General features: G+C 56.9%; 110 protein-coding genes, 3 tRNA genes and 1 riboswitch (2 of these 114 cut by a window edge). Of the genes, 68 read left to right on the top strand and 45 right to left on the bottom strand.

The window, feature by feature from the left end; genetic code table 11:
• Together V6N04_RS12300 and V6N04_RS12295 are read left to right on the top strand one after the other, a co-directional pair.
• Nucleotides 1-664: the 3' portion of a flagellar hook capping FlgD N-terminal domain-containing protein gene (locus V6N04_RS12300; RefSeq protein WP_371170468.1), read on the top strand. 8 nt of this gene lie to the left of the window's left edge; 664 of the gene's 672 nt are visible here — the last part of the coding sequence; its start codon lies off the left edge, out of view; the stop codon is at nt 662-664.
• Between the two features lie 65 nt (nt 665-729).
• The gene (locus V6N04_RS12295) at nt 730-1,602 is read left to right on the top strand and encodes a phosphotransferase (RefSeq protein ID WP_371170467.1); all 873 of its coding nucleotides are present in this window, start codon (nt 730-732) and stop codon (nt 1,600-1,602) included.
• Here the strand turns inward: V6N04_RS12295 and ubiB are convergent.
• Complete coding sequence (gene ubiB, locus V6N04_RS12290; protein WP_371170466.1) at nt 1,588-3,117, bottom strand: 2-polyprenylphenol 6-hydroxylase; 1,530 nt, start codon at nt 3,115-3,117, stop codon at nt 1,588-1,590. The genes V6N04_RS12295 and ubiB overlap by 15 nt on opposite strands.
• A gap of 1 nt (nt 3,118) precedes the next feature.
• Entirely contained in the window at nt 3,119-3,871 is a 753-nt protein-coding gene (gene ubiE / locus V6N04_RS12285; protein ID WP_371170465.1) for a bifunctional demethylmenaquinone methyltransferase/2-methoxy-6-polyprenyl-1,4-benzoquinol methylase UbiE, read from the bottom strand.
• 74 nt (nt 3,872-3,945) lie between these two features.
• Between ubiE and mutM the strand changes: the two genes are divergently transcribed.
• From mutM to V6N04_RS12235, 10 genes are all read left to right on the top strand, one after another.
• The gene (gene mutM, locus V6N04_RS12280; RefSeq protein ID WP_371170464.1) at nt 3,946-4,797 is read left to right on the top strand and encodes a bifunctional DNA-formamidopyrimidine glycosylase/DNA-(apurinic or apyrimidinic site) lyase; all 852 of its coding nucleotides are present in this window, start codon (nt 3,946-3,948) and stop codon (nt 4,795-4,797) included.
• 67 nt (nt 4,798-4,864) lie between these two features.
• Nucleotides 4,865-5,641 carry an enoyl-CoA hydratase gene (locus tag V6N04_RS12275; RefSeq protein ID WP_371170463.1) on the top strand — a complete coding sequence of 259 codons (777 nt, stop codon included), beginning with the start codon at nt 4,865-4,867 and terminating at the stop codon, nt 5,639-5,641.
• 161 nt (nt 5,642-5,802) lie between these two features.
• Complete coding sequence (rpsT, locus tag V6N04_RS12270; protein ID WP_371170462.1) at nt 5,803-6,066, top strand: 30S ribosomal protein S20; 264 nt, start codon at nt 5,803-5,805, stop codon at nt 6,064-6,066.
• Nucleotides 6,067-6,655: 589 nt separating this feature from the next.
• Nucleotides 6,656-8,017 (top strand): chromosomal replication initiator protein DnaA, encoded by a 1,362-nt coding sequence (dnaA, locus tag V6N04_RS12265; protein WP_371170461.1) that lies wholly within the window; start codon nt 6,656-6,658, stop codon nt 8,015-8,017.
• Between the two features lie 136 nt (nt 8,018-8,153).
• Nucleotides 8,154-9,272 carry a DNA polymerase III subunit beta gene (gene dnaN, locus V6N04_RS12260; RefSeq protein WP_371170460.1) on the top strand — a complete coding sequence of 373 codons (1,119 nt, stop codon included), beginning with the start codon at nt 8,154-8,156 and terminating at the stop codon, nt 9,270-9,272.
• A gap of 70 nt (nt 9,273-9,342) precedes the next feature.
• Nucleotides 9,343-10,449, top strand: coding sequence for a DNA replication/repair protein RecF (recF, locus tag V6N04_RS12255; RefSeq protein ID WP_371170507.1), 1,107 nt, complete (start codon nt 9,343-9,345; stop codon nt 10,447-10,449).
• Entirely contained in the window at nt 10,446-10,865 is a 420-nt protein-coding gene (locus V6N04_RS12250; protein WP_371170459.1) for a VOC family protein, read from the top strand. The genes recF and V6N04_RS12250 overlap by 4 nt, the downstream gene beginning before the upstream one ends.
• Nucleotides 10,862-11,482, top strand: a complete 621-nt coding sequence (locus V6N04_RS12245; protein ID WP_371170458.1) for a LysE family translocator — start codon at nt 10,862-10,864, stop codon at nt 11,480-11,482. The genes V6N04_RS12250 and V6N04_RS12245 overlap by 4 nt, the downstream gene beginning before the upstream one ends.
• A 100-nt stretch (nt 11,483-11,582) precedes the next feature.
• Entirely contained in the window at nt 11,583-14,000 is a 2,418-nt protein-coding gene (gene gyrB, locus V6N04_RS12240) for a DNA topoisomerase (ATP-hydrolyzing) subunit B (RefSeq protein ID WP_371170457.1), read from the top strand.
• 411 nt (nt 14,001-14,411) lie between these two features.
• Nucleotides 14,412-14,485: transfer RNA gene (locus V6N04_RS12235), tRNA-Gly, on the top strand.
• 141 nt (nt 14,486-14,626) lie between these two features.
• On the opposite strand, the gene V6N04_RS12230 is transcribed toward V6N04_RS12235, so the two are convergent.
• The 4 genes from V6N04_RS12230 to V6N04_RS12215 all read right to left on the bottom strand — a co-directional run bounded on the left by V6N04_RS12230 (nt 14,627) and on the right by V6N04_RS12215 (nt 18,761).
• Complete coding sequence (locus tag V6N04_RS12230) at nt 14,627-16,042, bottom strand: RtcB family protein (protein WP_371170456.1); 1,416 nt, start codon at nt 16,040-16,042, stop codon at nt 14,627-14,629.
• A 606-nt stretch (nt 16,043-16,648) separates the two neighbouring features.
• A tRNA-Asn gene (locus tag V6N04_RS12225) sits at nt 16,649-16,724 on the bottom strand.
• Nucleotides 16,725-16,951: 227 nt separating this feature from the next.
• Nucleotides 16,952-17,027: transfer RNA gene (locus tag V6N04_RS12220), tRNA-Gln, on the bottom strand.
• A gap of 177 nt (nt 17,028-17,204) precedes the next feature.
• Nucleotides 17,205-18,761 carry an RNA-binding protein gene (locus V6N04_RS12215; protein ID WP_371170455.1) on the bottom strand — a complete coding sequence of 519 codons (1,557 nt, stop codon included), beginning with the start codon at nt 18,759-18,761 and terminating at the stop codon, nt 17,205-17,207.
• Between the two features lie 176 nt (nt 18,762-18,937).
• On the opposite strand from V6N04_RS12215, the gene rtcR reads away from it, so the two are divergent.
• Complete coding sequence (rtcR, locus tag V6N04_RS12210; RefSeq protein ID WP_371170454.1) at nt 18,938-20,500, top strand: RNA repair transcriptional activator RtcR; 1,563 nt, start codon at nt 18,938-18,940, stop codon at nt 20,498-20,500.
• A gap of 24 nt (nt 20,501-20,524) precedes the next feature.
• On the opposite strand, the gene soxR is transcribed toward rtcR, so the two are convergent.
• Complete coding sequence (gene soxR, locus V6N04_RS12205) at nt 20,525-20,989, bottom strand: redox-sensitive transcriptional activator SoxR (protein WP_371170453.1); 465 nt, start codon at nt 20,987-20,989, stop codon at nt 20,525-20,527.
• Between the two features lie 94 nt (nt 20,990-21,083).
• On the opposite strand from soxR, the gene V6N04_RS12200 reads away from it, so the two are divergent.
• From V6N04_RS12200 to V6N04_RS12180, 5 genes are all read left to right on the top strand, one after another.
• On the top strand, nt 21,084-21,461 hold the full coding sequence (locus tag V6N04_RS12200; RefSeq protein WP_371170452.1) for a VOC family protein: 378 nt from the start codon (nt 21,084-21,086) through the stop codon (nt 21,459-21,461).
• Nucleotides 21,462-21,548: 87 nt separating this feature from the next.
• Nucleotides 21,549-22,337: an exodeoxyribonuclease III gene (locus V6N04_RS12195; protein ID WP_371170451.1), complete on the top strand. Its 789-nt coding sequence runs from the start codon at nt 21,549-21,551 to the stop codon at nt 22,335-22,337.
• Nucleotides 22,338-22,479: 142 nt separating this feature from the next.
• Complete coding sequence (gene trxA, locus V6N04_RS12190; protein ID WP_371170450.1) at nt 22,480-23,388, top strand: thioredoxin; 909 nt, start codon at nt 22,480-22,482, stop codon at nt 23,386-23,388.
• A 26-nt stretch (nt 23,389-23,414) separates the two neighbouring features.
• Nucleotides 23,415-24,062, top strand: coding sequence for an LON peptidase substrate-binding domain-containing protein (locus V6N04_RS12185; RefSeq protein ID WP_371170449.1), 648 nt, complete (start codon nt 23,415-23,417; stop codon nt 24,060-24,062).
• Nucleotides 24,059-24,250: a Trm112 family protein gene (locus V6N04_RS12180; RefSeq protein ID WP_371170448.1), complete on the top strand. Its 192-nt coding sequence runs from the start codon at nt 24,059-24,061 to the stop codon at nt 24,248-24,250. The genes V6N04_RS12185 and V6N04_RS12180 overlap by 4 nt, the downstream gene beginning before the upstream one ends.
• A 4-nt stretch (nt 24,251-24,254) precedes the next feature.
• Here V6N04_RS12180 and V6N04_RS12175 read toward each other — a convergent pair whose 3' ends face one another.
• On the bottom strand, nt 24,255-25,481 hold the full coding sequence (locus V6N04_RS12175) for an FAD-dependent monooxygenase (protein ID WP_371170447.1): 1,227 nt from the start codon (nt 25,479-25,481) through the stop codon (nt 24,255-24,257).
• A gap of 83 nt (nt 25,482-25,564) precedes the next feature.
• Here V6N04_RS12175 and V6N04_RS12170 point away from each other — a divergent pair, with 83 nt between their 5' ends.
• The 5 genes from V6N04_RS12170 to V6N04_RS12150 all read left to right on the top strand — a co-directional run bounded on the left by V6N04_RS12170 (nt 25,565) and on the right by V6N04_RS12150 (nt 32,270).
• Nucleotides 25,565-26,893, top strand: a complete 1,329-nt coding sequence (locus V6N04_RS12170) for an amidase (protein WP_371170446.1) — start codon at nt 25,565-25,567, stop codon at nt 26,891-26,893.
• 129 nt (nt 26,894-27,022) lie between these two features.
• The gene (locus V6N04_RS12165) at nt 27,023-28,207 is read left to right on the top strand and encodes an aminotransferase class I/II-fold pyridoxal phosphate-dependent enzyme (protein WP_371170445.1); all 1,185 of its coding nucleotides are present in this window, start codon (nt 27,023-27,025) and stop codon (nt 28,205-28,207) included.
• A gap of 12 nt (nt 28,208-28,219) precedes the next feature.
• Entirely contained in the window at nt 28,220-31,135 is a 2,916-nt protein-coding gene (locus tag V6N04_RS12160) for a DNA translocase FtsK (protein WP_371170444.1), read from the top strand.
• 80 nt (nt 31,136-31,215) lie between these two features.
• On the top strand, nt 31,216-31,563 hold the full coding sequence (locus tag V6N04_RS12155) for a RidA family protein (protein ID WP_371170443.1): 348 nt from the start codon (nt 31,216-31,218) through the stop codon (nt 31,561-31,563).
• A 104-nt stretch (nt 31,564-31,667) separates the two neighbouring features.
• Entirely contained in the window at nt 31,668-32,270 is a 603-nt protein-coding gene (locus V6N04_RS12150; protein ID WP_371170442.1) for a LolA family protein, read from the top strand.
• 25 nt (nt 32,271-32,295) lie between these two features.
• On the opposite strand, the gene V6N04_RS12145 is transcribed toward V6N04_RS12150, so the two are convergent.
• Nucleotides 32,296-32,874 carry a transglycosylase SLT domain-containing protein gene (locus V6N04_RS12145; RefSeq protein WP_371170441.1) on the bottom strand — a complete coding sequence of 193 codons (579 nt, stop codon included), beginning with the start codon at nt 32,872-32,874 and terminating at the stop codon, nt 32,296-32,298.
• Between the two features lie 220 nt (nt 32,875-33,094).
• Between V6N04_RS12145 and hspQ the strand changes: the two genes are divergently transcribed.
• The gene (hspQ, locus tag V6N04_RS12140) at nt 33,095-33,421 is read left to right on the top strand and encodes a heat shock protein HspQ (RefSeq protein ID WP_371170440.1); all 327 of its coding nucleotides are present in this window, start codon (nt 33,095-33,097) and stop codon (nt 33,419-33,421) included.
• A gap of 4 nt (nt 33,422-33,425) precedes the next feature.
• Here the strand turns inward: hspQ and V6N04_RS12135 are convergent, their stop codons facing one another.
• On the bottom strand, nt 33,426-34,664 hold the full coding sequence (locus tag V6N04_RS12135) for a Tm-1-like ATP-binding domain-containing protein (RefSeq protein ID WP_371170439.1): 1,239 nt from the start codon (nt 34,662-34,664) through the stop codon (nt 33,426-33,428).
• 19 nt (nt 34,665-34,683) lie between these two features.
• Nucleotides 34,684-36,174, bottom strand: a complete 1,491-nt coding sequence (locus V6N04_RS12130; RefSeq protein ID WP_371170438.1) for an aldehyde dehydrogenase — start codon at nt 36,172-36,174, stop codon at nt 34,684-34,686.
• A 210-nt stretch (nt 36,175-36,384) separates the two neighbouring features.
• Here V6N04_RS12130 and V6N04_RS12125 point away from each other — a divergent pair, with 210 nt between their 5' ends.
• On the top strand, nt 36,385-37,737 hold the full coding sequence (locus tag V6N04_RS12125) for an aspartate aminotransferase family protein (protein WP_371170437.1): 1,353 nt from the start codon (nt 36,385-36,387) through the stop codon (nt 37,735-37,737).
• A 6-nt stretch (nt 37,738-37,743) separates the two neighbouring features.
• On the opposite strand, the gene hpaR is transcribed toward V6N04_RS12125, so the two are convergent.
• Nucleotides 37,744-38,241, bottom strand: a complete 498-nt coding sequence (gene hpaR / locus V6N04_RS12120; protein ID WP_371170436.1) for a homoprotocatechuate degradation operon regulator HpaR — start codon at nt 38,239-38,241, stop codon at nt 37,744-37,746.
• Nucleotides 38,242-38,414: 173 nt separating this feature from the next.
• Between hpaR and rfbB the strand changes: the two genes are divergently transcribed.
• The 4 genes from rfbB to V6N04_RS12100 all read left to right on the top strand — a co-directional run bounded on the left by rfbB (nt 38,415) and on the right by V6N04_RS12100 (nt 42,680).
• A complete protein-coding gene (gene rfbB, locus V6N04_RS12115; protein ID WP_371170435.1) occupies nt 38,415-39,461 on the top strand; it encodes a dTDP-glucose 4,6-dehydratase in 1,047 nt (348 codons plus the stop codon).
• A 24-nt stretch (nt 39,462-39,485) separates the two neighbouring features.
• The gene (rfbD, locus tag V6N04_RS12110; RefSeq protein WP_371170434.1) at nt 39,486-40,340 is read left to right on the top strand and encodes a dTDP-4-dehydrorhamnose reductase; all 855 of its coding nucleotides are present in this window, start codon (nt 39,486-39,488) and stop codon (nt 40,338-40,340) included.
• A 23-nt stretch (nt 40,341-40,363) separates the two neighbouring features.
• Complete coding sequence (gene rfbA / locus V6N04_RS12105) at nt 40,364-41,245, top strand: glucose-1-phosphate thymidylyltransferase RfbA (protein ID WP_371170433.1); 882 nt, start codon at nt 40,364-40,366, stop codon at nt 41,243-41,245.
• 319 nt (nt 41,246-41,564) lie between these two features.
• Nucleotides 41,565-42,680: a polysaccharide biosynthesis/export family protein gene (locus V6N04_RS12100; RefSeq protein WP_371170432.1), complete on the top strand. Its 1,116-nt coding sequence runs from the start codon at nt 41,565-41,567 to the stop codon at nt 42,678-42,680.
• Between the two features lie 33 nt (nt 42,681-42,713).
• Here V6N04_RS12100 and trhO read toward each other — a convergent pair whose 3' ends face one another.
• Nucleotides 42,714-43,622, bottom strand: coding sequence for an oxygen-dependent tRNA uridine(34) hydroxylase TrhO (trhO, locus tag V6N04_RS12095; RefSeq protein ID WP_371170506.1), 909 nt, complete (start codon nt 43,620-43,622; stop codon nt 42,714-42,716).
• Between the two features lie 100 nt (nt 43,623-43,722).
• On the opposite strand from trhO, the gene pncA reads away from it, so the two are divergent.
• From pncA to V6N04_RS12080, 3 genes are read left to right on the top strand one after another with little or no spacing between them, the layout of a single operon-like run.
• Nucleotides 43,723-44,331 carry a bifunctional nicotinamidase/pyrazinamidase gene (gene pncA / locus V6N04_RS12090; RefSeq protein WP_371170431.1) on the top strand — a complete coding sequence of 203 codons (609 nt, stop codon included), beginning with the start codon at nt 43,723-43,725 and terminating at the stop codon, nt 44,329-44,331.
• Complete coding sequence (pncB, locus tag V6N04_RS12085) at nt 44,332-45,624, top strand: nicotinate phosphoribosyltransferase (protein WP_371170430.1); 1,293 nt, start codon at nt 44,332-44,334, stop codon at nt 45,622-45,624.
• A gap of 28 nt (nt 45,625-45,652) precedes the next feature.
• A complete protein-coding gene (locus V6N04_RS12080) occupies nt 45,653-47,416 on the top strand; it encodes an ATP-dependent nuclease (protein WP_371170429.1) in 1,764 nt (587 codons plus the stop codon).
• Between the two features lie 136 nt (nt 47,417-47,552).
• On the opposite strand, the gene V6N04_RS12075 is transcribed toward V6N04_RS12080, so the two are convergent.
• The 8 genes from V6N04_RS12075 to V6N04_RS12040 form a co-directional block, all read right to left on the bottom strand.
• On the bottom strand, nt 47,553-48,497 hold the full coding sequence (locus tag V6N04_RS12075; protein ID WP_371170428.1) for a phosphotransferase enzyme family protein: 945 nt from the start codon (nt 48,495-48,497) through the stop codon (nt 47,553-47,555).
• Nucleotides 48,494-49,771: an aspartate aminotransferase family protein gene (locus V6N04_RS12070; RefSeq protein WP_371170427.1), complete on the bottom strand. Its 1,278-nt coding sequence runs from the start codon at nt 49,769-49,771 to the stop codon at nt 48,494-48,496. The genes V6N04_RS12075 and V6N04_RS12070 overlap by 4 nt, the downstream gene beginning before the upstream one ends.
• Nucleotides 49,772-49,881: 110 nt before the next feature.
• Nucleotides 49,882-50,301: an alternative ribosome rescue aminoacyl-tRNA hydrolase ArfB gene (gene arfB, locus V6N04_RS12065; protein ID WP_371170426.1), complete on the bottom strand. Its 420-nt coding sequence runs from the start codon at nt 50,299-50,301 to the stop codon at nt 49,882-49,884.
• A gap of 292 nt (nt 50,302-50,593) precedes the next feature.
• Nucleotides 50,594-51,232 carry a queuosine precursor transporter gene (locus tag V6N04_RS12060; RefSeq protein ID WP_371170425.1) on the bottom strand — a complete coding sequence of 213 codons (639 nt, stop codon included), beginning with the start codon at nt 51,230-51,232 and terminating at the stop codon, nt 50,594-50,596.
• Between the two features lie 94 nt (nt 51,233-51,326).
• Nucleotides 51,327-52,262 carry an esterase-like activity of phytase family protein gene (locus V6N04_RS12055; RefSeq protein WP_371170424.1) on the bottom strand — a complete coding sequence of 312 codons (936 nt, stop codon included), beginning with the start codon at nt 52,260-52,262 and terminating at the stop codon, nt 51,327-51,329.
• Nucleotides 52,235-53,113, bottom strand: a complete 879-nt coding sequence (mepA, locus tag V6N04_RS12050; protein WP_371170423.1) for a penicillin-insensitive murein endopeptidase — start codon at nt 53,111-53,113, stop codon at nt 52,235-52,237. Before mepA ends, V6N04_RS12055 begins: the two co-directional genes overlap by 28 nt.
• A gap of 11 nt (nt 53,114-53,124) precedes the next feature.
• Nucleotides 53,125-54,492, bottom strand: coding sequence for an MFS transporter (locus V6N04_RS12045; RefSeq protein WP_371170422.1), 1,368 nt, complete (start codon nt 54,490-54,492; stop codon nt 53,125-53,127).
• A gap of 56 nt (nt 54,493-54,548) precedes the next feature.
• The gene (locus tag V6N04_RS12040; protein WP_371170421.1) at nt 54,549-55,079 is read right to left on the bottom strand and encodes an acyl-CoA thioesterase; all 531 of its coding nucleotides are present in this window, start codon (nt 55,077-55,079) and stop codon (nt 54,549-54,551) included.
• 127 nt (nt 55,080-55,206) lie between these two features.
• Here V6N04_RS12040 and V6N04_RS12035 point away from each other — a divergent pair, with 127 nt between their 5' ends.
• From V6N04_RS12035 to yaaA, 3 genes are read left to right on the top strand one after another with little or no spacing between them, the layout of a single operon-like run.
• Nucleotides 55,207-55,491: a YggT family protein gene (locus tag V6N04_RS12035; RefSeq protein ID WP_371170419.1), complete on the top strand. Its 285-nt coding sequence runs from the start codon at nt 55,207-55,209 to the stop codon at nt 55,489-55,491.
• 59 nt (nt 55,492-55,550) lie between these two features.
• Nucleotides 55,551-57,596, top strand: coding sequence for a DNA helicase RecQ (gene recQ, locus V6N04_RS12030; protein WP_371170418.1), 2,046 nt, complete (start codon nt 55,551-55,553; stop codon nt 57,594-57,596).
• Between the two features lies 1 nt (nt 57,597).
• Nucleotides 57,598-58,359: a peroxide stress protein YaaA gene (gene yaaA / locus V6N04_RS12025; RefSeq protein ID WP_371170417.1), complete on the top strand. Its 762-nt coding sequence runs from the start codon at nt 57,598-57,600 to the stop codon at nt 58,357-58,359.
• Here yaaA and V6N04_RS12020 read toward each other — a convergent pair.
• Nucleotides 58,356-60,536, bottom strand: a complete 2,181-nt coding sequence (locus V6N04_RS12020) for an ATP-binding protein (RefSeq protein ID WP_371170416.1) — start codon at nt 60,534-60,536, stop codon at nt 58,356-58,358. The genes yaaA and V6N04_RS12020 overlap by 4 nt on opposite strands.
• A 187-nt stretch (nt 60,537-60,723) precedes the next feature.
• Nucleotides 60,724-61,464 carry a DUF1013 domain-containing protein gene (locus V6N04_RS12015; RefSeq protein WP_371170415.1) on the bottom strand — a complete coding sequence of 247 codons (741 nt, stop codon included), beginning with the start codon at nt 61,462-61,464 and terminating at the stop codon, nt 60,724-60,726.
• Between the two features lie 148 nt (nt 61,465-61,612).
• On the opposite strand from V6N04_RS12015, the gene V6N04_RS12010 reads away from it, so the two are divergent.
• Together V6N04_RS12010 and V6N04_RS12005 are read left to right on the top strand one after the other, a co-directional pair.
• Nucleotides 61,613-62,254: a ribonuclease T2 family protein gene (locus tag V6N04_RS12010; RefSeq protein WP_371170414.1), complete on the top strand. Its 642-nt coding sequence runs from the start codon at nt 61,613-61,615 to the stop codon at nt 62,252-62,254.
• Nucleotides 62,255-62,328: 74 nt separating this feature from the next.
• On the top strand, nt 62,329-62,754 hold the full coding sequence (locus tag V6N04_RS12005) for a hypothetical protein (protein WP_371170413.1): 426 nt from the start codon (nt 62,329-62,331) through the stop codon (nt 62,752-62,754).
• Between the two features lie 26 nt (nt 62,755-62,780).
• Here V6N04_RS12005 and V6N04_RS12000 read toward each other — a convergent pair whose 3' ends face one another.
• Both V6N04_RS12000 and V6N04_RS11995 read right to left on the bottom strand, forming a co-directional pair.
• Complete coding sequence (locus V6N04_RS12000) at nt 62,781-63,761, bottom strand: NAD(P)H-quinone oxidoreductase (RefSeq protein ID WP_371170412.1); 981 nt, start codon at nt 63,759-63,761, stop codon at nt 62,781-62,783.
• Complete coding sequence (locus V6N04_RS11995) at nt 63,758-64,447, bottom strand: COQ9 family protein (protein WP_371170411.1); 690 nt, start codon at nt 64,445-64,447, stop codon at nt 63,758-63,760. Before V6N04_RS11995 ends, V6N04_RS12000 begins: the two co-directional genes overlap by 4 nt.
• Nucleotides 64,448-64,556: 109 nt before the next feature.
• On the opposite strand from V6N04_RS11995, the gene rpsU reads away from it, so the two are divergent.
• Both rpsU and V6N04_RS11985 read left to right on the top strand, forming a co-directional pair.
• Complete coding sequence (gene rpsU / locus V6N04_RS11990) at nt 64,557-64,763, top strand: 30S ribosomal protein S21 (RefSeq protein ID WP_091427324.1); 207 nt, start codon at nt 64,557-64,559, stop codon at nt 64,761-64,763.
• A gap of 125 nt (nt 64,764-64,888) precedes the next feature.
• Nucleotides 64,889-65,341 (top strand): hypothetical protein, encoded by a 453-nt coding sequence (locus tag V6N04_RS11985; protein WP_371170410.1) that lies wholly within the window; start codon nt 64,889-64,891, stop codon nt 65,339-65,341.
• 3 nt (nt 65,342-65,344) lie between these two features.
• Here V6N04_RS11985 and V6N04_RS11980 read toward each other — a convergent pair whose 3' ends face one another.
• Together V6N04_RS11980 and V6N04_RS11975 are read right to left on the bottom strand one after the other, a co-directional pair.
• Nucleotides 65,345-66,259: an ornithine cyclodeaminase family protein gene (locus V6N04_RS11980; protein WP_371170409.1), complete on the bottom strand. Its 915-nt coding sequence runs from the start codon at nt 66,257-66,259 to the stop codon at nt 65,345-65,347.
• Nucleotides 66,256-66,897 (bottom strand): HAD family hydrolase, encoded by a 642-nt coding sequence (locus tag V6N04_RS11975; protein WP_371170408.1) that lies wholly within the window; start codon nt 66,895-66,897, stop codon nt 66,256-66,258. The genes V6N04_RS11980 and V6N04_RS11975 overlap by 4 nt, the downstream gene beginning before the upstream one ends.
• Before the next feature lie 165 nt (nt 66,898-67,062).
• On the opposite strand from V6N04_RS11975, the gene V6N04_RS11970 reads away from it, so the two are divergent.
• Genes V6N04_RS11970 through V6N04_RS11955 form a run of 4 tightly spaced genes read left to right on the top strand, consistent with a single transcriptional unit; the run spans nt 67,063 to nt 70,523 of the window.
• Nucleotides 67,063-67,434: a DUF1636 family protein gene (locus tag V6N04_RS11970; protein WP_371170407.1), complete on the top strand. Its 372-nt coding sequence runs from the start codon at nt 67,063-67,065 to the stop codon at nt 67,432-67,434.
• A complete protein-coding gene (locus V6N04_RS11965) occupies nt 67,431-68,378 on the top strand; it encodes a threonine-phosphate decarboxylase (protein WP_371170406.1) in 948 nt (315 codons plus the stop codon). The genes V6N04_RS11970 and V6N04_RS11965 overlap by 4 nt, the downstream gene beginning before the upstream one ends.
• Nucleotides 68,375-69,292: an adenosylcobinamide-phosphate synthase CbiB gene (gene cbiB / locus V6N04_RS11960; protein ID WP_371170405.1), complete on the top strand. Its 918-nt coding sequence runs from the start codon at nt 68,375-68,377 to the stop codon at nt 69,290-69,292. The genes V6N04_RS11965 and cbiB overlap by 4 nt, the downstream gene beginning before the upstream one ends.
• A gap of 46 nt (nt 69,293-69,338) precedes the next feature.
• Nucleotides 69,339-70,523, top strand: coding sequence for a lytic murein transglycosylase (locus V6N04_RS11955; protein ID WP_371170404.1), 1,185 nt, complete (start codon nt 69,339-69,341; stop codon nt 70,521-70,523).
• Nucleotides 70,524-70,578: 55 nt separating this feature from the next.
• Here V6N04_RS11955 and V6N04_RS11950 read toward each other — a convergent pair whose 3' ends face one another.
• Nucleotides 70,579-71,046 (bottom strand): YbjN domain-containing protein, encoded by a 468-nt coding sequence (locus V6N04_RS11950; protein ID WP_371170403.1) that lies wholly within the window; start codon nt 71,044-71,046, stop codon nt 70,579-70,581.
• Between the two features lie 62 nt (nt 71,047-71,108).
• Nucleotides 71,109-74,564 (bottom strand): chromosome segregation protein SMC, encoded by a 3,456-nt coding sequence (smc, locus tag V6N04_RS11945; RefSeq protein WP_371170402.1) that lies wholly within the window; start codon nt 74,562-74,564, stop codon nt 71,109-71,111.
• A 202-nt stretch (nt 74,565-74,766) separates the two neighbouring features.
• Nucleotides 74,767-74,965: riboswitch (cobalamin riboswitch) on the top strand.
• A 32-nt stretch (nt 74,966-74,997) separates the two neighbouring features.
• Here smc and cobW point away from each other — a divergent pair.
• The gene (gene cobW / locus V6N04_RS11940) at nt 74,998-76,101 is read left to right on the top strand and encodes a cobalamin biosynthesis protein CobW (RefSeq protein ID WP_371170401.1); all 1,104 of its coding nucleotides are present in this window, start codon (nt 74,998-75,000) and stop codon (nt 76,099-76,101) included.
• Nucleotides 76,098-76,550, top strand: a complete 453-nt coding sequence (locus V6N04_RS11935; protein WP_371170400.1) for a GNAT family N-acetyltransferase — start codon at nt 76,098-76,100, stop codon at nt 76,548-76,550. Before cobW ends, V6N04_RS11935 begins: the two co-directional genes overlap by 4 nt.
• A 7-nt stretch (nt 76,551-76,557) precedes the next feature.
• On the opposite strand, the gene V6N04_RS11930 is transcribed toward V6N04_RS11935, so the two are convergent.
• Nucleotides 76,558-76,719, bottom strand: a complete 162-nt coding sequence (locus V6N04_RS11930) for a hypothetical protein (RefSeq protein ID WP_371170399.1) — start codon at nt 76,717-76,719, stop codon at nt 76,558-76,560.
• 62 nt (nt 76,720-76,781) lie between these two features.
• On the opposite strand from V6N04_RS11930, the gene cobN reads away from it, so the two are divergent.
• From cobN to V6N04_RS11915, 3 genes are read left to right on the top strand one after another with little or no spacing between them, the layout of a single operon-like run.
• Nucleotides 76,782-80,465 carry a cobaltochelatase subunit CobN gene (gene cobN, locus V6N04_RS11925; RefSeq protein ID WP_371170398.1) on the top strand — a complete coding sequence of 1,228 codons (3,684 nt, stop codon included), beginning with the start codon at nt 76,782-76,784 and terminating at the stop codon, nt 80,463-80,465.
• Nucleotides 80,462-80,932: a GNAT family N-acetyltransferase gene (locus tag V6N04_RS11920; RefSeq protein ID WP_371170397.1), complete on the top strand. Its 471-nt coding sequence runs from the start codon at nt 80,462-80,464 to the stop codon at nt 80,930-80,932. The genes cobN and V6N04_RS11920 overlap by 4 nt, the downstream gene beginning before the upstream one ends.
• Complete coding sequence (locus V6N04_RS11915) at nt 80,929-81,528, top strand: nucleotidyltransferase family protein (RefSeq protein ID WP_371170396.1); 600 nt, start codon at nt 80,929-80,931, stop codon at nt 81,526-81,528. Before V6N04_RS11920 ends, V6N04_RS11915 begins: the two co-directional genes overlap by 4 nt.
• Here V6N04_RS11915 and V6N04_RS11910 read toward each other — a convergent pair.
• Nucleotides 81,525-81,851, bottom strand: coding sequence for a hypothetical protein (locus V6N04_RS11910; protein ID WP_371170395.1), 327 nt, complete (start codon nt 81,849-81,851; stop codon nt 81,525-81,527). The two genes, V6N04_RS11915 and V6N04_RS11910, sit on opposite strands and share 4 nt — an antisense overlap.
• 163 nt (nt 81,852-82,014) lie before the next feature.
• Here V6N04_RS11910 and V6N04_RS11905 point away from each other — a divergent pair, with 163 nt between their 5' ends.
• The gene (locus tag V6N04_RS11905) at nt 82,015-83,220 is read left to right on the top strand and encodes a TsoY family (seleno)protein (protein ID WP_371170394.1); all 1,206 of its coding nucleotides are present in this window, start codon (nt 82,015-82,017) and stop codon (nt 83,218-83,220) included.
• A 107-nt stretch (nt 83,221-83,327) separates the two neighbouring features.
• Nucleotides 83,328-83,936, top strand: a complete 609-nt coding sequence (cobO, locus tag V6N04_RS11900) for a cob(I)yrinic acid a,c-diamide adenosyltransferase (protein ID WP_371170393.1) — start codon at nt 83,328-83,330, stop codon at nt 83,934-83,936.
• On the opposite strand, the gene V6N04_RS11895 is transcribed toward cobO, so the two are convergent.
• Nucleotides 83,933-85,600, bottom strand: a complete 1,668-nt coding sequence (locus V6N04_RS11895; protein ID WP_371170392.1) for a thiamine pyrophosphate-binding protein — start codon at nt 85,598-85,600, stop codon at nt 83,933-83,935. The genes cobO and V6N04_RS11895 overlap by 4 nt on opposite strands.
• Nucleotides 85,601-85,683: 83 nt before the next feature.
• Between V6N04_RS11895 and V6N04_RS11890 the strand changes: the two genes are divergently transcribed.
• Nucleotides 85,684-86,226: an NADPH-dependent FMN reductase gene (locus tag V6N04_RS11890; RefSeq protein ID WP_371170391.1), complete on the top strand. Its 543-nt coding sequence runs from the start codon at nt 85,684-85,686 to the stop codon at nt 86,224-86,226.
• On the opposite strand, the gene V6N04_RS11885 is transcribed toward V6N04_RS11890, so the two are convergent.
• From V6N04_RS11885 to V6N04_RS11875, 3 genes are all read right to left on the bottom strand, one after another.
• Complete coding sequence (locus V6N04_RS11885; RefSeq protein WP_371170390.1) at nt 86,227-86,628, bottom strand: VOC family protein; 402 nt, start codon at nt 86,626-86,628, stop codon at nt 86,227-86,229.
• Nucleotides 86,629-86,692: 64 nt separating this feature from the next.
• Nucleotides 86,693-87,190 carry a hypothetical protein gene (locus tag V6N04_RS11880; protein WP_371170389.1) on the bottom strand — a complete coding sequence of 166 codons (498 nt, stop codon included), beginning with the start codon at nt 87,188-87,190 and terminating at the stop codon, nt 86,693-86,695.
• A gap of 45 nt (nt 87,191-87,235) precedes the next feature.
• Complete coding sequence (locus V6N04_RS11875; RefSeq protein WP_371170388.1) at nt 87,236-88,276, bottom strand: NAD(P)/FAD-dependent oxidoreductase; 1,041 nt, start codon at nt 88,274-88,276, stop codon at nt 87,236-87,238.
• A 54-nt stretch (nt 88,277-88,330) separates the two neighbouring features.
• Between V6N04_RS11875 and mnmC2 the strand changes: the two genes are divergently transcribed.
• Nucleotides 88,331-89,008, top strand: a complete 678-nt coding sequence (gene mnmC2 / locus V6N04_RS11870) for a tRNA (5-methylaminomethyl-2-thiouridine)(34)-methyltransferase MnmC2 (RefSeq protein ID WP_371170387.1) — start codon at nt 88,331-88,333, stop codon at nt 89,006-89,008.
• A gap of 11 nt (nt 89,009-89,019) precedes the next feature.
• A complete protein-coding gene (locus tag V6N04_RS11865) occupies nt 89,020-89,892 on the top strand; it encodes a DMT family transporter (RefSeq protein ID WP_371170386.1) in 873 nt (290 codons plus the stop codon).
• On the opposite strand, the gene V6N04_RS11860 is transcribed toward V6N04_RS11865, so the two are convergent.
• Nucleotides 89,882-91,831 carry a lytic transglycosylase domain-containing protein gene (locus tag V6N04_RS11860; RefSeq protein ID WP_371170385.1) on the bottom strand — a complete coding sequence of 650 codons (1,950 nt, stop codon included), beginning with the start codon at nt 91,829-91,831 and terminating at the stop codon, nt 89,882-89,884. The two genes, V6N04_RS11865 and V6N04_RS11860, sit on opposite strands and share 11 nt — an antisense overlap.
• 154 nt (nt 91,832-91,985) lie before the next feature.
• On the opposite strand from V6N04_RS11860, the gene dapA reads away from it, so the two are divergent.
• Both dapA and smpB read left to right on the top strand, forming a co-directional pair.
• Entirely contained in the window at nt 91,986-92,858 is an 873-nt protein-coding gene (gene dapA / locus V6N04_RS11855; protein ID WP_371170384.1) for a 4-hydroxy-tetrahydrodipicolinate synthase, read from the top strand.
• A gap of 78 nt (nt 92,859-92,936) precedes the next feature.
• On the top strand, nt 92,937-93,413 hold the full coding sequence (smpB, locus tag V6N04_RS11850; RefSeq protein ID WP_371170383.1) for an SsrA-binding protein SmpB: 477 nt from the start codon (nt 92,937-92,939) through the stop codon (nt 93,411-93,413).
• Nucleotides 93,414-93,480: 67 nt separating this feature from the next.
• Here the strand turns inward: smpB and V6N04_RS11845 are convergent, their stop codons facing one another.
• From V6N04_RS11845 to V6N04_RS11835, 3 genes are read right to left on the bottom strand one after another with little or no spacing between them, the layout of a single operon-like run.
• Nucleotides 93,481-95,241: a bifunctional molybdopterin-guanine dinucleotide biosynthesis adaptor protein MobB/molybdopterin molybdotransferase MoeA gene (locus V6N04_RS11845; RefSeq protein ID WP_371170382.1), complete on the bottom strand. Its 1,761-nt coding sequence runs from the start codon at nt 95,239-95,241 to the stop codon at nt 93,481-93,483.
• Nucleotides 95,238-95,858 (bottom strand): molybdenum cofactor guanylyltransferase MobA, encoded by a 621-nt coding sequence (gene mobA / locus V6N04_RS11840; RefSeq protein ID WP_371170381.1) that lies wholly within the window; start codon nt 95,856-95,858, stop codon nt 95,238-95,240. Before mobA ends, V6N04_RS11845 begins: the two co-directional genes overlap by 4 nt.
• Nucleotides 95,855-96,745: a formate dehydrogenase accessory sulfurtransferase FdhD gene (locus V6N04_RS11835; protein ID WP_371170505.1), complete on the bottom strand. Its 891-nt coding sequence runs from the start codon at nt 96,743-96,745 to the stop codon at nt 95,855-95,857. The genes mobA and V6N04_RS11835 overlap by 4 nt, the downstream gene beginning before the upstream one ends.
• A 47-nt stretch (nt 96,746-96,792) precedes the next feature.
• Here V6N04_RS11835 and V6N04_RS11830 point away from each other — a divergent pair, with 47 nt between their 5' ends.
• Nucleotides 96,793-97,503: an AzlC family ABC transporter permease gene (locus V6N04_RS11830; RefSeq protein ID WP_371170380.1), complete on the top strand. Its 711-nt coding sequence runs from the start codon at nt 96,793-96,795 to the stop codon at nt 97,501-97,503.
• Nucleotides 97,503-97,832 (top strand): AzlD domain-containing protein, encoded by a 330-nt coding sequence (locus V6N04_RS11825; protein ID WP_371170379.1) that lies wholly within the window; start codon nt 97,503-97,505, stop codon nt 97,830-97,832. The genes V6N04_RS11830 and V6N04_RS11825 overlap by 1 nt, the downstream gene beginning before the upstream one ends.
• Nucleotides 97,833-97,838: 6 nt before the next feature.
• Here V6N04_RS11825 and V6N04_RS11820 read toward each other — a convergent pair whose 3' ends face one another.
• The 3 genes from V6N04_RS11820 to V6N04_RS11810 all read right to left on the bottom strand — a co-directional run bounded on the left by V6N04_RS11820 (nt 97,839) and on the right by V6N04_RS11810 (nt 99,145).
• On the bottom strand, nt 97,839-98,435 hold the full coding sequence (locus tag V6N04_RS11820; protein WP_371170378.1) for a hypothetical protein: 597 nt from the start codon (nt 98,433-98,435) through the stop codon (nt 97,839-97,841).
• A 34-nt stretch (nt 98,436-98,469) separates the two neighbouring features.
• Nucleotides 98,470-98,604 (bottom strand): aa3-type cytochrome c oxidase subunit IV, encoded by a 135-nt coding sequence (locus tag V6N04_RS11815; RefSeq protein ID WP_371170377.1) that lies wholly within the window; start codon nt 98,602-98,604, stop codon nt 98,470-98,472.
• A 61-nt stretch (nt 98,605-98,665) separates the two neighbouring features.
• Nucleotides 98,666-99,145 (bottom strand): DUF6173 family protein, encoded by a 480-nt coding sequence (locus V6N04_RS11810; RefSeq protein WP_371170376.1) that lies wholly within the window; start codon nt 99,143-99,145, stop codon nt 98,666-98,668.
• Between the two features lie 171 nt (nt 99,146-99,316).
• Here V6N04_RS11810 and V6N04_RS11805 point away from each other — a divergent pair, with 171 nt between their 5' ends.
• Nucleotides 99,317-100,267 carry an NAD(P)-dependent oxidoreductase gene (locus V6N04_RS11805; protein ID WP_371170375.1) on the top strand — a complete coding sequence of 317 codons (951 nt, stop codon included), beginning with the start codon at nt 99,317-99,319 and terminating at the stop codon, nt 100,265-100,267.
• Here the strand turns inward: V6N04_RS11805 and V6N04_RS11800 are convergent.
• Together V6N04_RS11800 and V6N04_RS11795 are read right to left on the bottom strand one after the other, a co-directional pair.
• Nucleotides 100,264-101,307: an MBL fold metallo-hydrolase gene (locus tag V6N04_RS11800; protein ID WP_371170374.1), complete on the bottom strand. Its 1,044-nt coding sequence runs from the start codon at nt 101,305-101,307 to the stop codon at nt 100,264-100,266. The genes V6N04_RS11805 and V6N04_RS11800 overlap by 4 nt on opposite strands.
• A complete protein-coding gene (locus V6N04_RS11795; protein ID WP_371170373.1) occupies nt 101,304-103,025 on the bottom strand; it encodes an acyl-CoA dehydrogenase family protein in 1,722 nt (573 codons plus the stop codon). The genes V6N04_RS11800 and V6N04_RS11795 overlap by 4 nt, the downstream gene beginning before the upstream one ends.
• A 131-nt stretch (nt 103,026-103,156) precedes the next feature.
• On the opposite strand from V6N04_RS11795, the gene V6N04_RS11790 reads away from it, so the two are divergent.
• Nucleotides 103,157-104,113: an L-threonylcarbamoyladenylate synthase gene (locus V6N04_RS11790; RefSeq protein ID WP_371170372.1), complete on the top strand. Its 957-nt coding sequence runs from the start codon at nt 103,157-103,159 to the stop codon at nt 104,111-104,113.
• Between the two features lie 5 nt (nt 104,114-104,118).
• On the opposite strand, the gene V6N04_RS11785 is transcribed toward V6N04_RS11790, so the two are convergent.
• Entirely contained in the window at nt 104,119-104,697 is a 579-nt protein-coding gene (locus V6N04_RS11785; protein ID WP_371170371.1) for a YqgE/AlgH family protein, read from the bottom strand.
• A 104-nt stretch (nt 104,698-104,801) separates the two neighbouring features.
• Between V6N04_RS11785 and V6N04_RS11780 the strand changes: the two genes are divergently transcribed.
• The 9 genes from V6N04_RS11780 to V6N04_RS11740 all read left to right on the top strand — a co-directional run.
• Nucleotides 104,802-105,641: a protein-disulfide reductase DsbD domain-containing protein gene (locus V6N04_RS11780; RefSeq protein WP_371170370.1), complete on the top strand. Its 840-nt coding sequence runs from the start codon at nt 104,802-104,804 to the stop codon at nt 105,639-105,641.
• A 225-nt stretch (nt 105,642-105,866) separates the two neighbouring features.
• Nucleotides 105,867-106,091, top strand: a complete 225-nt coding sequence (locus tag V6N04_RS11775; protein WP_371170369.1) for a DUF6732 family protein — start codon at nt 105,867-105,869, stop codon at nt 106,089-106,091.
• Between the two features lie 3 nt (nt 106,092-106,094).
• Entirely contained in the window at nt 106,095-107,312 is a 1,218-nt protein-coding gene (locus V6N04_RS11770) for a sirohydrochlorin chelatase (protein ID WP_371170368.1), read from the top strand.
• Entirely contained in the window at nt 107,309-108,001 is a 693-nt protein-coding gene (locus V6N04_RS11765) for a precorrin-8X methylmutase (RefSeq protein ID WP_371170367.1), read from the top strand. Before V6N04_RS11770 ends, V6N04_RS11765 begins: the two co-directional genes overlap by 4 nt.
• On the top strand, nt 107,998-109,197 hold the full coding sequence (cbiE, locus tag V6N04_RS11760) for a precorrin-6y C5,15-methyltransferase (decarboxylating) subunit CbiE (RefSeq protein WP_371170366.1): 1,200 nt from the start codon (nt 107,998-108,000) through the stop codon (nt 109,195-109,197). Before V6N04_RS11765 ends, cbiE begins: the two co-directional genes overlap by 4 nt.
• Nucleotides 109,194-109,895: a precorrin-2 C(20)-methyltransferase gene (cobI, locus tag V6N04_RS11755; protein ID WP_371170365.1), complete on the top strand. Its 702-nt coding sequence runs from the start codon at nt 109,194-109,196 to the stop codon at nt 109,893-109,895. Before cbiE ends, cobI begins: the two co-directional genes overlap by 4 nt.
• The gene (cobJ, locus tag V6N04_RS11750; protein ID WP_371170364.1) at nt 109,886-111,685 is read left to right on the top strand and encodes a precorrin-3B C(17)-methyltransferase; all 1,800 of its coding nucleotides are present in this window, start codon (nt 109,886-109,888) and stop codon (nt 111,683-111,685) included. The genes cobI and cobJ overlap by 10 nt, the downstream gene beginning before the upstream one ends.
• Nucleotides 111,682-112,473, top strand: coding sequence for a precorrin-4 C(11)-methyltransferase (gene cobM, locus V6N04_RS11745; protein ID WP_371170363.1), 792 nt, complete (start codon nt 111,682-111,684; stop codon nt 112,471-112,473). The genes cobJ and cobM overlap by 4 nt, the downstream gene beginning before the upstream one ends.
• Nucleotides 112,474-112,533: 60 nt before the next feature.
• On the top strand, nt 112,534-113,603 hold the 5' portion of the coding sequence (locus V6N04_RS11740) for a cryptochrome/photolyase family protein (protein WP_371170362.1). The gene runs 382 nt beyond the window's last position; only the first 1,070 of its 1,452 coding nucleotides appear in the window; it begins with the start codon at nt 112,534-112,536; its stop codon lies off the right edge, out of view.

Here is a 113,603-nt window from a genome sequence, read left to right as displayed (position 1 = left end):
TACCCAAAATATGCCGGCCGCCTTGACGGCTGCACCCGCGCAGTACACGCAGCCTGATCAGAAAGAGGGGGCGGCGATATCGTCGGATTTTGAGACATTTCTGAAAATGCTGACCGCACAAATGGAAAATCAAGATCCGCTTAACCCCGTCGAAGGTTCCGACTACGCGGTTCAATTGGCGACCTTCTCAGGCGTTGAACAACAGGTTATGACCAATGACCTTCTGGAGGGACTGGGTGCCAAACTTGGCCTGATGGGGCTGTCGGATATCGCTGGCTGGGTTGGGATGGAGGCCCGCGTTGCCGCCCCTGTGTTGTTTGACCAGACACCAATTACATTGGTTCCTCAGCCTGCATCTGGCGCAGATCAGACGCGATTGGTGGTGAAAAACGAGGCAGGCACAATTGTAGAGAACCGCGTGATTCCGCTGTCCTCCGAACCTATCCAATGGGCCGGTGTGGACGAGGGGGGAACGCCTTACCCACAGGGTGTATATTCGTTCGAGTTGATCAGCATGGGTGCAGGACGGCATCTGTCATCCGATCCCGTCGAAGCCTTCAGCCGCATCACCGAAACTCAAAGTGCGGACGGCAATCTTTGGTTAGTTCTAGAGAGTGGTCAGAAAGTCGCAGCCGATCAAGTTGCAGCAATTCGCGAGCCATAAAGTTACCCTTGTCGTGCCCTTGGCTCGGCCATAGTTTGGCCCGACCTAGTAGCGGGATGCAGTGTATGCGAAGGCAATTGGCCAGCACCACATTTGATGCTCTTAAACGTATCTGGTCGGATGCTGGCGTGATCCCGATGAATGCGCACTGGCATGGACTGGATGGCGGACGAACAAACCCCATTTGGCGCGTCGATATGCATGATGGAACACGGCTGGTGTGCAAGCTCTTCATGCCAAACACGGCTACACCCCTTTTTGCCAATGACGGAACGCGCGAAGCCTTGGCTTTGCAAGCGCTCGAAAGGTCAGGGATCGCCCCTGAAATTGTCGCTTTTCAGGATACCAGTTTTGGTGAGTCTCTGATCTATCGCCATGTTGAGGGGCCGACCTGGAATGGGGATGTGCAGAGCGTCGCGAGGCTGATGGCCCGTCTGCATCAGCAACCGCTACCAGCAGGACTGCCCGAGGTCACCCTTACCTCCCAAACGATGATAGCAGACGGGTTGGCCATGCTCGCGCAGTCGGGCCATGATCTGGGACCGCCTCCCGATGTGGCGGTGGGACCGACAAGTCGCCAAGCGTTCCTTCATGGTGATATCGTGCCGGGCAATATCCTAGCCAGCCCCGGGCGGCTCGTGTTGATTGACTGGCAATGCCCGGTGATCGGCGACCCTTGTGCCGATTTGGCAATGTTTCTGTCGCCTGCGATGCAGGTCGTATATGGCCGCCGCCAACTGACCGCGACTGAAATCGAGAGTTTTCTGGTCACATATCAATCGCACAATCAGGATATGCAGACGGTCGCCCGGTATCGCGTCTTAGAGCCGCTGTTCCACTGGCGAATGGCTGCCTATTGTCGTTGGAAAACAGCACTAGGCGATTTGGCTTATGAAGGAATGGCCGATCTGGAACTTGCTGAACTACAGCAAAGTTGACACCCAAACAGCGGCCAATGCGAGTCCACCGCCCAAGGCGACGTAGCTCATTGCCCGGAGCGGGCGGGCACGGTCAATATCTGGGGCGGGCGCGGATTGCTTTATCAATGCGGCCTCTGCCAATTCGGGCAATCGCGGCCCAAACCGCGCCAGTACTCGTGCGGTTTTGATCAGATCCCTCACCAAAGCCTTCGGTCCGATCGAGTTTGTGATGTAGCTTTCGACAACTGGTTTCGCCACCTGCCAGATGTTGATGTTGGGGCTCAGCGATCGCGACACCCCTTCGACAACAACCATGGTGCGTTGTAGCAATATAAGCTCGGTGCGGGTTTCCATACCAAACTTCTCGGTCACTTCGAACAGATATGACAGAAGGCGACCCATAGAAATCTGGGTGGCGTCCATTCCGAAAATCGGCTCGCCCACAGCGCGCAGGGCGCGGGCGAACTCTTCGACATTCTGGTCTGCTGGGACGTATCCGGCCTCGAAATGCACCTCGGCAACACGGCGATAATCGCGTGTGATAAAACCATAGAGGATTTCAGCATAGACGCGGCGTGTGTATTCATCGATCCGCCCCATGATCCCGAAATCAATCGCAATGACATCACCGTTCGCGGCAAACTTCAGGTTCCCTTGGTGCATGTCCCCGTGAAACAGACCGTCGCGCAAGGCGTGGGATAAAAACAGCTGTAGAACGCGTTCGCCCAGCGCATCCATATCAAGGCCGGAGGCGCGGATCGCGGGCAGATCGTTGGCTGGAATGCCTTCGCCCCAGCCCAAGGTCATGACCGACCGGCCCGACAGACCCCAATTCACCTTCGGAACGAAGAAGCCGGGGTCATTCACGGTATTCTCTGCAAATTCGCTGGCCGATGCGCTTTCCAGTCGCAAGTCCAGCTCGCCCATTACGACCCCTTCGAAGTGTTCGACCACATCGGTGGGACGCAGGCGACGCGTAGATGGCAGCAGCCATTCGATGACGCCGGCGGAAAAGTGGAAGGCGTCAATGTCCGTGCGAAACGCACGTTCGATGTTTGGGCGCAGGACCTTGACTGCGACTTCTTCGCCGGTAGATGCCAATCGTGCTTTGTGAACCTGCGCGATGGAAGCCGCCGCAACCGGTTCTGAAAACTCCGAGAACACCTGATCAATTTTGATGTTCAGTTCCTTCTCGACCATCTGTCTGGCAACGGAAGAGGGGAAGGGCGGCAGCTTGTCTTGCAGGTATTGCAACTGGTCGGACATCTCGGCCCCGACCACATCGGGACGGGTCGACAGGATTTGTCCGAACTTGATATAGGCAGGGCCCAGCGCTGTGATCGCGCGCGTAACAGGCGGAAGGGATGTATCCCCTTTCTTGCCAAGCCATGAAAACGGAAATCCAACGACCCGCGCGGCCAGCCGCAGCATGGGCGGCGCGTTCATCGCATCCAGAACGACGCCCATCGCGCCGGTTCGCTGGAAGGTCGCACCAGTTCGGATCAACCGCCAAATATTGTGAGGGCCGCGCATCCTAGATCTTCCACCCTGAATGAAGGGCGGCAATGCCCAAAGACAGGTTGCGATACTTTACGTTGTCAAAACCCGCATCTTTGATCATCTGCGCGAACGTGTCCTGATCGGGAAACTTGCGGATCGATTCGACCAAATACTGATAGCTGTCAGCATCGTCCGCGATCAGCTTGCCCATGCGCGGAATGACGTTGAAGGAATAGAGGTCATAGAGCTTCTGCATCCCATCATTGGGAAGTTGACTGAATTCCAGAACCATCAGGCGCCCGCCCGGTCTCAGCACGCGGTAGGCTTCGGACAGAGCATCCGCAATCCGTGTCACGTTGCGAATGCCGAAGCTGATCGTGTAGCGATCAAAGCTGTTATCCTCGAACGGCAGCGCCATTGCGTCACCGACGACCCAGTCCAAACGATCTGCTAGATTGCCGGCTTCGGCGCGCTTGCTACCCTCAACCAGCATCGACTCGGTCATGTCCAAAACGACGGCCGATGCATCGGGCGCGCGGCCAACGAAACGAAACGAGATATCGCCCGTACCACCTGCAACATCCAAAAGCCGCTGGCCAGCGCGCGGTGCCAGCCAATCCATCATCGCGTCTTTCCAAACACGGTGAATGCCGACCGACATCACATCGTTCATGATGTCGTATTTCGAGGCGACGTTGGTGAAGACGCCGTGGACCATACCGGCCTTGTCGTCCTCATCTACCGTGCGGAACCCGAAATGGGTGGTTTTTTTCTTCGAGGTGTTCATTGGGCTTGCCCATTCCTTACGATTGATCCCTCATATCGTGACGAATGGTGGCACACAATGGAGAGGCGGACGAGATGCCCGAATTACCCGAAGTCGAGACGGTTCGTCGCGGCCTGTCCCCAGTTATGGAAGGTGCCCGGGTCGCACAGGCACAAATTCGACGTGAAGGGCTGCGTTGGCCTTTTCCCGATCGCATGGCTGAGAGGTTGACAGGCGCGAAGGTTTTGCGGCTTGGGCGGCGGTCGAAATACTTGTTGGCTGATCTTGATACGGGCGAGACGTTGATCACCCATCTGGGAATGTCCGGGCGAATGCTGATTTCAGGCCATCAGATGGGAAAGTTCCATCATGAACACCCGGCACCCGAAAAACATGATCATGTGGTCATAGATATGGACAACGGTGCCCGTGTCACCTTCAACGACCCACGGCGCTTTGGAGCGATGGATCTTTGTGACACAGATGCACTACAAGATCACAAGTTGATCCGGGTGTTGGGGCCTGAACCTTTGGGTAATAACTTCGATGAGACCTATCTGACAGGTGCTCTACGCACCCGCAACTCGCCCATTAAAACTGCACTTCTGGATCAGGGAATCATCGCGGGCCTGGGCAATATATATGTGTGTGAGGTGCTGTTCCGCACGGGGATTCATCCAGCACGGAAAGCAGCGCGGCTGTCAGTTGGTCGCACGGCCTCGCTTGTTCCAATCATCCGTGACGTGCTTTCTGAGGCGATCGAAAGCGGCGGGTCATCCTTGAAAGATTACCGCCAGGCCGACGGTGATTTAGGCTATTTTCAGCATAATTTCCGGGTATATGGCCGCGAAGGCGAACCCTGTGTGACGCAGGGTTGCACTGGAAAAATCAAGCGAATCACGCAATCGGGTCGTTCAACTTTCTATTGTGCGCAATGCCAAAGATAGCTTGATCACCCAAGCTTGCATGCTTACGACTTAGGACCGACCACCACGGACAAAGGCAAGGGGAACCATGGCCTATAAGAATATTATCGTTGAGATCGAAGATCACATCTGTCTGATCAAGCTCAACCGACCCGACGCGCTAAACGCTCTGAACCTCGAACTCTTGGGCGAACTTGGCGACGCACTGGCAGATGGCCAGAAGAACGACAAAGTACGCTGCATTGTTGTGACTGGATCGGAAAAGGCGTTCGCCGCCGGGGCCGACATCAAAATGATGGCCGAGAAAAGCTTCGTCGATGTTTTCGCGGGAGATCTGTTTACGCCAGAAGAAGATGCGATCATGCGCATTCGCAAGCCGATCATTGCTGCTGTTTCCGGCTATGCGCTGGGCGGCGGATGTGAACTGGCGATGATGTGCGATTTCATCATTGCTTCGGACACCGCTAAATTTGGCCAGCCCGAGGTAAACCTGGGCGTGATGGCCGGCATGGGGGGCTCGCAACGCCTGACCAAGCTGATTGGTCGCGCCAAGTCGATGGACATGAACCTGACCGGGCGCTTTATGGACGCCGAAGAAGCAGAACGCAGCGGACTTGTCAGCCGTGTTGTTCCGGGCAAAAAGCTGATGGACGAAGCAATGTCTGCTGCCGCCAAGATTGCCGAGAAGTCCATGATCACGGTCATGGCCATCAAAGAAGCCGTGAACCGGGCAGAGCAATTGCCGCTGACCGAAGGTATCTTGTTTGAACGCCGGCTATTCCATTCGCTCTTCGCCACCGAAGATCAGAAAGAAGGCATGGCCGCCTTTACTGAAAAGCGCGAACCCCAGTTCCGCGACAAGTAAGTTCACTTTTTTGGGTTCCCTTTGCGGCAGAATTGCCGTAAAGGGCAGCCCATACATGCGCGTGAGGCCCGCTTTGGCCAGAATCACCGGTTCTGAACCCGGTCGGGTGCTGATGCGCAGCTTTTGAAACGATATACACACCCGAAAGAGGGATCAGACACATGGCAAATTCGCCCCAAGCAAAAAAACGCGCCCGCCAGAACGAGCGTCGCTTCGCAGTAAACAAAGCCCGCCGTTCGCGCATTCGCACCTATCTGCGTAACGTCGAAGAAGCGATTGCATCCGGCGACAAAGACGCAGCCGCTTCAGCCCTGAAAGCGGCCCAGCCCGAACTGATGCGCGGCGTGACCAAAGGCGTTTACCACAAAAACACAGCGGCCCGTAAAATGTCGCGTCTGACATCGCGCCTGAAAGCGATGGCTTAAGACTTCGACTGGTCGAAAGACTGGTTTTGAAAATCTAGCGGAGCGTGTCCCCCGGGGCACGCTCCGCTCGCATTTCAGGCCCCAAAAATTGCATTTGTGCAAGCCGCTTGGGATTCGCATTCGGAAAGAATGAGTCAAGCGCGAAGTTCTATTGCGTGCTCCGCAGACAGCTTGCTAGCTTGCATTCAGCGATTCACATCGTTGACTTGGGACTATGATATAATCAAGGGGTAAACCCTTGAACAATAAGGTTAATACCTTGACTTAATGAATGAATCAGAAGTTCTCTGATTCATTCTGCGCAGAGACGCAAAGCCAACTTGGGGGTTGGCGTTTCGTCTGCGCGTGCAGCGGACGTCGGATCACTATTGGTTCGACAGGCTGAGTTGTTGTCATGTCTCTACGCCCGGACGGGCGACCGATGCGGCAAGCATAGACTTGCCCCTAGGTTGCTTTGTGTTTGGCGCACCCGGTTGAGGCGGGTGTTCGGTTTGTGTTGTGGCTGCGGGCGCCGAGGCGCCCTGAATGTCGATATGTTTGATAATAGGCTGCCGCTGGTCAGCTATAATGAAATCCGGGTCGAGGTGACATGACGAACGAAGAATGGGGACTTGTTCGAAGCAAGCTGCAAAAAACTGTTGGGCAGAACAACTATACAAACTGGATTGAACCGCTCGAATTTGCGGAGCTGAACAAGGGGGTTGCGACCTTCCTTGTCCCCACGAATTTCATGGGAAATTGGGTCGACCGTAATTTTGGCGACAAGATCTTGCGCCAGATGCACAGTGAAGGCTTGAAAGTCACTCGACTTGAGTTTTCAGTTCCTACGCGACCGGCAAATACTGAGCCCGCGGCAGCGCAGCCTGCACAAGTCACGTCAGTTTCTGCAAAGCCCGCTCGGAAAGATGAACTGCCAGGGGCCCCTCTGGTGAAGAGCTTTACCTTCGATAATTTTGTCGTTGGGAAGCCAAACGAGTTGGCCCACGCCGCCGCGCGTCGCGTCGCCGAGGGTGGGCCTGTCACCTTTAACCCGCTGTTTCTTTATGGCGGCGTTGGGCTTGGCAAGACCCACCTGATGCACGCCATTGCGCACGAGATGACAACGCGCCAGCCAGAATTGCGCGTGGTCTACCTGTCTGCCGAACAGTTCATGTATCGTTTCATTCAGGCGATCCGAGAAAAGCAGATGATGGATTTCAAGCAGCTTTTCCGGTCCGTTGATGTTCTGATGGTTGATGACGTTCAGTTCATCGCCGGTAAAGACAGCACGCAAGAAGAATTCTTCCACACGTTCAATGCGCTAGTGGATCAAAACAAGCAGATCATTATCTCGGCTGATCGTGCGCCCGGTGAGATCAAAGATCTTGAGGATCGGATCAAGAGCCGCCTTCAGTGTGGGCTTGTGGTGGACCTGCACCCGACCGATTATGAACTTCGGTTGGGCGTTCTGCAAACCAAACTCAACACGTTCCGCAAGGATTACGAGGGGTTGGTGATTGCCGATGGCGTTCTTGAGTATTTGGCGCACCGAATTTCGTCCAACGTGCGGGTTCTGGAAGGGGCTTTGATGCGCCTCTTTGCCTTCGCCTCTTTGATCGGCCGCGAGATTACGTTGGAGATGGCTCAGGATTGTCTGGGCGACATTCTTCGCGCATCAGATCGCAAAGTTACGGTGGAAGAAATTCAGCGCAAGGTCAGCGAGCATTACAACATCCGCCTGTCCGACCTGATTGGTCCGAAACGCGTGCGGACAATCGCACGTCCGCGTCAGGTCGCGATGTATTTGGCAAAGCAAATGACCTCACGTTCGTTGCCAGAGATTGGGCGACGTTTTGGGGGCCGGGACCACACCACGGTCATGCATGGCGTCAAGCGCATTGATGAGCTGAAAGGCAAGGATGAGCAGATTGCAGAAGATCTGGAGCTTCTGCGCCGCGCTTTGGAGGCCTGAGAGGGCCTGAATTGGTGGGAAATCGGCCGCTAAAGCCTTGACCCGCCCGCGAAAGAATCGGACATTCCGAATAACGAATTGAGCCGGGCGGTGAGCGTGTTATGTTCCCCGTCCCGGTATCTGTCAGGAGTGGGACATGAAGATCAGTATCGAACGCGGCGCGCTTCTTAAGGCCGTGGCACAGGCGCAATCAGTTGTAGAACGCCGAAACACCATTCCAATTCTGGCAAATGTGTTGATCGAAGCCGAAGGCAACGCGGTATCTTTCCGCGCAACTGATCTGGACATCGAAGTTGTAGACAAGACCGATGCCATGGTCGAACGCGCCGGCGCAACGACCGTTTCAGCTGTGACTTTGCACGAGATCGTGCGCAAGCTACCTGATGGTGCGCTGGTGCAATTGACTGATGATGGCGCGACTGGGCGTCTGTCGGTCGAGGCTGGTCGCTCGAACTTCTCTTTGGCGACGTTGCCCAAAGAGGATTTCCCGGTCATGGCGTCCTCTGAATACTCAGCGAATTTCTCTGCACCCGCGCCAGTTCTGCGCCGTTTATTCGACAAGTCAAAATTTGCGATCTCCACAGAAGAGACGCGGTATTACTTGAACGGTGTTTATATGCACGTCTCAGATGCGGATGGCGGTAAAGTGCTGCGTTGCGTGGCGACCGATGGCCACCGTCTTGCGCGCATTGATGCTGACTTGCCGTCCGGTGCCGAGGATATGCCCGGTGTGATCGTTCCGCGGAAAACAGTGGGCGAGATGCGTAAGCTTTTGGATGATGACGATGCAACCATCGCCGTTTCAGTGTCCGAGACCAAGATCCGCTTTGCGACACCCGCGATTACGCTGACATCTAAGGTTATTGATGGGACGTTCCCGGACTACACACGCGTCATTCCCACCGGCAATACGCGCAAGTTGGAAGTGGACGCGACCGAGTTTGCGCAAGCGGTTGATCGTGTCGCCACGGTGTCAAGTGAACGGTCGCGGGCCGTTAAGTTGCAGTTGGACGAGGATCGCTTAGTGCTTTCTGTGAATGCACCAGATGCGGGTGCGGCGGAGGAAGAGCTTGCCGTTGCCTATGGCGATGAGCGATTGGAGATTGGGTTTAACGCCAAATACTTGCTGGAGATCGCAAGTCAGGTCGACCGCGAGAATGCCGTGTTCATGTTCAACTCGTCCGGCGATCCTACCCTGATGCGTGAAGGCAACGACACCAGCGCCGTTTACGTCGTCATGCCGATGCGTGTGTGACCAAAGCTGCGCATAGATTTTATGCCTCCGGCGGGGATATTTTCAGAAAGAAAATGAGGCGCGCCGGGTGATGCTGGCCTTGCGGGCGCTGACACTCAGCCATTTTCGCAGCCATCGGGTGGCGCGCTTGTCGTTGGATGGGCGACCCGTTGCCATTTATGGACGCAATGGGGCGGGTAAAACCAACATCCTTGAAGCGATTTCAATGTTGTCGCCGGGGCGTGGGTTGCGGCGATCAACAGTGGACGAGATGATCCGGCGGCCGGAGGCTTTGGGTTGGAAAATCGCTGCCGAGTTGCAAAGCCTGCATCAGGTACATGAGGTTGAGACCTGGGTTGAAGCAGGCGCAGCACGTCAAGTGCGGATTGATGACAAGCCTGCACCACAGGTCGCCTTGGGACGGATTGCTCGAATTCTGTGGCTGGTACCGGTGATGGATCGCCTTTGGGTCGAAGGGGCTGACGGACGGCGGCGGTTTCTAGACCGGATCACCATGAGTTTTGAGCCGACCCATGCCGAGGCGGTTTTGACCTATGAAAAGGCAATGCGCGAGCGAAACCGGCTTTTGAAGGACGGACAGAAGGACGAGCATTGGTACGCAGCGCTTGAGGCGCAAATGGCAGCTTCTGGAGTCGCAATATCATCCAACCGGGTCGCTGCTTTGACGCAGCTGGGAGCGGCTCAGAACGAGGCGGAAACAGCATTTCCGACGGCTGAGCTTTCGCTGGCGCAAGCCGACGAAGCAGAGTTACCTGAGGATAGCGAAGGTCTGGCCGATGCTTTTGCTGCCAGCCGCCCGCGCGACCTGATGGCAGGGCGCACGCTTGTAGGTCCCCATCGGACGGATCTGGCTGCAATCTATGCTGCCAAGGGCATCGCCGCGCGTGATTGTTCAACAGGCGAGCAAAAGGCGCTTTTGGTGTCCCTGATCCTTGCCAACGCACGCGCCTTGGCGCAAAGCTTTGGGGCGCCGCCCATCCTGCTGTTGGACGAAGTTGCCGCACATCTGGATGCGGGCAGACGCGCGGCCCTCTATGACGAAATTTGTGCGTTGGGGGCGCAAGCATTTATGACAGGGACTGGTCCCGAGCTGTTCGCAGAACTTGGGGACCGGGCGAGCCATTTTGAAGTCAGTGAGGTCGAAGGCACCTCGCTTGTGGAGGAAGTGTTAGGATGAAAACCAACCGTGTGACGCTGATCACCTTGGGCGTGAAAGAAATCGCGAGAGCAAGGGCGTTTTACGAGGCTATCGGATGGGTTCCGTCCAGCACCGAGGATGAAATGGTCGTTTTTTACGACATGAACGGTATGAAGTTCGGCTTCTATACGCTGGACGGTTTGGCTAAAGACACCCGCCGAGACATCGCAGACCTAAAAACTGGGGCCATGACACTGGCGCAGAACTTTGCCACGGAGGCCGAAGTTGATGACGCGTTCGAGAAGGCTCTGGCAGCTGGCGCGACCGAGGTGGCGCGCCCTGAAAAGGTATTCTGGGGTGGTTATTCTGGCTATATCGCCGACCCCGATGGGCACCTTTGGGAATACGCCATGAATCCGTTTTGGTCGCTTGATGACGACGGGCAGTTGAAGTGACAATCACTTCCGCCGAACTTGGCTTTTACGTCTTTGGGCTATTCGTCCTGTTCCTGACACCCGGCCCTGTCTGGGTTGCCCTTGTTGCGCGTGTTTTGTCCGGTGGGTTCAAGCAGGCGTGGCCGTTGGCAATGGGTGTCGCGATTGGTGATATCTTTTGGTCTGTGCTCGCCGCCCTCGGAATGGGGTGGGTGGCGGCAAGCGTCGGCGGAGCGATGTTGGTGCTCCGGCTGGTTGCAGCGGCGTTTTTTATCTGGCTTGGGATAACCATCATTCGCTCGGCAGATGCCAGTATCTCGGGGGATCGCAAGCTGACACGGCCCGGCATCTGGGCGGGCTTTATTGCCGGGTTGATTGTGATCATCGCCAATCCGAAGGCGATCCTGTTTTACATGGGCGTGCTGCCTGGGTTCTTTGATCTGTCGCGTCTATCCGCCCCGGACATTGTCGCGATCGGATTTGCTTCGTTCGTCGTGCCACTTGTCGGCAATTTGATCTTGGCATTTTTCATAGATCGGGCACGTCGGTTGCTGTCATCCCCGAACGCGCTGCGAAGGATGAATTTGGCGGCTGGAACAATGCTGATTTTGGTTGGATTGATTATTCCATTTACCTAATCCAGCGCCCCTTGTATTTGACACCAAATCTTGTGTCGGATAGGTGACATTACCCCCGAAAACCCCTATATTTTCCGGGACGAACAACAGGAAGGCCCTCATGGCTGATGACGTGCAAAGCGGTGCCGATTATGGTGCCGAATCTATTAAAGTTCTCAAAGGGTTAGAAGCCGTTCGAAAGCGCCCCGGTATGTATATCGGTGACACTGATGACGGGTCTGGCCTGCACCATATGGTGTATGAGGTCGTGGACAACGGAATTGACGAGGCTTTGGCTGGTCATGCGGATGCGGTGACGGTGACAATCCACGCCGATAGCTCAGTGTCGGTTTATGATAACGGACGCGGGATTCCCGTAGATATCCACCCGGAAGAAGGCGTGTCAGCGGCCGAAGTGATCATGACACAGTTGCATGCGGGCGGTAAGTTTGACTCGAATTCCTATAAGGTGTCGGGCGGCCTGCACGGTGTAGGTGTTTCTGTTGTGAACGCTCTGTCCGATTGGCTGGAAGTTCGCATCTGGCGCAACGGAAAAGAACATTATGCCAAGTTCGCGCACGGTGACACGGTCGAGCATCTGACCGTCGTTGGCGAATGTGGCGATCGAACTGGAACCGAAATTCGTTTTCTTGCGTCGACCAATACGTTCTCGAACCTTGAGTATCAGTTTAAGACGCTAGAGAACCGTCTGCGCGAACTATCGTTCTTGAATTCCGGTGTCCGCATCATCATTACCGACGAACGCCCAGTGGAGAAGTTGGTCTCTGAGCTGCACTACGAAGGTGGCGTGAAAGAGTTTGTGAAATACCTCGACCGCTCCAAGACTCCGTTGATGGAAGAGCCCATTTTTGTTGTCGGCGAGAAGGACGATATCGGTGTCGAGGTGGCGATGTGGTGGAACGATGGTTACCACGAAAATGTGCTGCCCTTTACCAACAACATCCCGCAGCGCGATGGCGGTGCACACCTTGCTGGCTTCCGCGGGGCGCTGACGCGTACGCTTAACCTTTATGCGAACTCATCTGGGCTTGCAAAGAAAGAGAAGGTGAACTTCACCGGAGATGACGCGCGCGAAGGTCTGACCTGTGTGCTGTCGGTCAAGGTCCCCGACCCCAAGTTCTCGTCTCAGACGAAGGACAAGCTGGTAAGCTCCGAGGTTCGTCCAGCTGTTGAAAGCCTGATGAACGAGAAGCTGCAAGAATGGTTTGATGAGAACCCCAACATCGCCAAGATGATTGTGGGTAAGATCATCGAAGCAGCGTTGGCCCGCGAGGCCGCCCGCAAGGCGCGCGAGATGACGCGTAAGAAATCATCGCTTGATGTGGCCTCTTTGCCCGGAAAGCTTGCGGATTGTCAGGAACGTGACCCGGCCAAACGCGAATTGTTCCTGGTCGAGGGTGACTCGGCTGGAGGGTCTGCCAAGCAGGGTCGGTCTCGTTATGATCAGGCTGTTCTTCCCTTGCGCGGTAAAATCCTGAACGTCGAACGCGCGCGGTTTGATCGGATGCTGTCCAGTCAGGAAATTGGCACGCTGATCACTGCATTGGGCACCGGCATTGGAAGGGATGAATTCGACATCGCAAAGCTGCGTTACCACAAAGTCGTCATCATGACCGATGCCGATGTTGACGGCGCACATATTCGGACACTTCTGCTGACCTTCTTCTTCCGGCAGATGCCGGAGTTGATCGAAGGTGGATACCTCTACATCGCGCAGCCGCCGCTTTACAAAGTCAGCCGCGGCAAGTCTGAGGTCTATGTTAAAGACCAAACAGCGCTCGAGGATTACCTGATTGAGCAAGGGATCGACGGCACAGTGCTGCGTCTTGCCACCGGGGAAGAGATCGCCGGCGCGGACCTTGCACGCATCGTTGAAGGCGCGCGCAATTTCAAGCGCATTCTGGATGCGTTCCCAACGCATTACCCACGCAACATTCTGGAGCAGGCTGCGCTTGCCGGTGCTTTTGATCCGGGCCGTGCAGATGCTGATCTACAGGCGGTTGCCGAAGGTGTGGCCGCGCGTCTGGATAAAGTTGCGGTTGAATATGAGCGCGGCTGGCAGGGCCGGATCACTCAGGATCATGGCATTCGACTGGCGCGTGTCCTGCGCGGGGTCGAGGAAATTCGCACATTGGATGGCGCAGTCTTACGCTCCGGAGAGGCGCGCCGTCTGTCCGAAGTGTCCAAGGACACACGTGACATTTATCGCGACACGGCGAGGCTGTCCCGCAAGGAGCGCGAGCTTCTTGTACAGGGGCCTATCGACCTTCTGAAAGCAATCTTGGCTGAGGGTGAAAAGGGCCTGACGCTGCAACGTTATAAAGGTCTTGGCGAAATGAATCCCGACCAGCTTTGGGAAACCACTCTGGACCCAGAGGCGCGCACGTTCTTGCAGGTGAAAGTTGATGATCTGGCTGAAGCTGACGACCTGTTCACCAAACTGATGGGCGACGTCGTCGAACCCCGCCGGGAGTTCATCCAGCAAAACGCGTTGTCGGTTGAGAATTTGGATTTTTGAGCGCGGTTTCTGCGATGCGCGGAGGAGCATATACGCGATCTATGCCTTGGACATCAAACCTGCTTGGCGGTGTTCCTTGAGGAATTCGGTGTACGTATAGGTGGCAGTCAAGAACACAATTGTCGCCAAGGGAGTTCGTCTGTTCTCGACCTATGCCGGTGGTATGTCGATCGTGGACCTGCAGCGAGGTCTCGGCTCGTGCGTCATAGGCCAGGCCTGATTTGATTGTCTCGTTACGATCAAATTGGCTGAAGAATCGGGCGCGGGCGGGACGGGGCAAGTTGGGGCGCTAGATCACATGATCGGGCAGCCGGAGAAGACTCGGCGGACGAACCACGACTATCGGACGATTTCGTCTCACGCACGCTCTTGACGCCCTGATACCCATGAAATATGTCCTAGCTTCACTGGGCGGGCGTTGTGTAGTGGTAAGACCTTAGCCTTCCAAGCTAATGACGCGGGTTCGATTCCCGCCGCCCGCTCCAGTAAATTCTCTTCGACCTATGTACAGCTCCTCTGGTGGCTTAGGTGCACCCATCTTTTGCATTAAATGACGGCTCAGTAGTGCGCTTTTCGTGGAGTGCTGGCCTATTGGTGGGCAAGCGCGGAAAAAAGCACCTGTCCGTTCACCGGCGCCCTTTTTTTCTGCCCTTCCAGACCGGTGGTACATCCCCCGCCATGATGCAGCCGTAAGGGTCGATGTAATCTTCGATCTCGGCCAGATCATAGGATTTGATCTGGGCAACCACATTGTCGGCTTTTTTGTAACTTGACGGCAGCTCCGACGCGTCCACGCCACCGGCATGGAACCGAATATCCAAGCCCTCGGTTTCTGCCTTCAGCATTTGTTCAGGCGTGACCGACCCCATCCGGCGCTTGTGCTCGGAACGCGAGAAGTTGCGCCCCGCGCCGTGAGGGCTGAAGCCAAGACCGTGATCCGCATCATTGCCGCGCACAATCAGCACTGGTTCGGACATGTTCAGTGGAATGAGTGTCAGCCCCGTCGCGTCCAATGCATACCCGTCCCAAGCAGGCGTCGCCCCTTTGCCGTGATAGAAAAGATCACCTCGTTTGAAGACGAAGTTGTGCTCGTTCCAGAACCGCTCGCCAACATCGCCCACGCGCGCGGTTTCGACCGTCGCTTGATGGATCGCATTGTGGTTGGCTTTGGTCCATTTACGGATCAGTTGCAGCGCATCCCAGTAGTCGCGACCTTCCTCAGTATCTGCCGGGATCCAAGCGTTCTGCTTCGCGGTCTGCGGCGATAGTTCCTTGCGGAACTTTTCGGCCACATGCATCCCATGCTTGTACAGCACAGCCCCCGGCCCGCGCGAGCCATGATGCGTCACCATCGCCGTGCGCCCAGTCTTGCGCGACCGTCCGACAAACAGGAAGTGGTTTCCGTCGCCCTGTGTCCCCATATGTTCTTGCGCCATGCGCAGGATCTTGGGGCTGTTCAGGAACGGGTTCTCGCGAAAAGCATCCAGAAGCTTTAGGGAGGTGGTGAAACGCTTGCCCTGAGGACGCCCGCCGGGCCCGAAGTGGGTGATCGACTGGGCTGCATCCAGAACTGTCTTGGGATCTGCATTGCCCAGATCGGTGATCATGACCGAACAGCAAATATCAGCTGAATGCATCCCCGGATGGATTGCATTGTGTGTGGCGACAACACCACCTACCGGGATGGTACCCACAGGACCAGCCGGGCAGGCGTCGGGCATGATGACTCCCGCTTCGATTGTTGGGGTACGCATCAGCGCAGTCATGGTCTCGCGGACTTTGGAGACATTGTCCTCCTCGTCCGGATGGTCCGCATTTATGTTTTCGTGAAACGGCACTTCACCGGCCGCGCGCAGATCCATAGTCACCGGAGCGGGAGGAATCTCGCCGTTCAGTTCCTGCCGGATACGCACCAGCCCGAACCCTTCGGCGCGCATTTCGTTGGCTTTCGCCAACAGCGCAGGAAACTGCTTGCCGGGGCGGTGCCCCCAGTGTTTCAAGTGGTCCCCGGTCACGGGGTAGTTTTTGTCTTGTTCAGTCATCGCTCTCGCTCCTTCGCCGCAGTTTCCAACTGCGACATGAACTTTGTAATTTCGCTCGGCCAAGAAGTGCCCTGTGCGAAGTGGATTTCAGCGGCGGGCTGGGTTCTTGTCCGTGCGCCATGGGAATCCATGATGGTCTGGTGGTTTAGCTCGGGGTTGCAGAAAAAAACCAGGACGACAGATGATGATCCGTTTGGTCGGGCCAATAGCCACCATGCCGGATCTCGATGATCCTCGCCTTCAAATCGATCCCAGACTGTCCAGTGTGCCCGGTTCAGCGCGTTCTCTAAATCCGACAAGTGTCTTGGCTTCATCTTTTCGATTCCGTTCGTAGATTCTGGTCCCGACGACAAAAGTGAAGAAACAACCGAGACCCGCCCCGCATCTGAATGGGCAGATGCGTTTGCCGTCTGGGCGCCTGCTAGGAGGGGAGTTGAACCCGCTCGGCTACCTCGGAATGGTGCAGCAATGTAGTTCCTTCGGCATTCGCCGGGGTATTTCTTTCAGTTCATTTTGTTCGAGTCCGGAGGACAAGTTGTTCGTGAGAGGCCTTTCGGCGGTCGTTTGAAGCGATGTACTCCCACGGGCATTCCTCCGGGTATGTTCTGGCTCGGTTGGCAGGGCTCGAACCTGCGACATCCTGATTAACAGTCAGGCGCTCTACCAACTGAGCTACAACCGATCATCTGAACCCGGCGACAAGGGTCTGGCGAAACATCCTGCTCTACCATCTGAGCTACATCGCACACGCGATGGCGGGATTCGAACCCGCGACCTAGAGAGTAACAATCTGTAGTTCCACCGGCATTCGCCGAGATGCGTCCTTTCATTTTGGGTCAGGCGGACAAGCTTGGTTGTGAGACATATACATAACAGGTGTAGTCCCACAGGCATTCCGCCTGAATATGTTGGCTGGAAGGGCAGGTCTCGAACCTGCAACCTACGGCACCAAAAGCCGTTGCTCTACCGATTGAGCTACCTTCCAAAATGATCCGGGCGACAAGTCTGTGACGAAACATGTTCCTGAGCTACGACGCTAGCGCGCGGCGGGATACGAGCCCGCGACCTCTGTTCTTTGACCAGTGCTCTACCTGTAATTCCGTCTGCATTCGCCGGTTCTTAGTCCTTTCTGTATTCCCCGGGCGGTCATCCGCCCGAGGGGTTACACTTCGATCTTCTCGATCTCGCCAACCCAGTACTCCGTGCCGGTCTGATCGTGGGCAAATGCCGCGATCTGGTCGAAGACCGCATCCGAGAACCCGCCGATATTCAGCACGTCGTCGCGCGTCTGCGCCTGCGTGGTCCCGTACGGGGCGATGTCGATGCAGACCAATTTGGCCTTCGGGTTCCGACGCTTGATCGCTTCCCACTCCATCATCATTGCCGTGCCTTGCCCGCCAGCGCGGGCATCGACCCACGATTGGTTGTCTGACACGAACACCACCAAATCCGGGCTACGCCCACGATCATTCAGCCATTTTAGCGGCGCAGAACAGTTTGTCCCACCACCTGCCAGTGTGGCTAGGCGCTCGGCATTGGTCAGGATCGTGTCGCGCGGACGTAGACGTATATTACGTACATCAAAGTCAAACGGTAGCACCTGGCACCCTCGGTTTGCGCGGCTCATCGCTGCGGCCACGAGAGCCGCCACATCGACGTGTCGCACAGCCGAGGTGGCCCCGGGACGATACCCTGTCACCGGCCAGATCATGGATCCAGACACGTCCGGGCACACCACCACTTGGCCATGGATCTTCGGCACATTGCTCACCGCGATTTCCATCGCGTCGTGCAACGCATCGACGATCTCGTGCGGAATATCCGCAGCGACGTTCTGCGCGGCGACTATCAACTGGTACGGGAAGACCCGTGCCTTGGCGATCAACTCGGCATTGCGAAGAAGCGCAGCCACATGGTCTACGTTCTTACGCACGCCGAACACACCGTGACGTTGGAATGTGTTCAGGTTCTGGCGAACCATCTGCCACGAACCCTTGCGTGCCAGCCGCGCCCACTGATGGGACGTGAGCTCAAGCTGAGTGAGCATCTGGAACGGAACATCCGGTACCGGGCCTTTCCCGGTTTCTTTGAATACCATCCAGTCCTGTACTGCCTGTGGCAGCCGTGCCGTATCGCACGGCCGCCCGACGATCCAGGCAAACAACGCCTCCCGCTCCATGGTTTCCGGTTTCGGGTGCACCATCTTGATCACATCAGCCAACGACGGGTCATTGCCGATATTGGCATAAAGCAGCGCGCGGTCCGACGCGGTGTTCAACCAGTTTTGCACCATCGCTTTCGGGGCGGAGCCCAGCGATTTACGCCCTGTCTGGCCGGAACGGACAACCTGCACAAAGGTACGCAGCATCTTGCCGTTATCAACCACGCGTCCGAAGGCTGCGCGGAACAACACTGGGTCGCGACGTGCCAAGATGGCCAGCAATACAGCTGGCATATCCTTCATATGGCCGCTGTTGCGAGCATAGATTGCAGCCTGCGCCAGATACTCAGGTGTAACGGCTTCAGCAACGTCGACGACGTATTCCAGTTCGTCCTGTGCGTCTTGGTAAAACATACCGCCGAAAGTGCCGGTCACGGCAACTTGCGCCAAGGCATGCGCATCGGAATAAGAGTAGGCCGGAGCGCCCTCGGCGTTCTTTGCAGTCGCCTTTGGAAGCAACCGGCCCTTCATCGATGCAAACACGGATTTGTTTGCCATTTGTCTTGTCCTTTCGTTTTGACAAGAGTGTTTTGGCATGGTGAGCTTGGCGGGCCGAGAGGAAATTGAAAATGAGCTAACCCACTGAATGTAATTGTTATAATTGGCCATTGCGAAATTCTATCGGCGCGTGCACTATCAAGTAGTATAGTAATTTATCGATATGGATAAGTGATATGAAGAATGTCGTCATCGGCTTTCTAGGTACGAAGCTTGATATGGGAAAAAAGCGCCGGTGGCGCCCAACGCTTAGCCTTGTCGGTCACGATCATTTTGAGGTGGACCGGCTCGAAATTCTTCATGACATGAGGTTTCATCGCCTCGCCAAACAAGTTCAACGCGAGATTGAGGAGGCATCCCCCAAAACAGAGGTATTACTTCAACAACTGGATTTGACTGACCCGTGGGACTTTCAGGAGGTCTATGGGAAGTTGTTTGATTTCGCGCGATCATATGGATTTGATGATGAGCGTGAGCAATATCATGTTCATCTGACGACGGGCACACATGTCGCCCAGATCTGCTGGTTCCTACTGACGGAAAGCCGCCACGTGCCCGCGCGACTGATCCAAACCGGACCGCCCGGAGAGGACGAGGACGCGCCAAAGCTCGACGTCATTGATCTGGACCTGAGCCGATACAATGCTTTGCAGCAACGGTTTGACCAATTGTCGCGAGAACATAGTGACCAGCTCAAGGGCGGGATCGAGACGCGGAATGTGGAATATAATCAGTTGATCGACAAGGTCGAGCTTGTTGCCAGCAACTCGGACGAACCTATTTTGTTGTTGGGAGAAACAGGGACGGGTAAAACCGAGCTGGCGGAGCGCATCCACAGCCTCAAACTGGATCGACGACGGGTCAAAGGACGTTTGGTTCACGTGAACTGCGCGACATTGAATGGGCCAGATGCGATGGGTACCTTATTCGGCCAGCGACGTTCGTATCTTGGAACCGCTGGGACCGAGCGAAGCGGTCTGCTGCGCGAGGCTGATGGCGGAGTGTTGTTTCTGGACGATGTGGATGAGCTGAACCCAAATATGCAGTCGGTTCTGCTGCACGCCATCGAAACGGGCCGTTTCTATCCCCTTGGGTCCGACCACGAAATCTTAAGCCGGTTTCACTTAATTGCTGGCGCGAACCGGGATTTGCGAAGCCTGGCAGCGGACGGGAAGTTTCGCCATGATCTACTGGCGCGCCTAAACACGTGGACCTTCAACGTGCCAGCTCTGCGAACTCGCACCGAGGATATCGAGGTGAATCTGCTGTTCGAGCTGGCCCGTTGTGAAAAGGACCTAGGCAGCTATGTTGGATTCAATACGGATGCGCGCGAGAGGTATTTGGCGTTTGCCAAAGACCCAGCAACCCTTTGGCCGGGAAACTTCCGTGATTTCGCTGGCTCGGTCCGCCGTCTGTGTACGCTTGCACCGCGTGGTAGGATCACCAATGCGATGGTGTCGGCTGAAATAGAGACGCTTCAGGTGGATTGGCGCTCCGCGCAATCCCAAGACGATTTCAAGTTGGTCGCAGATGTCTTGGGCGATGCAGTGTCTGACATAGATCCGTTCGATCTGGTTCAACTGGCCGAGGTCATCCGGGTCTGTCGCTCCTCGTCTAGCTTAAGCGCCGCCGGACGGGCGCTGTTTGCGGTGTCTCGGGGCAAACGAAAGATTCAGAACGACGCGGATCGACTGAAGAAATACCTTGCGAAATTCGGTTTGGAGTGGAGTGCGATATAACTCCGCGACCGCATCCAGCCGGCCTCATCCCTCCGGCCGTACGGCTTCATCTCCCATCAGGTAGCGCGGGCCTGCGCCGTTGTCGCCGGCCACATCGTCGGGGTTGTAGAGGGCGCATCGATCAAGCGATAGGCAGCCACACCCGATACACCCGTCCAACTTGTCGCGCAGCCGTGTGAGGGCGTTGATTTGCTCGTTCAGTTCTGCCCGGAAATCTCCGGAAATCGCGGTCCAGTCTTTCGCTGTGGGGGTTCTGTTTTCTGGCAGGCGGTCCAGCACGTCTCGGATTCGGTCCAAGGTGAAGCCGAATTTTTGTGCGATCATGACAAAGCTTAGGCGCCGAATGTCAGAGCGCAGGAACCGCCGCTGACCGCCTGCATTGCGTTCCGGCGCGATCAGGCCTTGTGTTTCGTAGTAGCGAATGGCCGACACCGCCAATCCAGTGCGTTTTGCCAGTGTGCCGATGGAAATCTCGTTTCTACGTTTCATGGAACCCTCGTGAAATAGGCAAAAGAAAAAGCTTGAGCTAAAGTTAGCTTTAGGAATTATCAACTGAGTCGCAAATGAAATCAAGGAGGCCGAAATGGCAAATCTGGAACATGTGAATGTGACTGTTAGCGACCCCAAGGCGACCGCCGCATGGTTGGGTGCTGTGTTTGATTGGAAAATTCGCTGGGAAGGCGATGCGATATCCGGTGGGCACACCGCTCACGTAGGGGATGAGAATAGCTATGTGGCTCTGTACACGCCCAACCGGCTCATCGATGATCCTCCGCATTCATACACAACCAAGGCTGGTCTGAACCATGTGGGCGTGACCGTAGACGATATTGATGCGACCGAAATACGGGTCAAAGCTGCGGGATTTACCCCGCACGCCCACGGTGATTACGAGCCGGGTCGGAGATTTTATTTCGATGATCATGATGGTGTCGAGTGGGAAGTTGTCTCGTATAGCTGATGAAACGGGGCGGGGTGAAACTCGCCCCTGTTCACTCTTTGATCCGTCCTCTATGGTCGCTCCAAAGCGCGTTCATCGGAGGACATCATGAGCTTCACACTTGCCACTTGGAATATCAATTCAGTCCGCTTGCGCGAACCGATTGTGCTGAAGCTTTTGGAAGAAGAAGCACCTGATGTTCTCTGCCTTCAGGAATGTAAAAGCCCTGTGGACAAGATTCCGATGGACGGGTTTCGTGCACTTGGTTACCAGCATATGGTGGCACGGGGTCAGAAGGGCTACAACGGGGTCGCGATCTTGTCGCGTATTCCCATGGTCGAGGTAGGAAGCTTTGACTTTGCAGGTCTGGACCATGCCCGCCATATCGCTGGGCAGCTCGAAAACGGTGTCACAATCCATAACTTCTATGTCCCGGCGGGCGGAGATGTGCCGGATCGCGACGTGAATGAAAAATTTGGCCAAAAGCTCGATTATCTGACCGATATGCGCGACCATTTCAGCAAAGAGATGCCGTCGAAATCTATCCTTGTAGGCGACTTGAACATTGCACCGCGTGAGGACGACGTTTGGTCCCATAAGCAACTGTTGAAGGTGGTCAGCCATACCCCTGTTGAAGTAGAGGCGTTGGCAGACGTTCAGGATGCGGCAGGCTGGGTCGATATCACCCGTCAAGATATTCCCGAAGGGCAGCTTTATTCTTGGTGGTCCTATCGTGCAAAAGATTGGGATGCGGCAGATAAAGGCCGCCGGTTGGACCACGTCTGGGCCACGCCCGACATCTCGAACGCGGGACATGGTTCACGTGTAATGAGAGATGCACGCGGCTGGGAGAAGCCATCCGATCACGCGCCAGTGTTTGCGACATTTGATCTGTAGGGAGGGGCGTTGCCCCTCGAGCCTGCGGCTCTCACCCCAGGATATTTCTGACAAGAAAAAGCGGTGCAATTGCGAGGCGGACTTGCAAGGGCGGCAGGGTTGCTCCATCTAGTGATCAACAAAGTGATAAGGACGTATCGACATGGAACTTGAACTTGGAAAAGCCACACCCGCCGCTGATCTGATCAAGGATGTTTCAGAAGCGACGTTCATGCAGGACGTTGTCGAGGCTTCGCAGGACATTCCTGTGATTGTCGATTTTTGGGCCCCTTGGTGTGGCCCTTGCAAGACGCTTGGCCCAGCGCTGGAAGCTGCGGTCACCGAGGCAGGCGGCAAAGTTCGCATGGTCAAAGTGAATGTCGACGAGAACCAGATGATCGCGGGCCAACTGCGCGTGCAGTCAATTCCAACGGTTTATGCGTTCTGGCAGGGTCAACCAGCGGATGGATTTCAAGGTGCCGTGCCGCCCTCGGAAATTAAAGAATTCGTCGAACGTGTTGCCGCGTTGGGTGGCGATGCAGGCGGTGGATTGGCTGATGCGCTTGCCGCTGCCGATGAGATGTTAGAGGCAGGTGCCATTCAGGATGCGGCCCAGACCTTTGCGGCAATCCTTGAGGAAGATCCGAACAGCGCCGCCGCATTTGCCGGTCTGGCCCGCACTCATCTTGCGGCGGGCAATCCAGATGATGCAGAGGCAACACTGAACGGTGCACCTGCAGAAATCGCACAAGCTCCTGAAATTGAAGCCGTTCATGCTCAGATCGAGCTGGCTCGTCAGGCGGAGAATGCTGGCCCTGTGGCCGAGTTGCGCGCTGCAGTAGATGCTGATCCCGAAGATCATCAGGCACGTTTTGATCTGGCGGTGGCGTTGAATGCCGCAGGGGAAGTTGAGGCAGCGGTCGATGAACTGTTGGAGCTTTTCCGCCGGGATCGGGAGTGGAACGACGGTGCCGCCAAGGCACAGTTGTTTACGATTTTCGACGCATTGGAGGCCAAGGATCCCGTTGCACTAACGGGTCGGCGCAAATTGTCGTCAATGATCTTTGTGTGAAGACCAACATCAGGCTAGACTAGGTCATGATCTCTGCCGCTGACTTGCCTGAACTGCTTCCACTATTCCCCCTGCCTGGGGCGTTGTTGTTACCGCGCGGTCGGTTGCCCTTGCATGTATTCGAGCCTCGTTATTTGGCGATGGTCGATGATGCCCTTAAGTCGCAAGAGCGTCTGATTGGAATGATCCAACCGATTGGTGACAACACAGGCGATGATGATCAGAGGCTTCATGCCATTGGTTGTTCCGGACGCATCACGTCCTTCACCGAGACTGACGACGGGCGGTATATGATCACCTTGTCAGGTGTGTCGCGGTTTCGTTTGTCTGAGGTTACTCAGGGTTTCACCCCGTATCTCCGAGCGCGCGTGGATTGGTGCAGCTTCGACCGCGATCTTGGGCAGGCCGAGCATGATCCCGACCTTGATCGAAACAGTTTTCTACCTCTTCTGGAGCGGTTCTTTGATATGGCGGAGCTTCAAACTGATTGGGATAGCTTGAAGTCGGCCGAGGATGAGATGATGATCAATGCGCTGTCCATGCTTTGCCCGTTTGATCCAGAGGACAAGCAGGCCCTGCTAGAGGCGCCGTCCTTGCAAACACGGCGCGAAACTTTGGTAACGTTGATGGAATTTGCACTTCGCAAAGGCGTGGGCGAGGAGAAAGTACAATGACGGAAACAAAAACCCCTCAATTTGACCGACGCATGATCGAAGCGCTGGTTTGCCCTGTAACACAGACTGTGTTGAGCTATGATGCGGATGCACAGGAGCTGGTATCAAAAGCGGCGCGGCTTGCGTTTCCGATCCGGGGAGGCATTCCCGTGATGTTGGTGGATGAAGCGCGTAAGATCGAGGACTGACCCTCTAGATTTGGCGACCTTGTAGCAATCGGGGCAGGTCTCCGGTCAGGCCGGCGGCTTCGCGGATGAAGCCACGACGAAGACCCGGCATTGCATTTACAACACCCAATCCAATGTCACGCACGGTTCGTAAAAGTGGATTATCATTTGAGAACAGGCGATTGGTTGCTTCGGTCGCGGCCACCATCTGGGCGATGTCAAAACGACGCCACTGTTGATAGCGCTCAAGCACGTCCAAGCGACCGATATCTTCACCACGACGGCGAGCGTGTGTCAGAACTTCGGCCAGCGCGGCAACGTCCTTGAGGCCAGCGTTCAAACCCTGACCTGCAATTGGATGCATGCCGTGCGCTGCATCGCCGACCAACGCCATTCGCTCTCCAAAGAATGCGTTTGCGATGGTGAGGTTCAGGGGGTAGGTGAACCGTTTGCCCGCAAGGCGAATGTCACCAAGGAACGACCCAAACCGGGGGCGCAGTTCCTCAAGATATCCGTCATCATCCAACGCGTTGATGCGCGTGGCCTCGGCATGGGTTTCAGTCCAGACGATCGAGCACTGATTTCCAGGCAACGGCAGAATTGCCAAAGGGCCTGAAGGCATGAAGAACTGGTGCGCCGCGCCATTATGCGGCAGCTCGTGATCAATCGCGCAGACCAAGGATGTTTGGCCGTAGTCGTGACCATGCCGCCCGATGCCGGCACGTTCGGCGGTGCCGGAACGCCGGCCGTCACAACCGACAACAATGCGTCCAGTGAGTTGCTTGCCCGAAGCAAGACCCAACGTAACCGAGGCTGGGCCGACGTTTTGCGCGATGACTGTGTCCTGATCAATCAGAGTGATCTTCGGATGGGCCTCGACGGCATCTAGAAAGGCGCGCGATAGAAAGCGGTCCTCGACCATATAGCCCATCGGGCCTTCGTCGATTTCGGCGTGGTCGAACTCCAGCACAAAGGGGCCGGGACCTTCGCCGGGGCGACCGTCGGAAATGCGGATGTCCAACAACGGTTGGGCGTGCTTAGCAACCGTTGGCCAGACACCAATTGCGGAAAGAAGCCGCTGAGAGGCCAGCGCCAGCGCATACCCGCGTCCATCGAAATCATCGTCGCCCCGCGTCCCTTTCGGAAGCGCGTCAACAACGGTCACGGTGAAGCCGGTATCGGCCAGCGCAAGGGCAAGGGCGGGGCCGTTTAGCCCGCCGCCAACGATCAGAATATCGGCATCAAACGTCATGCCTCCTTTTTGAACCGGTCGCTGGGGATTGTCCATGCGCCGATGCGCCGCTACCGTCGTATCGCGACACATAGGAGAGTTCGATGAGCAAACAGTGGCTAACCATGAGCATGGGTGATCTTGGTCGAGCGATTGGCGCAGGAGAGATCGACCCGGTGGCTTTGACCCAGACCTATCTGGATGCGATCAGCGCGCATGAGTTCAAGGACCGAATTTATGCCCGCCTGACCGAGGATCGAGCGTTGGCCGAAGCCAAGGCGGCGTCTGAACGCGCGTCATCGGGACAAAGGCTCGGTTTGCTGGATGGCGTTCCTATCAGCTGGAAAGACCTGTTTGATACCGCTGGTGTCGCGACCGAATCCGGGTCCGCGTTACTAAAAGGGCGCGTGCCAGACCGCGATGCGGAAGTTTTGCGAAGCACGACAGCCCAAGGCCTTGTTTGCCTTGGGAAAACGCATATGAGCGAGCTTGCATTCTCCGGCCTTGGACTTAACCCCGTAACAGCGACAAGCCCTTGCGTGAATGATCATGATGCCGTCTCTGGCGGCTCCAGTTCGGGTGCGGCGACATCGGTCGCGTTCGGGTTGGCCGCTTGCGGGATAGGGTCTGACACCGGGGGATCAGTACGTATCCCGTCGGCGTGGAATGACCTTGTCGGGTTGAAAACGACCTCGGGACGGGTGTCTTCTGACGGGGTTGTACCGCTTGCCGCGCGGTTTGACACAGTCGGCCCGCTTTGCCGAACGGTTGAGGATGCAGCACTGATGCTTGCAGCGCTTGAGGGCCGGACTCCCATTGACCTGCGCGGCGCCCAGGTGACTGGTGCGCGGCTGCTGGTTCTGGAGAATGGTTTAGACGGCGCGCGCGATCAGCCAAAGGCGGGGTTTGACAGCGCACTTGACCGTCTGATGAACGCGGGCGCTGAAGTGACTCGCGCCCACCTTCCTATTGTCGATGAAGCACTGGCCATGTCCGGCGTCTTGTTCACCACCGAAGCTTATGCCACGTGGTACAACGAAATCGAGGCTCAACCCGACCTGATGTTCCCCGAGATTCTAGAGCGTTTCCGCGCAGGCGGACAGTTTACCGGCGTTGATTTTGTCAGTGCTTGGCAACGCCTTGATGCGATCCGGGATGAATATCATCAATTGGTTGCCGGTTATGACGCCGTGGTCCTGCCAACATCACCGATCATGCCACCGAATGTGGAGCGTTTGCTTAGCGACCACGACTATTACGTCGAGGAAAATCTTTGGGCACTTAGAAATACGCGGGTCGGCAATTTGATGGGATCGTGTGGGCTTAGTTTGCCCACGGGACTTCCCTCAACGGGTTTCATGATGCTAGGCGCCCCTTTGGCCGAAGAACGTTTGTTGCGTCTTGGCGCGGCGGTTGAAGCCGTGTTGGCCTAAAAGACACAGCTGTTCCACGCAAGCGCTTAAAATGGTGGCGTTTTCTGGACCCGTCGCGCTTGGCGGGCTATCTTCGGTGCAAACGGGGCGACATGATCCCGATATCTGAGGCAGTATAAAGACGTTCAAATGACGTTTCCCGAGCGGTATTCCAGCTTGCCACAATATGCGTTTCCGCGCCTGCGGAGCCTACTTGACGCCCATAAGCCGGGCGGCGAAGTGATGCATATGACCATCGGCGAGCCAAAGCACCCATTCCCGGAATGGGTTGCGTCGACTATTGCTCAACACACTGAAGAATTTGGGAAATACCCGCCCAATGATGGATCACCAGAGCTATTGTCGGCGATTTCTGGCTGGCTGGGACGTCGGTATGGCGTCGATGTAGACCCGGCCACGCAAGTAATGGCGCTGAACGGCACCCGCGAAGGGCTATTCAATGCCTTGATCGCGCTTTGCCCGGAGCAGACGTCGCGTGGAGAACAGCCGGTCGTATTGATCCCGAACCCGTTCTATCAGGTCTATGCTGTGGCAGCAGAAACCGTAGGTGCTGAGCCAGTTTTCCTACCTGCGACAGCGGATACAGGGTTCTTGCCCGACTATTCTCAGCTTTCGCCAGACATCCTTAATCGGACAGAGATTGCCTATATTTGCTCGCCCACCAACCCGCAGGGCGCTGTTGCGAGCCGCGACTATTGGGCCAACCTGATTGCGCTGGCCGAGAAATACGATTTCCAGATATTTGCGGATGAATGCTATTCCGAGATTTACCGTGACACGCCTCCGGTTGGCGCACTTCAGGTCGCCCGCGAAGGTGGGGCCGACCCCGAGCGGGTCGTTGTGTTCCATTCGCTCTCGAAGCGGTCGAACTTGCCCGGATTGCGGTCGGGGTTCATCGCAGGCGGCCCGGAGAGCATTCAGCGCGTTCGTCAGTTGCGGGCCTATGCTGGTGCCCCGCTTCCGCTGCCGCTTCAACGTGTTGCAGAAAAAGCGTGGGCTGACGATGCGCATGTGGTGGCAAACCGCGCGCTTTATCAGGAAAAATATGCGCTGGCGGACGAGATTTTTAGCGGCATCGGTGCCTATCAAGGCCCAGATGCGGGATTTTTCCTGTGGCTCCCTGTCGAGAACGGCGAAGCCGCGGCGATGAAACTTTGGACCGAGACGGGCGTGCGGGTTCTTCCCGGGGCGTATCTGTCGCGGGATGTAGATAATGAAAACCCCGGCAAGGGGTATATTCGGGTCGCTTTGGTGGCCCCAAAACAAGAAATGCAGCGCGGGCTTATTCTGCTTCGCGACTGTCTCTTTAAGTAAGGACGAGGTGGCATGGCGTATCCGGCAAAACAACGGGATCCGATCTTTGACAGCAACACGCAGGCGGTCATCGAACGACGAGGCAAAGAGCTTCTGGGCCTTGGGCTGATCGCGCTTGGGATCATTATTGCACTGATCTTGGGTAGCTATTCCCCTGAAGATCCCGGCTGGATGTCGGCCACCGACACGCCGGCACAAAACGCACTTGGTCGCGTTGGGGCCTTCGTTGCGTCACCGTTGTCAGTGATTGCCGGGATGGGATCATGGGCGCTGTCTTTGATCTTTGTTGTATGGGGCGCGCGTCTGACGTTCCATTTTGGCGAAGACCGCGTGATGGGACGGGTGATTTTCGCGCCAATCGCCGTGGCCCTATGCTCGATCTACGCGTCGACACTTGTACCGGGCGCGGCTTGGACCCATTCATTTGGGTTGGGCGGGTTGTTCGGCGACACCGTCCTTGGTGCTGTTCTGTCTGGGTTGCCAATCGGGGCGGGTATTGGACTGAAAGTCATGTCAGTGGCGTCTGCGCTTGCAGCACTTGCCGTTCTGCTTTTCGTTCTTGGAATTGACCGGTACGAAATCAAGCGCTTTGGCCATTTCCTGCTGATCGGGATCGTCTATACCTACGCAAGCATCGTGTCTTTGATGGGCAAAGGTGCCAAAGGTGCTGCAAGCGGAGCCATGGCGACCGCGCGTCACATGCAAGCCCGCCAAGCAGCGCGCAAAGAAGAACGGCTTGCCCAGCTTGATGCCGAAGACGACTACGACGAAGAGTTTACGGCTCCGCCTCCGCTGCGGGCAGCCCGCGTCATGCGCCCTGAACAGCATGCCCCAGTTGCTGCCGCCGAAGGTGATGTGGTCATCGAAGAGCCTGTTCCAGCAACGCCAAAGCCCGGCCTGCTAAACGCCCTGTTCCGTCGCACACCCGAACCGGAGCTGGTCGAACAACCATCATATGATGGCGACATTCCCGATGGTCTGGGTGGCGAGGACCGCATCCGCGCCAAGATTGACGCCGCACTTAAGAACCGTGCGCGCCAGACGACATTGACCGATCCCACACGGGCTGAACCCCCGCTTGCACGCGCTGTGGCACGTCATCGCCGCAGCCCCGACCCCATGATCCTTGACGCAGCCCCTAACGAGGAAGACGAATATCAGGACGTGATGCAGTCCGAACAGATTTCCATGATGCCGGCCCCGGATGCCTTGGTTGATGATGATCTGATTGTTGAGGATCTTATGGATCCTGCAACGACACCTGAAGAACCACGTGTTTATACACCTCAGCATGCGGGACTTGCGCAAACACCAAAAAAGGTTGTTCAACACACCCCGAAAAAGGCCCCGCAGCCATCTGCGCGCGCAAAGGCCGAGGCCCAGCCATCGCTTAGCTTTGAGGATACGCATCCCGGTTATGAGTTGCCGCCGCTAAACCTTTTGGCAAATCCGGTCACGATCGAGCGTCACCACCTTTCCGACGAGGCTTTGGAAGAAAACGCCCGCATGTTGGAAACCGTGTTGGATGACTATGGCGTGAAGGGCGAAATCGTCTCGGTGCGCCCCGGTCCGGTCGTCACCATGTACGAACTTGAACCCGCTCCAGGTTTGAAAGCCAGCCGTGTGATCGGTCTGGCCGATGACATCGCGCGGTCGATGTCGGCTTTGTCGGCCCGTGTTTCGACGGTGCCCGGCCGGTCGGTCATCGGTATCGAACTGCCCAATGAAAAACGCGAGATGGTGTCGTTCCGCGAAATCCTCTCGACCCGCGATTTTGGCGACGGCAGCCACGGCCTTCCGCTTGCACTGGGCAAGGATATCGGCGGCGATCCCATCGTCGCGAACCTTGCCAAGATGCCGCACTTGCTGATTGCGGGGACCACTGGGTCCGGTAAATCCGTAGCGATCAACACGATGATCATGTCGCTCTTGTATCGTCTGACACCAGAAGATTGCAGGATGATCATGATTGATCCAAAGATGCTGGAATTGTCCGTATATGACGGCATTCCGCACTTGCTCTCGCCCGTTGTAACCGACCCCAAGAAGGCCGTTGTCGCCCTGAAATGGGTCGTCGGCGAGATGGAAGAACGCTATCGCAAGATGTCCAAGATGGGTGTGCGTAACATCGAAGGTTATAACGGCCGCGTAAAAGATACGCTGGCAAAAGGCGAGATGTTTGAGCGCACGGTACAAACCGGTTTTGACGATGATACAGGCGAACCGATCTTCGAAACAGACGAGTTCAAGCCTGAAAAACTGCCGTATATCGTGGTTGTCGTCGACGAGATGGCCGACCTGATGATGGTCGCAGGTAAGGAAATCGAGGCCTGCATCCAGCGCCTGGCGCAGATGGCGCGTGCGTCGGGTATTCACCTGATCATGGCCACCCAGCGCCCATCGGTTGACGTGATTACCGGTACGATCAAGGCCAACTTCCCAACCCGGATTTCGTTCCAAGTGACCTCGAAAATCGACAGCCGTACTATTCTGGGTGAACAAGGTGCCGAGCAGCTTCTAGGCATGGGTGACATGCTTTACATGGCTGGCGGCTCGCGCATCACGCGTGTTCACGGCCCGTTTGTTTCAGATGAGGAAGTCGAAGAAATCGTCACCTATCTGAAGGGCTTTGGTGCGCCTGAATATGTGGGTGGAGTGGTCGAAGGTCCTTCGGACGACAAGGCCGACAATATCGATGCTGTTCTGGGCCTGAACACTGGCGGCAATACCACAGGCGAAGACGCCCAGTACGATCAAGCCGTCGCAATTGTGATCAAGGATCGCAAATGCTCGACATCATATATCCAGCGCAAGCTTGGCATTGGCTACAACAAAGCCGCGCGACTGGTTGAGCAGATGGAGGACGAAGGGTTGGTCTCGGCGTCGAACCATGTGGGTAAGCGGGAAATCCTGATACCGGAACAATAAACTAGTTGGACGCCCGCACAGACGGGCGCCAGATGCCGCCTGCGCGTGGCGACCAAAATGAGCAATACAGAGGCAGAGCAATGATACAACGACGGCACACGACCGATCGGATGAGCCAAAGCGTGACCCACAAGGACGTGGTTTACCTTTCAGGGCAAGTTGGCAAACCGGGCGACAGCGTCGCCGATCAGACCCTCGAATGTCTGGTCAGGGTCGAGAACCTGTTGAACGAGGCTGGATCCTCGACCAAGCACATGCTTCAGGCGGTCATTTGGATGGCGGACATGAAGGATTTCGCTGAGATGAACGAAGTTTGGGACGCATGGGTACCAAGCGGGCACGCCCCTGCACGTGCAACCGGATCGGCCGAACTGGCCACGCCGGAACTGAAGGTCGAAATCATCGTAACGGCGGCTGTCGCCGAATAACACACGCGAACTTGTGGCGTGATATCGCCTATCATCTTCTGTTCGGGCTTAATCTTCCCATATCAAAAGGGCTAGAGTGCGCCCGAGCAGTAGAGGTAGAGTAAATGACCCCGTTACGTATGTTGATCGCCGCCACGATTGTGGTCATTGGCACGGTTCCGGCACAGGCCGAGAAACTGTCGTTGAGTGCGATCTCGAATTATCTGAACAAACTGAATACCGCCGAGGCGCAGTTCACTCAGATCAACAATGACAACACGATCTCGACCGGGACGATCTATCTGAAGCGCCCCGGGCGTGCGCGGTTTGAATATAATCCGCCAACCAAAGCCCTTGTCGTGGCAGGCGGATCTCAGGTCGCGATCTTTGATGGAAAATCAAATGCTGGCCCGCAGCAATATCCGTTGAAACGGACACCGCTGAACCTGATCCTTGCCAAGAACGTCAATCTGAACCGTGCCAAGATGGTGGTGGGTCACAGTTATGACGGCACTGCAACCACAGTGACCGCGCAGGACCCCGATAATCCCGATGTTGGCACGATCGAACTAAAGTTCACCGCAAATCCAACGGAACTGCGTCAGTGGATCATCACGGACAACACCGGTTCGAAAACGACCGTGGTGCTGGGCGAGCTTACGACCGGTAAACCGCTCAGAAGCTCGCTGTTCTCAATCACCGCAGCGGTCAAGGCGTGGTCACGCTAAGACGGTATGCCGGTGCTGGCTTTGATCAGCGCCGGCAGGTTGCCAATTGCCGCTGATATAGGATCGCACGGGCGTTCACCTCTGCCGACACTCTCAAAAGCCAGGCTTTGGAGTTGTGACTGCCGCGCAGATAGCCGGTCCGGCCTTCGTGATAGGCAAGATACTGGTTGCGCGCATCGGTCAACGGAACCCCCGTCTTTTCGCGCGTTTCGGTCATGTACCACCCCATGAAATCCGTCGCGTCCTTAATGTCTGTGCGCTTTGCCCCACGCCCACCTTCGGCGCGCTGGTATTCTTTCCAGGTCGCATCAAGCGCCTGTGCATATCCATAGGCCGAGCTTTGTCGACCCATTGGCAATACGCCCAGCACATATTTGACCGGCGTGCGTGCGTCCTTCACGAATTTCGATTCCTGATAGATCATCGCCATCTGGACGGGCACCGGCACCTTCCATTTACGTTCGGCTTTTTTCATAGCCCGGTGGTAATTGGGGCGCTGTTTGATAATGCTGCACGCATTGTCCAGATTGCGCGGCGCTTTGGAGTTTCCTCCACAAGATGCCACGAACATCAGTACCACTGCGGCGCGAAGAAGTCTGCTCATCTGCCTCTCGCTATGTTTTGTTTTTTTCGACTATAGCGGAAATGACGTGGTCTGGGAATTGCGTGATTGGTAAATTTTTGCGATAGGCAGCAGCCTGCGCAAAGCTCTTGACGTTTCTGTTATGGCGATGTCTTACACAGTCTGTTTCGCAGTTTTCGGGGTCGGGCGCATGGACAAATACCCCCCAAAAGCGTTAATTTCAGGCTAGGAGCTTTACAAAATGTTAAAGACGCGCGCCAAATACTCGCTTGGACAAGTTGTCCGCCACCGGAAGCATCCCTTCCGGGGGGTCGTCTTTGATGTTGATGCGATGTTCTCCAACACCGAAGAATGGTATGATGCGATCCCGGAAGACAGCCGGCCGCAGAAAGATCAGCCGTTCTATCATCTTTTGGCTGAGAACGACCAAAGCTACTATGTTGCCTACGTATCTGAACAGAACCTGATCGCGGATTATTCAGGTGAACCTGTTGGCCACCCGGATTTGCCAGAATTCTTTGGCGATTTCGAGGACGGACAGTACCCTATGCATGTTCAGATGAACTGATCGACTAGTTCGACTGAGGCACGATCCCCTTCTCCACCCAATCATCGAAAATCGAGAGCGCTGCTTGTGCAAATTCGTCATCGTTGATGTGGCAATCAAGCTCGGTCTTTTCGACATTGTCCGGGCAGGTTTGGCCCAGTTCGTCCATGAAAGCCGCCAGCCCTTCTGGGTCGTTCAGGTCCTCGCCCGCGCGATCCCATTCTCCGCAGCCGTGAAGTGGCATCAAAAGAGCGGTCGCAGAGGCCGCCTTTGCCAACTGCGCGCTGTGCGCACGGGCTACCTCTCGGCGTTCGTCATTGTTCAACACAATCGAAGTGATCAGGCGGTTGTGGGCATGGCTCGGATGGTGCTCCCATTTCTCGGGAATGTCGTCCCAACCGACGATATCGACCAGGTCATAGCAACCGGGTGCCACGATTTGCGGTGTGCCTGTCCGCCCGGCGTTGGTCAACCGATCCGCGCCTGCTGAAATGCGCGATCCACAGACATGGTTGCCCAGTTCCTGCGTGCAGAAATCCATAACGCAGGCGAACGCGCCTTCCGAGGCCAGGCTTTCAAACGCACGTCCCCCCATGCCGGTCGCGTGGAAAATGGCGACCTCATAACCGCGCTCTTCTAGCGCTGGTTTCAGCGGCACCATGTATTTCAGTGCCGATTTCCCAAGCGATGTCATACCAACGAGCGGCCGATCCTTCACCGGCGCCTCAACCGCGCGTGCGGCGCCTAAAACTGCGCCAGCTGCTTGGGATAGCGACGATTTGCAGACCGAATTCAGGCCATATAGCCCGCCAGCCCACAGGATCATCTGCACATCGGCCGCCAGACGGGACGGCGGCATAAGCGGCGAGAAAGAAACCGTAGACACAATGTATTTCGGAACGCCCAAAGGCAGCGCGGCTGTTGCATCCAGTGCAAGATCGGTGCCCATTGAGCCACCCAGAATGATGATCCCATCGAACTTTCCCTCACGATAAAGCCGCGAAACAAGAGCGGTGCAGCCCTTTGCCATGATCTGCATTGCAGTGTTTTCATTTCCGGATGCAATGGCGGCCTCGATGGACGATCCACCTTCTTCGGCCACCTGATGCTTTGAGTAATCCGTGGGCCGAGAGGGATCGCCCAGAACACTGACATCCATGGTAACGACGCCGCCACCCAAGGCGTTGATACGACCTGCTAGGTAATTCAGTTCGTCATCTTTGGTGTCATACGTTCCAACGATCAGGATGGTTTTGTCGGTCATGTTGCCCCTCCATTAACGCTCAAAGCTGAATCCATGCGGTTTTCAGATCAACATATTTGTCCAGCGCGTGCAGGCTCTTGTCGTGACCGTTCCCGGATTGCCCAACACCACCCAGCGGCACCGTGTTGTCCGCGCCGCCATAGGTGTTCACATGCACAACACCCGCCCGGATCGATCGGATCATGCGGTGTGCGCGGCTGAGGTTCGCGGTCCATACGCCCGAGGCCAGCCCGTAAACGGTTGAGTTTGCTAGATCGACGGCCTGTTCTTCGGTCTCGAACGTGCTGACGGCCAGAACCGGCCCGAAAACCTCTTGCTGGTTCACGGTGTCGTTGCGCCCAACATTGGTCAGGACCGTGGGCTCCATGTAGTACCCGCCGGTTTCTTGAAGAATGCGCGTGCCGCCCAGCGCGCAATCAGCCCCTTCTGCCAGAGCCTTCTCGACGAAGCCCAAATCCTGTTCAAGCTGTGTGATCGAGTGCACCGCGCCCACGTTCGAGGTCAGATCCAGCGGATCACCCACTTTCAACGCATTTGCATGGCGGATTAGGGCATCGACGAACTCATCGTGAATGGATTTCTCAACGATCAGACGGGATCCAGCAACGCACACTTGTCCGGAATTACGGAATATCCCCCCAGCCGAGATCATGGCCGCGTGGTCCAGATTTTCCGTGTCAGCGAACACGACATTGGGCGACTTGCCGCCAAGCTCTAGATAGCAACGCTTCAAATTCGACCGCGCCGAGTATTCCAAAAGCCGTCGCCCGACGCCACCCGACCCGGTAAACACCAAAACGTCGATATCCATCGACAGCCCCATCGCCTCTCCGACTTCAGAGCCTTTGCCCGTGACAACATTGAAGACGCCATCTGGCACGCCTGCTTCCGACGCAAGCTCGGCCAGACGTAGAATAGACAAAGACGCGCTTTCCGCGGGTTTCACGACGATTGAATTGCCCATCGCGAGGGCGGGCGCAACTTTCCAGGCGCCAATCATCAAAGGGAAATTCCAAGGCAGGATGGCGCCAACCACTCCGACCGGCTCGTGATGGACCAGACCCAACACGTTGGGATCGGTGGGTGCCACCTCGCCGCTGATTTTGTCGATTGCCTCGGCATAATATCGGAACGTGCCCGCTGCCGACCCGCTTTCAGCCTTAAAGGCCATGCCAATCTCGGTCCCGTTATCGCGCACGCCCTGCACAGCGATGTCTAACGCGTCACGCTCGATCAATTCTGCCAGGCGGAGCAGTACCTTCTTTCGGGCCGCTGGGGACTGGCCGGCCCAGCTGCGCGTCTCAAACGCGTGCCTTGCCGATGCCACCGCACGGTCAACATCCTCGGCTGAGCCTTTTGCCAACGTGGTAATGACTTTGCCATCGATGGGCGAGGTCACCTCAATCCGCGCTTCACTGGCGGCATCAACAACCTGCCCACTAATGAAATGTCCCTTAGGATTGATGGTCTGTGCGCGAAGGATATCCAGATCGGCTTGCTTCAAAGACATCGGGTGTATTCCTTTTTGCTGGCAGGGTGCGTTCGCGCGCGGGTATTTGCAATGCGACTTGTGCTATTACGGCCAAGTTCGCTACGGCTGGTGGGGCTAAATCTACTTGTCATGACAACTAGTTTGTGTCAAGCCTAGCGCCATATACAGGGCGGGATTTGCGCGTTACAGCGTCATGATGCAACCAAAGCTGACCAAGGAGGCACCGGGATGAAAACCGACAACTTTATCAAGGAAAACAACGCACGTCAGTTTTGGCAACCCATGACACACCCCGCCGAGGCGCAAAAATCGCCACCAAAGATCATCGTCGGAGGGTCCGGCGTTCGGATCAAAGATATCGACGGCGCTGAAGCGATTGATGCGGTTGGCGGCCTTTGGAACGTTAACTTGGGCTATTCGAATGACGCGGTGAAATCTGCAATCACACGCCAGTTGGACAGCTTGCCGTATTACTCGACGTTCCGTGGCACGACCAACGATGCGGCGATTGAGCTTGCCTATGAGCTGTGTGAGTTTTTTAAGCCCGAAGGCATCGTGCGGGTGTTTTATACCTCTGGCGGCTCCGATTCGGTCGAGACATCCCTTCGTCTGGCCCGCCAGTATCACAAACTGCGCGGCGAGCCGGGGCGCACCAAATACCTGTCCCTGAAAAAAGGCTATCACGGCACGCATACGGGCGGGGCTTCGGTCAATGGGAACAACAAGTTCCGCACAGCCTACGAACCCTTGTTGCCCGGATGCTTTCACACCCCCGCACCTTACACGTACCGAAATCCTTTCAACGAAACCGATCCGGCCAAACTTTCAAAGCTTTGCATCGCAGCCTTGGAGGACGAGATCAAATTTCAAGACCCCTCGACCATAGCTGCCTTTATCATGGAGCCGATCCTTGGGGCCGGGGGGGTCATTCCACCCCATGAAAGCTTCATGCCAGCGGTGCGTGAGATCTGTGATCGATATGGCATTTTGCTGATTTCGGACGAGGTGATCACAGCCTTTGGTCGGACGGGCGCTTGGTCGGGGTCACGGCTTTGGGGCGTTCAGCCGGATATGATGAGCACGGCAAAAGCCATCACCAACGGATATTTCCCATTCGGGGCTGTTTTGATCAATGAGAAGATGGCCGAGGTGTTCGAAGGCGACACGTCTGGAATGGGCGCAATTAGCCACGGCTATACCTATTCCGGCCACCCGGTTGGGGCGGCCGCCGCTATCGAGTGTCTGAAGGAAACCGTTCGTATTGATGTGGCCTCAAACGCTGCGGCGCGAGGGGCTGAACTGTTTGCAGGGCTCAAAGCTCTAGGCGAAAAACACGAGGCAATTGGCGATGTCCGCGGTGGTCATGGCTTGATGGCAGCCGTCGAAGGTGTGTCAGATCGTGCGACCAAAGCCCCCGCTTCAGGTGCAGCCATGGCAAAGGTCTTTGACACTGCATACGAAGCTGGCGTGATGCTTCGCGTATCAGGCAACAACATCATCCTATCACCACCTCTTGTGGTCACGGCCGATGACGTGGCGCAAATCCTTTCAGCAATAGATCAAGGGTTCTCGGCGCTGTAGGGGCACCTAGAAGTCGACGGCCTGAACGTCTTCCAGCAAGTCCAGCAGCAGCTCCAGCCGCTCGTCGCCCAATTCGGCGCTGAGCTTGCGATAAACAGCCTCGCTTGCAGGGCGATGGCGCATAATCAGGTCGCGGGCTTCGTCTGTGATCTGGACGATCTTCGCCCTGCGATCATCATCGCTCTGAACGCGTTGGATGTGACCATCGGTTTCCATCGTTTTCAGAATGCGCGTTACACTGGACAAAAGCAGACAGGCATCGCGTGCAATCGCGGTTTGGTCCATAGGACCAGTCTCTGCCAGAATACGCAGGATACGCCATTTCTGCTCGGTCATACCAAGTTCAGCCAACAACGGGCGGATCGGTCGCATGACATGTTCACGCGTCCTGAGCAACGAAATGGTCAGCGCGCGCGATGTCGGAGCCGCCGCAAGTGAATGGAATTTCTGCCGATCTTTGAGCATGGACACCTTGTCGCTTAGTTGCGCGATGTTGGTAGCCATTGCGCGATGAATTGTCAAAAACCCGCATTGAAGCGGTCATCAGCGGGAATTAACTGGAAGACGCTTGTCGAATTTGGCACAAGCTGCATAAGAATCCGCCAACGGGACGTGGCTGCCGTTCGGATGATTGACCGGCGTCGCGCGGGCGGTGCGAAATTTTGAAGGAAGCATTTATGAAGATATTGGTGACTGGTGGTGCGGGTTTCATTGGGTCCGCCGTCGTTCGACAGGCAATCGCACGCGGGGATGAGGTCGTCAATTTGGATGCCCTGACCTATGCGGCTTGTTTGGAGAATGTGGCTGGTGTTGCCTCTGATCCCAAATACACATTTGAACATGCTGATATTCGCGACCGCCCAGCGCTGGACCGGATTTTTTCCGAACACAAACCGGATGTGGTCATGCACCTTGCGGCGGAAAGTCATGTAGATCGCTCAATTGATGGGCCAGCGCAATTCGTCGAGACCAATGTCACTGGTACGTTGAACATGCTGGAAGCCGCCCGGACCTATTGGGAAGCCAATGACAAACCTGACGGGTTCCGGTTCCACCATATCTCGACCGATGAAGTGTTCGGATCGCTGCCCGCCGATCCCGATCAGATGTTTACCGAAGACACCTCCTACGACCCCCGCAGCCCCTATTCCGCATCAAAAGCGGCGTCGGATCACCTTGTCCGCGCTTGGCACGAGACCTATGGCCTGCCGGTCGTTCTGACCAATTGCTCGAACAATTACGGGCCCTATCACTTCCCTGAAAAGCTGATCCCGGTTGTCATTCTGAATGCACTCGACGGTAAGGCACTGCCAATCTATGGCGACGGGGCCAACATCCGTGACTGGCTTTATGTCGAAGACCACGCAGATGCACTGCTCACCGTCATTCAGAAAGGCGAGGTTGGGCGGTCGTACAATATCGGTGGCGAAAACGAACGCACGAACCTCGAATTGGTTCGCACGCTTTGCGAAATCTTGGATGAGCTGCGCCCGCGCGCCGAGGGGTCGTATCAGGACCAGATCGAGTTCGTCGCCGACCGACCCGGCCATGACGCGCGTTATGCCATCGATCCGGCCCGGATTAGAAACGAGCTTGGCTGGCGGCCATCCGTGTCGGTCGAACAAGGCCTGCGCAAAACCGTCGAATGGTATTTGGACAACGAAAGCTGGTGGCAGCCGCTGAAAAGCCGCGAAGGCGTCGGTGCGCGTCTTGGCTCTGGTTAATAAGGCAGCTTAGGGGCGATCTCGATGAAGGTGTTAGTGTTTGGCAAGACGGGGCAGGTGGCGACAGAGCTGCGCAAGTTTGACAACGTGCGCGCGCTTGGTCGTGGCGATGCAGACCTGACGGACCCTGATGCCTGCGCACAGATCATTCATGACTGTTCAGATGACGTTGTGATCAATGCCGCTGCCTACACTGCAGTGGACGCCGCTGAAGGCGAAGAAAACCTTGCCACCATTGTCAACGGCCGCGCGCCGGCGGCGATGGCTCAAGCAGCCAAAGAGCGTGGTATTCCGTTTCTTCATATCTCGACGGATTACGTGTTCGATGGCACGGGAACAGCACTTTGGACGCCGGCGGACCCGACTTCACCTGTAAATGCCTATGGCCGCTCTAAACTTGCGGGCGAGAATGCGATCCGCGACATTGGTGGCGCTTATGCAATTTTGCGCACCAGCTGGGTGTTTTCGGCGCATGGCGCAAATTTCGTGAAGACGATGATGCGACTGTCAGAGCAACGCGATGAGCTAAGCATCGTGGCAGACCAAATCGGTGGTCCCACCTCGGCGGAGGACATCGCAGAAGCGCTGATGGCGATTGCACCGCAAATGCGAGATTGGCACACCGGTGGGACGTATCATTTCTCTGGGCAACCGGCCGTCAGTTGGGCAGAATTTGCCGAGGAGATCTTCCGCCAAGCGGGCCGGTCCACCAAGGTCCATCCTATTCCAACGTCCGAGTTTCCAACCCCCGCCGCGCGCCCAACCAATTCCCGAATGGATGGCACATCGACACTTGCCGATTTCGGCGTGGTTCAACCGGATTGGAAAACCGCTCTTGGCCGTGTATTGGTCGAGCTGGGCCACGTGCAGAGTTCATAAATCAACAAAGAAGAGACCCCGTAATGACTGAAAGAAAAGGTATCATTCTGGCCGGTGGATCGGGAACGCGTCTGTATCCGATCACTATGGGTGTCTCGAAGCAGCTTTTGCCCGTCTACGACAAACCGATGGTTTACTACCCGATCAGTGCGTTGATGCTGGCAGGTATCCGCGAAGTCGCGATTATCACCACGCCGCAGGATCAGGATCAGTTTAAACGCCTGTTGGGGGATGGTAGCCAGTTGGGTATGTCCTTCACCTATATCGAACAACCTTCGCCCGATGGCCTGGCGCAAGCCTATATTCTGGCAGAAGATTTTCTGGACGGCGCACCGTCGGCACTCGTGCTGGGCGACAATATCTTCTTTGGTCATGGGCTTCAGGAGCTTCTGGTCGAGGCAGGTGAACAGTCAAGCGGCGGCACTGTCTTCGGGTATCGCGTTGCAGATCCAGAACGCTATGGTGTCGTCGGTTTTGATCAAGACGGAAAGGCAAGCTCGATCATCGAGAAACCCACCACTCCGCCCTCTAACTATGCGGTCACGGGGCTCTACTTCCTTGACGGTTCTGCACCCGAACGAGCCAAGCAGGTCAAGCCGTCTGATCGGGGAGAGCTTGAAATCACAACGCTGCTTGAGACCTATCTGCACGAAGGCAGCCTGTCGGTGAAACTGATGGGGCGCGGGTATGCCTGGTTGGACACGGGAACGCACGGTAGCTTGTTGGATGCTGGAAATTTCGTACGCACGTTGGAGCAGCGGCAAGGCCAACAGGTCGGTTGCTTGGAGGAGATCGCTTTCAGCAACGGCTGGATTGGCATCGACGCGCTAAAAGAGCGTGCGAAAGTCTTCGCCAAGAACGCCTATGGGCGATACCTGTCCCAGCTCGCCGATAGTGACGCGTAGGCGTGAAGCTTTGTGGCGGATTACCGCGTACCATGTGGGGACTATCGGGGTACTAATCGAGGCTGACTGTCATTGCGGCAACACATTGCCCATGATTGGTTTTCGATGACGATTGGCGCCCAGTCGCCGATGACCGCAGCGCCAGTGTTACAGAGCATTTCAATCGTTCACGTGGCTCACCGCCGGCAGCATCTATTACTAATATAACCATGACAAGTCAGAAACTTGCCGCTTATCATCGCGCTCTATCTTGTTATAGTTTGGGCGACCACCTATGGTGCCGACCAAGGTGACTGAAGTTCGGGTTGGACACATTAATATGAAAAGTTGGCGATTGCTCTTTTCCACGCTTGCTCTTGTGGCGTTGGCGGCTTGTGGCTTGCCGCGCGGCGCGGCGCTTGAAAGTGAGATTATCAGTAAAGAAGCGCAGGAAAACGGTGACATTGCCGTATACCGTGTTTCACGGGCAACGTTGCCGACAATTTCGCGCTGGCCTGCACCGAACAACAACACCGCTGGATCCTGGCCGCAAAAGGGGTCTCCGGCCACGGACAAGCCGATCAGGGCATTTGATCGCGTTGATGTCGTAGTTTGGGATAGTGAAGAGAATTCGTTGCTGTCATCCCCCGGACAAAACACTGTGCGGATGCAGAATATGCAAGTCTCACCCGCCGGCGCGATATTCTTGCCGTTTGTCGGTACCGTACATATCGCGGGACTGCCTCACTCTGCTGCGCGGGCGCGTATTCAACGGAAATACGAAGAAGTTATCCCGACGGCGCAAGTTCAGCTGAACATTGCGCAGGGTACCCGCGGAACAATTTCGATGGTCTCTGGTGTAAACCGGCCGGGACCCATTCCCGTTGATGACCCTAACTTCACCGTTTTGAATGCCATTTCTGCAGCAGGTGGGCCATCGCCGCAGATTGAGAACCCTCAGCTAAGGTTGATACGGGGTAGCAAGACCTATCGCCGGCCCCTAGACGAAGTCATGGGCAATCCGCGTGATGACGTTCTGGTCCGTCCAGGCGATAAGATCGCAATTGCCAACGATACGCGTTATTTCCGTTCGCTGGGCGCAGCGACTCGCGAAGCAATCGTCCCGTTTGGAAAATCCAAGCTGTCGGCCTTGGATGCCATGTCTCTGGTCGGCGGGTTGTCTGATACCCGGGCCAACCCAAAAGGCATACTGGTTTTGCGGGAGTATCCCCAGAAAGCTGTCCGCACTGATGGGAAGGCTGGTCCTGAGAACGCGCGCAGTGTCTTCGTAATCGACCTGACAACCGCAGACGGACTTTTCAGCGCAGGTAAGTTCCAAATTCGCAATCAAGACACGGTACTTGTGACCGAAAGCTCGATCGCCTCTGCGCCTCTGCTCTTCGGCCTGATCAAACAGTTGACAGATTCCGCGTTGAATGTGAGCCAGATCAACTAAATAAACCAGTTCTAGACCGAACAGCTTAGAGCGCTAAGCCTCGCGTCCTAAATGTCGTTCTCCGCGAGCGCGGGACAGGGCGATTTGTTTTTGCCGTTCGCGGAAGCGTTCGCGCCGGACGTCGTCAAATTCGTTGATACATTGATGGCAACTGACGCCATCTTCGAATTCAGGGCGATCTTTGTCCGTGGGCAGGATCGGACGACGGCAGGCATGGCAAAGCTCGTGTGGCCCCTCGGCAAGGCCGTGTTCGACCGATACACGGTTGTCGAAGACAAAACACGCACCGTCCCATTTGCTATCTTCTGCGGGCACGTCTTCCAAATACTGAAGAATACCGCCCTTCAGGTGATACACATCGTCAATGCCCTGGCTGATCAGAAAGTTGGTCGACTTTTCGCAACGAATACCGCCGGTGCAGAACATCGCAACGCGCTTGTTGTGGAAGCGCTCTTTGTTGTCTTCCCACCAGCCAGGAAATTCGCGAAAAGTTTTCGTTCTGGGATCAACAGCCCCCTCGAACGTCCCAATATCGACCTCGTAGTCATTGCGCGTGTCGATCACGACCACGTCATCTTGACCGATCAGATCATTCCAGTCCTGTGGCTCAACATAGTGTCCAACCGAAGCGCGAGGGTCGACACCCTCGACGCCCATCGTCACGATCTCTTTCTTCAACTTCGCTTTGAATTTGCCGAACGGCTGTTCTTGCGCCGACGATTCTTTCCACGCCAGATCATTGCAACCGGGCAGCGCGCGAATATGCGCCAGCATGCGGTCGATACCCTTTCGAGATCCCGCGATTGTCCCGTTAATGCCCTCTTGCGCCAACAGAAGCGAACCGGAGACGCCCTCTCTCTGGGCGATCTCGATCAATGGCCCCTGAAGCGCGGCAGGATCGTCGAAACGTGTGAAGTGATAGAGTGCAGCAATTGTATACATAAACGCGGCATACGCCCCTATTTTCAAAGGATCAAGACCGCCAATTGCTTGACCCGCCATATCACGGCCCTTACCCATTAAGTTTCAAGGAGGACCGCGCATGCGTGATGCAAACGAAGCCCTGATCGTGATTGACGTGCAAAACGACTTTTGCCCGGGCGGCGCATTGGCGGTGAGCGGAGGGGACGAGATCGTTCCCCTGATCAACGAGATGCTGCCCGAATTTCAAGTCACCGTCTTCACACAAGACTGGCACCCGGCGGGCCACAGCTCTTTTGCCTCGTCCCACAATGGGAAGTCGCCGTTTGAGACTACGGAAATGCCATATGGTACTCAGGTGCTTTGGCCCGATCACTGCATTCAAGGGTTCGATGGCGCTGCATTTCACACGGAGCTTAACACCGACCCCGCCGACATGATCATCCGCAAAGGCTTCCGTCCCGCTATCGATAGCTACTCGGCTTTCTTTGAGAATGACCGTACCACCCCCACAGGGCTTGAAGGTTATCTGCGCACACGCGGGGTCACTACACTCACGCTCGTGGGTCTCGCCACGGATTTCTGCGTCGCGTATTCGGCCATCGACGGGGCCAATCTGGGTTTCGACGTCACCGTTTTGGAACGCGCCTGCCGCGCCATCGACCTTGACGGGTCGCTTGATACCGCCCGCGCCGATATGCGCGCCGCTGGCGTAAAACTGGAGGCCTAAATGGTTGATATTGCAAGCCGGGTCTATGACCATAACTGGAAGATCGACCCGATCGTCCGATCCCTGATCGATACCGATTTCTACAAGCTGCTGATGTGCCAATCGGTGTTTCGGAATAAGCCCGACACCAATGTCACCTTCAGCCTGATCAACCGCTCAAAACACGTCCCGCTTGCCGACCTCATCGACGAAGGCGAACTTCGCGAGCAACTGGACCATATCCGCTCGCTTTCCCTATCACGCGGCGAAAGCACTTGGCTGCGCGGTAACACGTTTTACGGCAAGCGCCAGATGTTCCGCCCCGATTTCATGGAGTGGTTCGAGGGCATGCGCCTTCCGCCCTACCACCTTGAGCGCGTCGGCGATCAATACGAACTGACCTTCGAAGGCTCCTGGCCCGAGGTCATGCTGTGGGAAATTCCCGCCCTCTCTGTCCTGATGGAACTGCGCGGCCGCGCGGTTCTGCGGGGCATGAGGAAATTCGAACTGCAAGTCCTTTACGCCCGCGCCATGACCCGCATTTGGGAGAAAATCGAACGCCTGCGCGAACTCGATGACCTGCGCCTTGCCGATTTCGGCACCCGCCGCCGTCACTCCTACCTGTGGCAGGATTGGTGCGTGCAGGCGATGATCGAAGGGCTGGGCGACCGCTTCGTCGGCACCTCGAACTGCTCTATCGCCATGAAACGCGATATCGAGGCGATTGGCACCAACGCCCACGAACTGCCCATGGTTTACGCAGCCCTTGCGCAGGACGACGCCGAGCTGGCGCAGGCCCCCTATGACGTACTGGCCGATTGGCACGAAGAGCATGAAGGCAACCTGCGCATCATCCTGCCCGACACCTATGGCACGCAGGGCTTTCTGGACAACGCGCCCGATTGGCTGGCCGGCTGGACCGGCATCCGCATCGACAGCGGAGACCCCGCCACAGGTGCCGAGATCGCCATCAAATGGTGGAAAGATCGCGGCGAGGATCCGACCCAGAAAATGGTCATCTTCTCGGACGGTCTGGACACCGACAAAATCATCGAACTGCACAACCAATTCGCAGGCCGCGTCCGCACCAGCTTCGGCTGGGGCACGCTGCTTACGAATGATTTCCGAAACCTCGTCCCCGACAACGCCCTCGCCCCGTTCTCGCTGGTCTGTAAGGCGGTCGAGGCGAACGGGAGGGCGACGGTGAAACTGTCGGACAACCCCAACAAGGCGATGGGGCCGGAGGTTGAAATTGCTCGCTATAAGCGTGTGTTTGGGGTTGGCGAGCAGGTCGGGATGGAGGTAGTAGTCTAAGGGTAGAGCTCAATTATAGGGTGAAGCCTTGCTAACAATTTCCCGACTTTCCGTCAAAAACTATCGTTCAATAAAAGATGCTGAGTTTCATTTCACTAACTACACGCCATTAGTTGGATACAACAATGCAGGAAAGAGCAACGTACTCAAAGCGATTCAATGGCTCGTCGAGTACCCAGCGCTACAAGTTGGAGATTTCAACGATACCAATCTTCCCGTTGTTGTTGAGGCAGAGATTCATGGAGTAAGCGAAGGCGTCTTGGCTGCTTTGGTAGACAAGCATCGCGACAAAGTTATACCGCTTGTTAGTGAAGATGGGGTGTTTCGTGTCAGACGAGTGCAGCCAGATCCCACACTTTCCAAATCTGGCATTATAACAGAAGTCCTTGCCCCTGACGAAGGCGCGGATTGGGCTGTTCCACCCACTGGCATTCCTCAAGCGCTAACGCCACTCTTCCCTGAGGTCATCTTTGTTGGTGCAATGGAAGATTCTGCGGCCGATGTAGCTAAGAACTCTTCAGGGTCCACAATTGGAAAACTGATCAAAGCGATCATCGCCCCCATCCGCGACGATTTCGAAGATCAGATAAAAGATGCTCTAGCCCCTATTCAGGCACAGCTGGCTTCAAATAGTGAAGATAAAGACGAAAGGTTAATCAAAGTTGATGAGGTAATTCGCCAACATCTTAACGAGTTCTTCCCCGATGTTGTCGCCAAAACACACATTTCGATGCCTGATTTTGGCGAGATTACCAAAAACGCAACTCTGAAAGTATTCGAAAACCGATACGGCGATAATCGCGAAAGCGATGCATCATCGATGGGGCATGGCGCTCAAAGGTCCGTCCAAATATCTCTCGTGAACGCTCTCGCCCAAATAAAACGAGAGCATGGCAAGGCTGATGACCGCTCGATATTGCTCTTAGTTGATGAACCTGAGTTGTATCTGCATCCACAGGCGATAGCGGTCTCTCGTTCGGCTTTCAAAAAGCTTTCTGGAGATGGTTATCAGGTTGCCTTTAGCACGCATTCCAGTGAAATGATTGGCTTCGGAGATGTCTCAAACACTTTGATTTTGCGACGGACTAGAGAAAACGGGACGACTTCTGAGGCATGTTTGAAGGCAAAAATTCAAGAATGTATAGAAGAGGTGGATACCCAGGGCGAAATTCTGTTCGAACTGTCCAATTCGCGGGAATTTCTATTCAATGATAAGGTGTTTCTGGTTGAAGGAAACACAGAGAAAGCACTCGTCCCTCATCTCTACGAGTACTTCCATAATCGTAGCCTAGCCGAAGATCGTATCGGTCTCATTCCAATAGGCGGTGCAAATAACTTCCCAAACTGTAGGCTCATTCTCGAAGCGATGGGGATTGAATCCAGATGCATTGCCGATTTGGACTTTTTGCTCAAACGAGGCGCAGAAACAGGACTACATGGGGTGGCAGATGAAAGACGGCTCGCCATTCTTGATGTTTGTGGTTTGCTAAACGACAACGAACAAATTAGCTGTGGCGATGACGGTTGGCCTAACAAGGGCAAAGGAATGAGTGCAGCTCAAGCGATTGCGTTAGTTGCATCGCATGACGATGCGGTCGGTCCAATTGGAGACTTAGTCGCAGCTGCTGAAGCGCAAGGCTATTTTGTTTGGTGCAAAGGAACGATTGAAACTCATCTAGGACTCAGTGGAAAAAAGGCGTCCCATTGGAAGAGATTTGCAGAAAAATTAGCTGCAAAAGATGTTGATGATGTACCCGATCTCGATAGTGCGAAGAGGTTTTTGACATTCTGAACAGAAACAATCGCCCAACGATGCTCTTTCCCCAACTAAACCTTTAAAACCCACTCCAAAACGCCCCAAAAGCCTTCAAAACCCCGACTAATCTCGCGTTAGTTCCTTTTAACATTTCCGCCCGTCACACGGCCCCTTATCCCCCAAGGAAATTCCGAGCAGCGGTGACGGCTTTTTGGGTATAGCTGGCGACCTCCGGCCCGGCCGGATCATAGCGCGGAACCGCCCAGCCCATCGACGCAAAACGTCGTAACATCAAGAACATAGGCAGCAATTCTTCCGCCTCTTGGCTAAGCGTACGGCGTTCCCGATACCCCGCCAGCGCCGCCGCTTTGATCGCCTCGTATGCGGGTTCGCCCTCGTTCTGGGTCATCATCACCGCAAGGTCGTAAAGCCGGAACCCGAACCCTGCGTCGTCGAAGTCGATGAATGTCAGCTGGTCTTCGTGAACAAACACGTTTTCACGCAGAGCGTCCGCGTGGATCAGCCCGAAATCCGCCCCGTTTTCAAGGTAAACCGTCGCCAAATCATGCGCCACGGCCCGCGCCCGCAGCACCATGTTCCGGTCATCCTCGCTCAGCGCTGGACACTCCCAAAACCGGCCCCAAAACGGCGCGTCCCCCAGCAATCCGGGGATGTCCCAGCTATGGCGAGAGAAGCCCTCGGGCAGGGTGATGTCGTCGGTTAGGTTATGCAGTTTTGCCAGCTCGCGCCCGACGTCGCGGTAAAGGTTCGCTTGAGCCTCCGCACTGCCCTCCAGCGGCACCCCACTTGCGCCGATCGGTGACCCGTCAACCCAGCTCACCACCGTCGCAAAGTGGTTATTATCTATCGTAAAGACCAACTTACCATCGGTCGTTGGGATCGGCGCCGGGACCCGCATACCCTTGCTGGCCAGCGCGCCCATCCAGTCCAGTTCCGACCGGATCGCGTCCTCGCTCTGATAGCCCGGTCGATGTAAACGCAGGGCAGCAGGTCGCCCGCCCACGCGTACCTCGTGCACTTGATTTTCGCGGTCCTTGATCAAGCGCACATGCTGGGCGTCCCAAGTCTTAAGGGATTGTTTTAAATTGGCATTCATGCAGGCAAGGCCTTCAGTACAGCATCTAGAGTTTCAACCAGCAAATCCGCTTGCGCGCGATCAAAGCACATGGGCGGGCGAATTTTGATGCCGTGATAATGCCGCCCGACGGCGTTGAGCAAGACGCGTCGGTCACGCATTTCGTTGACCAGTTGTTTGCAGAATCCGGCGGCCGCCTTTGTGTCGCCATCAATAGCAAATTCAAGGCCCAGGAACATCCCCGCGCCCCGCACGTCAGCGATCATCGGGTGATCTAACTCGCGCAGTAGACCAAGGGCGTAGTCGCCGGTATCGCGCGCGTTATCGACGAGCCGTTCGTCGTCCAAGACGTCCAGCACGGCCATAGCCGCAGCGGCAGAAACCGCGTTGCCGCCAAACGTATTGAAGTAGCCAAAGCGATTGCGGAACTCGGCCATAATTTCGGGCCGTGTCACGACTGCAGCCACTGGATGCCCGTTCCCCATTGGCTTGCCCATGGTCACGATGTCGGGGGCAAGTCCGATCCGATCGTGGCCCCAGAAATTGCGCCCTGTTCGCCCAAAGCCCGGCTGCACTTCGTCCGCGATAATGATCCCACCCGCGCGGCGCACGACTTCGACGGTTGGATCAAGGAACCCCTTTGCAAGGTCGGGGAAGCCTTCATTTGCAAAGAACGGGTCGAGGATCAGGGTGCCAAATCCGTGGCCCTCGGCGTCTAATGCATCGATGGCTTTTTGCACTTCGTCGGCGAATGCCTGCGCCTGTGCCTCGGCGCTTCCGCCCAGCGGTGCCAACTGGTCGGGCGACGGTACTTTCTTCACCCAGTCCAGTGGCCCACCAATCGGTGTGCGTTTGGCTGACAGGTGAGAGACCAGATCAGTGTTGCCGTGATAGGTATTGTCGGTGCAGATGATCCCATATTTTCCGGTCACCGCCCGGCCCATGCGAAGGGCGATGTCGTTGGCTTCAGACCCGGTACACACCATGATCACAGTCTCAAGATCGTGGCCCATGGTACCCGTCAGACGCTCGGCATAATCCAGAATGCCCTCGTGCAAGTAACGCGTGTGGGTGTTTAACGTCGCGGCTTGGCGAGTGATCGCTTCTACCACTTTTGGATGGGCGTGACCCACGTGGGGAACGTTGTTGTAGCAATCCAGAAATCGGTTGCCTTCTGCGTCCCACAGCCATGCGCCTTCACCGCGCACGACGTGGACTGGTTTGGTATAAAAGGTGGTCATGTTTGGACCAAGAAGCCGCGCTCGGCGGTCCAGAATCGTGGAGGTATCAGCCATCTTGCATTCCGACGTTGGGGTAGGGGTTAGGTGGACTTAGATTTTGTGTCCATAGCATCTTTGTGCCAGCGGTTCAAATTAATTGCGATGACAAGTAAACCTGGTTTGCGTTAATCATCATCAACACGTCCACGCAGCGCCTTAACTTGTCCGCGCCGGGTCTTTGCGTCCATTCGACGCTTCTTTGAACCGAGCGTGGGTTTGGTGGCAATGCGTCGTTTGGGGGCAACAAGGGCGCGCCGGATCATCTCGGCAAGTCGGTTTTGTGCTATTTCACGATTGCGGGCCTGACTACGCGTTTCCTCGGCTCGGATCACTATCGCGCCATCTTGAGTCCACTTCCGACCCGCGATCCGTTTCAGTCGCGCCTTGACCGGTCGCGTTAGGTTGGGAGAACGCGCGGCCTCGAACCTCAGTTCCACCGCTGTCGAGACTTTATTGACATTTTGACCGCCTGGACCAGAGCTGCGCGTGAACGTCTCGCTTAGTTCCCAATCTTGCAGCGTGATATCGTCAGTGACACGGATCATGGGGTCAGACTAGCGCCTTGGACGTAAAACTAAAATCCCGGATTTCGCGCTGAAAGGAAAAGGGTCGCCCGCTTTGGGACGACCCTTCGAGAATTAAGGAGGTGGGACCGGTTAGACCGCGATTGCATCAGGGTCAAAATGGCCCGCATTCCTCACCGGGGGCTGCCCCGGAAAGTCGCGACCTAGATTGTCCCGGCACCTCGCTCCGTTGTATCTCTTGACATGGACACCTCCTTTCTCGCTGTTTCTATATCTAGGAGGTTGCCACATATTTTGCGTTTGTCAAAACTTTTCACGCAGGATTTGGTGAAAGTTTCGCGACGATGAGGCGAAATGGAACCAGTGCGATAAGTGCAAGTACCAGTTTTACTGACCAATCGGCGATTGCCAATGACACCCACAGGGGGGCCTCAGGGCCGACACCAAGCATAGGCACGGTGCCCCACGCCCAGTTGATCGCGCCGTCAGCAGCAGCACCAAACACCGTGATCGACGCCGAAAACGCGATGGTGAAGAACAGCACTGTGTCCACAATCGACCCGACGAGCGTCGAGGTCAAAGGCGCTTTCCACCAACTGCTTTGGCGCAGTCGATTGAAGATCGCGACGTCCAAAAGCTGGGCTGTCAAAAATGCGACGCCAGATGCGACGGCGACACGCAACGGCACTGCCGCATATTCGAAACCGTCGCCTTGCAGCATGATCTGACTTCCGATCAACGAGCAGATAACACCGGTTACAAAACCCACAAAGACAACTTTGCGTGCTGCCGCCACGCCATAGACGCGGTTCATAATGTCGGTCACAAGAAAGGCGAGTGGATAGGTGAATGCACCCCATGTCAGCCAATCGCTAAACAGGAACTGCACCAGAATATTGGATGCCACCACAATGGTGGCCATGGCAATTACGCCAGGTAGGATACGGGTCATATTGTTGGTCCGTTTTCACAAGGTTGCGGAGACTTGGCCCCTGCCAGACAGGAACGGACCGCGTTTACCGAGTTAACAAAGGTGAATCAAGCACTCAGTTCTTTGTCTCGACGTCAGGGACGACGTATTCCACAATCTCGGTGACCTGAAAAAACTTGAAGTTGTCGTCCGAAACCATGGTCAAACGGATTAGCCCGACTTCGTCACGCCAGACGGCCAGTCCCTCGAGGTTGTCGTGCAGTCCCACCTCGCTTTCCAACAGGATGGTTTCGTTGATCAGTGCATTTGGCTCCATGTCGAAACGACGGACACGACTGGTGAAACCAAAGATACTGCTCAAATGACGTTCGAGGACATAGAGCCGCCCGTCCGGCCCGATGTCTGCACCGACGGGGACGTAGGGTCGATAGCGCGGAATCGTATAGGGCTGGTCCCAGTTACTGGCACCGGGGCGCAGGCGATAGACTTTGTGGGGTGTCTTTTCAGCCCCGTCGCCCTCGGGGATCATGTAAAGTGTGCCATCCGCTGCGACTGCCAGCGCCTCTTGCGCGGAATTGGCGACCATTTTGTCGGTGGCAGGGTTGGCGGGCAGGTCCTTTCCACGCTTGTTACCCGGCGTGTATTGGACGGTGCGATGTGCAATCTCGAAGCTGACGGTCACGGTGCCGTCCTGTGCGACGGCCAGCCCTTCGCTGTCGGCCCAAATTCCCACAAGCGGCGCACCACGAGGGGATGTAAGTTTCTCAAGTTTGCTGTGTGCGACTTTGGTGATAACGCCGTCCTCGCGCGTTATCTTCCCACGCGTGACATGGCTTCGGTCTGTGATGGCGACGAATGTCGAGCCGTCGTCGCTGACGTCGATGCCGGAAAACCCGCCGAACGCGTCGTCGTTGCCGTACCAGCGATAAGCCGAGACCAGCTGAGCCTGACCAACGGTTTGGGCTTCAACATCGCGCGACAAAACGGTGACCCAAATCGCTGCGGAAACGCTGGCAAGTGCGCCTAGCGCGAGGACAAAACGGTGCGGCATTGTTGTGGCAGATCTTTCAGTGTCAACGGACCGCGTGGTTTCGACGGTTTGGGTGGTTTGGGCGGGGGTGGCTTCGGATGCAAGATATCATGGACCCAGTTTTCGGCATCTTTGCAACCATCGCCCGGAGGCGGTGGGGCTTGATCTTTGCAGCCTCGTGCCCCTTTCGGGCACTTAAGGCGGACATGGAAGTGGTAATGATGGCCCCACCAAGGGCGAATTTTCCGCAGCCATTTGCGGTTGCCCTTCGCGGTTTTACACATCTGAACCTTGGCACCGGGAAAAACAAAGATCCGTGCAACGCGTGGGTCCTTGGCCGCCGCTTTGATGATTTCGTGATGGGCACGGGTCCATGAATTGTTCACATAGGCGCCCTTCGCACGGCGCAACGAAATCGACGAAATATGCTCGCGATCATTGACGCTAAGTGCCAGTGTCTTGGGCGGTCGCATCCAAATATCGGCATCTAGCCCGATCTGGTGCGAGCGATGCCCGGACAGCATCGGGCCCCCGCGCGGTTGGCTCATGTCACCGACATAGAGCCCTTTCCAACCGGGTTGGTTTGCGGCCTTACGGGACAGCTTCTTCACGAAGTCAATCAGCTCGGGGTGGCCCCAGTTGCGGTTGCGCGACAAACGCATCGCCTGCCATGTGGGACCAGTTTGGGGAAGTTGAACGCCGCCAGCCAGACACCCCTTGGCATAGGACCCAAATGGGGCGGCCTTTTGCGCAGATCCCTTACGCTCCACGCCGAACAGGTTTTTTGCAGGCGTTTGGGCTGTACCGCTTGTTGCAGCCGTACATAGAATGATCAGCGCCGCAGCGGCTTTGCGAAGAAAGTTTGGGATCATGATACGGCCCCCTATGATGCCTCACCTTCCGGTTTAACCCAGATCAGTAGCAAAAGCCCCAGTGCAAACAATCCGATCAGCGGAGACACGCCGAGCCGCGCGCTGCCGGTCATTGTGGTGAACCAAGCGATCAAAGCCGGGGCCATGAAGGCCGTCGCGCGCCCCGACAGGCCATAAAGCCCGAAGCTTTCTGCCGGAGCATCCGGATCGGTGTGACGCACCATCATTGACCGGCTGGCCGATTGCAGTGTGCCTCCCATACCCCCGATCAGCATGCCGCATCCGAAGAAGATCGCGTCGGGCAAGGTGGAGTCGGGCGGCAGAGCGATGCCAAAGATTGCTTCCCGTGTCATGTTCACAATCAGAATACATACGGCGATCAGGACCAGAATGGAGCCGATGATGACCGGCTTGGGCCCAAGTTTGCCGTCCACGCGACCGCCCAGCCAGCTAAAGATTGCTGCCGCAAGCCCTGCTATGATTCCAAAGATACCAATTGAGACGATAGACCAATTCAGAACCAAGCTGGCATATACGCCGCCAAAACCATAAAGCCCGTTTAGCGCGTCGCGATAAAACATCGAGCTGCCCAAGTAAGACGCAAGGCTGCGCTTGTAGCGAAGCCCTTTAATCGAGCGGCCGAGGATTGCGAATGCACCTGACAGGCTGTGTTTGCCACCAGGTTTTGGAACGTCTTTTACCCAAAGGGCGTATGGCACCATAAAAATGATAAACCAGATGGCAACGAAGGGGCCGACGATCCGCGTCCCTTCGCGTGCATCAGCGTCCAAAAGTCCGAAACCGGGCGTGAGGCCGACAAGAGTTTTGCCGTTGGGCTGTTCCATGAAAAGCGTCAGCATAATCGCCAGTGCCACAAGGCCACCGATATAGCCGAATGCGAAGCCCGAGCCAGACACCTCTCCCACTTCATCTTGATCGGCCAGACTGGGAAGCTGCGAATTGGTGAACACCAGCGCAAACTCGGCGCCGATAAAGCCAAGCGCGAACAATAGGATCATCGTCCATAGATTTGATCCGTCAGGTTGCGTCCACCAAAGTGACGTGGCACCGACAACATAAAACAGGGCAAAAAAAGCGACCCATGGACGAACTCGGCCTGCGGTGTCAGCCAGCGCGCCCATAATAGGTGCGCCGAACCCGACGATAAGGCCGGCAGCTGCCAATCCCCAAGACCAGATGCTCTGCGCTTTGGCGTCGGCGGCCTCTTCGGCCAAACCTTGCGTCATGAAGTATTCAGCACCGACAGACGCAAAATAGGGACCGAAGATGAAGGTCAGAAGGAGCGTGTGATAGGGTTGGCTGGCCCAGTCGAACCAATACCACCCCCAAATGCGCTTGCGCGTCGAAATTTCTGCCATGCCTGCTCCCTGTTTTAAGCGATCAAACAGCTAAACCGGGGCTCGGGCAAGTGTTCTCATGCTTCAGGCGGCCATGGACGCTGCGTCTCGGCGTCGATCCAGGCCTGAACCCAGCTTGGCAGGGTGGGCGACGGGCCGTCATGACCAATCGCCTCGACCACGCGCGCTGTTGGCACGATCCCGTTGTGATCCGTCACAGCCGAGCGATAGAGTATCTGGTTGGCGCAGTCTTCACCCAGCCACATACTTTGTTCCAAATAGATGAACCGATCGTCCCAACCCACAACGCGGCTGCGCATTTCAAGCCGTGTGAAAGTGCGGATGCGTTTGCGATACCGCACCGATGCCCCTGCCATGGTCAGGCCCCAGCGGTTCTTTAACAGCATGCGGCTTAGCCCTGTGCGCCCTGCCAAGGGGATGCGGCCCAGGTCATACAGTGTCAGCGTGCGGCCATTGTTCAACTCGCGCCAAAGATCAATGTCCCACGGCCAACAGCGGTGGTGGCTTATATGGGTGCCGGTAACGGGCAGCGGTTCGGCCCGCGCGTTTTTAATCAGTTCCTTGGTCATGCGGATAAAGGGGTACATGGCGGCTCCTCTGCGTTAGGTCTGATCTGCCCATGGTTGCCCCTTACGTCAACCGAAACCGCGCGTCACCCTTGTTCTTGGCGCCCATTCGACCTAGATGGAGCTAAGCAGTCTTCAAGGAGCAGATATGCAGTCGTTGTTTCAAATTTTGTCGCTGATCGCTGACATCGCCTGGTTCATCGTGATCGCGCATATCGTGATGTCCTGGTTGATTAATTTTCAGGTTTTGAACCTGCGCCAACACATGGTGGCGCAAATCTGGTATGGACTAAACCGCATACTAGAACCGGTTTACTCGCGCATCCGGTCATTCCTGCCTCAGACTGGTGGCCTTGATTTCGCACCATTGGTGGCACTGATCGCTTTGATGGCCATCAGGATTATTCTGCGCAACAACTTCGGTTACTACTAAACCCTTGCCCCTGAATCGCGGCCATGGGAATGTGCTGACAAAATACTGAGCAGCACAATATGCCCCGCGATTTGGACCTTTTGAAAACCGTTTTCGGTTTCGATGAATTTCGCCCCGGACAGGCCGAGATTGTCGAGGCCGTGTCACGCGGTCAGAACACCTTGGCGATTATGCCAACAGGTGGCGGTAAGTCCCTTTGTTTTCAGTTGCCCGCACTAATCCGGGATGGGGTTACGGTCGTGATCTCTCCGCTTATTGCATTGATGCGTGATCAAGTGCGCGGGCTTCAGGCTGCAGGCGTGGCCGCGGGGGCTTTGACATCTGGGAATACCCAAGACGAAACCGATGCAGTTTTTGATGCTTTGTCGCGGGGCGAGCTGAAGCTGCTTTATATGGCGCCCGAGCGGTTGGCGTCGGGCGGCACGCTGAATCTTTTGAAGCGCGCTGGCACGACTTTGATCGCCGTGGATGAAGCACATTGCGTTAGCCAATGGGGGCACGATTTTCGCCCCGACTATCTCAGGATCGGAGAGCTGCGGCGCGCACTCGATGTCCCTCTGGCGGCCTTTACGGCCACCGCAGACGAGGAAACCCGCGCCGAAATCATACAAAAACTGTTCGATGGCGAACCGCCCAGCAGCTTTCTTCACGGGTTCGACCGACCGAATATTCATTTGGCGTTCGCAGCCAAAGACAACCCGCGCAGCCAGATCCTTAACTTTGCGGCCGCGCGTAAGGGGCAATCCGGTATCGTGTATTCAGCCACGCGCGCACGGACCGAGACGCTTGCGCGCGCACTTGCCGAGGCTGGCCACCCAACTGCGCATTATCATGGCGGGATGGGCGCTGAGGATCGACGCGGGGTAGAGCGGCGCTTTCAACAAGAAGACGGTTTGATCGTGGTCGCGACCGTGGCGTTCGGCATGGGGGTCGACAAGCCTGATATTCGCTGGGTCGCACATTCCGACCTGCCCAAATCGATCGAGTCCTACTACCAGGAAATTGGGCGGGCTGGGCGCGACGGTGCCCCCGCCGATACGCTGACGTTATTTGGGGCGGATGATATTCGACTCAGACGGTCCCAGATTGACGAAGGATTGGCCCCGCCGGAACGTCGTGCCGCAGATCATGGGCGTTTGAACACTTTGTTGGGGTTGGCCGAGGCGCATGGCTGCCGGCGCCAACAACTTCTTGAGTATTTCGGAGAGACGTCCGACCCCTGCGGTAATTGCGATTTGTGTAGCGCGCCGCCAGAGCTTTTCGACGGAACGGTCGACGTGATGAAGGCGCTGTCGGCCATATTGCGTACGGGCGAATACTTCGGATCAGGGCACCTGATCGACGTTTTGCGTGGCAACCTGACCGATCGTGTCAGGGAGCGGGGCCACGACAGTTTGCCAACATTCGGCGTTGGCCGGGATCACGATAAACGCATGTGGCAAGCGATCTTCCGACAGATGCTTGGTTTGGACCTTGTACGTCCAGACCCTGAACGTCATGGCGCGCTGCGGATCACCGAGAAAGCGCATCCAGTGTTGCGGGGCGAAACAGGGGTCGAGTTGCGACGCGATACCTTGCGCACATCATCCAGACGTCCGGCCGTGAAGATGATGGTCTCGGAAGAAGATGCGCCACTTTTGTCCGCACTGAAGGCCAAGCGCCGCGCGCTGGCCGAAACCGCTCGCGTTCCGGCTTATGTCGTTTTCAATGATAAAACGCTCATTGAAATGGCCGAGAAACGCCCCGATTGCCTGGATGCAATGGCACAGATCAACGGTATCGGTGCGAAGAAGCTGGAAAGTTATGGCCGTGCGTTTCTAGAGGTGATTGCGGGTGATACACCCGACGTTCATCCCCAGCGTCGCAAGCTTGCCGGTCGCGCGGCGGGAAGCATCTACGACCAAATACAACAAAGCGTGTCGGATCTGGCACGGGGCGAGGACGGTATCGGGAAGTATCTATCAGTGACCGCATCAACGATGCGCCAGATCGCCGAAAAAAAGCCGACGAACATGGATGATCTGATCCGTATATCAGGCATGACAGACCAAAAGGCAGAGCGGTTTGGCCCAGCCTTTTTCGAAATAGTACTACAGGAGCGCTGATATGCTGGTTGTTGTTTCCCCGGCCAAACGGCTGACAGAAGGCGAGGCGCTGAATAAGGGTGCAAGCACGCCAGTGTTTCGCGACGACGCAAACGAACTTGCCCGTGCGGCAAGAAAACTAACCGCGAAGGACCTACAGAAGCTTATGGGTATCTCTCCGGCATTGGGTGAGCTGAATAAGAACCGGTTTACCGTTTTTGGCTCCGGGGAAGGCGAACGCCCAGCGATCGAGTTGTTTGCTGGCGACACCTATGCCGGGCTTGAGGCGCACACGATGGAAGAAGACGAGCTGCGCTATGCGCAGGATCATCTCGGCATTCTGTCGGGCTTGTATGGGCTGTTGCGGCCTCTGGATCAGATCGCACCCTATCGCCTTGAAATGGGGACGCGCATGAAAAATGTGCGGGGTAAGAATCTTTATGAATTTTGGGACGACCGCATTGCCACCGAACTGAATGCTCGAGCGGGCGCGACCGAAAGTCAGACCCTGATCAACTGTGCTTCGGTCGAGTATTTCTCGGCTGTGAAACAGGAGGCGCTGAATATGCGGGTCATCACGCCCCATTTTTTGGATGTAAAATCCGGCACACCAAAGGTCGTCAGCTTTTTTGCCAAGAAAGCCCGTGGGTCGATGGCACGCTACATCGTACAAAATCGTGTTCGTGACCCGCAGGACCTGAAAGACTTCGACTTAGGTGGATATTGCTATCAACCCGACATGAGCGACGGCGACACGATTGTGTTTCTTCGCCCGGAAACCTAAGCTTCAACCTCGTGGATCGGAGTGCTCGCATCCTGCGGGCAACTTGCCAAAATCTCCTTCATGATCTCTGTCTTCTTAAGCGGCTTGGTCAGGTGCTGGTCCAAACCATGGGAAAGGATTTCCTTGTCATCGCCCACGAGAGCGTGTGCCGTGAGGGCAACGACACGAGTGTGACCCAGAGATCGTTCTTTCTCCAACTTCCGAATGCGCCGCGTCGCTTCTTTTCCATCCACTTCGGGCATTGAGATATCCATGAAAATAATGTCTGGTTTGAAAGTCAAAAAACCCTCGACTGCCTCCAAGCCGTTATTTGCGAATTGCAGCTCGATATCGAGCTTCTTTAGTAGTTTTGAAAACACCAACTGGTTGGTCTTGTTGTCCTCAGCGGCTAATATGCGCATCTTGCGTAGGTCGGTGCGATCCGTTTGAGCGAGGAGCATCGGAGCGTCCTCCGTTCGCAGTTCTGCTTCGGCAATGATTTCCTGAGTTTCCGAACCGATACGGGTAATGATCTCGAACACAGTTCTCCGAGTAAGGGGCATCTGGAGGACACGCGTCGCATAGCCAGCGTCTTCACTATTCTTGGATGAAATTGATGGCGGCGGAGCCACGAAGTATAGTGGAGCCCTGCAGTTTTGCGCTCGCAAATCCTGCATCAATGGGACCACACCATTCGATCGCGCTATGGCGCAACACTGCTCGTCGACCATAATCAGCTGCGCATTTGCGACACTTTCTGTAGATGTGTTCAGCGGATTGAACATCTCGACACGTAAACCGGTGGCCTCGAAACGCTTCGCCAGAATCTCGCGATTTAGAACGTCGCCCATCGCAAGTAGTACGGGCCCTGCGTCTTGTGGTAGTTTTGGCGGCTCCATCGTTTCTCTTACCGGCAGCGTGATATGGAAGCCAAAACATGACCCGATACCTTGCTGGCTATCGACCCAGATTTCGCCATCCATGAGCTCAACCAACTGTCGTGTAATCGCCAGACCAAGTCCGGTGCCTTCAAACTTGCGATTACGCTCGCTTTCGACTTGATTGAATTCGCCAAAAATATGCGCCTGCATATCATCGGGTATGCCGATCCCGCTATCTTCGACGGTGATATGGACCTTTTGTTCCTGATCGTCCCCCATGGGTAGTCCAATAGCGCGCACTAGGACGTGACCTTTAGCGGTGAATTTGACGGCATTACCAACCAGATTGGTCAAAATCTGACGAAGGCGGACGACATCGCCGTAGAACTTTGACGGCAAGAACAGGTCAAAATCCAGGGTTAGCTGTATACCTTTTTCGTGTACCGAGGGTTGGAGCAAAGTGACGACATCAAGTATCACTTGCTCAAGATCGAAGACTTCAGGGTGAAGTGTAAGCTTGGCGGCCTCGATCTTGGAGTAGTCCAGCACATCGTTGATAATCGTCAGCAATGCGTCACCCGATTGGCGAATGGTATTCACATATAGCCTTTGTTCGTCGTCCAGCTCTCCTTCCGCCATAATCTCGGCCATCGAAACGACGCCGTTCATCGGCGTCCTGATCTCGTGGCTCATATTGGCGAGGAATGCAGATTTGGCGCGGTTGGCGGCTTCCGCCCGATGGCGCGCATCTTTCAACTCGGCTTGATACTTGATGGTCTCGGTGATGTTCAGGCCAAGACTAACCATATCGCCATCGCGAGATCGCCTGTCGACACATTTGATATGGGTGCCATCCCAAAGTCGCAGCACGACGGGTTCTCGTCTTTCTGCGCGCCAGCGATCCAGCATCATGTCGCGCCACGCCAATGGGCGCATGTCGCCAATATCTACGATCCCTTCGTCCGTCGCGATGTGTAGGATGTCCGTATAGGGGATCCCGGGGGTCACACATGTCATGCCGTCGAATGGCTCAAGATATGCGGTGTTGGCGGCAATCAACTTCTCAGAGGCGTCGAATACCGCGAATCCATCTTCAATCGTTTCAAGCGAATCCCATAGGCGGCGTTTTGCAATCACAACTTCCTGATTTGCCCGTTCTAGATCGGCGCGGACCTGAGTGTTCTCACCCTTGATCTCCTCGACCGTTTCACGGGTTACGTTTATCTCATCAGAAAGGCTGAGCGCGTGTTGAGACAACATACGATTCGCGTTTGTCAGCTCAGCCTCTTTTTGCGCCAAAAGTCGCTCAGCGGCCATTCTGGCACGCCTTTCCTGAGCTAGAATATTCTCGATCTTCATCCCCGGTTCTCCGAGTTCCGCTTCCTGTCCGACACAGCATTGCCGAACAGGGTGAACAGGGACTTAACGAAAGTGAAGATTTGGAAAGCCTAAACGAAAAAAGCCCCGGCGAGAGTGCCGGGGCTTGTCATTGGGTTGAATGAAATCAATCTTCGTCTTTTTCGTCACTGTCAGGCAGGTTGAAGAAGCTGTCTGCGTCTGGCAGTTCCTCTTCTTTCTCGTCGTCCGGTGCGGCAGACAAAGTGAATGTCTCCAATCCTTCGATTGCGCTGGGCATTTTCGGTTCGGTGTCCATGGCCAGGCTTTGCTCGGTCGACACCAGTTTGCGGCGTTCGTCATCCGACATCACGCCACCTTCTTTGGCCTTCTTCGCCGCAGCTTTCTGAACGGCAAGGTCCAACTCGCTTTGCTTGCAAAGCCCAAGGGCCACCGGGTCAATCGGCTCCATGTTCCCGATGTTCCAGTGCGTACGTTCGCGAATCGATTGGATGGTCGGCTTTGTGGTGCCCACAAGCTTGGCAATCTGGGCGTCAGCAAGTTCGGGGTGGAACTTTACCAGCCACAGGATCGAGTTTGGACGATCCTGACGCTTGGACAGGGGCGTATAGCGCGGACCGCGGCGTTTCTCTTCACCGGTCGCGGCGGCATAAAACTTCTGCTTCAGCTTGTGCAGCGGATTGTTTTCGGCCTTCTCAATCTCGCCCGCGTCCAGTTGGTTATTTGCAACCGGATCAAAGCCTTTAACACCGGTGGCGACATCACCGTCGGCGATGCCCTGAACCTCAAGCTCATGCAGGCCGCAGAAATCGGCAATCTGCTTGAAGCTGATTGTTGTATTGTCCACCAGCCAAACGGCAGTGGCTTTTGCCATGATCAGTTTGCTCATCTGAACACTCCTTCAAATCCAACCCCGGATACAACTTTCCCGCGCCCTGGCTGGGCTGCCTGTGTCGCGTGGACTTTATCAGGCCGGTTTCCGTTGTCGGGGAACTTGAGGTCTATATAAGGGGGATAGGGGAAAGAGGGAAGGCAAAATGCGACAGGTCATATTTGGTGGCATTCTCTGGCTGGTTTCTGCAATGGGACTGTTCGCCGATGGCGAACGGGCGGGTGAATTTGACTACTATGTACTGGCGCTGAGCTGGTCACCAAATTGGTGTGCCGTCGAAGGAGATAAACGAGGATCAGAGCAGTGCGACCCCGAGCGCGACCTTGGTTGGGTCGTCCATGGTCTGTGGCCACAATACGAAGAGGGTTGGCCAAGCTATTGCCCCACATCCGCCCGCGCCCCATCGCGCAGTATGACCAAAGCCCAAGCCGATATTTTCGGAGCTGGCGGTGCCGCCTGGTATCAATGGCGCAAACATGGCGTCTGCGCCGGATTGCCAGCCGAAGACTACTATGCCCTCGCGCGGCAAGCCTATGAACAGGTGAACCGGCCCGAGGTTCTGCGAAAACTTGAAACCCCCGTCCGGTTGCCTGCATCCGTGGTCGAAGAGGCCTTCTTGCAAGCCAACCCAGATTGGCACCCGGATATGCTGACCATCACCTGCCGAAGCGACCGCATCCAAGAGGCGCGCTTGTGCCTGACAAAGGACTTGGAGCCAAGGGAATGTGCACGAGATGTGCGGACAGATTGCCGAGCGCAGAAGGCGTTGATGGATCCGGTGAGGTGAGTGATTGGAGCGCGTGATAGTAGGCCTCGAACTGGTGCGATTCTCATCAACTCCGAGTACTCAGGATGACAAAATTGGATGAAATCGAGTTCTCCCGAATGATCGATTGCGGCTTCCCCTACGACGATCGACGTGCTGCAATTGCAATAATTGACGAAGCTAGTGCCATTTCGGCAAACGCTGTGTTTGTAGTTCTCGATGAACTGTGTCGTCCGGGGGTAGGTAGTAAAGTTACTGAAAAAACTCTTTCGGAGCTGATCGAAATTTGGGATAGCCGCGTTGAGCATCCATTGTCCCAGTATTTCGCACCAGCGGCTCATTTGCTGGCACAAGGCTCCAGTTTGCCGTTTGATAGTGCACTTGAGCTGATGGATCGTGTCGCATCATTCCGCGGGATGTATGCTGCGCTCAATATTGCCTATCTATCTGCCGATGATAGCGATGATGTATTGGGTGCGAGGGAGCGCGAAATACGTGCTGACTGGGATTCGACATCATAACTCCGAAGAGTTGCAACCTCGACCACTCAAACCTCCAACACAATCTTCCCAATATGCGTGCTGGACTCCATCCGCGCGTGTGCCTTTGTTGCATCTTCCAACGCAAATGTCTGATCCATCACGGGCGCGACGCGGCCAGCGTTAAGCAATGGCCAGACCTCGTCGGCGAGTTCCTCGGCGATGCGGGCCTTCGCAAGGTCTGACTGAGGGCGCAGCGTCGATCCAGTCACAGTCAGGCGCTTGGCCATGATCATCGCGAAGTTGATCTCGGCTTTGGGGCCGGACAGGAAGGCGATGTGCACCATGCGGCCTTCAACCGCCAGCGATTTGATATTGCGGGCGATATAGTCGCCACCCACCATGTCGAGGATCAGGTTGGGACCGCCTTCGGGCTTCAGAACCTCGACAAAGTCTTCGTCTTTGTAATTGATGGCCCGTTCTGCACCAAGGTCGCGGCAGACCGCGCATTTCTCATCCGACCCGGCGGTCGTGAAGACGCGTGCACCGAAGGCGCTGGCAAGCTGGATTGCAGTGGTGCCAATACCGGAACTGCCACCATGTACCAAAAACCGTTCGCCCGCTTGCAACCCGCCGCGCATGAAGACGTTGGACCAGACAGTGAAGAACGTTTCGGGCAAGCAGGCCGCTTCTTTCATGCCCATGCCGTCCGGAACGCGCAGCGCATGAGCGGCTGGCGTGGTAACGTATTCGGCATACCCTCCGCCGGGCAGAAGGGCGCAGACCTTGTCGCCGATGGCCCACTGGCTGACACCGCTGCCCACAGCAACGACCTCGCCTGAAGCTTCAAGACCGGGCAGGGGGCTGGCGGTCGGGGGCGGCGCATAGCTGCCTGCGCGTTGCAGTGCATCGGGGCGGTTTACACCGGCAAAGGCCACGCGGATCAGGATGTCCTGTGGGCCGGGCGTTGGAATGGATTGTTCAGACAGTTGAAGAACCTCGGGGCCACCCGGTTCGGTGATCTCAATCGCGCGCATCGTATCGGTCACGTGTTGCTTCCTTCTTCGTCAGGCTGCCACCGGCCCGGATAGTTTGGATTTGGCGCGCCGGGTGCTTTGATCGCATCAAGGATTTTGCCGGGGCCGGACATAAACGCTTTGTAAAGCGGGGTGCCCCGCGCCTGTCCCTTGATTTTTTCAATCTGCATCACGTCGTCGATACGGCGATCAAGGAAGGCCCATGTCGCTTCGTTCACGTCGCTGTCATCACCCAGCCAGAACAGAACGACCGAGGAATAGACGGCCGAAAGCGTTGCCCGTTTTGTATACCAATTCAGATCGGTCGAGCTGTCGCCAAGTGTTTCCCAAATCAGTCCGCAGGTGTGCCAAAGGGCTGCGGCCCCATCGCCCGCATTCTGGGGCAGGGCGAAAAAGGCCATGCCCTTGCGCACCAGTTCTTTGTCGGCGACTTCAAGCCGGAAGCGCACCCCGGCGGCAATCTTGTCGCGAAAGCGCATTTCGTTCAGGTCCGCACCCGTCAGTCGATCCGCCATCAGGGCGTCACCCGCGCGATGATAGGCCAGTGCTAAGTCCAATGCCCCACGTGGGAAAATCGCGCGGGCGTCAGCTTCTGAGACGTCGCAATCTTGTGCGGCTGCGTTCAGGGTTGCGTCGCTCCACCCATCAAAGGGAACATGGGCAATCGCGGCTTCCAGCAATCTGTCTTTATCGGTCATTGGGCATTCCTCGCATTTGACGGTGAACTGGACAAGGGGGGCATCGCCTGCTAAAGGGGCGTTTCCTGCAATTACGCAAACTTTAACTTAGAAAGGTGGTGACAACCACATGCAGGTTTCGGTACGCGATAACAACGTAGACCAAGCGCTTCGTGCGCTGAAGAAGAAACTTCAGCGTGAAGGTGTCTTCCGCGAAATGAAGCTTCGGCAACATTTCGAGAAGCCCTCCGAGAAAAAAGCGCGCGAGAAGGCTGAAGCAATTCGCCGTCAACGCAAGCTGGCTCGGAAGAAAGCACAACGCGAAGGAATGATGTAAGTCATCCCCAAGCGACCCGGTGAGTGGGTTGTCAACTACTCGCCAAAAACGACCCCCGCAGCAGCCGCTTCGGGGGTTTGTTTTTCTTGGATTGAGGTTCGTGGCCGAGCGGATATGGTGAGCTCATGGCCTATCGTATTATCGTCACAGCAACCTACCCACGCGATGCTGACACTGTGTTTGCCGAGGCCTGCGAGTTTTCGGAATTGGTTGAGGCAATGAAAGGCATAGCCACCTACAAGGGGCTGCCCAATGAAGCTGTGGAAGAGGGCAAAACCTATGTGGTGGATGTGACTCTGTTTGGGATCATCAAGAACCCCGGCCATACAATGTTTGCAGAGCGGCTGGACCGGCAGGCACGCATCATCCAAAGCCGCGAAAGCAATCCGTCCGTCAGTCGGTGGGACCATGAATTGTCCGTACAGCCGCGTGGATCGGGAGCTGTCTGGACAGATACGGTCGAAATTGACGCCTCACGTGGTGCATGGTTCACCGCGCAATTCGCCCGGTTCGTTTACACGCGTCGCCACAAGAAACGTGTTGCGGAAACTCTGACGTCAACGATTGAGAAAATCTGATCTTTATCGGTTCCGCCATGCGTCCAGAATGTACCGGCTGGTCATCAAATCCAAATGCGCCCCACCTCCGTTCTTGTAGAGCGTGATGTCCTCTGGCGCGCGTTGAAACACACCAGCTTGATGATCGTACAGGTCGCCGACTATGTCGTCTTTGTGGATCACGCCGCGCGCCAGAGGGTCTTTGAATTCGCCGATATGATCCAGAACAGTATCTCTGCTGTCCATGAACAAACGGGCGCGGGTTAGGGCGTCGTCGTCAGTCTCACGCATATCGGGGCGATAGGCTCCGATTAGGTCGAGGTGCTGACCGGGTCTCAACCAAGCGCCCTTAATGATCGGCTCGGACGTCATCGTGGCTGATGTGATGATGTCTGCTTGCGCGATGCCGTCTTCAAGCGACATGATTGCATCGGTTTTGTCATCTTCATCGGCGAACCGCTCAGCCCCGGCTGCGCTTCGGTTCCAGATCAGAAAGCGGGCCTTAGGGAATAATGCGCCGTAGGCTTCCCGCAATGTGCGCCCGACCGTTCCGGCACCGACGATAAGAATGACTTTGCTGTCAGGGCGGGCCAAAAGGCGCGCGCCAAGCACGCTGTCGCCAGCGGTCTTCCATTTGGTGACCAGATGAAAATCAACGATGGCCTCTAACAGGCCAGTGGTATCGTCGTAGAGGTTCACTGCCCCGTGGATCAACGGTTCACCACGTCCCGGATTGCCGGGCATGATGTTGGCAGTCTTCACAGCGCTTCCCAACCCGTCGATCCACGCCGAGCGTGTCAGCATCGTATCGTCGCCACGATATAGGAACGTATCACCAATATGTGCTTTTGGCCGCATATGACCGTCAAGTATGGCATCGGTCAAACCACGCCAATCAAGTAAACTGTCCGCTTCGAAGGGGATCATTTCGGGGGTCATAGGTCGACCTCGTCAATCAGGTTTCGAGCGATCAGATGATCTGCCCAGATGCGCGCGCTGGTGAAGTGATGCGTTTGCCATCCTCGCTGGCCAGCTGCCTCGATATTCTCGTCTCTGTCATCGACAAACAAGAGCTTTTCAGGGGAAATCCCGCAATCCTGTTCTACCATGTCGTAGATGCGGGCCGCAGGTTTGGTGACACGCATGTGGCCTGAGATATAGGGGCGATCAAAGTCGTTTAGAAAGCTGAACTTGTCTTTGGCCAGGTCAAAGGTTTCGCGTCCGAAATTTGACAGCGCGAACACCGGAATACCCCGCGATTTTAGAGCATGAAGCGTTCTGACGGACAGGCCGATCGCCGGCTGTGCCATGTCGAGCCACCGGTCATGCCACATACGAATCTCGTCACGAAAGGCTGGGTAGGCGTCGGCGGTGTCATAAATTATATCGCGAAAACCTTCGCCCTGATCAACGCGATCATTCATGGCGTGCAGGTCGACGGCATCAAACATTTCACGGCGGCGATCAGGTCCGATCCATTGGTCATAAAGCTCTTCGGGTTGCCAACGGATCAGAACGTTTCCGATGTCAAAAACAACCGCAGAGACCGGTCGGTGGGCAGTAGGAATTTTGGTCATGGTCGGACCCTAGCGGAGTGAAGACGGTTTGCAAGGCATATGCGGGGCCTCGCAGGTCGGGGGGCTCTGCAGCCGTTGACGTTTTGTGATCTGTCTATGCCGCAAACACCATTGAGTTTCTCGCCGTTTTCCGATTGATACCGATGAAGCGAACGGGAGCGAACCATGACCACCTGGATTACCATATGTGACACTTGCAAACGCGAAGGCTGGGACGCGACCCAGACCCCGCAGACGGATGGTGAAGTGTTTGCCGCCTTGATCGAGGCGCAGGCAGAGGGAACGCCAGTCCGTACTCGGCGCGTGTCTTGCCTGATGGGCTGTGACAACAGTTGCAACGTAGCCATTCAGGCCGATGGCAAACTGTCCTACACATTGGGTCGGTTTGAACCTTCTGAGGAAGCAGCGCTGGGCGTGGTCGACTATGCTAGAGCACATGGCGACAGTGCGTCAGGCCAAGTGCCATATCGTGAGTGGCCGCAAGCGGTGAAAGGGCATTTTGTCACGCGCCACATGCCGCTGCCGGACGACGAATGACTGCAGGTGCCCAGACACGTGACCATGGTGGGGGGCTGGACGACGCGGTTAAGCGCTTTGGGGGGCACCGGACCAAATGGCTGGACCTGTCCACCGGGATCAACCCGACGCCCTACCCCATCGGCGATATCAATGCCGATGCATGGACCGCGCTGCCAGATCGTGCTGCGTTCGAAACGCTTGAACGTGCCGCGCGAAGATTTTGGTCTGTACCCGAGGACGCTGCCATTTTGCCCGCGCCCGGTGCTTCTGCACTGATTGCGCGCATCCCGGTTTTGCGCGGTGTCGGCAAAGCTGTCATCTCTGGCCCAACCTACAACGAACATGCCGCCGCATTTCAAGCGCACGGATGGCATGTGATCGATCAAGGCGCCGCCGCGGCGCGTGTCATTGTGCATCCAAACAACCCGGACGGGCGGCTTTGGCCTGCACCTGATGACGCTTATCCGCTAACAGTGATCGACGAAAGTTTCTGCGATGTGGCCCCAGATGCGTCTCATATAGCACTGGCCAATCGACCAGGTGTTCTGGTCCTGAAAAGTTTTGGAAAGTTCTGGGGATTGGCCGGGTTGCGTCTTGGGTTTGCCATTGGTGATCCCGAGTTGATTGCGCATCTGCGCGACACGATTGGCCCATGGCAAGTCTCGGGGCCGGGTCTGGAGGTTGGCGCGCGCGCCCTTGCAGATCAGCGCTGGGCCGAGGACACGCGTGCGCGATTGGCGCAAGATGCGTCCCGGTTGGACGCCTTAGTCTGTGACCAAGGCGCAGAGCTGGTCGGAGGAACGACGCTTTTCCGGCTTTATGACGTGCAGGACGCGGCGCTCTGGCAGACGAAGCTTGCACACGGTAAGGTCTGGTCACGTATCTTCCCTTACTCCAGTCGTTGGTTGCGACTAGGGCTGCCACCGGCGGATCGTTGGGCACAATTGGAGGCCGCATTGTGAGCTGTTTATGGATATTGGCCCTCGCGCTCATCCTTGATGCGCTAATGGGCGAGCCAGACCGGATCTGGAAAAAAATTCCTCACCCAGCCGTGCTGATGGGTGCGGCGATTGGTTGGTTGGATCGGTCGTTCAACGAAGGTGATGATCGGGTCCGAAAGGGCACGCTTGGCGTTCTTGCACTTGGCGTGATCGCCGGGATGGTTGGCTGGGCGATTGCCGATATATCCTTCGGCGGCGTGTTGGAGATACTTGTGGTTGCTGTCTTGCTTGCCCAGAAATCCCTGACGCAGCATGTTCAGGCCGTAGCAGATGCGTTGCGACAATCAACTGAGAGTGGACGCGAGGCGGTTTCGCTGATCGTCGGACGAGACACAGCGGACATGAGTGATGCTGCCGTCGCCCGCAGCGCGATTGAAAGTGCGGCCGAGAACTTCTCGGACGGTGTCATCGCACCGGTGTTTTGGTTTTTGGTTGCCGGTTTGCCGGGCATTTTGATCTACAAGCTGGTCAATACGGCAGATAGCATGATCGGCTATCGCACCCCTCGGCACGAGGAGTTCGGCAAATTCGCTGCGCGTTTGGATGACGTTCTGAACTGGGTGCCCGCGCGTCTGACCGCAGTGTTGTTTGTGGTCACACGCCGTGCATGGGGTGCGGTCTCTTCTATCCGGCGGGATGCGCCGTTGCACCGATCCCCGAACGCAGGTTGGCCCGAGGCCGCGATGGCCTGCGCTTTGAATGTCGCGTTGGCAGGCCCCCGCTCTTATGAAGGTGAAATACGGGATTTTCCGTGGGTGAATGGGGAAGGCGCGCGCGACATCGGTGCGAAAGAGGTCGACCAATCCGTCGACATGCTTTGGTCGGCGTGGTTGATTCTGCTGGGGATCACGATCCTTCTGGCGGTTGTCACCTGAGCGTAATCCGCTAACCTGCCCGCATGTCTGTTAATGAGGGTCGATCATGCAAAGAATCCTGACTGCCGCGACGCTGGCGCTATCGTTGATGGCGATGCCGTCCTATGCGGACCTTGTGAAATGCGGTGGTGGCTTCAAAACCTTCGTGAGCGCCATGAAAAAGGAAGCTATCGCGCAGGGGCATACCAAAGCATCCGTGGATGCGTTCTTTGCCTCGGTTCGGCAGGATCAGGCGACGCTCAAGGCGGACCGGTCTCAGGGCATATTCCAACGCCCCTTCATTGATTTTTCCCGCCGCTTGATCAGCAACGACCGGATGGCGCGCGGTAAATCCATGCTGAAGAAGCACAAGAGCGTTTTTCAGACCATGCAAGACACCTATGGCGTCAGTCCGGGTGTCCTGACTGCCTTTTGGGCCTTTGAGACGGATTACGGGGCATTTCAAGGCGATTTCAACACGCTGAACTCGCTTGTGACATTGTCCCATGATTGTCGCCGACCTGAATTGTTCCAGCCGCAAGTCTTCGCAGCGCTAGAGCTTTTCGAGCGCGGAGAGTTCAACCCCTCGACGTCGCAAGGTGCTTGGGCAGGCGAGATCGGGATGGTCCAGATGTTGCCGGGCGATATCATCGAGGCTGGGGTAGATGCGGATGGCAATGGTCGGGTCGACCTGCGGACCTCGCCGGCTGATGCCTTGTTGTCCGGTGCCAACATGTTGCGCCAACTTGGCTGGCGCGCTGGCGAACAGTGGCTTCAAGAGGTGGTTGTGCCGGACAATCTTGATTGGTCGAAGACGGGACTAAATCATAAGATGAGCGTCGGTGAATGGGCCAAGCTCGGTGTGAAACCTCGGGCAGGTCGTATGGGTCCGTCCGGGCTAGAGGCTTCGATCTTGTTGCCACAAGGGCGCAAGGGGCCAGCCTTTATCGCCTATCCGAATTTCGACGTGTATTTCGAATGGAACAAGAGTTTCGTCTACGTCACAACAGCCGCCTATTTCGCCACGCGGCTTGAAGGTGCTCCGGTGTACAAAGCAGGAAACCCCGACCCAGCATTTTCGGATAAGCAGATGAAGTCATTGCAGAAAAAACTGCAATCTCGCGGGCATGACGTTGGGAAAGTCGATGGCATTCTAGGAGCTAAAACCCGTGCGGCGGTACAAAAAGAGCAGATGCGACTTGGGCTCCCGGCGGACGCTTGGCCGACTGCGCGGTTGTTGAACGCACTGTAAGTTAGGTATCGACCAGAACGTCCACCTGTCTTTGCTATTGTCGTTGCATCAGGTTCTAGGACATCTTGTCTTCGAAATCCTTCACAAGCTCTGTCCACAGGTCAAACATCTCGTCGAAATCATCGGCGCTGACGCCTGCATTGCCGGTGTAGATGTCATACTCCAACCTTTTGCCGCCATTCTCTGCCTCATAGGCGCGGGCATATCTGTTTTCGGCATTCCAAAGGTTGATGGCCTCCATCGAGATTTCGCTTTCGGGTGTGTAGCCGGCAAAAAACTGAATCGAATTGCAATTCTTCGCCTCATGGCACCCATAGAAATATACGGCCATATCCGTGCCATAGTATTGGAAGGTCACAAGCGGATCGCCCACATTGTCTTCGCCGATTGTGGCAGGAGCGCCAATGTCTTCGAAGTATTTCAGTACTGTTTGCGGATCCGAAGCGATCACGGATTCTGCCAACGTGCTGGTTGCGAACGCCGATGTGGTGGCAAATATTGCGACGAAAAAGGTGTTTTTCATGAACTCACTCTCTAAAAGGCCTACAGGGAGAGGTTAGTCGCGGCTAGCGAAACGCGCAATGCTTAGGCGACCAGTGCCTCAGCGTTTTTAAGGTCCACGCTCACCAACTGGCTGACGCCCTGCTCGGCCATTGTCACACCAAACAACCGATCCATGCGTGACATGGTGACGGCGTGGTGAGTGATTGTCAGGAACCGGGTGTCTGTGCGGCGCGTCATTTCGTCCAGCAAATCGCAGAACCGGGTCACGTTGGCGTCGTCCAAAGGCGCGTCCACCTCGTCCAGCACACAGATCGGGGCGGGATTGGCTAGGAAGACTGCAAAGATCAGGGCAATGGCTGTCAGGGTTTGTTCGCCCCCAGACAGCAGGCTGAGTGTCGACAGCTTCTTACCGGGCGGCTGGCACATAATCTCTAGCCCAGCGTCCAGTGGGTCATCGCTTTCCACCAGCACAAGCTTGGCCTCACCGCCGCCGAACAGATGGGTGAACAAGTTGCTAAAGCTGGCATTCACTTGTTCAAACGCCGTCAGCAAACGCTCACGTCCTTCTTTGTTCAGGCTGGCAATGCCCGAGCGCAGCTTCTTGATTGCCTCTTCCAGATCGGTCTTCTCTTGAACCAGATTGTCATGCTCTTCCTGAACCTCTTTTGCGTCTTCTTCGGCGCGAAGGTTCACCGCACCCAGGGCGTCGCGCTGGCGTTTCAAACGGTTGACGTCATGTTCAATTTGCTCAGACGAAGGCATCTTCTCAGGATCGGCATCCAAACTCTCAAGTAGGGCATCCGGTGTGGTCTCCATATCCTCCGAAATCCGCTCGACCGCATAGGTCACGGTTTCGCGCGCGGCCTCAGTACGGGCCTCGGCGCGGGCGCGGGCTTCGCGGGCTTCGCCAGCGGCGCGTTCCGCATCTCGCTCGGCGTTCGCAGCCTGACGCTCGGCTGTCTCGCCTTCTGCCAAAGCGTCTGCGGCGGCCTTACGACGTGTCTCGGCCTCATCAATCGCGCTTGCCAGTTCGTCCCGCTTGGCGGCAAGTGTTTCTGGCGCAGTTTCGGCTTCGTGCAGCTCTTCCTCGCTTTCGGATTTGCGCTCTTCAAGCTCTGCGATGCGTTTTCCTGCGGTTTCCAACCGGTGCTTCCAGCCCGAAACTTCCTTGACGATCTCTTGGCTGCGCTTAGTCCTTGCCTCACCTTCGCGGCGCAACTCATCATGCGCGGATCGTTTGGCCATCATGGTCATCCGCGCCGCTTCAACCGCCATTTTGACGTCTTCGACCCCAGCACGCGCCGCGTCCAGATCACCCAGATCGGCCACGCCTCGCTCGGCCTCGGCCAATCGCTGACGTGCGCCCATGGCTTCTTCTTCGTGACGTTGTACGGCCAGCCCTAGGTTCTCTAGCTTGCCGCCTGCGATATTGCGATCTGCTTCGGCGCGCGACAGGGCGCGGTTCGCGTCTGCCATGGCGCGGTCCGCATCGCGGCGCGCATCGCGCGCACGTTTGTCGGCCTCGGTCGTCTCAACCAGTCGGGTCTTCAGGCTTTCATGGGCGGCGCGCGCACCACCAGCACGGGCCGACGCCTCTTCGAGATCCTGCTTCAGTTCTTGCAAACGGTTAAGTTGCTCAAGGCGCAGCGCTGCGGTCGACGGCTGATCTTCGGCCCCCGCGCGAAATCCATCCCAACGCCAAAGATCACCTTCGATCGAGACCAACCGCTGCCCTGGCTTCAACTCGACCTGCAAGCGTGCCGCATCGGCGGTCGAGACAAGGCCAATTTGGCTCATTCGGCGGGCCAGAACCTCAGGAACGGTTACGAAATTTGTTAGCGCGTTCACACCGTCTGGCAGCGCCTGCGCTTGTGAATAAGCAGGCAACGACGCCCAGCCCGACGCAGCTTCGCCGTCGATGGCCGGCGCACGCAGGTCATCCGCAAGCGCCGCGCCCAGAGCCTTTTCATAACCGGTTTTGACCCGTAGATCGTCAAGAACCTGACCACCCTCCGACGCATCGCGTTCAACCAGTCGGGTCAGCGCCTGAACCTCAGCATGAAGCGCATTGACCTCACCTTCGGCTGCGGACCGTGCCGCACGGGCGTCGGCTTCACGGGCTTGCGCTTCGGCGCGCGCCTCGTCTGCGGCGATTAGATCAGCTTCCGCGCTTTCGGCGGCTTTGGCCGATGCAGCCTCGGCGGTTTTTGCGGCCTCAAAATCCGTTCCGGCCTTGTCCAGAGCCCCCTTCGCATCATCCATGGATGCGCGCGCGCGTTCAGCTTCGCTTTCGCTTTTCTCAAGCGTCTTACGGCTGTCTTCCAGCAAACGATGAGCAGACTGATGGCGCGCGGCCAGCCGTGCCACGTCCTCTGTCAGCTGGGTCAGATCGCCCTCGCGTTCCTGCAAGATCGCGGCACTTTCACGGGCCTCTGTATTGGCGGCTTCAAGGGCTGCATCGTGGCCGTCAGACGCTTTGGTAAGTTGCTGTTGCTCCCAGTCCAATCGCTCGATTGTTTCGCCGGCATCCTTGTTCAATCCGCTTTCCCGTTCGATATCGCGCGATAGCTGCGTGATGCGAGCCGTCAGCGTTTCGATCCGTTGTCGGGCCTGATTTTCTTGATCAGATAGCTGGTCGCGCTGAACCTGAAGGCGTTGCAGGATTGCGGCAGCGACCGCTTCTTCCTCACGTAAGGGTGGCAGGCGATCCTCGGCTTCTTGCCGGGCCTTGGTGGCTGCACGAGATGCACCTTCGGCGGCGGCGGCGGCTTTCACACGTTCGGTCAGCAATGCTTCGGCCTCGGCGCGGGCGGCATCAGCTTCTTTCCATCGGCGGTACAGCAAAAGGCCCTCGGCGCGGCGCAAATCGTCTCCGATCGTGCGATAGCGAGCCGCTTGGCGAGCTTGTCGGGCCAGTTGCCCCAATTGCGAGGCCAGTTGCTCGATCACATCATCAACGCGTGCCAGATTGGTCTCGGTTCCACGCAGCTTCAACTCTGCTTCGTGGCGGCGTTGATACAGCCCGGAAATCCCGGCAGCCTCTTCCAGAATGCGGCGTCGCGCCTTCGGTTTGGCATTGATCAGTTCTGCGATCCGGTTTTGCCCCACCAGCGCGGGCGAATGCGCCCCGGTCGAGGCATCTGCAAACAGCATCTGCACATCGCGTGCCCGCACGTCTTTGGTGTTCACTTTGTAGGCCGACCCGGCGTCGCGTGTGATCCGGCGCACGATCTCGACATTGTCGTTGTCATTAAAGCCCGAGGGCGCGAGGCGCTCGCTGTTGTCAAGCAGCAGCGAGACTTCTGCAAAGTTCCGTGCGGGCCGGGTCGAGGCACCGGCGAAGATCACGTCTTCCATGCCGCCGCCGCGCATTGCAGTCGGGCGGTTTTCACCCATGACCCACCGCAACGCCTCCAACAGATTTGACTTGCCGCAGCCATTGGGACCGACAACGCCGGTCAGCCCATCCGCGATCACCAGATCGGTCGGGTCTACAAAGCTTTTAAAGCCATTCAGTCGGAGTTTTGAAAACCGCAAGCGGTCTGCCTCATTATTGATTCTTACCGTCAGATGATTGTTCGGATGGAAAACGAGTGAGTCAACGGTCAGGATCGATATCTAGGTGGGAAATGCAAGTTATCCACAAGATATTGCATTCAAGGTATGTCGCTAGTCGCGGCGGTGACGCCAAATCCCGCGCCAAGGTCGGTTTCGATCTTGACCCTTTGGCCCTGTGCACGGCAAAGAAGTCCAGCATGGTTCCCGATGGGACAAAAGGGAATACAGCGGAGACGACCCAAGCCGGGGTCTGATGCTGTAGCCGCCCCCGCGACTGTAAGCGGAGAGCATCTGCCAAAGCCACTGACCCGATGGGTTGGGAAGGCGGCAGGCGCCTCGACCCGCGAAGCCAGGAGACCTGCCATGCGCGAATGCAACCCACCCGTCGGGGAGACGGGCGATGGAGGATACTATGCAAGCAAAGATCCCTGCGACCGTTGTCACCGGCTTTCTAGGTGCGGGTAAAACGACCCTGATCCGGCATATGCTGGACAATGCGAATGGCAAACGCATCGCGCTGATCATCAATGAATTTGGCGATCTGGGTGTGGATGGCGATATTCTGAAAGGCTGCGGGGACGAGACCTGCACAGAAGATGACATCATGGAGCTGTCGAACGGCTGCATCTGTTGCACCGTAGCTGAGGACTTCATTCCGACGCTGGAAAAGCTGTTGGATCGTGACACGCCGCCAGATCACATTGTCATTGAGACCTCCGGTCTGGCGCTCCCGCAACCCTTGGTGCGCGCGTTTCAGTGGCCCGAAATTTCGACCCGCGTGACTGTGGACGGCGTGGTGACCGTGGTGGACGGTAAGGCCGTATCGGATGGGCAGTTTGCATCCAATCTGGAGGCCGTGGAAGCTCAGCGAAAATTGGACGAGAACCTTGATCACGAGACGCCTTTGTCTGAGCTGTTCAAAGATCAGGTGACCTGTGCTGATATGATTGTCGTGAACAAGTCCGACCTGCTGGGTGACAGCGAAGCGGACACGCTGGTATCAAAGCTGATCGCTGAAAGCCGCGACGGCGTTCAGGTCGTCCGCTCGACCATGGGTGCATTGCCGGTCGAGGTGCTTCTGGGCCAAGGCGCGGGTGCCGAGGATGATGTCGATGCCCGTCTGTCGCTTCATGAAAAGGGTCACCATCACCACGAAGACGAGCATGATCACGATCACCACCATGACGATGATCATCATCACGACAATGACCATCACCATCATGATCACGACCATGATGCGTTCGAGAGCTTCGTGGTCACGCGCGCAGAGGTGGTCGATCCAACCTCGTTTGCCGAGCAAGTCGCGCAAACTATCCGCGAGCACAATATTTTACGACTGAAAGGCTTTGCGGCCGTCGAAGGCAAGCCGATGCGTCTGACCCTCCAAGCAGTTGGTCCGCGCGTCGATACCTATTACGATCAACCTTTTGGCACGCAGCCGCGGGAAACCCGGTTGGTTGTCATCGGGCAATCAGGTCTGGACCGCGCGGCGATTGAGAAAGCACTGGTCGCATGACGATTGAGGTTGTCCCCGGCGATCCGCGCGACCCTCAGTCGGCAGCGTTGCTGGCGCAAAGCCATGCGCTGATGACAGAGCTGTTTCCAGCCGAGGACAATTTCTATCTGGAGATTGATGAGCTTTGCGTTCCTGAAATCTCGTTCTTTGTGGCGCTTGAAGCCGAGCAGGTACTGGGTACGGCGGCTCTCTATGACGCCGGAAGCTACGGCGAAGTGAAGTCGATGTTCGTGGCGACCGACGCGCGCGGCAAGGGTGTAGGAGAAGCGCTTTTGGCGCAGCTGGAGGCGACTGCACGCGCCAAGAGCCTGCCGGTTATGAAGCTTGAAACCGGTGACGCGCTGCACGCCGCGCACCGGCTTTACAGACGGGCTGGATTCGTAGACTGCGGTGCGTTCGGCAAATACCTGAACGCCGCAAGCTCGATTTTTATGGAGAAAGCATTGTGAGCCGTGCTCAACCCTTTTTGGCCGCCGCTGCTGCCTTCATCCGGGCCAAAAGCGCCGTCTTGTCTTCTTTGCGGTTCAGGGGGTTCTTCTCGGTCCCACGGGCGTTGTGTTCGGAATGGCGCGGAACGCCTTTGGCGGGTTTGGGTGCGCCGGCTGCTTTGTAATCCATGTGTCTACCTTGATCGGGTCTAATTTCCCCGGTCCTTAACATCTTAATTCGAAGGGCGCGACATGCATCTTCTGGCAGCCACACCGGGCAGCATTGATGACGGGAAAGAACCGGTTGATCTGGGGCAGACGCCTTCGGACTTGGTTTTCATTTCGGCGGCAGACACCGAGCTTGCAGGACTGTCGCAAGCGCGCGCGGAAATGCAGGATGCACCCGGTCTGCGCTTGGCCAATATGATGCATCTTGTGCATCCGATGTCCGTTGATTTGCATGTCGACAACTGCGCCACCAAGTCGCGGCTGGTCGTGGCGCGTGTGCTGGGCGGTGTGGGGTATTGGAAATACGGGGCTGAGCAATACGCGGCACATCTGCGCGATGCGGGCGTGCCTTTGGCGCTTCTGCCGGGCGACGACAAACCCGACGCCGAACTGCGCGCGCTTTCGACCGTGTCGGATCAGGATTATGACGCGCTCTGGGCCTATCTTGTGGAAGGTGGGCCAGAGAACGCGGTTGGGTTTCTGTCCTATGCCAAGGCAATGCTGGACGGCGACGACAAGCCCGAAGCGGCCCGTCCATTGTTGCGGGCTGGCGTTTACTGGCCGGGGTCCGGTGTGGCCGATATTTCGGCGGCCCAAAACGCATGGACCAAAGGCGCACCGGTCGTCCCTGTTGTGTTTTATCGCGCGCTGGTTCAAGGCGCTGGGCTGAATCCGATCAACCGGCTGGTGAAGGCGCTGTTGCGGCAGGGATTGAACCCGTTGCCGGTTTTTGTTGCGTCACTCAAGGATCCGGTGTCGGTGGCGACATTGGAAAGCCTTTTCACCGAAGCCGCACCAGATGTGATCCTGAACTGCACATCTTTCGCAGTTGGCTCTCCGCACGAGGGGGAGCATTCGTCGGGGGCTTCGAACCCCCTCCAGATGCCTTGGTGCAATGCCGCACCCGTCTTCCAAGTTGTGCTGGCCGGATCGAGCGAAGAGGCATGGGCCGAAGGGCTGTCCGGCCTGTCTGCGCGCGACATCGCAATGAATGTTGCTTTGCCAGAGGTTGACGGGCGCATTCTGTCGCGCGCGATTAGTTTCAAGGGCGAAGCGTTCTTCGACGAGGCCACGGAATGTCCCATCGCCACTTACCGCGCGCAAGGGGATCGGGTACAATTCGTGGCCGAGCTTGCTGCCAACTGGGTCGGGCTGCGGCGTGTTGCAGCTGGGGATCGCAAAGTGGCCCTGATCATGGCGAACTATCCCAATAAAGATGGGCGACTGGCCAATGGGGTTGGGCTGGATACGCCGGCGGCTGTGGTTCATGCGCTGGGGCTTCTTGACGGCGAGGGCTATGCCATCGACGGCGCCCCCGTGGATAGCGAGGCATTGATGCAGGCCGTAATGGCGGGGCCGACAAACTGGCTGACGGATAGGGCGGATCGCGCGGGTGGTGTACGGCTCTCGCTCGCGGATTATCAGACATATTACACCGGACTTCCGTGGGACATGCGTGCGGCGCTGGAAAGTCGCTGGGGCATGCCCGAGGACGATCCGTTCTTCGCAGAAGGCGGTTTCGCCCTGTCTGTGCTGACTTATGGCAATGTGGTGGTCGGTGTGCAGCCTGCCCGCGGTTACAACATTGATCCAACCGAGACCTATCACAGCCCTGATCTTATTCCGCCACACAACTACCTTGCGTTTTACTTCTGGCTGCGTCACGAGTTTGGGGCACATGCACTGGTGCATATGGGCAAACACGGAAATCTTGAATGGCTGCCGGGCAAGGCGGTCGCTTTGTCCGAAGAATGTTGGCCCGAGGCCGTCATGGGCCCAATGCCTCATGTCTATCCATTCATTGTGAACGACCCCGGCGAGGGTACTCAAGCCAAGCGCCGCGCGCAGGCTGTGATCATTGACCACCTGACACCGCCGTTGACCCGAGCCGAGACCTATGGGCCTCTGCGTGACCTCGAAGCGCTGGTTGATGAGTATTACGAAGCCGCCGGCGTTGATCCGCGCCGGATTGAGTACCTCCGCCGAGAGATTTTGACGCTGACGCAAGCTACCGGACTGGATGCCGATGTCGGGATGTCGGGGGATGACGACGATCAAGACCTCGCTAAGCTTGATTCCTACCTTTGCGAACTGAAAGAGGCTCAAATCCGCGACGGGTTGCACATCTTTGGGCAATCGCCCGAAGGGCGTCTGGAACGTGATCTGGTACAGGCGCTCGTCCGGGTGCCTCGTGGAGCGGGCAAAGGCGGCGACGCATCCCTTATACGCGCGCTTGCAGATGACTTAGGTCTTGATTTTGACCCGCTCGATTGTGACATGGCGGAACCTTGGGCTGGGATGCGCCCAGATGTGTTGTCCGGTGATGGCGCGTGGCGCAGCCAAGGCGACACGGTTGAGCGGCTAGAGGGATTGGCATCGCGTCTTTTGGACGGTCAGGCTGAAGCTCCGGGAGATAGCAGCGCTGCAGTTTTGGCGGAGATCGAAGCCCGCGTGCGCCCCAATGTGGCAGCTTGCGGTCCGGGCGAGGGGGAGGGACTCCTCACCGCCCTAGCTGGGCAGTTCGTCGCCCCTGCACCATCCGGTGCGCCAACTCGCGGACGATTAGACACGCTTCCCACTGGACGGAACTTCTATTCCGTCGACAGCCGCGCTGTGCCAACACCAACCGCTTGGGCGCTGGGCTGGAAATCAGCAAGTTTGTTGATCGACAAGCACCTACAGACTCATGGTGACTGGCCGCGCGCGATGCTGGTGACCGCATGGGGCACGGCCAACATGCGCACCGGCGGCGACGACATTGCGCAAGCGCTCGCCCTGATGGGTGTGAAACCCAAATGGGACAGTGCGAACCGGCGTGTGACGGGGTTCGAGGTGATCCCGGCGACCGCTTTGGGCCGTCCTCGTGTGGATGTCACGTTGCGCGTTTCGGGGTTTTTCCGCGACGCCTTCCCGCAATTGATTTCGCTTGTCGATAGCGCCGCGCGGGCGGTTCAGGCATTGGATGAGCCCGACGACGTTAACCCGGCAGCCGCGCGCGTACGCGCCGGTGAAGCCGCATATCGCGTGTATGGTTCAAAACCCGGTGCCTATGGCGCTGGCCTTCAAGCCATGATCGACGAACGGCTGTGGGCAGACAAAGCTGATCTTGCTGATGCGTATCTTGAATGGGGCGGGTATGCTTATGGCGCTGGCAGCGAAGGCGCGCGCGACCGTGAAGGGTTCGAAGCGCGCTTGGGTCAGGTCGAGGCCATTGTGCAAAACCAAGACAACCGCGAACATGATATCTTTGATAGCGACGATTACTATCAGTTCGAAGGCGGCGCAGCGGCTGCCGTCGCAACGCTTCAGGGGCGCGACCGTCCGATCTATCACAACGATCATTCGCGCCCAGAACGCCCGGTGATCCGCACGTTGGAGGATGAGATCGGCCGAGTCGTGAGGTCCCGGGTGGTGAACCCGAAATGGATCGATGGGGTGAAGCGTCACGGCTACAAAGGCGCGTTCGAGATCGCTGCGACTGTCGACTACATGTTCGCTTTTGCGGCCACAACGGGCGCTGTGAGAAGCCACCATTTCGATCTGGTCTATGGTGCGTTTATCGAGGATGAAGACACTCGTGAATTCATCGAGGAACACAACGAACCCGCGCTGAAAGAGATCGCCGAACGCCTGCGAGAAGCCATAGAGCGCGGCCTTTGGGTGCCACGTTCAAATTCAGCCCGTGCCATGCTAGACGGGATCACATGACCCCACGACGCGTTGCATCTTCCGAAGATATGACACCCATTCTGGAGCTGCTGCATCGCGCGTTTGCCAGCATGGAGGGGCGAATTGATCCGCCATCTTCGCTACATCGGTTGACGGCCGAAGGAATTGCCGAACAATCGCATACCGGCGAGGTTTGGGTGATCGACCACAAGGCCTGTGTGTTCTTAACACCTAAGCCAGATTACACACCGCCTGCGCTATATCTTGGCAAACTTGCCGTTGATCCAGTGGCGCAAGGGCAAGGTCTTGGACGCCAGCTGGTTAAGCTTGCCGAGGAGCGGGCACACGCGCTGAGTTTCGGGCGCTTGATTCTCCAAACCCGCGTTGAACTGGTCGAAAACCACGCCATGTTTTCTAAACTCGGCTTCCGAAAAATCGCGGAAAGCTCTCATGATGGGTATGATCGGATCACCGATTTCACGTTTGCGAAGGATTTGGTGGTGTGAACCATCTCCGCTATTCCGGCCTGCCTGCCGAAGATCAGTTGAATGCGTTGAAAACGATTGTGCGGGCGCAACCCCATCTGATGAACGTTCTTCAGATTGCGCGAGACATGCGGCTTCCGGATTGGTGGCTGGTATCGGGCGCGATCTATAACACTGTTTGGAATGTGCTGACCGACCGCGACCCGTTGACCGGGATCAAGGATATCGACCTGTTTTATTTCGACCCTGATACTGCGTGGGACGCCGAGGATCGGGTGATCAGACGCGGAGCGGATTTGTTCCCCCCGCACCCGCCCATCGAAATCCGCAACCAAGCGCGGGTACATCTTTGGTACAAAGATCATTTTGGCGAGGATTACGCACCACTGGCGTCGTCATGCGAAGGCATTGATCGTTTTGCGTGTAAGACGCATTGCGTTGGGATCCGACTTGAGCAGGACGATAGCCTTTCACTCTATGCACCATATGGTCTAGACGACGTGTTTTCGTTTCGCGTGACGCCCAATCGTGTCCTGAACAATCGCGCAACTCACGAGGCCAAAGCCGCCCGACAACTGGCCATCTGGCCGGAACTGACTGTGGTGCCTTGGGGCTAAGGCGTGATCCCACTGCAGTCGATCTTTGCCCGCTGAATAGCCTGATCACCTGACAGAGACCCTTCGACTACTTTGCAGCGTGTGGTTTCCTCGATCGCGATGCGGGCACGTCCAAGGATTACGGGTATGCGTGGCAGGGGTTCAAAGCTTGTCCGATAGACCTCGACCCAGTTTTCACGACGGTGGACCGAGAACGTTGAGCCCTCGACCGTGGTTTTCTTAACGCTTGTATCCGCGCTCATGAATTGAGGGCTGGGGCTGTCACATGCAGTTAGCAATGTGGTTGTCGCAATGATGCTCGCGGTGATTGTCGTTATCTTCACTATGGGTCTCCCTTCACCAGCAAGTTGCGCGGGTTTGGTTAACAACACGTAAATCTGGGAGCATCGGGCCGCGACAACTTGTACCGGTTGGCGGGGTTGAGGTGCTGGGCGACTCAGTCTAAATATATTCAAGAATATGAATATAAAAGAATGGAGAAACCCCATGCAACCCAATCGCCCTGCGGACAAATACTCTCCGCTCTATTTCCTTGCCTCGGTCGGGGTAGGCGGCCTTTCGGTCACGTTTTTCATGTATCTTATGTTCTGGGTGAAGCACCCCGGACGGCCCGTCCCGGTGTTTGAAGACATCATTGCTGCCTTCACATCGGGTTCGATGGGACTTCAAATCGCAATCGCAATTGCTTGGATCGGCATTGCGACCTTTGTGTTTTTGAACCTGAAATACCTGTTCTGGAACCTCAAAGCGTTCTCGGGTTTTCGCAAATCTGAAACCTATGAAAAACTAAAGAACTCGAACGGCGAAACAACCATCCTTGCCATGCCTCTTGCCATGGCGATGAGCGTGAACGGCTTGTTCATTGCTGGTCTTGTCTTCGTTCCGGGCCTTTGGCCGATCGTCGAATACCTGTTCCCATTTGCAATGGCAGCGTTTCTAGCAATAGGGATCTATGCACTTAGCTTGATCGGGGACTTCTTGGGTCGCGTTCTGTCCAAAGGCGGCGTCTTTGACGTGACTGCGCATAACAGTTTCGCGCAGATGCTGCCGTCCTTTGCCCTCGCGATGACCGCTGTTGGTTTTGCCGCCCCCGCAGCCATGAGCCACAACACGATTGTTGTTGGCGTGTCGCTGGTCGGGTCAACGTTCTTTGGTATTGCAGCCATTGTATATGCCGCACTTGCCCTTTTCACAGCCTTCAACTCGATGCTGCATTACGGCACTGCGAAAGAAGCAGCGCCAACCCTGATGATCGTGATCCCGCTGATGACCATTCTGGGCATCATGTTCATGCGTCAGAACCACGGTTTGCATGCCACGTTCGACGTACACGGGTCCGCTGCGGAAACGATGATCTTCCTTGCGCGTTTGATCGCCGTTCAGGTGCTGTTCGGATTGTTGGGCATGACGGTTCTGTCGCGGGTCGGATACTGGAAAAGCTATGTGTTCGGGTCCGAAGCTTCGCCGGGTTCCTATGCCTTGGTGTGCCCCGGAGTGGCGTTGTCGGTCCTGCTGCAGTTCTTCGTTAACTCCGGCTTGGTGAAGGCTGGCGTGCTGGATAAGTTTTCGGTCACCTATTGGGCGATCACGGCCATCGCCATTGCCTTCCAATTCGGAATGGTTGCTTTGGTTTTCCGTCTGAACAAGCAGCATTTCGGGCGTGCCGAACAAACGGTTGTTCCGGCTGAGTGATCCATCCGGAATGAATTTGAAAGGGCGTGCCAGAAATGGTGCGCCCTCTCTTGCATCTGGAGCTTGCGAGACGCAATGTAGACCACGCGAATATTAGTGAGGACAACATGACCGTAGATCCCGACCGCCACGCAACGAAGATGGCCAAGAAGAAGGCCGCTCGCGACAAAATCATGGCTACCAAGACCGACAAAAAGGGTCTGATCATTGTTCACACAGGCAAGGGCAAGGGCAAAAGCTCGGCTGCGTTCGGGATGATTTTCCGGTGCATTGCGGCTGATATGAAAAGTGCCGTCGTGCAATTTATCAAGGGCGGAATGGATTGCGGCGAGCGTGATCTGATCAATGCGAAGTTCAGCGATATCTGCGAGTTCCATACTATGGGCGAAGGCTTCACATGGGAAACACAAGACCGAACGCGCGATGTTGAAATGGCACAAGCGGCTTGGGAGAAGTCGAAAGAGTTGATCCGCGACCCGTCAAACAAGATGGTGCTGTTGGACGAGATCAACATTGCGATCCGTTACGACTATGTCGACGTGAACGAGGTCGTGACGTTCCTTGTGGATGAGAAACCCGAGATGACACATGTCGTCTTAACGGGTCGCAATGCCAAAGAAGAACTGATCGAAATCGCGGACCTTGTGACCGAGATGGAGCTGATCAAGCATCCGTTCCGGGCAGGTGTCAAAGCGCAGCTTGGGGTCGAGTACTAAGACCCTTTTGCTGCCTTCTCTCCTTGCGCACGCAGTTCATCCATTGTCATGCCGGGTGTTGCGACCTGCGGGTCCAACACCAGTTCGATCACGGCCAGCGTGTCCGCTTGTTGGGCGCGTTTGAACGCCCCCGCGAATTCGGCCCCATCAGTGACGGTTTCCCCGTGTCCGCCATAGGCCCGCGCGAGCACTGCAAAGTCGGGGTTGGCCATATCCGTGCCCGATACGCGGCCGGGATAAGTACGTTCCTGATGCATTCGGATCGTACCGTAACGTCCGTTGTTGGCGATGATGGCGATGGGTTTTGCGCCGTGCTGAATGGCGGTCGACATCTCGTTCAATGTCATCTGAAACTCGCCATCGCCGAGCCATGCGACGACCGTACGCCCCGGGTTTTCCAGACTTGCAGCGACGGCGGAGGGAAACCCATAGCCCATCGAACCCGAAGTCGGGGCAAGCTGAGTGCCGTGCTGTTTGAAGCAAAAATAACGGTGCAGCCAAGTTGCGTAGTTACCCGCGCCATTCGTCATGATTGTGTCGTCAGGCAGGTGATCCGACAGCAACGCCATGATGCGTTCTAGCTTGACCGGGCCGGGAGTCTCTATCGGCGTTTGGAATGCCTCGTAGGAGACGCGACCTGCCTTCGTCCATTCTGCCCAATTTGGGGATGTCGTTGCAGGCAGTTTCACGAGTTCACCAAGGGCTTCTGGCCCGGTTGCGACCAGCCCTATATCTGCATGGAACACTCGGCCAATCTCATCGGGTTGCGGATAAACATGCACGATGCGCTTTCCGGTCTGGGCCGGATCGAGCATTTCATAGCTTCCGGTCAGGATGTCGCCAAGGCGACTGCCCAGAACAATCAATGCATCAGCCTCATCGAACATTGCCTTCAGACCGGGATTAATCCCAAGCCCAAGGTCTCCGACATAGTTGGGGTGCCGATTGTCCACATAATCCTGCCGACGAAACGCGGTGGCAATCGGAAGGGCATGCGCGGCAGCGAAATCGGTGAGATCACCCGCGGCTGTGGGCGACCAAACTGAGCCGCCAGCGACAAGCAGTGGTCGCTTGGTTGATTGGATGGCTTCAAGAACTCTGGCGGCATCTTGGGGTGTAACGTGCCCAGTCGATGTCTGTATCGCTGGCCTGTCGGGCACATCCACACAAGCACTGAGCATATCCTCGGGCAAGGCAACCACAACGGGACCGGGTCGGCCAGAACGTGCGACATGAAAGGCGCGGGCAAGATATTCAGGCAAGCGCTCGGTTTGGTCAACTTCGCAGGCCCACTTGGCCAAAGGACCAAAGACGGCGCGATAGTCCACCTCTTGAAACGCCTCTCGATCACGGTGCGCGCGCGCGATCTGGCCAACAAAAACCACCATCGGCGTGCTGTCTTGCATCGCCACATGGATACCGGACGAGGCATTCGTGGCCCCCGGTCCGCGTGTGACAAACAAAACCCCCGGCTCTCCGGTCAGCTTGCCATGTGCCTCGGCCATCATCGCGGCTCCACCTTCTTGACGGCAAACGATGTTCTCAATCCCGCTGTGATACAGCCCGTCCAGAGCGGCCAGAAAACTCTCGCCGGGAACCGAGAATACGCGACGCACCCCTTCGGCTTTCAGATGATCAACCAGGATTTGTCCGCCATGCCGCATGCTTACGTCCTTTGCATTGCACTCAACCGTTGACCTTGCGTATCGCACACCGCACCTTGGCGCAGGCGTAACAGGAGGCTGAATTGTCTAAACACCGTTTGCTTGGCATGTCCGGGTCACTGCGTAAAGATGCAACGAACCGGTTTCTCATCCGAAATGCTGCCCGCCTGTATGGCGATGCGGAGTACACCGAGGCCGATTTGAACCTGCCGCTTTACAACGGCGATGACGAAGCCGCGCATGGCGCGCCAGAAAGCGTTATCCGGCTAGCGGGTCAGATTGCAGTCGCTGATGCCGTGATCATCTCGACCCCCGAGTATAACAAGATGATCACGGGCGTTCTGAAAAACGCGCTGGACTGGGTCAGCCGGGTGAAGCCGCAGCCTTGGGCCGGGAAACCTGTCGCGGTGATGTCAGCCGCGGCTGGCCGGGCAGGCGGAGCACTTGCGCAAAGCTCGCTTGTGGCCTCGATGGTGGCGTTTCAACCGAACCTGATCATCGGTCCAGAAGTTGCGGTTGCCGGAAGCAGTCAGGAGTTTGACCAAGACGGACAACTGACCAATGAAAGATACGAGGCCGCGTTGAAAACCCTGATGGAGAAGCTGCGGGCCGAAGTCGGGGACTGATCATCCGATATGGTTGGAAATCTCGATCAGGTTCTGGTCAGGATCACGGACATAGATTGATCGAATGGGGCCGGTGGCACCTGTGCGAGAGGTGGGGCCCTCCTCGATATCGATTTCAGCCTCTTCCAGATGCGATATCCAATCCTCCAACGGCGTATCGCTGAGGAAACACAGATCGGCGCTGCCCGGCGTTGGGTGCTTCGCCTTGGGGTCAAATTCTCCGCACTTGGGGTGAAGATTGATCTTCTGTGACCCAAACGAAAGCGCCCAGCGGGATGACCCGTCAGAGGGTCGGAACTGCTCTGACCGCATGCCGAGAATGCCCTCGTAAAACGCGATTGTGGCTTCGATATCCGCGACTGTTAAGACGAGGTGATCGAGGGCGGTGAGGTTGGGTTGCATTTGCTTGTCCTGTCATGCGTTACTTTGAAGTATGCTACGGAAAGCGCCGTCTGCACTGTCGGCACTATCCAATTTTAAAACCCCATCGCCCATAAAAGTAATCGTAAGCCTTTTGCCGATCGAACCACATCCATCTGATTTGATTAGAAGTATTGGACCCTTCCATATCCGTGGAAGCATGGAATCTACTGTATTCCAGAGATTTGGAGTACTCGATTATCTGCAAACGTGGAAATACTACGAAATCTCCAAAGGTCCATCCACTCACCCAAACATCATAGAACAGTATGGGCAAATGGCCCATTTTGAGTTCACAGCGTTCTTGATACGGGTACAACGCCCCATCCACGTAACATAACCCGTGTGAATATATCGGCTCACCAAGTTCCTCCCGCACCTCGAGGTAGCGTTTTTGGGACACATCTACCGAGCAGATTTCCGGCTCTGGCGCGGCTTCATAGAAGACGAGTGCGATGAACAGCAGAGCGGCCACCGGGAACAGTACAGGTACGGCCAGTCGGTTCAGAATAACGATGAGTTGCCTTATGAGCTTAGCTTTCAAAACGCTTGCCACCTGAGTTCGAATATGTGGGTTCAACCTATAGGTTTACAGACTCGCCTCAACCCGGAAATCATCTGGAATTCCATCGCGCCCTTCCAGTACAAGTTCAGCCATCACCTCGCCCACCTTCGGCCCCATGCCGAACCCAATCTTGAAACCTCCATTCGCGATGAAATGATCGGGTCGGTCAGGGTATTCCCCCAGCATCGGAGCGCGGGATTTGGCGCGGGGGCGGACACCGGCCCATCGTTCGATCACAGGTGCTTTGGCGATGGCAGGACAAGCAGCGCGGGCGCGGGTGATCACATCCTCTAGCGCATCGTCACAGCTGGTGGGGTCATCAAATTCGCGTTCGCTGGTTGATCCGATGGCGACGGTTCCGTTGGCGTGCGGGATGATGTGCAGGGCGTCCGTGAACAGCTGCGGAAGCGCGGCCGCATCGTGTTTTAACAGCGCGCTTTGGCCTTTCACGCCATTGCCGACCGGCTTGCCAAGCTCATGCGACAAGACCTCAAGCCCGCGCCAGCCTGTCGCCCAAACGACTTGCCCCTCCTCGGGGCTTTCGCCGACAATTTCTCCACCCCATGCTTGAATGGCACCAGCAAGAGCGTGCGCTGCAAGACGTGGGTTCATCCGCGCGGTCAGTGTGTCATGGATAACAAACCCAGTGGCGCTATCAGGTGCCCAATTGGGAAAGTCCGAGGCGGGTAGAACCTCCCACACCGCCTTGCCTTGCCACAGGGTGGCGGCCTCGTCTTTTCGGGACTGTGCCAAGTCCAACAGGCGTTCATCTGCGATGGGCTGGAGCCGCCCTGTGCGTCCGTAACCTGAAGATAGGCCAGATGTGACTTCGACTTCCGCCCAATACTCTTCGGCCATGATCAGGCTATCGAACTGAAAGGCTTTCTTGGCGTTCCAGCGTTCCGGCACATGCGGCGCAAGCGCGCCGACCAGCCCGCCGGATGACCCAGCGCCAACGCCGTATGGGTCGATCACACGCACTTTTGCGCCTCGTTTGATGCAGCTCCACGCCACCGACAGGCCAAAGATACCTGCGCCATAGATTGTCACATCGACGATTGCCAAAGCACCGGTCCTTCTTCATGGTCGCGCGCGGTAATTGGACTTTTAGGGCATGTCATGACCAAGCGCCAGAACGCAGAGATTTCGTGGAAAGACAGTGGTGTGCCAGTGGCCACGCAGTTTGACGACCCTTACTTTTCGCTCGAAGACGGGTTGGCTGAGACTCGGCATGTGTTTCTGGATGGAAATGACCTGCCCGCGCGTTTTGTGCCGGGGTTTCATGTGGCCGAGTTGGGGTTCGGCACCGGGCTGAACATGCTCGCAACCTATTTGTCGTGGAGGAATGCCGGTGCACCTGAAGGCGTGCGGTTTACCTCGTTTGAGGCGTTTCCAATGACCGCGACTGACATCGCCAAAGCCCTGCAAGCCTTTCCCGAGGCATTGGAGGTGGCGGGTGCTTTTCTGAACGCCTGGGCGGAAGGTAAGCGAGCTTTCGACATTGATGGTTTTGCCGTTGAAGTGATCGAGGGCGATGCGCGTGAAACCCTGACGGATTGGTCCGGCAAAGCAGATGCTTGGTTTCTGGACGGGTTCTCTCCGGCCAAAAACCCCGAGCTGTGGGGCGGCGATTTGATGGCTCAGGTCGGCCAGCACACCGCCGTGAATGGTACGTTTGCGACATATACCGCGGCCGGATTTGTTCGAAGGGCGCTAGACGCAGCGGGTTTCGACGTGGAACGGTCGCCTGGATACGGACGCAAGCGGCACATGAGCCGAGGTGTCTTACGCGCCTGAGGAGACGCCAGATGGACAACAACACCCGCATGGGTATCTGGCTGATGATCGGCGCGACCTTCGTGTTTGCGATGCAAGACGGCATCTCGCGCCATTTGGCGGGCGAATACAGCGTCTGGATGGTTGTGATGATCCGCTATTGGTTCTTCGCGGTGTTTGTCATTTGGATCACGCGCCGGAACGGAGAGCTGCGCCAAGCCTTGAACCCCGCACGTCTGTATCTGCAGATTTTCCGGGGCGCGCTTCTGGCGTTAGAGATTTGTGTGACAGTCTTGTCATTTGTCCTGCTTGGACTTGTCGAAAGCCACGCTGTTTTCGCCTGCTATCCGCTGTTGGTGGCAGCGTTTTCGGGCCCGGTGCTAGGTGAACATGTTGGCTGGCGGCGCTGGGCGGCAATCGGCGTTGGCTTTATCGGCATTCTGGTGATCTTGCAGCCGGGATATGGCGTGTTTGCCCCCGAAGCCATCGTGCCCCTGATCGGAGCCTTGATGTTCGCGCTTTATGGGCTTCTGACTCGGCTGGCCGCCAAGACGGACAGCACGCAGACCAGTTTCTTCTGGACTGGCGTGGTTGGAGCCGTGGTTATGACACTGATTGGCATCTGGTTTTGGGAGCCTATGTCTGGCCGCGATTGGGGCTGGATGGCGCTTCTATGTGTCACAGGCGTTCTGGGTCATTGGCTCTTGATCAAGTGCTACGAGTTTGCCGAAGCCAGCGTGGTTCAGCCCTTTGCCTATCTGCAGCTGGTCTTCGTCGCGATCCTTGGGGTGTCGCTGTTCGGCGAGACGCTGAGGACCAACGTGGTCATCGGCGCAACGATTGTCGTTGCGGCAGGCGTTTTCACTCTATTGCGCAGCCGCCGTCCCGCGAGCCCTACTTCTTAAGCTCTTTCGACAAAGATAACGGTTCGACCTTACCGGTCAGCCGGGCCCGATAAACGGGCAGGCTTTCAGCCACTCGCATGACGTAGTTCCGGGTTTCGCGAAACGGAATATGTTCGATCCAGTCGACGATATCTGTTGATGAACTACGCACGTTGCCGAAGCGTTCAGTCCATTGCCGCGATCGTCCGGGACCGGCGTTGTAACCGACCGCGATCAAGACCGGGTTGCCGTCAAAATCCTCGATCAACTTGGCAAGGTATTCGGACCCCAGGCGCGTGTTATACGGCGGGTCAGTGATCAAACGAGACTTTGAGTATGGGATACTAAGGCGTTTGGCCATGTCCGACGCGGTGCCCGGCATAAGCTGCATCAGACCGCGCGCGCCGACACCAGACATGACGCTTGGATCAAACTCGCTTTCGCGCCGCGCGATGGCAAGTTCCAAAGCGCGTGGCACTGTTCGGTTTCCACGCCCAATATCTGGCGTCGGGTAATAGGGGTTTGGAATGACCATCCCTTCGCGGGCTGCTTGTTTGGCGATCATGACCTGAAGGTGAGGCTCATTCACACTTTCCGCCCACGCGCCCAACTGTCCGATTTCCTCGCGGTTCAGGCTTTCGGCAAGATGGACCGAAAACCGCTCGGCCCAGTAAAGCTCGTCGGCGGCCTGAAGAAGCCGCGCGGCTTCCATTACTGAACCGCCCCAGAATTTGGCCTGCCTATGTGGAGGGAACGGTTCGTTCCCAGTCAGGCGGGGGTCCATGCCAATACCAGCCTTCTCAGCTGCAAGAAGCCCGTAAAAACTGGTTTGGTATTCTCCGCCGAACTCATAGGACGCTTGCGCCGCGACCGCGTCGCCCGCTGCTTCATGCGCCCGACCAAGCCAATAGCCAGCGCGGCCAAGACTTATCGGGGTGTCGACGCCCAGCCGGAAGGTCTGAAAATGCTCCAGTGCTGTGACCGGGTCACTTAACTTACGCAGGGCGACATAGCCTGCCAACCACTCCAGATCATTCTGGCTTGAGCCGCCGGAAAGATGATGGAATGCAGCCAGACGATACGCTTGCTCAGACTTGCCCTCGCGCATCGACCAGCGGGCCAAGACACGGCGCCAGCTTGCCCACCTGTCTGGTTGCCCCAACGACATCGCATCTTTTGATCGTGATAAAAGCAGATCAACAGCATCCTGATTGCGCCCCTTGGAGGCACGCCACAGGAATCGTTCATAAGCCAACCCCGGATCATCCGACAAAGATGCTGGCACGGTTTTGATCAGAGCATCGACGCCATCTTTCTTCTTGCGAAGCGCCAGCCGAGCATTGGCAAGCGCGCGCTGGTCTTTGCTGACCAAAGGCAACATCCGTGTCGCCTCTTTGGTGGCACCGCGCCATAAAAGCGCGTCCATCCGGTCCCAGTGATAAGGTTTGAGCGTTTCGCCATAGCGGGTCAGGAACGCTTCTTGCTCTTCGCTATCAAGCGATAGCGTGGACCAGGCTAGGACGATCTGCGCGCGCGCTTCTTCGTTTGCACCCGTTGCGGTCAAGGCTTCGGCCAATCGCAAGGCACCGCGCCCTGTCTGCGGTGGCTGAGGACTGAAGAAATCCAGCACTTTTTGCGGCTGATAGCGATGCGGGATTGTTTTCTCGGATTGCCTTCGCAACAGTTTCAGGCCGGGCCAATCAGGGTGTTTGGCCAAAAAGGCAATCGTATCCTCGAACCGACCTTTGCCCTGTCGCAGGCGATGCCACTCGACGATATCGCGGGCCAGAGGGCCACCCTTCTGTGCGGTTTGCAACGCGTCGGTCCAGTTCTCACTACGGGCCTTTGATACGGCCTCTTTCAAACTGGTGACGGCGCTCGCATCCTGTGCCGCAGCCCCGGTTGGGGCAGCGGTTAATGACATGATAGACAGGGACAAAGCCCCGATTACGCGTTTCATATTCCTGCTCATGAGAAAAAAGTAGGTATGCAGGCCAGATACGCAACACACAAACTTGGCATTTGTGCAGAACCCGGCTAGTTTCCGCCGCGTTTGTGGTCGCGATTCAATCGTGCGCCGCATGTAACCTGGAAACACAAAATTGGAGCGTGTCATGTTCAAAGGATCTCTTCCTGCCCTGGTCACGCCGTTTAAAGACGGCGCAGTGGATTTTGACGCGCTCAAACGTTTGGTGGACTGGCATATTGATCAGGGATCGCATGGTCTGGTGCCTGTGGGTACAACTGGCGAAAGCCCGACGCTAAGCCATGAAGAGCACGAGCAGGTCATTGAAGTCGTGGTGAAGGCAGTTGCGGGCCGAGTACCTGTAATCGCGGGTGCCGGATCGAACAACACGGCCGAAAGTCTGAGCCTTGTTAAGCACGCCAAGGCAGTTGGTGCAGATGCGGCGCTGGTTGTTACACCGTATTACAACAAGCCGACTCAAGCTGGCTTGATTGCGCACTATTCGGCACTGGCCGAGGTTGGCATCCCGATCATTGTTTACAACATTCCGGGTCGCTCTGTTGTAGACATGTCGCCCGAGACAATGGGTGAACTGGCCAAACTTGATATGATCGTAGGCGTAAAGGATTCATCGGCTGATCCGGCGCGTGTGGCCATGCAACGCATGACCTGTGGCGCGGATTTCATCCAGCTTTGCGCCGAAGACCCTGCCGCCGTTGGGTATAACGCGATGGGTGGTGTCGGTTGTATCTCGGTTACGGCCAATGTGGCACCAAAACTGTGCAGCCAAATTCAGGAAGCAACGCTGGCCGGCGATTACGCCACCGCATTGGAGCTGTCCGACAAGATCATGCCGCTTCACCGCGCGGTCTTCCTTGAGCCGGGTGTGGTCGGGGCGAAATACGCGATGTCTCAGCTGGGTTTGTGCGACGCTGAACTGCGTCTGCCGATGGTCGAGGCAACTGACGGCACGAAAGCGCAGATTGACGCAGCATTGCGTCATGCTGGCTTGATGAACTGAACCTGACCGGCCCGGCATTTTGGCGTTCTGCCAAGGGCTGGGCTGGACAGCGACGGGCAGAGGCCCTACATCCGCGTCATGGCCAAGACGAAAGAAGACACCAACTACAAAGTGATCGCCGACAATCGGCGCGCGCGGTATGATTACGCGATCGAAGAAGATATCGAATGCGGCATCGTTCTGATGGGATCCGAGGTCAAATCTTTGCGGCAAGGTGGCGCGAATATCGCGGAAAGCTATGCCGAGGTTGATGATGGTGAGCTGTTCCTGACCAATGGGTACATCGCGCCCTACAAGCAGGCCGTTACTTGGGGGCATCAGGAGCGTCGTCGGCGCAAGCTTTTGGCGTCGAAGCGTGAGATTTCCAAGATGTGGAATGCGACTCAGCGCAAGGGTATGACCCTTGTGCCGCTGGTCATTTATTTCAACCACAAGGGCTTGGTGAAGATCAAAATCGGCATCGCTAAGGGCAAGAAAGCCCATGACAAGCGCGCAACTGAGGCGAAGCGTGATTGGGGTCGTCAGAAGCAGCGGTTGTTGCGGCACGGAGAGTGAAGGGGCTTTGCCCCTCTGCGCGATGCGCATTCACCCCAGGATATTCACCACAAGAAAAAAATGATAGTCAGGTGATGCCGAAGCCGGAATAGGGCAGGTAGCGAACCGGTGTGCCCGGAACGATTTCGGCGGCCTCGTCTGGCAGTTCGACAAGGCCGGTGGCCCAGCTTAAGCCAGAGATTCGGCCCGAGCCTTCGGATTTGAAGGCCTCGACTTGGCCGTCATAGGTTAGCCGCGCACGCAGGTATTCGCGGCGGCCGGCTTTTTTTGATTTTGTGAAGGCGGCGGGTAGGGTGATGACTTGAGGCGTCAACCACGACCCACCAGCCAGCACCGAGAACGCGGGCCGCGCGAAAATCAGGGTTGTGACAAGGGCTGCGACGGGGTTACCGGGCAGGCCAAATACCGGCGTGCTCTTCCACTGCGCTAGGGCCAGCGGGCGACCGGGTTTAATCGCAATGCGCCAATGGTGCAGGGAGCCGGTATCTTGCAAAAGCGCAGAGACATGATCTTCGTCACCTGCCGATGCGCCGCCGGATGTGAGGATAACGTCGGTCTTGTTTGCTGCGTCGTCGAGCGCATTTTGCAAAGCGTCTCGATCATCTGGGATATGGCCGAGGTCAACGGACGCGTATCCCCAGCTTTCGATGAGTGACAAAAGCATGGGGCGGTTGGCGTCGTAGGTCCGTGCGGGATTGGCTGTTGTTCCCGGCTCGGCCAGTTCGTCACCTGTTGACAAGACACCGACCCGGAGGCGGGCAAAAACCTTGGCATCTGGAACGCCAAGGGCCGAAAGGAGCGCAATATCGGGCGCACGTAGTTTGTGTCCGGCAGGCAGTGCTAATGCGCCCTTTCTAACATCCTCACCGGCGGCGCGCGCATTTGCGCCGGGCTTGATGCCTGCGGGAAATGTCAGCTGGTTGTGTTCGATGTGGACGTCTTCTTGCAGCACGATTGTATCAACACCCTCGGGCAGCAGGGCCCCTGTCAGGATACGGAGGGCATGGGACGGGGGAACACTTTCAGAGAATGGGGCGCCCGCGGCCGAACGGCCGTCGGTGAGCGGGAGTGTGATTGGATCAGTTTGCGGTAGTGAACCATATGCAAACCCGTATCCATCAACTGCCGAGTTGGCACCGGGCGGGTTTGACCGCGCTGCGTGATGGTCAGCCGAAAGGATGCGGCCGGTAGCACTTGCGACCGCAACGTTTTCGGTTGCGACGACAGGGGCCAGGCGATCTTTGAGGGTTGCGAGCGCATCGTCCACGGGGGTCCAGGTCACGCCGGGTGGTAGGGCAAAGCAGTCATTTGCCAACTTCGTTTGCTGGCGTGGTGCCAGACCGGTGGCCCGTGCGATGAAGGTGGCGATGGCGTCGGTGTCGTTCAGATCGAAGACGGGTGCGTCGATATCTGGCAAAGGCGTGTCACTGGCCACCGCGTGGATTGTATTGTTGCTGCGGGCTAGAAGATCTTCGCCCGTGGCTTTCCGGTGGGCCTCAACTTTTGGGTGGGAAGCGCCTTTGAACCCTTCGACAAGGACCAGATGGCAGGGGGTCAGGCGATCTATCAGGTCGGCAAGCCGTGGTTCATCATCGTCTCGCAGTTCATGCAGGATCGAAACGCGCGCCGAAGACGCCAGTATCACCTCTTGCGCGCCAGCTTGGCGATGCCGATGCGTGTCGGTTCCCGGACGTTCCAAGTCGACCCCATGATGGGTGTGTTTCACAGTCGAGACCTTTAGACCCTGAGCCGTGAAATGCGTGATCAGACGCTCCATCAATCCGGTCTTGCCGGAATTCTTCCAGCCGGTGACACCATAGATTTTCACGGGGTGATCTCCTGCAACGACCTGGCATGGGCAAGGTCTTCCGGGGTGTTCACGTTGAAGAACGGATCAAATGGGTCGGGGTCAAACACAGCGCGCGCTGCGTTGTGCTTTTCCGTCCATAGAACCACCTTGCGAAGCCCATCCGACAGTGCCGCGCGTAGGTCATCACGCAGGTCGACGGGCCATAGCCCAAACGTAGGCTGCCACATTGCACCGCGATCGGGATCGCGCGTTGCAGCCAGCGCTAGAGTGACATTTTGCGCGCTCGCGGCCTTTTCCAATCGGGCAACAAGATCGTGGGGAAAGAAAGGGGTGTCCGCTGCGGCAGTCACCACCTGAGAGGCGCCAAGTTCTGCCGCCCAATCAAGACCTGCAAGCACACCGGCAAGTGGCCCAGCAAACCCTTCGATGCTGTCGGGTAGAACAGGCAGGCCCCAACTGGCGAACCGAGACGCATCACCGTTGGCATTCAGGGCGATGGCTTCGACCTGCGGGGACATTCTGTCGATCACTTGGTCCAGCAAAGTTCCCCCGCCAAGTGGCAGCAACCCTTTGTCACCACCGCCCATGCGCGTCGCTTTCCCACCCGCTAGAATAACGCCGAGTGGTTTGGTCATCCGTCGGCCCCTTTGCGGCGGTGCTTGCTGCTTTCATGCGCCACGTGGGCCGGATCGATGTCGCGGATCAGTCGATCTTCGCCTGACAGGCAGGTAAACCGTTGCCCGCGCATCCGTCCGATTAGGGTGAGGCCGACCTCGCGCGCAATCTCGACCCCCCAAGCGGTGAAACCCGAGCGGGAAACAAGCGTGGGTATCCCCATCTGCGCCGTTTTGATCACCATTTCCGAGGTCAGTCGACCGGTAGTGTAGAGGATCTTGTCGCCACCAGTCACGCCTTCGGACAGCATCCAACCTGCCACTTTGTCGACCGCGTTATGGCGGCCCACATCCTCCATGTAGACCATCGGGCGGTCTTCTTGGCACAACACGGTGCCGTGGATGGCACCAGCGGTTAGGTATAAGGACGGGGTGCGGTTGATCTCGTTGGACAGGGTGTAAAGCCATGACGTCTTCAAGGGTGCCGGGGGCAGTGTCAGCCCTTCAAGCCCTTCCATCATATCACCAAACACGGTTCCGACCGCGCAGCCAGAGGTGCGCGTTTTTCGCGCCAACTTATCTTCGAAATCGGTCTCGTGGGCCGTGCGAACGATCACCGTGTCGATGTCGTCGTCATAGTCCACGCCCGTGATCTCATCTGCTTCCGCCAGCATGCTTTGGTTTTTCAGGAAACCAAGTGCCAGATACTCGGGGTAGTCGCCGATGGTCATGGCGGTCACGATTTCACGGCTATTGAGAAAGATCGTCAAAGGACGCTCTTCAACCACCGAGATCGAGACTTCGGTACCTGTTTCGTCATGGCCAGCAACGGCGCGGGTCAGCCGCTGAGCATCGGGATCAGGGGCGATGATGTAATCGCTGATTTTCTCTGCTTTCGCCAATTGAATCTCCTACCGCTTCGCCGTAAGCGTGAGCCGTAACTTAGGACCCCAACATGACTTCGTCTAACCCCAAAAGACACTTCTTACGAGGCTGCCGCGACGCGCTGCCCTTTATTTTGGTGATTGCGCCGTTCGCTTTACTGTTTGGTGTCGTCGCGACCGAGGCAGGACTAAATGTGGTTGAGGTCATGGGCTTCACAGTATTGGTGATCGCCGGTGCCGCGCAATTTGCTGCGGTCCAACTGATGACCGAAAACGCTCCAACATTGATCGTGATCCTGACCGCATTGGCGGTGAATTTGCGGATGGCGATGTATAGCGCGTCTCTGACGCCATATCTGGGCAAAGCACCGTTGTGGCAGCGTGCGCTGGTGGCTTACGTGATGGTGGATCAAGCCTATGCGCTGTCGCAGATAAAGTTTGAGCAGGAACCTGAACTGACGGTTACAGAGCGGGTCGGATATTATCTTGGGACTGTCGTACCTTTGGTTCCGCTTTGGTATGGCGCGGCCTATGCCGGCGCTGTCGCAGGCGCGCAAATCCCCGCCAGTTTCGCTTTGGATTTCGCACTTCCCATCACGTTTTTGGCCATGATCGCGCCTGCGTTGCGCACGCTCGCACATGTCGCCGCGGCGGTGACATCGGTTGTGTTGGCATTGTTGCTGGCGTGGATGCCGTTTGGGTCTGGCCTATTGTTTGCGGCAATAGCGGCGATGATTGTGGGCGCTCAGGTCGAACTGGTTATGGAACGGAGACAACTCTGATGGAGACAAGCCACACAACCGTTTGGATCATCATTGCCGCGCTCGCCGTGGGAAGTTTCCTGATCCGCTTCAGCTTTTTGGGCCTGATCGGGGATCGCGAGATGCCGGATTGGGTGCTCCGACATTTACGGTATACGCCGGTGGCGGTCTTGCCCGGACTGGTCGCACCGCTTGTTTTGTGGCCGGCCGCGACCGGAGGAATGGTGGATCCAGCACGACTGGCCGCTGCGCTTGTCACATTGTCGGTGGGGTTTTTCAGCCGAAATGTGCTTTACGCCATCCTGTCCGGGGCCGCGACGCTTTACGGGTTGCTGTATATCTTGGGCTGATCGGGATCAGATGCCGCGCGTCAGGATCTCGCCATTCTCTTCTGGATCGTTGTCATAGAACTTGCGCTCGGTGACGCCCGGAAGCGCGCCGAAACTTTTCATGACCTTCTTCGGGAACATCGAAGACGAAATGGATTGGAACCCGGGAAGGCTGCGTAAGATCGCACTTACCGAAGATGCACACTGCGCCTTGGGCACCGCGCCATAACGCTGTACGGCCCGGATCGCCATCTCGGCCACCTGCGGGCTGACGACCAAATCCTGACGAACGACGTGATAAGTCACACGGGCATGATAATCGATGTAAAAGTCGACCGCTTTGTCGGTCATGCCGTGGTGAACATCATGACGCTCAGGCAAGTTGGGGTGGTGCCACGTCCCGGCCGGATCAAAGATCAGTCGTTCCGAGCCGTTAATGAGCAGCGCCGAATGCGCGCCGGCCCCAGATTTGTTGGAAATCACGGTGATGAGCGAGATCATCGGCGGCCCGGCGTGACGGTACTTTGCCTTCGCGACAGCCTCATCGCTGGCCCAGATATTGTCAGCACCGCCGCAAGCCGCAAGGCTTAGTATCAGCGAGAGGGCCATGAACAATCGCAACATCACCAGTTCCTAATTAAAGTTTCGCGTTTACCGATTAGGTGGCGAAGATCGCCAACAGTGCCAGCACCACAAGAATTGCGATAACCGAACGTGTTGAAAACTTTACGAAACCGTTGAAGGCGTTTTCTTGGGCAGTGGTGTCCATCGAACCGAATTTATAGTCAGCCATGATACGTGGTCCTGTTCAAATACTGTGTCGCTCATCCGAATAACTGATTTGTACGGGCCTGTCACGACCCGGTTTTGGCGTCGTCATCCGGCGTGTCGTCGTCTTCAAGCTCGGCGGCCAGACGAAACCCGATGCGATTTGGCGCTTCGCTTTCCACGGCTTTGGGTAGGGCGCGTAGCATAACGGACAATTGGCTGACATGTTGGATCAACTGGGTTTTCGCCCCTTCACCATCGGCACCATAGAAGGTCAACACGTCAGGGTCGAAAAAGCCGATCCCCTCGATCCGAAGCACACCTGCGTCACCGCCGGTGAAGCCCATCGCGACCTCGTGCTCGTTGTCCAACTGTTCTTCGAAGTTCTTGATATAGAGAATCAGCCGCTCGTAGGCCCATTGCGCCGGGCTTTTCTGTTCCAACGGTGTTTCAGCCACCTTTTTGGGCAGTGGATGATCCTCGACCACGACTTTCCCATCCTCGCGGCAGTTCGCAGTATGCGAGCGGGGTTGGTTGATCTTCGCGTTCTCTTTCTTTTTCGCCATAGGGCCTCACTCATACTTCGTGGTGCGTTTCGCTATTAGTTACATACATGTTGGTTGGCGTCACGTCGCGATCGCGTGATCTAAAACGCTGAAAACGCCAAGGATGTCGCGGACAGGACAGCCAAGGGGGATATGTACGTCAAAGCTGGTGCGAAAATCGCGGAGGAACACATGAAAATAGGGTTTGTCGGGCTTGGCAATGTTGGCGGGAAACTGTCTGGCAGTTTGCTGCGAAACGGTTTGGATCTGACGGTGCATGACCTTGATCCTGACCTTGTTGCTGATTTTGTCGAACGCGGAGCAACTGCTGCCGATAGCCCAGCCCAATTGATGCGTGACTGCGATGTGGTGATAACCTGCCTGCCTTCGCCAGCTGCTTGCAATGCTGTGGTCAGCGAGATGCTGGACGAAGTGCGGCCGGGCAAGGTCTGGCTTGAGATGTCCACCACCGACGAAGCCGAAGTGAAGCGACTGGGGGCCGAGGTTATTGCGCGCGGCGGTGACGCGGTGGATTGTCCTGTTTCGGGCGGCTGTCATCGGGCGGATACCGGCAACATCTCGATTTTCGCGGGATGTACGCGTGAGACATTTGAACGTGTCTTGCCTTTGCTGACCACGATGGGGCGGCGCGTCTTGCATACTGGCGATTTGGGCTCAGCCTCGGTCCTGAAGGTGATGACAAACTATCTGGCCACGGCCAATTTGCTGACGTGTTGCGAAGCGATGGTGACCATGAAAGCGGCAGGGATGGACCTTGCGACCACCTATGAAGCGATCAAAATCTCGTCTGGAACGTCTTTTGTTCATGAGACCGAAAGCCAAGTGATCCTGAACGGTTCGCGGGATATTTCCTTTACGATGGACCTTGTGAAAAAGGACATAGGGTTGTTTCAGGAGATCGCGGATCGGGCAGCGGTGCCCTTGGAAATCTCACCCTTGATGGTCGAAATTTTCAATGACGGCATCGCCCGCTATGGCGAACGGGCCATGTCTGACGACATCATTCGGCGACTTGAGGACGCCACCGGTTTGGACATCACCGCCCCCGGCTTCCCAGCTGAAATGGTCGATGATGAGCCGGAAGAGCCGGGCTATGAAGTGGTGCCGCTGGGTAAGGGCTAAGCCCTCTGCCAAAGCCATGCGCCGTCTTCACGCCGCGTTCGTGTAACACGGCCCTCGTGCAGCAAATGGTTGAGGTGGCCAACCGCCTCGACCAGCGCCAGCCCATATTCGCCGCCAGAGATTTGGCGTTTGAACAGGGGTGGAAAGCAGTCGCCCGCCACATGGGGTTCAGCCAAGAACGCTTCCAGTCGGTCGAGCGCGTTATGGTGGTTGGAAATCAGCTGCTTCATCCGCGTCGGCAGGCCTTTGAAGGGCAGCTTGTGACCGGGCAGCACCAATTGATCTGCCGTTGCATACGCTTGAAGCCTTTCGCAGGCCTCGAGCCATTCGCCAACCGGGTCAGCTTCGGGCTCTGTCGCGTAAACGCCCAAGTTCGGGCTGATGGTCGCCAACAACTGGTCGCCGCCGATCACCAGCTCTCCGTCTGTAGACCAAAGCGTCGCATGTTCCGGGGCGTGGCCATTACCGATGCGAACGATCCAATCGTGACCGCCGAAACTGATCTGGCTGCCCTCTTTGATGCGGCGAAATCCCAGGGGCATGTCGGCGACGATGTCGGCGTAGTTGAACGGACGCTCGGACAGGCGTTTTTCGTAAACATCCTTGGCCATGCCAGCAGCACGCCAATAGGCGAGCGTTTCGTCAACCGGCACCATTTGTTCGTCCAAAAGCAGCATCCGCGCAAACAGCCAAGCCGTGCGGGTGGCGATCAGCTCTGCGCCGTGGTCGCGTTGAAACCAACCCGCCAACCCAACATGGTCGGGGTGGTGATGGGTCACGATAACGCGCGTGATGGGCTTGCCACCCATAGGACCCGCCATCAGCGTTTCCCAGATGCGACGGGTACGTTTGCTGTCAAAGCCCGTGTCGACAATCGTCCAGCCGTCCGGGTCTTCAAACGCAAAGACATTCACGTGGTCCAGCGCCATAGGCAGCGGTAGACGCATCCAAAGGACGCCTTTTGCGACGTCAATCGCTTCTCCTTCATCCGGTGCATCTGGAAAGGGGAAGCGCAGTGCAGGGTTTTTTGATTGGCTCACGAAGCAAGGTCTTCCGGGCTGAGCGCATAAAGGCCAGCTGCACCGGTGCGTGCTTGCGCAAACTGGGCGGTATGTTCGGGCAACAGGCGGTTGATATAGAAACGAGCAAGTTCGGTCCGGGTGCCCTTGCCGCCTTCGGCAATCGCCGCGCGCAGGTGGAAATGGGCGCCAAGGACGCGCGCAAAGCCCATCAAGAACGGTACGGCACCTGCAAAACGATCCTGCATGTCGGATTGTTCAACCATCCATTCGGTGGTTTCACGAAGGTCTTCGGCAGCGGACCAGACCGCTTCGGACATATTGGGAAAATCAGCGCGGGCGGCTTCGGCTTGGGCTTCGATTTCGTCCAACAGACGGAATGCAGCCTCGCCTCCATCCATCAACTTGCGACCCACAAGGTCCATCGCTTGGATGCCGTTTGTACCTTCGTAGATCGCAGTAACGCGTACATCGCGGGAATGCTGGGCTGCGCCCGTTTCTTCGATGAAACCCATGCCGCCATGGACCTGTACGCCAAGATGGCTGACAAGCATCCCGACTTCGGTGCCATAGGCTTTGACGATGGGGGTCAGAAGAGCGGCGCGGGATTTCCAGTCGGCATCACCCGTGGCGCGCGCCATGTCGAGCGTCAGGGCCAGCGACATCGCCATCGAGCGTGCGGCGAAAAGCTCGGTCCGCATTTGGGTCAGCATGCGGCGCACATCGGCGAAATCAATGATCGCGCCTGTTCCGTCATCCCCTAGCGGAGTGAGACCTTGCTTGCGCTCCATCGCATAGGCCAGTGCTTCCTGATATGCGCGTTCGCCCACACCGTAGCCCTGAACACCCACACCCATACGGGCGTTGTTCATCATGGTGAACATCGCGGCCATGCCTTTGTGCGGTTCGCCGACAAGCCAACCCGTGGCGCCTTCGAAAGACATCACAGCCGTCGGGCTGCCGTGCAGACCCATTTTGTGTTCAAGGCTGACCACGCGCAGGCCGTTCTTTTCACCCAGATTGCCATCCGCATCGGGGATTAGCTTTGGAACCATGAACAGGCTGATGCCTTTGGTGCCGGGCACGCCGTCGGGCAGGCGGGCCAGGACAAGGTGGCATACGTTTTCGGTGATGTCGTTGTCGCCCCACGAGATGAAGATCTTCTGGCCGGTAACGGCATATGTGCCATCGCCATTATCCTCGGCCTTAGAAGACAGCGCCCCAACATCCGACCCGGCCTGCGGTTCGGTCAGGTTCATCGTGCCAGCCCATTCGCCCGAGATGAGCTTGGGAAGGTATAGCTCTTTCAACGGGTCCGACGCGTGATGCTCCAACGCCTCGATCTGGCCTTGTGTCATCAGCGGGCACAATTGCAGCGAAAGGCAACTGGCGGACATCATGTCGTTGACAGCAGTTTGCAGTGTCAGTGGCAGTCCCATGCCCCCGTATTCTGGGTCCGCTGCCATGCCGATCCAACCGCCCTCTGCGACGGCCTTGTATCCATCCGAAAATCCGGGCGAGGTGCGCACGACACCGTTTTCCAACACAGCTGGATTCAGGTCGCCGTTCCTGTTTAGAGGAGCCAGAATATCTTCGCACATCTTGCCCGCTTCAGACAAAACTGCGGATGCAACATCCGACGTTGCCTCGGCAAACATTTCAGTTTCAGGAAGCTGGTCGTAACCAATGATATGGTCGAACAGGAACTGAAAGTCATCGGTTGTCGCGCGGTAGGTCATGGTCGGTCCTTGGTTGATCTGTTCTTTGGTCGAACAGGCAAATCACTTGGCATCTGGGCAATCGCCCTTTAACTGAGCCTCTATTCCCCATTACCGAAGGTCCGTGGGGCATCAAAGGGAAACGCAGCGTCATGAGTGATGACAGGCTGAAAACTGAAATTCTGAACGCAGATGTGGACGGCATCGCGCGCGCGGCATCTCTGTTGCGCGGTGGAGCGCTTGTGTCTTTCCCAACCGAGACGGTTTATGGCCTTGGGGCCAATGCCACCGATAACCACGCTGTCGCACGTATTTTTGAGGCGAAGAACCGGCCTCAGTTCAACCCGCTGATTGTTCATTTACCCTCGTTGGAAGCGGTCGAGGACTATGCAGTGTTGGAAGGTGCGGCGCTTGACCTTGCCCAAGCGTTCTGGCCCGGCCCGTTGACCTTGGTCTTGCCGCTTAAGCCGAATTCCGGGCTGTCTAAGCTGGTGTCCGCCGGGTTGGAGAGCGTTGCCATTCGTGTGCCAGCGCATCCCTTGGCGCAAGAATTGCTTAAGGAAGCCGGCGTGCCTGTCGCGGCACCTTCTGCCAACCCATCGGGCCGGATCAGCCCATCGACAGCGGGGCATGTTATCAATGGCCTGTCTGGCAAGATCGAGGCCGTTTTGGACGGCGGTCCATGCGACGTAGGGGTGGAAAGCACGATCGTGGGGATCGACCCCACGCCCGTGCTGTTGCGCCCCGGTGGCCTGCCGATTGAGGCACTAGAGGCTGCGCTGGGCGGTCCAATTGCTACGCGACAGGAAAGCGCAACGATCACTGCGCCCGGTCAGTTGTCGTCGCATTACGCGCCCAATGCGATGATGCGACCGAACGCGGAAACCACCATAGCAGGCGAGCGTTTGTTGGGGTTTGGTCATGTCGAGGCTGACCTGAACCTATCCCCGTCAGGTGATCTGGTCGAAGCGGCGGCCAATCTGTTTCAGATGTTACACCAACTAGATGAAGAAGCGGATACGCCAATCGCAGTCTCACCAATTCCGGATCATGGGATGGGGCGGGCGATAAATGACCGTCTGCGCCGGGCAGCCGCCCCGCGCGGATAGACGTTTCAGGCGCTTCCGCCCTCGGCCGATAACAACAGCGGATCAACACCAAGCTTGGCAAGTGCAGCCTTCCATTTGCCGCCATTATCATCGCTAAACACGATGGCTTTTTCGGCGTCACAAGTCAGCCAAGCGTTTTGCTGTAGCTCGTCTTCTAGCTGCCCCGGCGACCACCCAGCGTAACCCAAAGCAGCAAGGCAATCGGCTGGACCTTCCCCATGGGCCATCGCTTCAAGAATATCGCGGGTGGCGGTCATCGAAAACTCGTCGTCGACCTTCATGGTCGAGCCGTCATTGTTATACTCGCCCGAATGCAAAATAAACCCACGGCCACCTTCCACAGGGCCACCAAAAAACACCTCGGTGGCCTTTGTGATCGAGCTTGCGTCGATATCCAGTTGCGACAGGATATCGCCAAGCGAAACCTCGGGTGCTGGTTTGTTGATGATTAGCCCCATGGCACCTTCTGGCGAATGGGCGCACATGAAGACGACCGAGTGTTCAAACCGAGGATCTCCCATGCCGGGCATGGCAATCAGAAGCTTTCCGCTCAGGTCCATGGTGATGTCATCGGTTGCACTCATATCATCAGCAAAGCGTTCGAACGCGGGAAAGGCAAGGCGGAAATCGGGGGAAACGGTAACGTTCTCTCCCCGAAATGTGATTTCACATTGTTGGGGCGGGGTTTATGTATCTGATTATGAATTGGACCTCGACCCTTGCTGCGGCTTTTTTGGCCGTGACCGTATTTTGCGCCCCTGCGTCTGCCCAAAGCGGTCTGCCGCCGGCGATTGAAGATATCGTCGATATCGAGGTGCTGCCCGGTTGGCGTGGGTCAGACGGTCAACATATGGCCGCTTTGCGGATCAGGCTAGCTGATGGGTGGAAAACTTATTGGCGTGCGCCGGGGCAATCCGGCATTCCACCAAGTTTGAACTGGAGCGGGTCAGACAACCTCAAAGGGGTCAAGTTTCATTGGCCGGTGCCGGATGTGTTTGATGTTGGCGGCATGCAAACCATTGGATACGAGCAAGAGCTGGTGCTTCCGATGACGCTTGTGCCGAAGTCTTCGGGCAAACCGATCGCGTTGAGCGGGAAGGTCAACCTCGGTGTGTGTAAGGATGTGTGCATCCCGGCGGATGTCTCGATCTCTGTGGCGCTGCCTGCACAAGGTGCTGGCTCAAAGGCGCCCATCAAACGCGCACTGAGACAGCGTCCAGACACAGCTAAAGAAGCGGGTTTGCGCGGGGCGGTCTGTGATGTCGAACCGATTTCAGATGGGCTGCGAGTCACGGTAAAGATCGACATGCCCAAACTCGGACCAAACGAGGTTGTTGTGGTTGAAACCGCAGACCCCTCGGTTTGGGTGTCTCAGGTATCGACTGCTCGCGAAGGGCGCGCCCTGACGTCAGTGACAGAACTGGTGCCAAGCTCGGGCAAACCGTTCTTGTTGAACCGTTCCGATTTACGGCTGACAGTGCTGGCTGCGGGGCGTGGTGTCGACATACGCGGTTGTACCGGCAGTTAACCTGCCCACACCCAAAGCCCACATTTACGTCGCCAAAGCGCCATTTCCTGCCGCCTTTCCCGTTGCGACTCTGATCACCACTGCATATACCCATGCCTGACGAAGCCCATAGGGCCAGAGAGGTTGGCTGCCGATGATCGACCCAAACGGGGATCGGACGCAGCGTCGTCGAAGACTACGGACAGCCTCTTTGCGCCCAAAAAACCTGCGTAAAAGGATGTCTAAATGACCCGTCTACTACTACTCGCTCTTGGCCTGCTGGCTGGCCCTGCCATCGCCCATCCCGGTCATATCGGAGAGATTGCCGGGCATGGACATATTGGCGGGATCATCCTGATTGGACTGGCCGCCGCAATTGGGCTCTGGGCCGCCCTAAAGGGCTCAAAAAAGGATGAGGCGCAGGGCGACAGCGCTGACGATGCAAGTGAAGATGGGCCGCAGGAGGCATAAGCCATGTCGAAGATTGGTGTAATGATCTGCGGGCACGGCTCGCGTAGCCAGGATGCTGTCGATCAATTCGCGATCCTAGCTGAAAAACTGCCAGCGCTTCTGCCCAAAGATTGGATGACCGACTATGGCTATCTAGAGTTTGCCAACCCGGTAATCCGCGACGGTTTGGATCGTCTGCGCGAAGCTGGATGTGACCGAATTCTGGCCGTTCCGGGCATGTTGTTTGCGGCGATGCACACCAAGAACGACATTCCAACTGTTCTGAACACCTATGCCACCAAGCACGGCATCGACGTAACTTATGGACGCGAGCTGGGGGTTGATCCCAAGATGATCGCCGCCGCTGGCGATAGGGTCAGCGAGGCCGTCGCTAAGGCCAATGCCGAGCATGGCGAAGTGCCTTTGGAAGAGACATGCCTTGTCGTCATTGGACGCGGAGCCTCGGACCCTGACGCGAACGGAAACGTCGCCAAGGTGGCACGGCTTTTGCAAGAAGGGTTGGGGTTTGGCTGGCTTGAAGTAGGCTACTCCGGCGTAACTTTCCCACTGGTTGAGCCCTGCCTGAACCATGTGACTAAACTGGGCTACAAGCGCGTTGTCGTGTTCCCCTATTTCCTGTTCTCAGGCATTCTGATCGACCGGATTTATGGCTTCACCGACAAAGTGGCTGCTGAAAACCCTGACATCGACTTCGTCAAAGCGGGTTACCTGAATGACCACCCGAAAGTGCTGGAAACCTTTGCCGAGCGTGTGACCGAGCAGCTTGGCACCGTCCCGCCACCCAATTGCGGCACTTGTGGTTACCGTACACAAGTCTTGGCGCTGGATGGCGACGAAGAACGCACTATTCCTGTCGAAGATCGCGCGAAGCATCCGGCCTTTGCTGACGTGCCGCCACCCACCTGTGTGATGTGCAAATACCGCGTTGAAGTGCTTGGGTTCGAAGCCGAGGTTGGCGCCATTCAGGAAAGCCACCACCACCATGTTGAAGGGCAGGGGGCGTCCGCGCCAGGCTCGAACGTGGCGGATTGTTCGCTGTGCGATACGTTCTGCACCGGCGAATGTCGTTTGCACATGGGACATCACCACCATCACCACGGTGACGACGACCATCACCACCACGATCATGATCACCACCATCATCACGACCATGACCACGTTCATGCAGAGTACCCTCATGCGAAACACCCGCACGGGCCAGAATCGGCGCGTTCGAAATGAGCGATGGTGGCCGCTCCTCGGGCCCCAATGGGGCCGCTCCGTCGCGCCCCGCGCTCAGGTATGAGCGCGACCCGTCCGCGATCTATGCGCAGTCCTTTGCAACCTTGCGCAAAGAGGCGCGGTTGGATCGGTTTCCTGGTGGTATGGCGGCACTTGCGACACGTGTGATCCACGCGTGTGGGATGGTCGAGGTCGCGGACCGTCTGGCGTTCTCGCAAAACGCCTATGAAGCGGGTCATGAGGCGTTGAAAGCGGGTGCACCGGTGTTTTGCGATTGCGAAATGGTCGGTGCCGGGATCATTCGCCGCTATTTACCCAATCATAACGAAGTGATCGTGACGCTGAATGACCCTAGCGTGCCCGCGCTGGCAAAAGAGATCGGCAACACTCGATCCGCCGCCGCGGTCGAGCTGTGGGTGGAGCGTCTTGAAGGCGCTGTTGTTGCCGTTGGCAACGCACCGACTGCGCTGTTTCACTTGCTCGAACTGATCGACGCCGGTGCACCAAAACCAGCTGTGATCTTGGGCTTCCCGGTTGGGTTCGTGGGGGCAGCTGAAAGCAAAGCTGAACTGGCAGGCAATCCACGCGGCTGTGACTTTGTCGCGCTGCGGGGCCGTCGTGGTGGGTCCGCGATCGCCTCTGCCGCAGTGAACGCGCTTGCCGCCGGACTGCCGGAGGAAAAGATATGACAACCCCTTGGCTTCACATCGTTGGTATTGGCGAAGACGGCATTGCCGGTTTGACACCAGCCACACGCGCGGTCGTTGATGCCGCCGAAGTCATCGTCGGCGGATCGCGCCACCACGACTTGATCGACGGCAATGCGGAGCGTCTTGCATGGCCGTCACCCTTCGACAGCTTGATCGGCGAGCTCACCAAGCGCGAAGGCAAACGGGTTGTGGTTTTGGCGACTGGTGATCCGCTTTGGTACTCGGTCGGCGCAAAGATCGGGCGCCACATCGACCCCGCGCATATCGTTTATCACCCGCAGGTCGGCGCGTTCCAATTGGCTGCCGCTCGGATGGGTTGGTCTATGGCCGATCTGGAAACTCTGACCGTGCATGGCCGCCCGGTCGAGCAGATGATTGCGTTTATCCAACCGGATATCCGTCTTTTGATCCTGACGACCGGGGCCGAGACACCGGGTCAGATTGCACGCTTCCTTTCGGAACGTGGTTTCGGCAAATCACGCATGACAGTGCTGGCCCATATGGGCGGCGATGACGAAGCGCGCTTTGACGGTATTGCCGAAAGTTGGGATCACGAGGTGCCGGAATTCAACACGCTTGCGGTTGAATGCGTGGCCGCCCCTGACGCGGCGCTGTTGCCACGCGTTCCGGGACTGGCAGACAAGCTGTTTCAAAGCGATGGCACAATGACCAAGCAAGAGGTGCGGGCAGTCACATTGGCCAAGCTGATGCCAATGCGCGGTGCATTGCTGTGGGATATCGGCACTGGCTGCGGTTCGATCGCCATCGAATGGATGCGCGGTGCGCGCTATGCGCGGGCGATTGGGATTGAACCTCGTGCTGATCGCCGGGCGATGGCTGCGGCGAATGCGTTGGCGCTGGGTGTGCCGAAGCTCGATCTGGTGGATGGCGAAGTACCAGCAGCGCTTGGTGGGTTAGAAGCGCCAGACGCGATTTTCATCGGTGGGGGGCTGTCGGAAGAGGTGTTCGATGCGGCTTGGGCCGAGCTGAAACCGCTCGGGCGGCTTGTTGCAAACGCCGTGACGCTGGACAGCCAGTCTTTGCTCGTGGCCCTGCATCAAAAACACGGCGGGCAGCTTGTGAAACTGTCTGTTGAGCGCGCCGAGCCCTTGGGCCCGCATCAAGGCTGGAAACCTCTGCGTCCCGTCACTCAGTGGAGTCTGATCAAACGATGAACGGAACGCTGTACGGAGTGGGCCTTGGCCCGGGGGATCCCGAGCTGATGACGCTTAGGGCTGCGCGATTGATCAGCGCCGCGAAAGTGGTCGCTTATCCAACGCTGGAGGGGGGCGACAGCTTTGCGCGATCCATTGCAGCAGATTTGATCCAGAAAGATGCGGATGAGATTGCGATGGATGTGCCCATGACGGTCGAACGTGCGCCAGCGCAGGCGGCCTATGATATAGGCGCAGAGCAAATTGCAGCACGGCTTGAGGCTGGCGACGATGTTGTTGTCCTGTGCGAGGGCGACCCCTTTTTCTACGGCTCGTTCATGTATCTATTCGCGCGTTTGTCCGAACGGTTCGAGACGCAAATTGTGCCCGGCGTTACCTCTGTCACGGCCTGTGCAGCACGCGCGCGCAAGCCATTGGTCGCGCGCAATGAACGCCTGACTGTGCTGCCCGGTCCCCTTCCCGAAGATGAACTGCGCACCCGTATCGAAGGCGCTGAAAGTGTTGCCATCATGAAAGTTGGTCGCCACCTGCCCAAAATTCGGGGTGTGATCGAAGCGCTGGGTCTTGTTGATAAAGCGACCTATATCGAGCGCGCCTCACTGCCCGAAGAAGTTGTCTTACCTCTGTCCGAGGCACCCGAAAAAGCCCCCTATTTCTCGATGATCCTTCTTGCGAAAGGAAATGATCCATGGCTGTGATGCCTGTTGTTGTCTGCCTGAATGCGTCAGGCGAAGCCTTGGCCCACAAGGTCGCATCCCTACTGGGTGCTCAAGTTCATGGGCGTGAGGGGCGGGTCGCGCAAGCCGATGCGTTCTTCCCTAATGCGCTGGACCACGTGCGGATGTTGTTTGCCGCTGGGACGCCGATTGTGGGCGTTTGTGCAGCTGGCATCCTGATCAGAGCGGTCGCGCCGATCCTTGCCAACAAACTGGCCGAGCCGCCCGTTGTGGCCGTTGCCGATGATGGATCAGCCGTTCTGCCTTTGCTGGGCGGACACCGTGGCGCCAATCGTCTGGCATCACAGATCGCCAAGGACATTGGCGCAACGGCTGCCGTGACCACCGCAGGCGACGTGTCGATGGGCGTGGCGTTGGATGAGCCTCCTGTTGGATACCGGTTGGCTAACCAAAAGGACGCCAAAGAGGCGATGGCAGAACTGCTGTCCGGTGCTGGCGTGTCCATCATGGGTGAGAACATCTTTGACATCGAAGATGCAGGGGGTTCGGTCGAACTTGTTGTCTCGGAAGCGCCGGTCGAGACCGGCCCGACCCGTCTGGCCTATCACCCGCAACGCTTTGCGCTGGGAGTGGGCTGCGCGCGCGACGCGGACCCGGCAGAGCTGTGGCAGAACGTGTCCGAGCAATTGGCCGCTGCCAACATCGCCCCTGAAGCGATTGCTTGCGTTACCTCGCTCGGCCTGAAAGCCGATGAGCGTGCGATGAACGATCTGGCGCGCCGTCTGGGCGTGCCGTTCCGCGTGTTCACCGCCGAAGAACTGGAAGCCGAGGCCGCGCGTTTGGCGAACCCTTCGGACGTGGTGTTCGAAGAAGTGGGCTGTCACGGTGTGTCCGAAGGTGCTGCATTGGCGGCCGCTGGACCCGACGCCGAACTGTTCGTCGAGAAGGTCAAAACCGCCAACACCACCTGCGCCATTGCCCGCGCGTCGGAGCCAATCACCGAGATGTGCGGCCGTTCGCGTGGCAAGCTGTCCATCGTCTCGATCGGGCCGGGCCAGCACACATGGCGCACGCCCGAGGCCAGCCATCTGTTGCAGGAGGCCGAGGAATTGGTGGGCTACGGTCTTTACATCGACCTGATCGGCCCGTTGGCTGCCGGCAAGACCCGCTCGGACTTCCCTCTGGGAGGCGAAGAAGACCGCTGCCGCTATGCGCTGGAGCAAGCGGGCAAAGGCAAGAACGTCGCGCTGGTGTGTTCGGGCGACGCGGGTATCTATGCGATGGGTGCGCTGGTTTATGAACTGCTTGACCGTGGTCCGGAGGAAAAAGGCGTATCGGATGCAGCGCGTCGGGTCGAAGTGGTGTCCACCCCCGGTGTGTCCGCACTGCAAGGGGCAGCCGCCCGCGCAGGTGCGCCGTTGGGGCATGATTTCTGTGCCATTTCACTGTCAGACCTATTGACCCATCGCGAGGATATCGTGAAACGCCTTCATGCCGCCGCCGAGGGTGACTTTGTGATCGCTTTCTACAATCCGGTGTCGATGAAGCGTCGGACTCTGCTTGCCGAAGCCCGAGATATTCTGCTGAAGCACCGCCCGGCGGATACGCCAGTGATGTTGGCGTCGAACCTTGGCCGCCCGACCGAGAACATCCGCTATCGTCGCTTGGACGAATTGCAGGTGGATGAAGTCGATATGCTGACCGTTGTTCTGGTCGGATCGTCCAACTCGCGCCTTGCCCAATTGGGTGAAGGCCCCCGCATGTTTACCCCCCGTGGCTATGCCCGCCGCATTGATGGAGACCTGTCATGACCGTCTATTTCATTGGCGCAGGCCCCGGTGATCCCGAACTTCTGACCCTGAAAGCGCAGCGCGTGATTGGTGAGTGCCCCGTGTGTCTTTACGCTGGTTCGCTGGTCCCGCCTCAGGTTGTGGCTTGTGCCCCCGATGACGCCAAAGTCATGGATACGGCTGCGATGACGCTGGACGACACCCATGCCGAGATCAAAGCCGCTCATGCGCTTGGGCAGGACGTTGCCCGTGTGCATTCCGGTGACCCGTCGCTTTACGGTGCAATTGCCGAGCAAATTCGCCGTTTGAAAGCTGACGGGATTGACTATCAGGTCATCCCCGGCGTGCCCGCATATGCCGCCGCCGCTGCTGCTTTGGGCCAAGAATTAACCATCCCCGAGATTGCGCAATCCATCGTTCTGACGCGGATGTCGATGCAATCAACGTCAATGCCCGAAGGTGAAACGCTTGAGAATTTTGCCAAGACCGGTGCGACCCTCGCCATTCATCTTGCCGTGCGCAATATGCGTGAAATCGAGAGAGTCTTGATCCCCTACTACGGCGAAGATTGTCCTGTTGTGGTCGCATATCGCGTTGGGTGGCCGGATGAGATGATGATCCGTGGAACACTTGCTGACATCCGCAAGAAAGTGCGCGCAGAAAAGATCACCCGGACCGCGTTGATCCTTGCCGGACCCGCGCTGGATCGTGGTCGGGACTTCAAAGATTCGGCCCTATACGACCCGGCGAAACCGCATGTGTTGCGCCCCGTCGTCGGTGTTGATCTGGTCGAGGATCACAACACCTGATCCAACAGGGCCGCCACCACGTATTCCTTGCATGCTGTACGCACGTATCGAGGTAAAATCATGAGCCGCCCTGACACTGCTCTTTTGCTCTTCCGTGATGATTTGCGGCTGGCAGATCATCAGGCATTGTCCGCAGCGGTGGCGGTGGGGCATGACTTGGTTCTTGCTTACGTTGTTGATCCAAATGCGCCCTACGCTCCGGGTGGTGCACGTCGGTGGTGGCTGCATCATACACTCGACACCTTGGCACAAGAGGTCCAAAGCCGGGGTGGGCGGCTGGTCTTGCGGTTCGGAGATACCGGCGAAGAGGTCCAGCGCCTTGCCGACGAAACCGGCGCGCGCGCTGTTTATTGGAGCCGTCGCTATACTCCAGACGAAGTTACCGCCGACACGCGGTTGAAGGCCGATCTGACCGCGCGCGGCATTACAGTCCATAGCCATCCAGGCCGGTACCTGTTGGAGCCGTGGCAGGTCGCGACGAAAACCGGAACACCTTTTCGTGTGTTCACACCATTCTGGCGGGCATGTCGGGCGCGGATTGAAGCAGCAGGTCTGGGTGATCCGTTGCCGGTGCCCGCAAACCTTAGATTTGCGAAACCACCTGCATCAGAGCCGTTGGAAAGCCTTAATCTTCTACCGCATTCGCCCGACTGGGCAGCGGGCTTCACCCCGTGCTGGACGCCCGGAGAGGCCGGGGCTTATCGCCAACTTGAGGGTTTTCTTGGTGATGGCGCGGTGGGTTATGCCGAAGGGCGTGATTTTCCGGCGCGTCCAAACACCTCGCGTCTATCGCCCTATTTGCAATCCGGCGCGATCAGTCCCGGCCAGATTTGGGCAGCTACACAACGAGCGGAGCACTTGGGCCGGCTCTCTGGTCGTGACGTCGAGAAGTTTCAGGCAGAGCTTGGGTGGCGCGATTTCTCGGCCCATTTGCTGTTTCATAACCCTGAACTGATGGAAACGGAGTTCCAGCCAAAGTTTCGCGCCTTTCCATGGCGAACTGACCCGGACACGCTGGCAAGATGGCAGGCGGGGCAAACCGGCTATCCCATCGTGGACGCGGGGATGAGAGAGCTTTGGCAGACTGGCTATATGCACAATCGGGTTCGCATGGTCGTGGCCTCGTTTTT

The organism is Aliiroseovarius conchicola (assembly GCF_041403445.1).
In the GTDB taxonomy this organism is placed as follows: domain Bacteria; phylum Pseudomonadota; class Alphaproteobacteria; order Rhodobacterales; family Rhodobacteraceae; genus Aliiroseovarius; species Aliiroseovarius conchicola.
Note: the sequence above shows the minus strand (reverse complement) of the source record. Positions and strands in the feature narration are given on the sequence as shown.

Bases quoted from the DNA above. Each gene is read 5' to 3' on its own strand.
- V6N04_RS12295 (WP_371170467.1), top strand. From the start codon at position 730: ATGCGAAGGCAATTGGCCAGCACCACATTTGATGCTCTTAAACGTATC.
- ubiB (WP_371170466.1), bottom strand. From the start codon at position 3,117: ATGCGCGGCCCTCACAATATTTGGCGGTTGATCCGAACTGGTGCGACC.
- ubiE (WP_371170465.1), bottom strand. From the start codon at position 3,871: ATGAACACCTCGAAGAAAAAAACCACCCATTTCGGGTTCCGCACGGTA.
- mutM (WP_371170464.1), top strand. From the start codon at position 3,946: ATGCCCGAATTACCCGAAGTCGAGACGGTTCGTCGCGGCCTGTCCCCA.
- V6N04_RS12275 (WP_371170463.1), top strand. From the start codon at position 4,865: ATGGCCTATAAGAATATTATCGTTGAGATCGAAGATCACATCTGTCTG.
- rpsT (WP_371170462.1), top strand. From the start codon at position 5,803: ATGGCAAATTCGCCCCAAGCAAAAAAACGCGCCCGCCAGAACGAGCGT.
- dnaA (WP_371170461.1), top strand. From the start codon at position 6,656: ATGACGAACGAAGAATGGGGACTTGTTCGAAGCAAGCTGCAAAAAACT.
- dnaN (WP_371170460.1), top strand. From the start codon at position 8,154: ATGAAGATCAGTATCGAACGCGGCGCGCTTCTTAAGGCCGTGGCACAG.
- recF (WP_371170507.1), top strand. From the start codon at position 9,343: ATGCTGGCCTTGCGGGCGCTGACACTCAGCCATTTTCGCAGCCATCGG.
- V6N04_RS12250 (WP_371170459.1), top strand. From the start codon at position 10,446: ATGAAAACCAACCGTGTGACGCTGATCACCTTGGGCGTGAAAGAAATC.
- gyrB (WP_371170457.1), top strand. From the start codon at position 11,583: ATGGCTGATGACGTGCAAAGCGGTGCCGATTATGGTGCCGAATCTATT.
- V6N04_RS12230 (WP_371170456.1), bottom strand. From the start codon at position 16,042: ATGACTGAACAAGACAAAAACTACCCCGTGACCGGGGACCACTTGAAA.
- V6N04_RS12215 (WP_371170455.1), bottom strand. From the start codon at position 18,761: ATGGCAAACAAATCCGTGTTTGCATCGATGAAGGGCCGGTTGCTTCCA.
- rtcR (WP_371170454.1), top strand. From the start codon at position 18,938: ATGAAGAATGTCGTCATCGGCTTTCTAGGTACGAAGCTTGATATGGGA.
- soxR (WP_371170453.1), bottom strand. From the start codon at position 20,989: ATGAAACGTAGAAACGAGATTTCCATCGGCACACTGGCAAAACGCACT.
- V6N04_RS12200 (WP_371170452.1), top strand. From the start codon at position 21,084: ATGGCAAATCTGGAACATGTGAATGTGACTGTTAGCGACCCCAAGGCG.
- V6N04_RS12195 (WP_371170451.1), top strand. From the start codon at position 21,549: ATGAGCTTCACACTTGCCACTTGGAATATCAATTCAGTCCGCTTGCGC.
- trxA (WP_371170450.1), top strand. From the start codon at position 22,480: ATGGAACTTGAACTTGGAAAAGCCACACCCGCCGCTGATCTGATCAAG.
- V6N04_RS12185 (WP_371170449.1), top strand. From the start codon at position 23,415: ATGATCTCTGCCGCTGACTTGCCTGAACTGCTTCCACTATTCCCCCTG.
- V6N04_RS12180 (WP_371170448.1), top strand. From the start codon at position 24,059: ATGACGGAAACAAAAACCCCTCAATTTGACCGACGCATGATCGAAGCG.
- V6N04_RS12175 (WP_371170447.1), bottom strand. From the start codon at position 25,481: ATGACGTTTGATGCCGATATTCTGATCGTTGGCGGCGGGCTAAACGGC.
- V6N04_RS12170 (WP_371170446.1), top strand. From the start codon at position 25,565: ATGAGCAAACAGTGGCTAACCATGAGCATGGGTGATCTTGGTCGAGCG.
- V6N04_RS12165 (WP_371170445.1), top strand. From the start codon at position 27,023: ATGACGTTTCCCGAGCGGTATTCCAGCTTGCCACAATATGCGTTTCCG.
- V6N04_RS12160 (WP_371170444.1), top strand. From the start codon at position 28,220: ATGGCGTATCCGGCAAAACAACGGGATCCGATCTTTGACAGCAACACG.
- V6N04_RS12155 (WP_371170443.1), top strand. From the start codon at position 31,216: ATGATACAACGACGGCACACGACCGATCGGATGAGCCAAAGCGTGACC.
- V6N04_RS12150 (WP_371170442.1), top strand. From the start codon at position 31,668: ATGACCCCGTTACGTATGTTGATCGCCGCCACGATTGTGGTCATTGGC.
- V6N04_RS12145 (WP_371170441.1), bottom strand. From the start codon at position 32,874: ATGAGCAGACTTCTTCGCGCCGCAGTGGTACTGATGTTCGTGGCATCT.
- hspQ (WP_371170440.1), top strand. From the start codon at position 33,095: ATGTTAAAGACGCGCGCCAAATACTCGCTTGGACAAGTTGTCCGCCAC.
- V6N04_RS12135 (WP_371170439.1), bottom strand. From the start codon at position 34,664: ATGACCGACAAAACCATCCTGATCGTTGGAACGTATGACACCAAAGAT.
- V6N04_RS12130 (WP_371170438.1), bottom strand. From the start codon at position 36,174: ATGTCTTTGAAGCAAGCCGATCTGGATATCCTTCGCGCACAGACCATC.
- V6N04_RS12125 (WP_371170437.1), top strand. From the start codon at position 36,385: ATGAAAACCGACAACTTTATCAAGGAAAACAACGCACGTCAGTTTTGG.
- hpaR (WP_371170436.1), bottom strand. From the start codon at position 38,241: ATGGCTACCAACATCGCGCAACTAAGCGACAAGGTGTCCATGCTCAAA.
- rfbB (WP_371170435.1), top strand. From the start codon at position 38,415: ATGAAGATATTGGTGACTGGTGGTGCGGGTTTCATTGGGTCCGCCGTC.
- rfbD (WP_371170434.1), top strand. From the start codon at position 39,486: ATGAAGGTGTTAGTGTTTGGCAAGACGGGGCAGGTGGCGACAGAGCTG.
- rfbA (WP_371170433.1), top strand. From the start codon at position 40,364: ATGACTGAAAGAAAAGGTATCATTCTGGCCGGTGGATCGGGAACGCGT.
- V6N04_RS12100 (WP_371170432.1), top strand. From the start codon at position 41,565: ATGAAAAGTTGGCGATTGCTCTTTTCCACGCTTGCTCTTGTGGCGTTG.
- trhO (WP_371170506.1), bottom strand. From the start codon at position 43,622: ATGTATACAATTGCTGCACTCTATCACTTCACACGTTTCGACGATCCT.
- pncA (WP_371170431.1), top strand. From the start codon at position 43,723: ATGCGTGATGCAAACGAAGCCCTGATCGTGATTGACGTGCAAAACGAC.
- pncB (WP_371170430.1), top strand. From the start codon at position 44,332: ATGGTTGATATTGCAAGCCGGGTCTATGACCATAACTGGAAGATCGAC.
- V6N04_RS12075 (WP_371170428.1), bottom strand. From the start codon at position 48,497: ATGAATGCCAATTTAAAACAATCCCTTAAGACTTGGGACGCCCAGCAT.
- V6N04_RS12070 (WP_371170427.1), bottom strand. From the start codon at position 49,771: ATGGCTGATACCTCCACGATTCTGGACCGCCGAGCGCGGCTTCTTGGT.
- arfB (WP_371170426.1), bottom strand. From the start codon at position 50,301: ATGATCCGTGTCACTGACGATATCACGCTGCAAGATTGGGAACTAAGC.
- V6N04_RS12060 (WP_371170425.1), bottom strand. From the start codon at position 51,232: ATGACCCGTATCCTACCTGGCGTAATTGCCATGGCCACCATTGTGGTG.
- V6N04_RS12055 (WP_371170424.1), bottom strand. From the start codon at position 52,262: ATGCCGCACCGTTTTGTCCTCGCGCTAGGCGCACTTGCCAGCGTTTCC.
- mepA (WP_371170423.1), bottom strand. From the start codon at position 53,113: ATGATCCCAAACTTTCTTCGCAAAGCCGCTGCGGCGCTGATCATTCTA.
- V6N04_RS12045 (WP_371170422.1), bottom strand. From the start codon at position 54,492: ATGGCAGAAATTTCGACGCGCAAGCGCATTTGGGGGTGGTATTGGTTC.
- V6N04_RS12040 (WP_371170421.1), bottom strand. From the start codon at position 55,079: ATGTACCCCTTTATCCGCATGACCAAGGAACTGATTAAAAACGCGCGG.
- V6N04_RS12035 (WP_371170419.1), top strand. From the start codon at position 55,207: ATGCAGTCGTTGTTTCAAATTTTGTCGCTGATCGCTGACATCGCCTGG.
- recQ (WP_371170418.1), top strand. From the start codon at position 55,551: ATGCCCCGCGATTTGGACCTTTTGAAAACCGTTTTCGGTTTCGATGAA.
- yaaA (WP_371170417.1), top strand. From the start codon at position 57,598: ATGCTGGTTGTTGTTTCCCCGGCCAAACGGCTGACAGAAGGCGAGGCG.
- V6N04_RS12020 (WP_371170416.1), bottom strand. From the start codon at position 60,536: ATGGCCGCTGAGCGACTTTTGGCGCAAAAAGAGGCTGAGCTGACAAAC.
- V6N04_RS12015 (WP_371170415.1), bottom strand. From the start codon at position 61,464: ATGAGCAAACTGATCATGGCAAAAGCCACTGCCGTTTGGCTGGTGGAC.
- V6N04_RS12010 (WP_371170414.1), top strand. From the start codon at position 61,613: ATGCGACAGGTCATATTTGGTGGCATTCTCTGGCTGGTTTCTGCAATG.
- V6N04_RS11995 (WP_371170411.1), bottom strand. From the start codon at position 64,447: ATGACCGATAAAGACAGATTGCTGGAAGCCGCGATTGCCCATGTTCCC.
- rpsU (WP_091427324.1), top strand. From the start codon at position 64,557: ATGCAGGTTTCGGTACGCGATAACAACGTAGACCAAGCGCTTCGTGCG.
- V6N04_RS11985 (WP_371170410.1), top strand. From the start codon at position 64,889: ATGGCCTATCGTATTATCGTCACAGCAACCTACCCACGCGATGCTGAC.
- V6N04_RS11980 (WP_371170409.1), bottom strand. From the start codon at position 66,259: ATGACCCCCGAAATGATCCCCTTCGAAGCGGACAGTTTACTTGATTGG.
- V6N04_RS11975 (WP_371170408.1), bottom strand. From the start codon at position 66,897: ATGACCAAAATTCCTACTGCCCACCGACCGGTCTCTGCGGTTGTTTTT.
- V6N04_RS11970 (WP_371170407.1), top strand. From the start codon at position 67,063: ATGACCACCTGGATTACCATATGTGACACTTGCAAACGCGAAGGCTGG.
- V6N04_RS11965 (WP_371170406.1), top strand. From the start codon at position 67,431: ATGACTGCAGGTGCCCAGACACGTGACCATGGTGGGGGGCTGGACGAC.
- V6N04_RS11955 (WP_371170404.1), top strand. From the start codon at position 69,339: ATGCAAAGAATCCTGACTGCCGCGACGCTGGCGCTATCGTTGATGGCG.
- V6N04_RS11950 (WP_371170403.1), bottom strand. From the start codon at position 71,046: ATGAAAAACACCTTTTTCGTCGCAATATTTGCCACCACATCGGCGTTC.
- cobW (WP_371170401.1), top strand. From the start codon at position 74,998: ATGCAAGCAAAGATCCCTGCGACCGTTGTCACCGGCTTTCTAGGTGCG.
- V6N04_RS11935 (WP_371170400.1), top strand. From the start codon at position 76,098: ATGACGATTGAGGTTGTCCCCGGCGATCCGCGCGACCCTCAGTCGGCA.
- V6N04_RS11930 (WP_371170399.1), bottom strand. From the start codon at position 76,719: ATGGATTACAAAGCAGCCGGCGCACCCAAACCCGCCAAAGGCGTTCCG.
- cobN (WP_371170398.1), top strand. From the start codon at position 76,782: ATGCATCTTCTGGCAGCCACACCGGGCAGCATTGATGACGGGAAAGAA.
- V6N04_RS11920 (WP_371170397.1), top strand. From the start codon at position 80,462: ATGACCCCACGACGCGTTGCATCTTCCGAAGATATGACACCCATTCTG.
- V6N04_RS11905 (WP_371170394.1), top strand. From the start codon at position 82,015: ATGCAACCCAATCGCCCTGCGGACAAATACTCTCCGCTCTATTTCCTT.
- cobO (WP_371170393.1), top strand. From the start codon at position 83,328: ATGACCGTAGATCCCGACCGCCACGCAACGAAGATGGCCAAGAAGAAG.
- V6N04_RS11895 (WP_371170392.1), bottom strand. From the start codon at position 85,600: ATGCGGCATGGCGGACAAATCCTGGTTGATCATCTGAAAGCCGAAGGG.
- V6N04_RS11885 (WP_371170390.1), bottom strand. From the start codon at position 86,628: ATGCAACCCAACCTCACCGCCCTCGATCACCTCGTCTTAACAGTCGCG.
- mnmC2 (WP_371170387.1), top strand. From the start codon at position 88,331: ATGACCAAGCGCCAGAACGCAGAGATTTCGTGGAAAGACAGTGGTGTG.
- V6N04_RS11865 (WP_371170386.1), top strand. From the start codon at position 89,020: ATGGACAACAACACCCGCATGGGTATCTGGCTGATGATCGGCGCGACC.
- V6N04_RS11860 (WP_371170385.1), bottom strand. From the start codon at position 91,831: ATGAAACGCGTAATCGGGGCTTTGTCCCTGTCTATCATGTCATTAACC.
- dapA (WP_371170384.1), top strand. From the start codon at position 91,986: ATGTTCAAAGGATCTCTTCCTGCCCTGGTCACGCCGTTTAAAGACGGC.
- smpB (WP_371170383.1), top strand. From the start codon at position 92,937: ATGGCCAAGACGAAAGAAGACACCAACTACAAAGTGATCGCCGACAAT.
- mobA (WP_371170381.1), bottom strand. From the start codon at position 95,858: ATGACCAAACCACTCGGCGTTATTCTAGCGGGTGGGAAAGCGACGCGC.
- V6N04_RS11830 (WP_371170380.1), top strand. From the start codon at position 96,793: ATGACTTCGTCTAACCCCAAAAGACACTTCTTACGAGGCTGCCGCGAC.
- V6N04_RS11825 (WP_371170379.1), top strand. From the start codon at position 97,503: ATGGAGACAAGCCACACAACCGTTTGGATCATCATTGCCGCGCTCGCC.
- V6N04_RS11820 (WP_371170378.1), bottom strand. From the start codon at position 98,435: ATGTTGCGATTGTTCATGGCCCTCTCGCTGATACTAAGCCTTGCGGCT.
- V6N04_RS11815 (WP_371170377.1), bottom strand. From the start codon at position 98,604: ATGGCTGACTATAAATTCGGTTCGATGGACACCACTGCCCAAGAAAAC.
- V6N04_RS11810 (WP_371170376.1), bottom strand. From the start codon at position 99,145: ATGGCGAAAAAGAAAGAGAACGCGAAGATCAACCAACCCCGCTCGCAT.
- V6N04_RS11805 (WP_371170375.1), top strand. From the start codon at position 99,317: ATGAAAATAGGGTTTGTCGGGCTTGGCAATGTTGGCGGGAAACTGTCT.
- V6N04_RS11795 (WP_371170373.1), bottom strand. From the start codon at position 103,025: ATGACCTACCGCGCGACAACCGATGACTTTCAGTTCCTGTTCGACCAT.
- V6N04_RS11790 (WP_371170372.1), top strand. From the start codon at position 103,157: ATGAGTGATGACAGGCTGAAAACTGAAATTCTGAACGCAGATGTGGAC.
- V6N04_RS11785 (WP_371170371.1), bottom strand. From the start codon at position 104,697: ATGAGTGCAACCGATGACATCACCATGGACCTGAGCGGAAAGCTTCTG.
- V6N04_RS11780 (WP_371170370.1), top strand. From the start codon at position 104,802: ATGTATCTGATTATGAATTGGACCTCGACCCTTGCTGCGGCTTTTTTG.
- V6N04_RS11775 (WP_371170369.1), top strand. From the start codon at position 105,867: ATGACCCGTCTACTACTACTCGCTCTTGGCCTGCTGGCTGGCCCTGCC.
- V6N04_RS11770 (WP_371170368.1), top strand. From the start codon at position 106,095: ATGTCGAAGATTGGTGTAATGATCTGCGGGCACGGCTCGCGTAGCCAG.
- V6N04_RS11765 (WP_371170367.1), top strand. From the start codon at position 107,309: ATGAGCGATGGTGGCCGCTCCTCGGGCCCCAATGGGGCCGCTCCGTCG.
- cbiE (WP_371170366.1), top strand. From the start codon at position 107,998: ATGACAACCCCTTGGCTTCACATCGTTGGTATTGGCGAAGACGGCATT.
- cobI (WP_371170365.1), top strand. From the start codon at position 109,194: ATGAACGGAACGCTGTACGGAGTGGGCCTTGGCCCGGGGGATCCCGAG.
- cobJ (WP_371170364.1), top strand. From the start codon at position 109,886: ATGGCTGTGATGCCTGTTGTTGTCTGCCTGAATGCGTCAGGCGAAGCC.
- cobM (WP_371170363.1), top strand. From the start codon at position 111,682: ATGACCGTCTATTTCATTGGCGCAGGCCCCGGTGATCCCGAACTTCTG.